This is a genomic window from Paenibacillus sp. JNUCC32 (assembly GCF_014863545.1).
In the GTDB taxonomy this organism is placed as follows: Bacteria; Bacillota; Bacilli; order Paenibacillales; family Paenibacillaceae; genus Paenibacillus_AQ; species Paenibacillus_AQ lautus_A.
In genome coordinates this window covers 3,055,907-3,171,249 of the sequence record NZ_CP062260.1, presented here as the reverse complement: position 1 = coordinate 3,171,249, position 115,343 = coordinate 3,055,907, and the positions used below count along the sequence as shown (strand labels likewise).

At 51.4% G+C, this 115,343-nt stretch carries 107 protein-coding genes (2 of these 107 running past the window's edge); 75 read left to right on the top strand and 32 right to left on the bottom strand.

Features of this window, described 5'->3' with window-relative positions; all coding sequences use genetic code 11:
* The 15 genes from JNUCC32_RS14135 to JNUCC32_RS14065 all read left to right on the top strand — a co-directional run.
* Window positions 1–1,226, top strand: partial view of an AAA family ATPase gene (locus JNUCC32_RS14135; protein ID WP_015734565.1) — the 3' portion only. 277 nt of this gene lie to the left of the window's left edge; the window shows 1,226 of its 1,503 coding nt (coding positions 278–1,503); its start codon lies beyond the left edge, outside the window; it ends in the stop codon at window positions 1,224–1,226.
* A gap of 134 nt (window positions 1,227–1,360) precedes the next feature.
* Window positions 1,361–2,233 (top strand): 3-hydroxyacyl-CoA dehydrogenase family protein, encoded by an 873-nt coding sequence (locus JNUCC32_RS14130; RefSeq protein WP_036665598.1) that lies wholly within the window; start codon window positions 1,361–1,363, stop codon window positions 2,231–2,233.
* A complete protein-coding gene (locus JNUCC32_RS14125) occupies window positions 2,230–3,438 on the top strand; it encodes an acetate/propionate family kinase (protein WP_015734567.1) in 1,209 nt (402 codons plus the stop codon). Before JNUCC32_RS14130 ends, JNUCC32_RS14125 begins: the two co-directional genes overlap by 4 nt.
* Before the next feature lie 30 nt (window positions 3,439–3,468).
* The gene (gene asnS, locus JNUCC32_RS14120) at window positions 3,469–4,764 is read left to right on the top strand and encodes an asparagine--tRNA ligase (RefSeq protein ID WP_009595170.1); all 1,296 of its coding nucleotides are present in this window, start codon (window positions 3,469–3,471) and stop codon (window positions 4,762–4,764) included.
* An 18-nt stretch (window positions 4,765–4,782) separates the two neighbouring features.
* Complete coding sequence (locus tag JNUCC32_RS14115) at window positions 4,783–5,529, top strand: DnaD domain-containing protein (RefSeq protein WP_009595106.1); 747 nt, start codon at window positions 4,783–4,785, stop codon at window positions 5,527–5,529.
* A 214-nt stretch (window positions 5,530–5,743) separates the two neighbouring features.
* A complete protein-coding gene (locus JNUCC32_RS14110; protein ID WP_192572458.1) occupies window positions 5,744–6,358 on the top strand; it encodes an RNA polymerase sigma factor in 615 nt (204 codons plus the stop codon).
* The gene (locus tag JNUCC32_RS14105) at window positions 6,322–7,344 is read left to right on the top strand and encodes a DUF4367 domain-containing protein (RefSeq protein ID WP_192572457.1); all 1,023 of its coding nucleotides are present in this window, start codon (window positions 6,322–6,324) and stop codon (window positions 7,342–7,344) included. The genes JNUCC32_RS14110 and JNUCC32_RS14105 overlap by 37 nt, the downstream gene beginning before the upstream one ends.
* 163 nt (window positions 7,345–7,507) lie before the next feature.
* Window positions 7,508–8,197 carry an HAD family hydrolase gene (locus tag JNUCC32_RS14100; protein WP_228468962.1) on the top strand — a complete coding sequence of 230 codons (690 nt, stop codon included), beginning with the start codon at window positions 7,508–7,510 and terminating at the stop codon, window positions 8,195–8,197.
* 19 nt (window positions 8,198–8,216) lie between these two features.
* On the top strand, window positions 8,217–8,882 hold the full coding sequence (locus JNUCC32_RS14095; protein ID WP_213577804.1) for an HAD family hydrolase: 666 nt from the start codon (window positions 8,217–8,219) through the stop codon (window positions 8,880–8,882).
* 286 nt (window positions 8,883–9,168) lie between these two features.
* The gene (locus JNUCC32_RS14090; RefSeq protein WP_009595112.1) at window positions 9,169–9,438 is read left to right on the top strand and encodes a CD3324 family protein; all 270 of its coding nucleotides are present in this window, start codon (window positions 9,169–9,171) and stop codon (window positions 9,436–9,438) included.
* A 225-nt stretch (window positions 9,439–9,663) separates the two neighbouring features.
* On the top strand, window positions 9,664–10,371 hold the full coding sequence (locus JNUCC32_RS14085) for a CPBP family intramembrane glutamic endopeptidase (protein ID WP_228468961.1): 708 nt from the start codon (window positions 9,664–9,666) through the stop codon (window positions 10,369–10,371).
* A 231-nt stretch (window positions 10,372–10,602) separates the two neighbouring features.
* Window positions 10,603–11,094 (top strand): RNA polymerase sigma factor, encoded by a 492-nt coding sequence (locus JNUCC32_RS14080; protein WP_267132972.1) that lies wholly within the window; start codon window positions 10,603–10,605, stop codon window positions 11,092–11,094.
* Window positions 11,091–11,549, top strand: coding sequence for a hypothetical protein (locus tag JNUCC32_RS14075; RefSeq protein ID WP_192572454.1), 459 nt, complete (start codon window positions 11,091–11,093; stop codon window positions 11,547–11,549). Before JNUCC32_RS14080 ends, JNUCC32_RS14075 begins: the two co-directional genes overlap by 4 nt.
* Before the next feature lie 23 nt (window positions 11,550–11,572).
* Window positions 11,573–12,688: a hypothetical protein gene (locus JNUCC32_RS14070; protein ID WP_192572453.1), complete on the top strand. Its 1,116-nt coding sequence runs from the start codon at window positions 11,573–11,575 to the stop codon at window positions 12,686–12,688.
* A 90-nt stretch (window positions 12,689–12,778) separates the two neighbouring features.
* Complete coding sequence (locus tag JNUCC32_RS14065; RefSeq protein ID WP_009595238.1) at window positions 12,779–12,919, top strand: hypothetical protein; 141 nt, start codon at window positions 12,779–12,781, stop codon at window positions 12,917–12,919.
* Window positions 12,920–12,974: 55 nt separating this feature from the next.
* Here JNUCC32_RS14065 and JNUCC32_RS14060 read toward each other — a convergent pair whose 3' ends face one another.
* The 8 genes from JNUCC32_RS14060 to JNUCC32_RS14025 form a co-directional block, all read right to left on the bottom strand.
* Window positions 12,975–13,268, bottom strand: a complete 294-nt coding sequence (locus JNUCC32_RS14060) for an SdpI family protein (RefSeq protein WP_015734579.1) — start codon at window positions 13,266–13,268, stop codon at window positions 12,975–12,977.
* 124 nt (window positions 13,269–13,392) lie between these two features.
* Entirely contained in the window at window positions 13,393–14,049 is a 657-nt protein-coding gene (locus JNUCC32_RS14055; RefSeq protein ID WP_009595132.1) for a methylthioribulose 1-phosphate dehydratase, read from the bottom strand.
* Window positions 14,050–14,730 carry a 2-hydroxy-3-keto-5-methylthiopentenyl-1-phosphate phosphatase gene (locus tag JNUCC32_RS14050; protein WP_096773310.1) on the bottom strand — a complete coding sequence of 227 codons (681 nt, stop codon included), beginning with the start codon at window positions 14,728–14,730 and terminating at the stop codon, window positions 14,050–14,052. It lies immediately after the preceding gene.
* A complete protein-coding gene (locus JNUCC32_RS14045) occupies window positions 14,727–15,941 on the bottom strand; it encodes a 2,3-diketo-5-methylthiopentyl-1-phosphate enolase (protein ID WP_192572452.1) in 1,215 nt (404 codons plus the stop codon). The genes JNUCC32_RS14050 and JNUCC32_RS14045 overlap by 4 nt, the downstream gene beginning before the upstream one ends.
* Window positions 15,938–16,807 carry a pyrroline-5-carboxylate reductase gene (gene proC / locus JNUCC32_RS14040; protein WP_015734583.1) on the bottom strand — a complete coding sequence of 290 codons (870 nt, stop codon included), beginning with the start codon at window positions 16,805–16,807 and terminating at the stop codon, window positions 15,938–15,940. The genes JNUCC32_RS14045 and proC overlap by 4 nt, the downstream gene beginning before the upstream one ends.
* 36 nt (window positions 16,808–16,843) lie before the next feature.
* Entirely contained in the window at window positions 16,844–18,091 is a 1,248-nt protein-coding gene (locus tag JNUCC32_RS14035; RefSeq protein ID WP_096773311.1) for a glutamate-5-semialdehyde dehydrogenase, read from the bottom strand.
* 57 nt (window positions 18,092–18,148) lie between these two features.
* Window positions 18,149–19,252 carry a glutamate 5-kinase gene (proB, locus tag JNUCC32_RS14030; RefSeq protein ID WP_228468960.1) on the bottom strand — a complete coding sequence of 368 codons (1,104 nt, stop codon included), beginning with the start codon at window positions 19,250–19,252 and terminating at the stop codon, window positions 18,149–18,151.
* Window positions 19,253–19,618: 366 nt separating this feature from the next.
* Window positions 19,619–20,812, bottom strand: coding sequence for a pyridoxal phosphate-dependent aminotransferase (locus JNUCC32_RS14025; RefSeq protein WP_192572450.1), 1,194 nt, complete (start codon window positions 20,810–20,812; stop codon window positions 19,619–19,621).
* 255 nt (window positions 20,813–21,067) lie between these two features.
* Here JNUCC32_RS14025 and JNUCC32_RS14020 point away from each other — a divergent pair, with 255 nt between their 5' ends.
* Window positions 21,068–21,880, top strand: coding sequence for a carbon-nitrogen family hydrolase (locus JNUCC32_RS14020; protein ID WP_192572449.1), 813 nt, complete (start codon window positions 21,068–21,070; stop codon window positions 21,878–21,880).
* A gap of 91 nt (window positions 21,881–21,971) precedes the next feature.
* Complete coding sequence (locus JNUCC32_RS14015; protein WP_009595149.1) at window positions 21,972–22,157, top strand: hypothetical protein; 186 nt, start codon at window positions 21,972–21,974, stop codon at window positions 22,155–22,157.
* Between the two features lie 133 nt (window positions 22,158–22,290).
* On the opposite strand, the gene JNUCC32_RS14010 is transcribed toward JNUCC32_RS14015, so the two are convergent.
* Window positions 22,291–23,223 (bottom strand): LysR family transcriptional regulator, encoded by a 933-nt coding sequence (locus tag JNUCC32_RS14010; RefSeq protein WP_015734588.1) that lies wholly within the window; start codon window positions 23,221–23,223, stop codon window positions 22,291–22,293.
* 184 nt (window positions 23,224–23,407) lie between these two features.
* Here JNUCC32_RS14010 and leuC point away from each other — a divergent pair, with 184 nt between their 5' ends.
* The 20 genes from leuC to JNUCC32_RS13910 all read left to right on the top strand — a co-directional run bounded on the left by leuC (window position 23,408) and on the right by JNUCC32_RS13910 (window position 52,295).
* Window positions 23,408–24,832 (top strand): 3-isopropylmalate dehydratase large subunit, encoded by a 1,425-nt coding sequence (gene leuC, locus JNUCC32_RS14005; protein WP_192572448.1) that lies wholly within the window; start codon window positions 23,408–23,410, stop codon window positions 24,830–24,832.
* A gap of 20 nt (window positions 24,833–24,852) precedes the next feature.
* On the top strand, window positions 24,853–25,455 hold the full coding sequence (gene leuD / locus JNUCC32_RS14000) for a 3-isopropylmalate dehydratase small subunit (RefSeq protein WP_015734590.1): 603 nt from the start codon (window positions 24,853–24,855) through the stop codon (window positions 25,453–25,455).
* 235 nt (window positions 25,456–25,690) lie between these two features.
* Window positions 25,691–27,127, top strand: a complete 1,437-nt coding sequence (locus JNUCC32_RS13995; RefSeq protein ID WP_192572447.1) for an N-acetylmuramoyl-L-alanine amidase family protein — start codon at window positions 25,691–25,693, stop codon at window positions 27,125–27,127.
* Window positions 27,128–27,168: 41 nt separating this feature from the next.
* Window positions 27,169–27,864, top strand: coding sequence for a GerMN domain-containing protein (locus JNUCC32_RS13990; RefSeq protein ID WP_096773316.1), 696 nt, complete (start codon window positions 27,169–27,171; stop codon window positions 27,862–27,864).
* Window positions 27,865–28,065: 201 nt separating this feature from the next.
* Window positions 28,066–29,451, top strand: coding sequence for an N-acetylmuramoyl-L-alanine amidase family protein (locus JNUCC32_RS13985; protein ID WP_096773317.1), 1,386 nt, complete (start codon window positions 28,066–28,068; stop codon window positions 29,449–29,451).
* A gap of 38 nt (window positions 29,452–29,489) precedes the next feature.
* Entirely contained in the window at window positions 29,490–30,092 is a 603-nt protein-coding gene (locus JNUCC32_RS13980; protein ID WP_192572446.1) for a GerMN domain-containing protein, read from the top strand.
* A 78-nt stretch (window positions 30,093–30,170) separates the two neighbouring features.
* Window positions 30,171–32,900: an S-layer homology domain-containing protein gene (locus tag JNUCC32_RS13975; protein WP_192572445.1), complete on the top strand. Its 2,730-nt coding sequence runs from the start codon at window positions 30,171–30,173 to the stop codon at window positions 32,898–32,900.
* Between the two features lie 85 nt (window positions 32,901–32,985).
* The gene (gene nth / locus JNUCC32_RS13970; RefSeq protein ID WP_009595169.1) at window positions 32,986–33,657 is read left to right on the top strand and encodes an endonuclease III; all 672 of its coding nucleotides are present in this window, start codon (window positions 32,986–32,988) and stop codon (window positions 33,655–33,657) included.
* Window positions 33,658–33,915: 258 nt separating this feature from the next.
* A complete protein-coding gene (locus JNUCC32_RS13965) occupies window positions 33,916–34,197 on the top strand; it encodes a hypothetical protein (RefSeq protein WP_015734596.1) in 282 nt (93 codons plus the stop codon).
* A gap of 204 nt (window positions 34,198–34,401) precedes the next feature.
* Window positions 34,402–38,043: a dynamin family protein gene (locus JNUCC32_RS13960; protein WP_192572444.1), complete on the top strand. Its 3,642-nt coding sequence runs from the start codon at window positions 34,402–34,404 to the stop codon at window positions 38,041–38,043.
* Between the two features lie 516 nt (window positions 38,044–38,559).
* Window positions 38,560–40,338 carry an ABC transporter ATP-binding protein gene (locus JNUCC32_RS13955; protein ID WP_015734598.1) on the top strand — a complete coding sequence of 593 codons (1,779 nt, stop codon included), beginning with the start codon at window positions 38,560–38,562 and terminating at the stop codon, window positions 40,336–40,338.
* The gene (locus tag JNUCC32_RS13950) at window positions 40,335–42,200 is read left to right on the top strand and encodes an ABC transporter ATP-binding protein (protein WP_009591381.1); all 1,866 of its coding nucleotides are present in this window, start codon (window positions 40,335–40,337) and stop codon (window positions 42,198–42,200) included. Before JNUCC32_RS13955 ends, JNUCC32_RS13950 begins: the two co-directional genes overlap by 4 nt.
* A gap of 141 nt (window positions 42,201–42,341) precedes the next feature.
* Window positions 42,342–42,803: a GNAT family N-acetyltransferase gene (locus JNUCC32_RS13945; protein WP_009591358.1), complete on the top strand. Its 462-nt coding sequence runs from the start codon at window positions 42,342–42,344 to the stop codon at window positions 42,801–42,803.
* A 343-nt stretch (window positions 42,804–43,146) separates the two neighbouring features.
* Window positions 43,147–43,905, top strand: coding sequence for a CAP domain-containing protein (locus tag JNUCC32_RS13940; RefSeq protein WP_192572443.1), 759 nt, complete (start codon window positions 43,147–43,149; stop codon window positions 43,903–43,905).
* 145 nt (window positions 43,906–44,050) lie between these two features.
* Window positions 44,051–44,902 carry a GDSL-type esterase/lipase family protein gene (locus tag JNUCC32_RS13935; RefSeq protein WP_192572442.1) on the top strand — a complete coding sequence of 284 codons (852 nt, stop codon included), beginning with the start codon at window positions 44,051–44,053 and terminating at the stop codon, window positions 44,900–44,902.
* A 35-nt stretch (window positions 44,903–44,937) separates the two neighbouring features.
* Entirely contained in the window at window positions 44,938–45,906 is a 969-nt protein-coding gene (locus JNUCC32_RS13930; RefSeq protein ID WP_192572441.1) for an ABC transporter ATP-binding protein, read from the top strand.
* Window positions 45,899–46,888 (top strand): ABC transporter permease, encoded by a 990-nt coding sequence (locus JNUCC32_RS13925; protein ID WP_015734603.1) that lies wholly within the window; start codon window positions 45,899–45,901, stop codon window positions 46,886–46,888. Before JNUCC32_RS13930 ends, JNUCC32_RS13925 begins: the two co-directional genes overlap by 8 nt.
* Window positions 46,889–47,002: 114 nt before the next feature.
* The gene (gene parE, locus JNUCC32_RS13920; RefSeq protein ID WP_096773323.1) at window positions 47,003–48,982 is read left to right on the top strand and encodes a DNA topoisomerase IV subunit B; all 1,980 of its coding nucleotides are present in this window, start codon (window positions 47,003–47,005) and stop codon (window positions 48,980–48,982) included.
* 11 nt (window positions 48,983–48,993) lie between these two features.
* On the top strand, window positions 48,994–51,453 hold the full coding sequence (gene gyrA, locus JNUCC32_RS13915; RefSeq protein WP_036665571.1) for a DNA gyrase subunit A: 2,460 nt from the start codon (window positions 48,994–48,996) through the stop codon (window positions 51,451–51,453).
* 410 nt (window positions 51,454–51,863) lie between these two features.
* Window positions 51,864–52,295, top strand: coding sequence for a MarR family transcriptional regulator (locus tag JNUCC32_RS13910; protein ID WP_036671860.1), 432 nt, complete (start codon window positions 51,864–51,866; stop codon window positions 52,293–52,295).
* A gap of 153 nt (window positions 52,296–52,448) precedes the next feature.
* Here JNUCC32_RS13910 and JNUCC32_RS13905 read toward each other — a convergent pair whose 3' ends face one another.
* From JNUCC32_RS13905 to JNUCC32_RS13885, 5 genes are all read right to left on the bottom strand, one after another.
* Window positions 52,449–53,810: a lytic polysaccharide monooxygenase gene (locus tag JNUCC32_RS13905; RefSeq protein ID WP_192572440.1), complete on the bottom strand. Its 1,362-nt coding sequence runs from the start codon at window positions 53,808–53,810 to the stop codon at window positions 52,449–52,451.
* A gap of 415 nt (window positions 53,811–54,225) precedes the next feature.
* Window positions 54,226–54,945, bottom strand: a complete 720-nt coding sequence (locus JNUCC32_RS13900) for an RluA family pseudouridine synthase (RefSeq protein ID WP_096773326.1) — start codon at window positions 54,943–54,945, stop codon at window positions 54,226–54,228.
* Window positions 54,946–54,949: 4 nt separating this feature from the next.
* Window positions 54,950–55,813: a class I SAM-dependent methyltransferase gene (locus JNUCC32_RS13895; protein ID WP_015734608.1), complete on the bottom strand. Its 864-nt coding sequence runs from the start codon at window positions 55,811–55,813 to the stop codon at window positions 54,950–54,952.
* A gap of 123 nt (window positions 55,814–55,936) precedes the next feature.
* Window positions 55,937–56,455, bottom strand: coding sequence for a GNAT family N-acetyltransferase (locus JNUCC32_RS13890; protein WP_192572439.1), 519 nt, complete (start codon window positions 56,453–56,455; stop codon window positions 55,937–55,939).
* An 88-nt stretch (window positions 56,456–56,543) separates the two neighbouring features.
* Window positions 56,544–58,505 carry an endonuclease MutS2 gene (locus JNUCC32_RS13885; RefSeq protein WP_192572438.1) on the bottom strand — a complete coding sequence of 654 codons (1,962 nt, stop codon included), beginning with the start codon at window positions 58,503–58,505 and terminating at the stop codon, window positions 56,544–56,546.
* Window positions 58,506–59,058: 553 nt separating this feature from the next.
* Here JNUCC32_RS13885 and pepF point away from each other — a divergent pair.
* Entirely contained in the window at window positions 59,059–60,858 is a 1,800-nt protein-coding gene (gene pepF, locus JNUCC32_RS13880) for an oligoendopeptidase F (protein ID WP_192572437.1), read from the top strand.
* 113 nt (window positions 60,859–60,971) lie between these two features.
* On the opposite strand, the gene JNUCC32_RS13875 is transcribed toward pepF, so the two are convergent.
* Together JNUCC32_RS13875 and JNUCC32_RS13870 are read right to left on the bottom strand one after the other, a co-directional pair.
* A complete protein-coding gene (locus JNUCC32_RS13875; protein ID WP_192572436.1) occupies window positions 60,972–63,986 on the bottom strand; it encodes a PAS domain S-box protein in 3,015 nt (1,004 codons plus the stop codon).
* 215 nt (window positions 63,987–64,201) lie between these two features.
* A complete protein-coding gene (locus JNUCC32_RS13870) occupies window positions 64,202–64,483 on the bottom strand; it encodes a GNAT family N-acetyltransferase (protein ID WP_192572435.1) in 282 nt (93 codons plus the stop codon).
* A gap of 132 nt (window positions 64,484–64,615) precedes the next feature.
* Between JNUCC32_RS13870 and JNUCC32_RS13865 the strand changes: the two genes are divergently transcribed.
* The 4 genes from JNUCC32_RS13865 to JNUCC32_RS13850 all read left to right on the top strand — a co-directional run bounded on the left by JNUCC32_RS13865 (window position 64,616) and on the right by JNUCC32_RS13850 (window position 67,049).
* The gene (locus JNUCC32_RS13865; protein ID WP_015734614.1) at window positions 64,616–64,936 is read left to right on the top strand and encodes a hypothetical protein; all 321 of its coding nucleotides are present in this window, start codon (window positions 64,616–64,618) and stop codon (window positions 64,934–64,936) included.
* Window positions 64,937–65,059: 123 nt separating this feature from the next.
* The gene (locus tag JNUCC32_RS13860; protein WP_192572434.1) at window positions 65,060–65,515 is read left to right on the top strand and encodes a VOC family protein; all 456 of its coding nucleotides are present in this window, start codon (window positions 65,060–65,062) and stop codon (window positions 65,513–65,515) included.
* A gap of 277 nt (window positions 65,516–65,792) precedes the next feature.
* Window positions 65,793–66,377: a TetR/AcrR family transcriptional regulator gene (locus JNUCC32_RS13855; RefSeq protein WP_192572433.1), complete on the top strand. Its 585-nt coding sequence runs from the start codon at window positions 65,793–65,795 to the stop codon at window positions 66,375–66,377.
* Window positions 66,378–66,506: 129 nt separating this feature from the next.
* Window positions 66,507–67,049 (top strand): DUF6022 family protein, encoded by a 543-nt coding sequence (locus JNUCC32_RS13850; RefSeq protein WP_228468959.1) that lies wholly within the window; start codon window positions 66,507–66,509, stop codon window positions 67,047–67,049.
* A gap of 154 nt (window positions 67,050–67,203) precedes the next feature.
* On the opposite strand, the gene JNUCC32_RS13845 is transcribed toward JNUCC32_RS13850, so the two are convergent.
* Together JNUCC32_RS13845 and JNUCC32_RS13840 are read right to left on the bottom strand one after the other, a co-directional pair.
* Window positions 67,204–68,145 carry an aldo/keto reductase gene (locus JNUCC32_RS13845; RefSeq protein ID WP_015734618.1) on the bottom strand — a complete coding sequence of 314 codons (942 nt, stop codon included), beginning with the start codon at window positions 68,143–68,145 and terminating at the stop codon, window positions 67,204–67,206.
* Between the two features lie 23 nt (window positions 68,146–68,168).
* Window positions 68,169–69,164, bottom strand: coding sequence for a Gfo/Idh/MocA family protein (locus JNUCC32_RS13840; protein WP_192572432.1), 996 nt, complete (start codon window positions 69,162–69,164; stop codon window positions 68,169–68,171).
* Between the two features lie 122 nt (window positions 69,165–69,286).
* On the opposite strand from JNUCC32_RS13840, the gene JNUCC32_RS13835 reads away from it, so the two are divergent.
* Window positions 69,287–70,123, top strand: a complete 837-nt coding sequence (locus JNUCC32_RS13835) for an AraC family transcriptional regulator (protein ID WP_192572431.1) — start codon at window positions 69,287–69,289, stop codon at window positions 70,121–70,123.
* A 172-nt stretch (window positions 70,124–70,295) separates the two neighbouring features.
* On the top strand, window positions 70,296–70,886 hold the full coding sequence (locus JNUCC32_RS13830) for a hypothetical protein (protein WP_192572430.1): 591 nt from the start codon (window positions 70,296–70,298) through the stop codon (window positions 70,884–70,886).
* Between the two features lie 119 nt (window positions 70,887–71,005).
* Here JNUCC32_RS13830 and JNUCC32_RS13825 read toward each other — a convergent pair whose 3' ends face one another.
* Together JNUCC32_RS13825 and JNUCC32_RS13820 are read right to left on the bottom strand one after the other, a co-directional pair.
* Window positions 71,006–71,821 (bottom strand): hypothetical protein, encoded by an 816-nt coding sequence (locus JNUCC32_RS13825; protein WP_192572429.1) that lies wholly within the window; start codon window positions 71,819–71,821, stop codon window positions 71,006–71,008.
* Between the two features lie 183 nt (window positions 71,822–72,004).
* Window positions 72,005–72,625, bottom strand: coding sequence for a DUF1796 family putative cysteine peptidase (locus tag JNUCC32_RS13820; protein WP_192572428.1), 621 nt, complete (start codon window positions 72,623–72,625; stop codon window positions 72,005–72,007).
* A 528-nt stretch (window positions 72,626–73,153) separates the two neighbouring features.
* On the opposite strand from JNUCC32_RS13820, the gene JNUCC32_RS13815 reads away from it, so the two are divergent.
* The gene (locus JNUCC32_RS13815) at window positions 73,154–74,539 is read left to right on the top strand and encodes an MATE family efflux transporter (protein ID WP_096773339.1); all 1,386 of its coding nucleotides are present in this window, start codon (window positions 73,154–73,156) and stop codon (window positions 74,537–74,539) included.
* A 114-nt stretch (window positions 74,540–74,653) separates the two neighbouring features.
* On the opposite strand, the gene JNUCC32_RS13810 is transcribed toward JNUCC32_RS13815, so the two are convergent.
* Window positions 74,654–76,306, bottom strand: coding sequence for a CoA-disulfide reductase (locus JNUCC32_RS13810; protein WP_192572427.1), 1,653 nt, complete (start codon window positions 76,304–76,306; stop codon window positions 74,654–74,656).
* Between the two features lie 250 nt (window positions 76,307–76,556).
* On the opposite strand from JNUCC32_RS13810, the gene JNUCC32_RS13805 reads away from it, so the two are divergent.
* From JNUCC32_RS13805 to JNUCC32_RS13765, 9 genes are all read left to right on the top strand, one after another.
* A complete protein-coding gene (locus JNUCC32_RS13805) occupies window positions 76,557–76,817 on the top strand; it encodes a metal-sensitive transcriptional regulator (protein ID WP_009591350.1) in 261 nt (86 codons plus the stop codon).
* A gap of 127 nt (window positions 76,818–76,944) precedes the next feature.
* Entirely contained in the window at window positions 76,945–77,172 is a 228-nt protein-coding gene (locus tag JNUCC32_RS13800) for a sulfurtransferase TusA family protein (RefSeq protein ID WP_096773341.1), read from the top strand.
* An 89-nt stretch (window positions 77,173–77,261) separates the two neighbouring features.
* On the top strand, window positions 77,262–77,747 hold the full coding sequence (locus tag JNUCC32_RS13795; protein ID WP_015734628.1) for a DsrE/DsrF/DrsH-like family protein: 486 nt from the start codon (window positions 77,262–77,264) through the stop codon (window positions 77,745–77,747).
* A gap of 45 nt (window positions 77,748–77,792) precedes the next feature.
* Window positions 77,793–78,158, top strand: coding sequence for a rhodanese-like domain-containing protein (locus tag JNUCC32_RS13790; protein WP_192572426.1), 366 nt, complete (start codon window positions 77,793–77,795; stop codon window positions 78,156–78,158).
* A 30-nt stretch (window positions 78,159–78,188) separates the two neighbouring features.
* Complete coding sequence (locus tag JNUCC32_RS13785; protein WP_192572425.1) at window positions 78,189–78,485, top strand: rhodanese-like domain-containing protein; 297 nt, start codon at window positions 78,189–78,191, stop codon at window positions 78,483–78,485.
* Between the two features lie 101 nt (window positions 78,486–78,586).
* Entirely contained in the window at window positions 78,587–79,174 is a 588-nt protein-coding gene (locus JNUCC32_RS13780; protein ID WP_096773344.1) for a sulfurtransferase TusA family protein, read from the top strand.
* 109 nt (window positions 79,175–79,283) lie between these two features.
* A complete protein-coding gene (locus JNUCC32_RS13775) occupies window positions 79,284–80,411 on the top strand; it encodes an MBL fold metallo-hydrolase (protein WP_192572424.1) in 1,128 nt (375 codons plus the stop codon).
* A 169-nt stretch (window positions 80,412–80,580) separates the two neighbouring features.
* Entirely contained in the window at window positions 80,581–81,363 is a 783-nt protein-coding gene (locus tag JNUCC32_RS13770; RefSeq protein ID WP_096773346.1) for a sulfite exporter TauE/SafE family protein, read from the top strand.
* A 114-nt stretch (window positions 81,364–81,477) separates the two neighbouring features.
* Entirely contained in the window at window positions 81,478–82,083 is a 606-nt protein-coding gene (locus JNUCC32_RS13765) for a class I SAM-dependent methyltransferase (protein WP_096773516.1), read from the top strand.
* 17 nt (window positions 82,084–82,100) lie between these two features.
* On the opposite strand, the gene JNUCC32_RS13760 is transcribed toward JNUCC32_RS13765, so the two are convergent.
* On the bottom strand, window positions 82,101–82,904 hold the full coding sequence (locus tag JNUCC32_RS13760) for a helix-turn-helix transcriptional regulator (protein ID WP_096773347.1): 804 nt from the start codon (window positions 82,902–82,904) through the stop codon (window positions 82,101–82,103).
* Window positions 82,905–83,149: 245 nt separating this feature from the next.
* Here JNUCC32_RS13760 and JNUCC32_RS13755 point away from each other — a divergent pair, with 245 nt between their 5' ends.
* The 3 genes from JNUCC32_RS13755 to JNUCC32_RS13745 all read left to right on the top strand — a co-directional run bounded on the left by JNUCC32_RS13755 (window position 83,150) and on the right by JNUCC32_RS13745 (window position 86,812).
* Window positions 83,150–84,610: a sulfatase family protein gene (locus JNUCC32_RS13755; RefSeq protein WP_192572423.1), complete on the top strand. Its 1,461-nt coding sequence runs from the start codon at window positions 83,150–83,152 to the stop codon at window positions 84,608–84,610.
* An 83-nt stretch (window positions 84,611–84,693) separates the two neighbouring features.
* Window positions 84,694–85,680: a formylglycine-generating enzyme family protein gene (locus JNUCC32_RS13750; protein WP_096773349.1), complete on the top strand. Its 987-nt coding sequence runs from the start codon at window positions 84,694–84,696 to the stop codon at window positions 85,678–85,680.
* Window positions 85,681–85,810: 130 nt separating this feature from the next.
* Window positions 85,811–86,812: a phosphotransferase enzyme family protein gene (locus JNUCC32_RS13745; protein WP_192572422.1), complete on the top strand. Its 1,002-nt coding sequence runs from the start codon at window positions 85,811–85,813 to the stop codon at window positions 86,810–86,812.
* A 90-nt stretch (window positions 86,813–86,902) separates the two neighbouring features.
* Here JNUCC32_RS13745 and JNUCC32_RS13740 read toward each other — a convergent pair whose 3' ends face one another.
* Window positions 86,903–87,499 carry a YjgB family protein gene (locus JNUCC32_RS13740; protein WP_192572421.1) on the bottom strand — a complete coding sequence of 199 codons (597 nt, stop codon included), beginning with the start codon at window positions 87,497–87,499 and terminating at the stop codon, window positions 86,903–86,905.
* A gap of 328 nt (window positions 87,500–87,827) precedes the next feature.
* Between JNUCC32_RS13740 and JNUCC32_RS13735 the strand changes: the two genes are divergently transcribed.
* Window positions 87,828–88,625 carry a formate/nitrite transporter family protein gene (locus tag JNUCC32_RS13735; protein WP_090911724.1) on the top strand — a complete coding sequence of 266 codons (798 nt, stop codon included), beginning with the start codon at window positions 87,828–87,830 and terminating at the stop codon, window positions 88,623–88,625.
* A 28-nt stretch (window positions 88,626–88,653) separates the two neighbouring features.
* Here the strand turns inward: JNUCC32_RS13735 and JNUCC32_RS13730 are convergent, their stop codons facing one another.
* The 4 genes from JNUCC32_RS13730 to JNUCC32_RS13715 form a co-directional block, all read right to left on the bottom strand.
* The gene (locus JNUCC32_RS13730) at window positions 88,654–89,181 is read right to left on the bottom strand and encodes a GNAT family N-acetyltransferase (protein WP_096773351.1); all 528 of its coding nucleotides are present in this window, start codon (window positions 89,179–89,181) and stop codon (window positions 88,654–88,656) included.
* Window positions 89,182–89,393: 212 nt separating this feature from the next.
* A complete protein-coding gene (locus JNUCC32_RS13725) occupies window positions 89,394–91,232 on the bottom strand; it encodes a UbiD family decarboxylase (RefSeq protein ID WP_192572420.1) in 1,839 nt (612 codons plus the stop codon).
* A gap of 202 nt (window positions 91,233–91,434) precedes the next feature.
* Window positions 91,435–91,980 carry a GNAT family N-acetyltransferase gene (locus tag JNUCC32_RS13720; RefSeq protein WP_228468958.1) on the bottom strand — a complete coding sequence of 182 codons (546 nt, stop codon included), beginning with the start codon at window positions 91,978–91,980 and terminating at the stop codon, window positions 91,435–91,437.
* Window positions 91,977–92,534 (bottom strand): hypothetical protein, encoded by a 558-nt coding sequence (locus tag JNUCC32_RS13715; protein WP_192572674.1) that lies wholly within the window; start codon window positions 92,532–92,534, stop codon window positions 91,977–91,979. Before JNUCC32_RS13715 ends, JNUCC32_RS13720 begins: the two co-directional genes overlap by 4 nt.
* 168 nt (window positions 92,535–92,702) lie before the next feature.
* On the opposite strand from JNUCC32_RS13715, the gene JNUCC32_RS13710 reads away from it, so the two are divergent.
* Both JNUCC32_RS13710 and JNUCC32_RS13705 read left to right on the top strand, forming a co-directional pair.
* Complete coding sequence (locus tag JNUCC32_RS13710) at window positions 92,703–93,302, top strand: TetR/AcrR family transcriptional regulator (protein WP_192572419.1); 600 nt, start codon at window positions 92,703–92,705, stop codon at window positions 93,300–93,302.
* Between the two features lie 140 nt (window positions 93,303–93,442).
* Window positions 93,443–93,904, top strand: a complete 462-nt coding sequence (locus JNUCC32_RS13705) for a hypothetical protein (RefSeq protein ID WP_192572418.1) — start codon at window positions 93,443–93,445, stop codon at window positions 93,902–93,904.
* A gap of 390 nt (window positions 93,905–94,294) precedes the next feature.
* On the opposite strand, the gene JNUCC32_RS13700 is transcribed toward JNUCC32_RS13705, so the two are convergent.
* The 5 genes from JNUCC32_RS13700 to JNUCC32_RS13680 form a co-directional block, all read right to left on the bottom strand.
* Window positions 94,295–94,573 carry a YxcD family protein gene (locus JNUCC32_RS13700; protein WP_009591356.1) on the bottom strand — a complete coding sequence of 93 codons (279 nt, stop codon included), beginning with the start codon at window positions 94,571–94,573 and terminating at the stop codon, window positions 94,295–94,297.
* 3 nt (window positions 94,574–94,576) lie between these two features.
* Window positions 94,577–95,020 carry a membrane protein gene (locus tag JNUCC32_RS13695; protein ID WP_015734645.1) on the bottom strand — a complete coding sequence of 148 codons (444 nt, stop codon included), beginning with the start codon at window positions 95,018–95,020 and terminating at the stop codon, window positions 94,577–94,579.
* A gap of 55 nt (window positions 95,021–95,075) precedes the next feature.
* Window positions 95,076–95,654, bottom strand: a complete 579-nt coding sequence (locus JNUCC32_RS13690) for a PadR family transcriptional regulator (protein WP_015734646.1) — start codon at window positions 95,652–95,654, stop codon at window positions 95,076–95,078.
* Window positions 95,655–95,858: 204 nt separating this feature from the next.
* Window positions 95,859–96,428 (bottom strand): beta-class carbonic anhydrase, encoded by a 570-nt coding sequence (locus JNUCC32_RS13685; RefSeq protein WP_009591389.1) that lies wholly within the window; start codon window positions 96,426–96,428, stop codon window positions 95,859–95,861.
* Between the two features lie 49 nt (window positions 96,429–96,477).
* Window positions 96,478–96,807: an iron-sulfur cluster biosynthesis family protein gene (locus JNUCC32_RS13680; RefSeq protein ID WP_192572417.1), complete on the bottom strand. Its 330-nt coding sequence runs from the start codon at window positions 96,805–96,807 to the stop codon at window positions 96,478–96,480.
* A gap of 132 nt (window positions 96,808–96,939) precedes the next feature.
* Here JNUCC32_RS13680 and JNUCC32_RS13675 point away from each other — a divergent pair, with 132 nt between their 5' ends.
* From JNUCC32_RS13675 to JNUCC32_RS13605, 15 genes are all read left to right on the top strand, one after another.
* Window positions 96,940–98,460: a carboxypeptidase M32 gene (locus tag JNUCC32_RS13675; protein ID WP_192572416.1), complete on the top strand. Its 1,521-nt coding sequence runs from the start codon at window positions 96,940–96,942 to the stop codon at window positions 98,458–98,460.
* Window positions 98,461–98,658: 198 nt separating this feature from the next.
* Complete coding sequence (locus JNUCC32_RS13670; RefSeq protein WP_192572415.1) at window positions 98,659–99,663, top strand: ABC transporter substrate-binding protein; 1,005 nt, start codon at window positions 98,659–98,661, stop codon at window positions 99,661–99,663.
* Window positions 99,664–99,703: 40 nt separating this feature from the next.
* A complete protein-coding gene (locus tag JNUCC32_RS13665; RefSeq protein WP_192572414.1) occupies window positions 99,704–100,477 on the top strand; it encodes an ABC transporter ATP-binding protein in 774 nt (257 codons plus the stop codon).
* Between the two features lie 5 nt (window positions 100,478–100,482).
* On the top strand, window positions 100,483–101,316 hold the full coding sequence (locus JNUCC32_RS13660; RefSeq protein ID WP_015734651.1) for an ABC transporter permease: 834 nt from the start codon (window positions 100,483–100,485) through the stop codon (window positions 101,314–101,316).
* Window positions 101,317–101,462: 146 nt separating this feature from the next.
* The gene (locus tag JNUCC32_RS13655) at window positions 101,463–102,443 is read left to right on the top strand and encodes an aromatic acid exporter family protein (protein ID WP_192572413.1); all 981 of its coding nucleotides are present in this window, start codon (window positions 101,463–101,465) and stop codon (window positions 102,441–102,443) included.
* Between the two features lie 128 nt (window positions 102,444–102,571).
* A complete protein-coding gene (locus tag JNUCC32_RS13650) occupies window positions 102,572–103,132 on the top strand; it encodes an outer spore coat protein CotE (RefSeq protein WP_015734653.1) in 561 nt (186 codons plus the stop codon).
* Window positions 103,133–103,238: 106 nt separating this feature from the next.
* Window positions 103,239–104,504, top strand: a complete 1,266-nt coding sequence (locus JNUCC32_RS13645) for a putative amidoligase domain-containing protein (RefSeq protein ID WP_192572412.1) — start codon at window positions 103,239–103,241, stop codon at window positions 104,502–104,504.
* A 61-nt stretch (window positions 104,505–104,565) separates the two neighbouring features.
* On the top strand, window positions 104,566–107,337 hold the full coding sequence (gene mutS / locus JNUCC32_RS13640) for a DNA mismatch repair protein MutS (RefSeq protein ID WP_192572411.1): 2,772 nt from the start codon (window positions 104,566–104,568) through the stop codon (window positions 107,335–107,337).
* 38 nt (window positions 107,338–107,375) lie between these two features.
* Window positions 107,376–109,358 carry a DNA mismatch repair endonuclease MutL gene (gene mutL, locus JNUCC32_RS13635; protein WP_192572410.1) on the top strand — a complete coding sequence of 661 codons (1,983 nt, stop codon included), beginning with the start codon at window positions 107,376–107,378 and terminating at the stop codon, window positions 109,356–109,358.
* Between the two features lie 17 nt (window positions 109,359–109,375).
* A complete protein-coding gene (locus tag JNUCC32_RS13630; RefSeq protein WP_015734657.1) occupies window positions 109,376–110,155 on the top strand; it encodes a class I SAM-dependent methyltransferase in 780 nt (259 codons plus the stop codon).
* Window positions 110,145–111,092 carry a tRNA (adenosine(37)-N6)-dimethylallyltransferase MiaA gene (gene miaA, locus JNUCC32_RS13625; protein ID WP_096773366.1) on the top strand — a complete coding sequence of 316 codons (948 nt, stop codon included), beginning with the start codon at window positions 110,145–110,147 and terminating at the stop codon, window positions 111,090–111,092. Before JNUCC32_RS13630 ends, miaA begins: the two co-directional genes overlap by 11 nt.
* A 53-nt stretch (window positions 111,093–111,145) precedes the next feature.
* On the top strand, window positions 111,146–111,385 hold the full coding sequence (gene hfq / locus JNUCC32_RS13620; RefSeq protein WP_009590863.1) for an RNA chaperone Hfq: 240 nt from the start codon (window positions 111,146–111,148) through the stop codon (window positions 111,383–111,385).
* 188 nt (window positions 111,386–111,573) lie between these two features.
* On the top strand, window positions 111,574–114,267 hold the full coding sequence (locus JNUCC32_RS13615; RefSeq protein ID WP_192572409.1) for a PBP1A family penicillin-binding protein: 2,694 nt from the start codon (window positions 111,574–111,576) through the stop codon (window positions 114,265–114,267).
* Window positions 114,268–114,366: 99 nt separating this feature from the next.
* Window positions 114,367–114,924, top strand: a complete 558-nt coding sequence (locus JNUCC32_RS13610; protein WP_015734660.1) for a ribonuclease FAU-1 family protein — start codon at window positions 114,367–114,369, stop codon at window positions 114,922–114,924.
* On the top strand, window positions 114,924–115,343 hold the 5' portion of the coding sequence (locus tag JNUCC32_RS13605) for a YdcF family protein (RefSeq protein WP_192572408.1). It continues 234 nt past the right edge of the window; the window shows 420 of its 654 coding nt (coding positions 1–420); the start codon lies at window positions 114,924–114,926; its stop codon lies off the right edge, out of view. The genes JNUCC32_RS13610 and JNUCC32_RS13605 overlap by 1 nt, the downstream gene beginning before the upstream one ends.

The window sequence follows — 115,343 nt, the reverse complement described above, 5'->3', positions numbered from 1 at the left end:
ACGAGGATATCAAGAAATTCGGCATACGTCCATTGAAGGGGATTCTTCTAACAGGGCCTCCGGGAACAGGGAAGACCTTGATGGCCAAGGCCGCTGCCCATTATACCGATTCTATATTTGTCGCTGCTTCCGGCAGTGAATTCGTGGAGATGTATGTCGGCGTCGGTGCAGGGCGTATCCGGGATTTGTTCAAGGATGCCCGCAACCGCGCGGCCAAAGAAAACAAGCAAAATGCCATCATCTTCATCGATGAGATCGACGTCATAGGCGGTAAACGCGAAGGCGGCCAACAGCGAGAGTACGATCAAACGCTGAATCAGCTGCTGACCGAAATGGACGGCATCTATTCGCAGGACACGCCTCGCATTCTGGTGATCGCCGCAACGAACCGTAAAGAAATGCTGGACAGCGCGCTGCTGCGTCCAGGACGATTCGACCGCCATATTCAAGTGGATCTGCCTGATAAGAAGGGCCGGACGCATATCTTAAACCTGCATGCGGGCAATAAGCCGCTGCATCAAGATGTCGACCTGGAAAAAATAGCAGAGGAAGCCTATGGCTTCTCGGGTGCACAGCTGGAGAGCGTCATGAACGAAGCCGCCATCTATACGATGCGCGAGAACGAACAATTTATCCATCAGCGTCATCTGTCCATGGCGATTGACAAGGTCATGATGGGCGAGCGTTCCGACCGTGAATCGAATTTGGAGGAGAAAAAGCGTGTTGCCATCCACGAATTGGGACATGCTATCATGGCAGAGCTGGTGCGCCCAGGCAGCGTGAAGCAAGTCGCACTCAGCCCGCGCGGCAAGGCGCTTGGTTATGTTCGCCATAATCCGCAGCAGGAACAGTATTTGTACACAAAAACCTTCCTGGAAGAGCAGATTATGATCGCTCTTGGCGGCGCGGCCGCCGAAGAGATCTATTACGGGGGCCGAAGCACGGGCTCCAGCAATGACTTCGAGCAGTCGCTGAACATCGTGGAGACGATGATGAAGTCGGGTCTGACGTCGCTGGGTATCGTTAACATGAACATGGTTACTACCGAAGAGCTGATGAAAGAGAACAATGTGATATTGGAAGAGCTGATGAATCGCACCAAAACTCTTTTGGAGCAGAAACGGCCGATATTCGACAATTCTCTTGACATCCTGTTGAAGGAAGAAATTCTCTCGGGAGAACAATTTCGTTGTCAATTTCGTGAAAACGCGCTTTTACCAGCATAAATTGTTATGCTGGTTATTTTTTTTTACTTTTTTGTCGTGCTAAGATATTATTATACTTTGTGCTCTAAAATGTATTTTTCGACAAATGGGGTACAATTAAAGTATAGAGATAAGGAAAGGGTGGAGTAGAAACCATGTACTTCAAAAAAATCGGCGTTGTAGGCGGCGGGACCATGGGGCAGGGCATTGCGGAGATGCTGGCAGCCAAGGGCCTTGACGTACTGCTCGTAGAGAAAACTCCAGAGAAACTGGACTATTCATACCGAATGATCGAGACCAGTCTAGATAAACAACTGGAGAAATGGGGAATTACCCAGGCAGAGAAGAAACTGATCCTGAACCGGATTCAAAAAGTAACTCATTTTGCGGAGCTTAGCACCTGCGATATGGTAATTGAGACGATCATAGAGGACTTGGATGCAAAGAAAGAAGTATTTACACAGCTGGATCAGGTTTGTCCAAGCCACGTAATATTAGCAAGTAATACATCCACGCTTAGTTTGACGGAGCTCGCCAGCTCCACCAAATATCCTGAGCGTGTTATTGGCATGCACTTCATACATCCCGTTTCCAAGGTCGACCTCGTTGAAATCATTCGCGGCTTGAAGACTTCAGATCATACGTTTAACGAAACCAAACGCTTTGTTGAGGAAGTTTCGGATAAAAAGGGCATCATGGTCTATGAATCTCCAGGTTTCGTCACCACCCGCATGATCACGCTCATGATCAACGAAGCGATGCATCTCCTGCAAGAAGGCGTAGCCTCCGCGGAAGATATCGACGACGCCATGAGAATCGGATATAACTTCCAGCACGGACCGCTGGAAATGGCCGACCGTTTCGGCCTGGATTCCATTCTCGCCGCGCTGGAGCGCATGTTCCGCGAGTACGGCGAACTGAAATACCGTCCATCGATTGTCTTGAAGAAATTGGTTCGCGCAGGACAACTGGGCGTCAAAACCGGAGAAGGCTTTTTCAAGTACGACAAGGATGGTGACCGGGTATGAATATTCTCGTAATTAATGCAGGCAGTTCTTCGCTGAAGTATCAACTGTACGATATGACGGATGAATCCGTGCTGGCCAAAGGATTGGTTGAACGGATCGGCATGGATTCCTCGATTCTGACGCATAAGCCGACAGGAAAACAGGACGTAACCGAAGTCAGCGAAATTCTGGAGCATACTACCGCGATCCGCAAAGTGCTTGGCATGCTGACAAACGAGGAGCACGGCGTGATCGATTCCATCGAAAGCATTCAGGCCGTAGGGCATCGCGTGGTGCATGGCGGGGAATCTTTTAAAGAGTCCGCTCTCGTAGACAGTGACGCCAAAGCGGAAATCCGCCGCTTGTTCGATCTGGCTCCGCTTCACAATCCGGCCTCGATGATGGGGATCAAAGCCGCAGAAACCAATATGCCTGGCGTTCCGCAGGTCGTTGTGTTTGATACGGCGTTCCATCAGACGATGCCGGAGAAATCGTACCTGTACGCTATTCCGAGAGTACTTTATAATAAGTATAAAGTACGTCGTTACGGAGCGCACGGTACTTCCCATGCCTATGTCAGCCAGGCAGCGGCAGAATTCCTGAACCGTCCGCTGGAGGATCTGAAGATCATTACCTGCCATATCGGGAACGGGGCTTCCCTCACAGCGGTAAAAGGCGGCAAGTCCATCGATACTTCCATGGGCATGACGCCGCTGGAAGGGCTCATGATGGGTACGCGCAGCGGTGATTTGGATCCTGCGATCGTGCCGTTTGTCATGAATAAGGAAGAGCTGACCGTCAACGAAGTGAACTCCATGCTGAACAAGCACAGCGGCTTGCTGGCGATTTCCGGAATCAGCAGCGATATGCGCGAGATCACGGAAGGCATGGAAAAAGGCGATCCGAACTCCACATTAGCTTTTGAAATGTACGAGTATCGTGTCCGTAAATACATCGGTTCTTATGCTGCCGCCATGAATGGCGTGGATGTCATCGTATTTACGGCGGGCGTCGGCGAGAATTCGATCGTTCTTCGTCAAAGAGTGCTTGAGCAGCTTACCTATCTCGGAGTAGAATTGGATGAGGAGCTGAACAGCATTCGATCCGGCGAGCCGCGCCGTATTTCCGCGGCGAACTCGAAGGTTGAGGTACTCGTGATCCCTACCAATGAAGAATTGGTTATCGCGCGGGATACGCATCGTATCGTTCAAGCTTCCAACCGTTAAATAGTAGTGATATAAGGGAGAGATTTATGCATGGCCACCAAAAGTGTGATTCGTAACGTCAACCAGCATGTCGGCGAGACCGTCACGATCGGCGCCTGGATCAACAACAAGCGTTCCAGCGGGAAGATTCAATTCCTGCAGCTTCGCGACGGCTCCGGCTATATCCAGGGCGTTGTAGTGAAGAGCGAAGTATCCGAACAGGTATGGGAAGACGCGAAAAGCCTGACACAAGAGAGCTCTTTATATGTGACGGGTGTTATACGTGAAGAGCCGCGGAGCCAATCGGGTTATGAGATGACGGTTACCGGCATTGAAATTATACATCTTACGGAAAACTATCCGATTACGCCTAAAGAGCACGGTGTCGATTATTTGATGGACCATCGTCATCTGTGGCTTCGTACGCAGAAACAACGTGCGATTATGGTGATCCGTGCAGAAATTATCCGCGCCGTTCAAGAGTACTTTGATACCAACGGCTTTACGCTTGTGGATCCGCCGATTTTGACTCCGACTTCGGCGGAAGGCACAACCAATCTGTTCCACACGAAATATTTTGATGAGGATGCCTATTTGACCCAGAGCGGACAGCTGTACATGGAAGCTGCTGCCATGGCACTCGGCAAGGTATACTCCTTCGGGCCGACATTCCGCGCCGAGAAGTCCAAAACCCGCCGTCACCTCATCGAGTTCTGGATGATTGAGCCGGAGATGGCCTTCACGGACCATGAGGAGAGCCTTCAGGTGCAGGAGCAGTTCATCAGCCATGTGGTGCAATCCGTCGTTAAAAACTGCCGTCAGGAGCTTGAAACGATCGGTCGCGACATTTCGAAGCTGGAGGCGATCCAGGCGCCGTTCCCGCGGATTACGTACGATGAGGCGATTGAATTCCTGCACACGCAGGATTTTGATATTCCTTGGGGCGAGGATTTCGGCGCGCCGCACGAAACGGCCATTGCCGAGAAGTATGACAAGCCGGTCTTCATTACCCATTATCCGGCGGGCATCAAGGCTTTCTACATGAAGCCGGATCCGAATCGTCCGGAGGTCGTGCTGTGCGCGGATATGATCGCGCCGGAAGGTTACGGCGAGATTATCGGAGGATCGCAGCGGATTGACGATCCACAGCTGCTCGAAGAGCGCTTCAAGGAGCATGACCTATCGATGGAAACTTATCAATGGTATATGGATTTGCGTAAATACGGCACCGTGCCTCATTCCGGATTCGGCTTAGGCCTTGAGCGTACCGTTGCGTGGATTTGCGGCTTGGATCATGTTCGTGAAACGATTCCGTTCCCACGGACCCTGTACCGGATGTACCCGTAAGCCGTGAGAGGTGAGTCCATGGACCACGGCAACGCGGATACCGGCATGAACGGTTGGACGGCCGGCGCCGCTGCCGGCATGAGCCAAGGGATGGCGATCATTCCTTATGCCCTGCTCCGGCATTACCGGTCACTTGGTTTAAGCGATCGCGAAGCGATGCTGGTCATCCATTTGATCGGTTATCAGCAGGTAGAGTTTAAGACGTTTCCTTCGCTGGAGGAGCTTGCGGAGGTAACGGGCTCTCCTGCCGCCTTCATCGCTGCAAGCCTGCAGCGCCTGATGAAGGTAGGACTGATCGGCATTGATGAATATGTCGACGAGGGCCAGGGAATACATTATGAGCGGTACAATCTGAACGGATTGTATGAGAAGCTTGCTGCGTGCCTGGCCCAAGAGGGCAGGGACAAAAGCCCTGAAGCAGCCAAGTTTGCTTCACCTCTGTTGAATGCCCGTCCAGCTTCCGGCAAAACAGCTGCATCGGAGAAACCCGCTCCGGAGAAGGAAGAGCGGAATCTGTTCACCATTTTCGAAAAGGAATTCGGACGTCCGCTATCGCCGATGGAGCTGGAGACAATCTCCGGCTGGGTCGACGCGGACCGCTACCCGGACGAGTTGATCCTGTTAGCGCTAAAAGAGGCGGTATTTGCGGGCAAATTGCATTTCCGCTACATTGACCGGATCCTGCTCGAATGGAGCCGCAACCGGGTGCGTACCGCACAGGATGCCAAAGCCTATACGCAGAAATTCAGAAATATCGGAAGATAGCTCAGAAGCACGTCCATGAAGGACGTGCTTTTTTTGTATGCGATGGAAATATTCCGTTACCAAGCGTTTTGACTCATGATGGAAAATGCGGTCTTATACGAATAAAATTTGCAAAATGCAGAAACTAGCTGTCCCTTTTTTCCCCTGTCATGTGTTATAAATCATGAGGGCACCTTCAGTGATGATTTGCTGATGAGAGGAGGGAGTAACGAAAGTGAGCATTCAACCGACGAAGCCAGAGATGAAGGAATTGGACATCGAGGTAATCATAGAACGGGTGTTAAACGGGGATCGGCAAGCTTTTGTACATATCGTTGAAGCGTTTCAACAGCAGATTTTCATGTATTGCTGGAGACTGCTGAACCAGCGGCAGGATGCGGAGGATGCCGTACAGGAAATCATGGTGAAGGCTTATCAGAAACTCGAGACGTATAAGCCAGAGACCTCATTTTCTGCTTGGCTGTATAAGATGGCTTATCACCATTGTCTGAATATGCTGCGAAGGAAACGGTATTTTCAGAATATCGTTCCTAAACTGAGAGCGGATAAGGAGCATGTCGCAAGCGCGGAGCAGGAAGCTCAGAAATATATCATCAGCGAGCCGATGGAACGCGCTCTTCGCAGACTGTCCCCCGATGAGAGGAACTTGCTTATTCTCCGGATATTTGAAGAAAAGAGCTTTGCGGAAATCGGACTAATTCTAGATAAAACCAAGGATACGGTCAAAAAACGCTACAGTCGACTGATCCAAAAGTTAAAAAAGTGGATGCATGATCGAGAGGGGGAACCGCGATGGAATTTCAACGAGATGACGTGGAGGAAAAGCTGAGGGAGCAACGTACGAAGAGCCGTTATGTCATTGATGTCAGGGATGCGGTAATGGAACGGATTGCTTCACTTCCGGCCAAAAAACGCAAGCCGAGTTTGTATAGAAGACCGCTCGTGATGGCCGCCTCGCTGCTGCTGGTGACTTCGCTGTCCGTCACGGTGTATGCCGCAGCCGAACTGGTACAGATCCGCAGCAAAGAGGGAAAAGTGGTGCTGGAGACCAAAGCGGAACCCGAGGACTCTAAGGAATTACAAGCAAAGCAGGACCGATTGTATTCGCTCGATACGCCTTCCCGAAGTTTAGCCTTTCGCTCGGCCCTTCCCGGTCAAGCCATCGCTTACTATATCCATAACCAAGAGATCAATGATTTGAAGAGAGAGATTCATGGAAAGGAAACCTTACTCGAATTTCACGCAGGTTCGTTACATTTGGGGGATCTGGGTGTATTTCGAGAGGAAGCCGGCAAGCGCGGAATGCCTGATATCCATATTCCCACCCGGATATTAAATGAATATTCGTTTCATGAAGGAACCCTTTCCTTTATCCCCGACCTTTCTGATTTGTTTCAGGAGGGAGAACCGACAAAAGCTTATTACGATATTCAAAATGAGTTGATTCGGAAGGCGGAAGCATCGACGGGAAGTAAAAGTGTTTTCGTTAAGGAGATAAAACCGCCCAGCGCGGGCTCGATTTCGCTATCCTACGTAAAAGGCAGCGACATGGAAACCTCGATCAGTGTAATAGCAACCAAGCGAAGCGCCATGAACTCCAAGCAGGAGATTCATTATACCGATAAAGACCATGTCGAAAAGGTTCTGGCAGGTGGCCATGAGATGATATACGTTCAATACGCGGACGCCTATTTTAATCAGGGCCTGGCTTGGGTGGATGAGGCCCAAGATCTTTATTACCATATCGCATTGAACAGCAAAGCGAAGCTAACAAAAGAGAACATGATAGAAATCGCAGAGCGCTTTATTAACTAACGACATGTACATGTCCCAAAGGTTTTGTGAAACCTAAGCCCTTGGGACTTTCTTTATGCAGCCGGCCGGGTCCAGCGGCCGTTTCAGGTCCTGATTAGCAGGAGAACCCCTCCGAATTAGCGAATGCATATAGTTGCAGCATCGGCCGGAGGGGGAGATGGAGATGAGATACAAGGCCATTTTTTTTGATCTGGACAACACGTTGCTAGACTACAGCCAGAGCGAAAAGAAATGCATGCAGCAGGCGCTGGAGTTATACCGTCTGCATGAGGATTTGACGTGGGATGAGTTCTGGGGGACATTCGGACCGATCAATTTTAATTACTGGATGAACCGAGTTCAGCATAATCACGACATTAGGCAGGTGTTGGAGCATTCCTTCACGGACACGTTCCTTGGATTGAAGCGGGAATTTAACCAGTGCCGGGAGATCTCGGAAACATACTGGGGGTTATTTTGCAGTTCCCCCCATTTGGAGCCGCATGCCGATCTTATACTGGAACACCTGCACGGCAATTTTGCGCTCGGCGTGATCTCCAACGGCATTGGTGAAGCACAGCGCAAACGTCTTGCGGCAGGAGGCTTGTTTCATTATTTTGATTCCTTCATCATTTCGGATGAAGTAAAGTACTGGAAGCCGGATCCGCATATCTTTGAGCTTGCTTTGCAGGAATTAGCGGTTGACTCAAGCGAGGTGCTGTACATAGGGGATTCGCTTACGGATGATTATGAAGGAGCAGCGAATGCAGGAATTGACTTTTGTTATTATAATCGCCGGGGCGCCCCTTTAAGCGACCGTCATCGGCCTGCTTATACAATCAAGGATCTTATGGAGCTTAAGGATCTGACTTAGGAATCATGAAAGAAGGAGAATGATCGAATTGAAATACAAACATATTCTATTTGATTTGGACGGAACCCTGACCGATCCGCGCGAAGGCATCACGAAAGCTGTGAGGCACGCACTCGGTCAGCAAGGGATTATCGTCAACGATCTTTCCGAGCTGGAATGTTTTATCGGTCCCCCGCTCCAGGAGACCTTCACCGAAAAGTACCATTTCAGCGAGGCCGAGGCTTGGGAAGCAATTCTCAGCTATCGCGAATATTTCAAGGACACCGGCCTGTATGAAAATGAAGTATATGTCGGCATTCGCGATGTATTGGATTTACTGTTATCGCAAGGGCGACAGTTGTATGTCGCTACCTCCAAGCCTGCGGTTTTTGCGGAAACGATACTTGAGCATTTCCAGCTGTCCGCTTATTTTACCATGGTGTGCGGAAGCGAACTGGACGGCACCCGGTCCGCCAAAACCGAAATCATTCAGCATGTTCTGGATACCTGCCGCATTGATGCTTCGGAAGCCGTCATGATCGGAGATCGGATGCATGATTTAATAGGAGCACGGAATTGCGGGATACACAGCATGGCTGCAGGTTACGGCTATGGTTCGGAGGAAGAGCTGACGGCATGCCAGCCGACCTATTTCTTCAAAACGGTGGAGGAGATGCTCCGGTCGTTTGCAAGCTTAGCGGTTTAGGATCTCCTGCCGATGAGACGGAGGCTTCGATTTTTCGCCTAACATCGGTTATAATGGTCATAACCAGTCGGAATGTCATAATTTGTGAAGGGAGGGGTATGATCATGATCATGATGGGAAGATTGACGATGAGCTCTATGCAAAGTCTATATGATGAACAACGGCGGTTGTTTGCATGGAGCGATGAGAAAGTTACCGCCTGATTACCTCGCGTAGAGAGGGCCGTTTATCTATTGGACTTTGCATCCTTAAAACCTTTATTTTAATTTTAAGGAGCAGAGCTACCATGAAATATATAAACGCGGATATTATACTTCCCGAGGAATTGCTGAAGGAAGTGCAAAAATATGTACAGGGCGGGATGGTATACATCCCGAAACCCGAAGGATTGCGCAAGAAATGGGGAGAAAACTCGGGCAGCCGGGTGTATTTGAAAAAAAGAAACCTGGAAATCCGGCAGCTGTTTGCTTCAGGCGCCACGATTGACCAGCTTTCTTCTCAGTATTGTTTATCCTGCGATTCCATCAAAAAAATCGTGTATACCAAAAACAAGTAAAAGCAAGTCACATTGGAACTGATTCTGATGTGGCTTTTTTCTTGTGTAAAAAGCGGGTCGAATCAGGTATCATGAAATGAAAAGACGATGTGTGGGATGGGAGAGAAAAGTTTGTCCGTAAGGAAACGCTCAAGTGACTTTACAGTTTGCTTCATGCTTCTGGCTGTGGCTATTATTGGGGTTCAGCTAATTTCATTTCCGATGGTTTTTATATGGGGGGCCGTTTTGACTCTGGCTTATATCGCGTGCAGGAGGGTCAGTCTGTTCAACCCTTCGAAACGGATAAGCGATACAGCCATGCTGGCGCTGAACATGATCATGGGGTACATCCTTTATCGTACCTTTGGTGAAATCATACAGAATGGGTTGGCCGATCACGAAACCTGGGGAATTATTCTATCGAGGCTGGGCCTGATTCTGTTCGTGATGCCCTTTGCCCTCGCGGCAATGCGGACGAGAGAAAAACCGCTTTATCTTGCCATAGGCAACTGGAGGTCAACGATTTATTTTCCATGGATATTCAAGGGCCCGCTCAAGGACCCGATCTGGCGGTTTATGCTGATATTCCTGGTTATGGTTTGTGCCGTATTTTCATTTTTTATGGACTGGGGACAGCCTGAACTCCTGGCTCTTGCCGGTTATGCCCTTTCTTTTGCGCTGATCAATGCAGTGCTGGAGGAGCTGTTATGGCGGGGTTACATACTTAGTCATTTTGCAAGTCGGTTTGGGGAGCTGAAAGGGCTTGTCATCGCCGGAGTTACCTTTGGTTTATACCATTACCACCTCGGTTTTTCATGGCCCGTTTGCCTGTTGTTTTCCATCTTTGGTATCATGATGGGGGGCGTAGCTATTCGTTCGAAAGGATTGGCTCCCGTCATGGTCATGCATTTTGCGATGAACGTTCTATTCGTCCTTAGCGGTATGATTCTGTAACCTTCCTAAGGGCGTCGATAGACGTTCTTTTTTGTTTTGGCCGGTACGGGCAAACTATGGGACAAGCTGTGTTGGTCTTTTTTTTAGATTCATCCATATTTTTTTTGAAAAAGTGCAGGGGCAGCTCATAAAGCTGACGTCTATGTATTTGGGAAGGAGGGGAGAGTTATTGATGCAGAAACGTTAATCGCGCGCATCCTGCAAGGTGAGCAAGAAGCCTTTCGGGAACTGGTGAACCAATACAGCCAGCACGTGTTCCATACGGCATATTCGGTCCTGCGGGATGCCAAGGAAGCGGAGGATGCGTCGCAGGAAGTGTTCATACAAGTATACAAAGCTCTCCCCCAGTACAGATCTGAAGGTTTTAAGACCTGGATTACCCGCATCGCCTTGAACAAAGCGATTGACATGAAGAGGAAGCTTTCCCGTAAACCGCCGGAGCAGCTGCCCGGCGAACATGAAGAAGTGCTGGATAAACTCCCTTCCCGGGACGAGGATGTGGCTTCTCTGCTCATACATAAGGAGAGAAGAGAGGAACTTCGAGAGAAAATTGAAGCATTGCCGGACAATCACCGCGCCATTATTAAGGCTTTTTATTTGGAAGAGAAAAACTACGAACAAATCGCAGCCGAGCTGAATATCACGGTCAAGACGGTTGAATCGAAATTATACCGGGCCAGACAATGGATTCGGAAATCGTGGAAGGAGGAGGAGTGGAAATGAACGCCAAGGATCACGAACTCAAGCTGCTGACCGAACGTTATGTTAGAGGGGAAGGCTCGCCCGAAGAACGAACTTCTTATGAAGAGCTCATGCTAACGGATGACGGCGTGCTGGAGATCTATATGCAGGTTCTGTCGGAGCTTGATGCCGAACTTCCCGGTATGGCAGATCCGAAAGCATTTGCCGAACAGGTGGTGGAACATGAACAGATTAAGCCTTACACCCCGAAAGCACCGCTGCGGATTCAGGAACGGCCCAAGCGCTGGTACGAACGCGCCATCGTCCATTATGCCATAGCGGCGTCCATTACGATGCTGTTCCTCTTCACCGGGGCATTCGACCGGCTGCTTCCCAGTGAGATTAGCGGTCAGGTCCCTTTATCCGATACGCCTTCCTATAGTGAGCAATGGGTGGAAAAAACAACGGGCTGGCTGGACCGGCTATTATCCAGATAAGAAAAATGAAAGGAAGATGCTTAGTGCAACCGCAACGAAGTAAAGGTTTTGCCTTTATACTCAATATCCTTCCGGGTCTCGGCCATTATTATTGGGGGAGGAAGGGACGGGCGCTGTTATATCCGCTGCTGTTCTTCGGAAGCCTGTTCGGCGGGATTTTGCTTGGAATCATGTCGGCTTCCGACGCAGTATTTGCGCTGGGACTTCTCGGTGCTTTAATGATCTGGGGGATCAGCATGCTCGATCTGCTCATTGCGTTGATCCGTTATACCCCCGTCACGATTATTCATGATGAATTCGGGCGGCCGATGGAGATTCGCCAGGACAAGAGCGATGAATCCGAGCGCTTTTATACCATCCTGCTGTCCTTCATTCCCGGCCTTGGCCATTTTCAACTGGGCTTGATGCAGCGCGGGCTGTCATTCCTGATCGCCTTTTTCGGACTTGGAACGATTCTGGTGTTCCTGACGGGGTTGACTCATGAATCGGTGTTCCTGCTGTTTTTGGGCATGCTGCCGATCATATGGCTTTATTGCATGTTTGACGTGGTACAGCTGGTTCACCGAAAGCAAGCCGGGGACCTGCTCATAGACCGCACGCTGTTTGATGAGCTGGAGAGCGGCCGGGAGAGCGGGCGCCGCAGCAAAGTGTTTGCCACCTTGCTATCGGCGTTTCCCGGAGCGGGTCAAATGTATTTGGGTTTGCAAAAACGCGGACTGCAACTCATGGTTCTATTTCTTGGCAGCATCTATGTACTGGATGTGCTTAAGCTCTCGGTATTCCTGTTTTTGATCCCGTTGATCTGGTTTTATGCCTTTTTCGATGGTTTGCAGCAAGTCAGCCGCTATGGCCGGGAGCCGCTCCGGGATCGGCCGATCATCTCGGGCCTTGGAAATCAGCAGCGCTGGCTCGGGCTTGGCCTGCTCATCCTTGGCATCTATTTCGTATTTACGAGCATAGTGATGCCTTATGTTGAAACGCTGTTTCCGGATTTGCACCTGGATTACCGGATCCGAACCTACATGAAAACCGTGATCGTAGCGGTGCTTCTCATCGGAGGAGGAATCAAGCTGATGACAGGCTCGAAGAAGGATTCACGGAGTGGAAATCGTCCATTTTATGATTCCGACAACGATTGAAATGTCTGATCATCACCTGAATGATTCCAACCGATGATCTAGCGTGCTCAAATCAACCAGTAATGATGAACGAGACATGGGGGAGATATTGTGGCCAAGAATCTGTATTATTTGTTGTATATTGCTCTGTTTGTTGGGACCTGTTTGTTTGTCGTCAATGCCTACTCCTCGCCGGATCCGGTACCGTCGCCTTCGATCTCTTTATCGGAGCAGGATCAGAATCGGCTATGATTCACCTAGCGTTTAGCGTTCCAAAGAAAAAACCTGTAAAACGATTGTGATCGTTTTACAGGTTTTTTAGCTTTCGTTCAACGAGAATATAAATCAGGATAAAAACGATGACGGTCGAAATCACGGTCGTCATGAAATGGCCGGTAAGCCTGGCGATCAACAGCAGGATGACTCCGAAAATCATCAGCAGCAAGCTGACGTAGGCGTTGGCAACTTTAAAATTCCGTTCATTTTTGAGTGAAGACGTCGTTTTGTAAGCATAAAAACTTGTGGAGCTTTTAGGCGGAATCAAAAAGAGGACCAACCCGTACAAAATAAACACGACGCCGATGGCTAAGCTTTCAAGCACCCTACACACTCCTCTGGAAGGATAAGCCGGATGCACCCCGAACCGAAGCGTTCGGATTTCAGGGTGCCAGGACCTGTCGCGCGGGATATCCGGCTGATTAAGCTCAATCCCCGCAAGGCTAAAATCACTTGGAACCGGCTGCATTCAGAAGCAAACGGCGGTAGGAATATTCGAATATAAACTCAAAGGCCTCCAGATGTTTTTTGGCTTCGAACGCATTTTTGCCCCAGGCATAGATGCCGTGGTTACGCAGCAAAATGCCGGGTACCGCCGGATCGAGCGCGCCGGGAACGAGCTCTGCAATCCGCGGAATGTCCGCATAGTTCGGCAGGATCGGAATGCGGATCGCCGCGTCCTCTTCCCAAATGTTAAAGGCTTTGATCAGCTCGATTCCTTGGGCAGGCACGTAACCTTGTTCACCATACCAATCGCTGATCAGGTTGTTGTCGATGGTGTGCACATGGAAAATGGCGCCGCAGCCGGTTTTCCGGTAGATTTCACAGTGGATTAAAGTTTCCGCGCTGGGCTTTAAGCCGGTTGCTTCGCAAGGGACACCGTTCTGGTCCACAAAGAGATAATCCTCCGGCGTATGTACGGATTTGTCTTTTCCGCTGGCCGTGACGGCAAAATAAAACTGCTCCGGATGGAATTCGCCAACACGGACGGAAAGATTGCCGCTGGTACCCGGGAACCAGTTTCTGGATGCAAACAGTTCCTTGATTCCTCTAAGTTCCTGCAGCGCAGCCTGCTTCTGTTCGAGCTGGATATCTGAAAATGCCACTTACAGCACCTCCTGCGTAAACTTGTCTTTCATGTCGTTCTGAATATCGGTAAATGTCTCGAATGGTACATGAAACACGCCAAGCTTCTTGCACTGCTCGGTGAGCGTGGAGCGGGAATAGACCAGGTCGGCCTGCTTGGCGCCTTCAAAATCGGTAAGGCTATCACCGATGAGAATCCGGTAATATCGGTCGGCTGGAAAACGGTCCATCACCGTAACCTTGCACATGCCGCAGTCGTTATGGCAGGATTCCTTGCAAGGATGCGGCCAGGTAATCTCAATGCGATCCCCTTCGAAATCGGCTCCGTTGCAGAAGATATGGTCCGCCGGAATGCCAAAGGGCTTCAGCAGAGGATCGACAAAGAAATCGATGCCGCCGCTTGTGACATAGAACTCGATCTGCTCGGATTTCAAATAGTCAAGGAACGCTGCGAAGCCTTCCCGTATCCCGGCATGGCTCAGCACATACTCGGTAATTTCTTCTCTCATGGAGGAAGGGAAGAGCGCGAACATGCGGCCAACGCCTTCCCGAATTGAAATGGTGCGGTCAACCGTATCCTGCATGATCGGCTCGAAGCCTTCCGGTTTGAAGTGTTTCATGATGGCAACGATGTTATCGTTGTTCGTGATCGTTCCGTCGAAATCGCAAAAAATAATCGGCTGTTTTGCTCCTGATGTCATGCTTCTCCTCCCCAGATGTCCAGTGCGGCTTTCAGTTCTTCGTGCTCTTCGGCATAGTGGGCAAGCGGCACGGATTTCATCGTTGCCTCAATCGCCTGTACAAAGGCTTTGCCGCCCGCTTCGGTTCCCATCGGATGACCGTGGATTCCGCCGCCTGCGTTAACGACCACATCGGTGCCGAAATCCCGGATGATGCGCGGAACGAGTCCCGGATGAATTCCCGCGGACGGTACCGGCATGCTTCGCTTCACGCCAAGCTTAGCGCTATGCAGCTCGTCGCGAATGGCGAGATTCTCTTCCCTCGGCATCGTGACGGAGCCGTAAGGAGAAGGGAAGAGCACCAGATCGGCTCCGGCGATCCGCATCAGCTGGCCGAGCAGCACAGGTGCCGCAATCCCATAGTGCGGAGAAGGATAGATGGCGCCGGCAAGCGCTGGGTGAGCCGCGATGGGTACCGTAATCTCCGGATCGCTGCTCAGCTCTTGCAGGACGTCATACCCGTAGGACAGCACATTGAAGAGCAGGGCATTGGCGCCTGCATCGATCGCGCGCAATGCTTGCTCGCGCAGCTGCGATGTACGGCCGGTCAAATTGGCCGCGTACAGCAGTTTTTTGCCCGTCTGCTGTTCGACGTCCGCAGCGGCCTGAATGCACATGCTGACCCGTTTTTCAATCGGGGTGAGGTCGTTCTCGAACAGGATTTCGTCATCCTTGATCAGATCCACGCCGCCGAGCGCCTGGCGGATAAATTGGGCTCTGAGCTCGTCCGCATTCAGTCCGATCACCGATTTGAAGATGCTCATGAGCAGCGGACGGTCATGGACGCCGAGAAGGCTTCGGATGCCGTCGATGCCATGCTTCGGTCCGGGAAATGCACTCAGGAAGTCGGGAGACAGATCCAGGGACGTCAGCTTGATGCGCCCGTCCATGGAGATTTTGCCGAACACGGTCACCAGCAGGGCAGGAATATCCCGGCTAAAATTGATGTCCGGGTAAGCGATGCTGACATCCGCATAACGGCTGCCCGGCTCCCAGCCCTCGTGAACCTGAATGTCAACGACCTCGCCAAGATGTTTCTGCATGGCTTCGCGTTTGGCCTGCGGCAGCTCGGTCCAGCTGCCAACCGTCATGCCAACGGCGATGGAGGTCGCTTTCTTACGGAAATCCGCCTGGTCGTCATAAATTCGGTACGTTGCAATACAGCGGCTCATGAGATCTGCTCCTTCAGCATGGCGCCCATTTCTTTGGAGCGCTCAGCGCAGCGGTTTACGGCGGCAATGACCGTTTCGAAGAAATCGCCTTTGTCGAGCGTTTCCAGGGCAGCTTGCGTCGATCCGTTCGGCGATGTAATCTTCGCGCGCAGCGACGACGGCTGTTCCCCGGTCTGCTGGACCATGCGGGCGGCACCCAAAATGGTTTGAAGCGTCAGCTCGCGGCTTTGCTCCGGCGTCAGGCCGCCGCGGATTCCCGCTGCGGTCATGGCTTCCATCATGTAATAGAAGTAAGCCGGGCCGCTGCCGGATATCCCGGTCAGGATGTCCATCTTCTCTTCTTCGATGACCGTCACGTGGCCAACTGCCTCGAACAAAGTCAGCACGAGCTGACGCTGTTCTTCGCTGATTTCCTTCGAGAACGCAATGCCCGTGGAACCAAGCCCGATCGAAGCGGATGTATTCGGCATCGTTCTAGCGATGGGCTGCTGGTTTCCCAGCAGCGTCTGCGTCGTATAAATCGAAAGTCCAGCGATCACGGAGATGATCAATTGGTCGCTGGAGAGCTTGGGTCCCAGTTCTTTCAGCGCTTTGGCGGCATCCTTCGGTTTCATGGCCAGCACGATCACCGGCGAGGTTTTCAAAATTTCGATTTTGGCGGCCTCGTCGTTGTTGATCTGGACGCCGTACCGTTCGCTCAGTTCCAGAAGGCGCTGGGCGTTGCTACGGTTCAGCATCGTAATATTCTCGGGAAGCACGACAGAACGGCTCACTAATCCTCGTACGATCGCTTCGGCCATCGAGCCTGCGCCGTAGAAGGTGATTGCTTTATCTATTAAAGGTCGGTTCTGCGGGGATTGGCACATCGTTTTGTTCCTCCTTCAAGGCTTGGGATGAATGATTTATTCGCGTATTTGACCACTACCGATAATAACATATTTGGAGGAAGTAAGCGCGGGTAACCCCATAGGTCCCCGGGCATGCAGCTTCTGGGTGCTGATCCCGATTTCGGCGCCGAAGCCGAATTCAAAGCCGTCGGTGAAGCGGGTCGAAGCGTTATGATAGACAGCCGCTGCGTCTACTTCCTGCAGGAAACGCTCCGCATGATCCTCGTTCTCCGTTACGATGCATTCGGAATGCTTCGTGCCATATACCGAAATGTGCTCGATGGCTTCATCCAAGCGGTCCACGATTTTAATGTTCAAAATATAGTCGTTATACTCTGTCGCGTAATCCTCGGACGTTGCGACGGCAGCCCAAGGAATATATTCCAGGGTTCGCTCGCATCCGCGCAGCTCGACGTTACGCTCACGGAAAACTTCGGCCAGCGAAGTCAGGTGCGATTTGGCATACTCCGCATGGACGAGCAGGGTTTCCATGGAATTGCAGACCGAAGGACGCTGCACCTTGGCATTGATGCTGATGGCGGCGGCCATGTCCGGCCGTGCCGATGCGTCCAGGTACGTATGGCATATGCCCGCCCCGGTTTCGATGACCGGCACGGTGGCGTTCATCACGACGTTCTGGATCAGGGAGCTGCCGCCGCGCGGGATGATGACATCCAGCAGTCCGTTCAGTTTCAGCATTTCATCCACGGAGGAGCGGTTCGGGTCCTCGATAAGCTGAAGCGCTTCTTTAGGCAGCGCAGTGCGTTCCATAGCTTCGTGAAGCACTTCGATGATTTTGCGGTTGGAGGAGAGGGCGGATGATCCGCCCCGCAGGACGACCGCATTGCCCGTCTTCAAGCACAGCCCGGCGGCATCGACCGTCACATTGGGACGTGCTTCATATATGATGCCGATCACGCCAAGGGGAACACGTTTCTTCACGATGTTCAGTCCGTTCGGACGATCGATCGTTTCCAAGGTGTCGCCGATCGGGTCCGGCAGCTCCACGATTTGGCGCAACCCTTCGGCAATGCCCTCGATTCTGGCTTCGTTCAGTGCCAGCCGATCCAGCAGGGAAGCAGAGGTGCCAAGCTCCTTCCCGCGCCGAAGATCCTCTGCGTTGGCTTCCATGATATCTGCCGTCCGCTGGATCAGGGCGTCGGCCATGATCAGCAGCGCCTGGTTTTTCTCCTCCGTGCTCAGTCTGCCAAGACGAAATGCAGCCTGCTTGGCGAGCTGAGCTTTATTGCGTACCTCACTCATAATGATTCCTCCTTCGTATAGGTGATTAAAAGAAATAACTTCGGAATGCGATACGGACTATTTTAACGTAATCCATTCATCGCGGTGAATAACCTCGAGCCGATGGATTTCGCCGATAATACCGATGACTTGGCTGCTCGGCAATCCGAGCACGGCCTGCAGCTGGTCCTCGTCGTAATTGACGATGCCTCTGCCGAGCCTTACGTTGTCCATATTGACGACTTCCACCACATCGCCTGCATGGAAACTGCCTTCGATCCGTTTAACGCCAACGGGAAGGAGGCTGTGCCCCCCGTGGATCAGCGCCTTCTCGGCACCGGGATCGACTACGATCCGACCCAGCGGCGAGGACATAAAGCCGAGCCATTGCTTTTTCACAGGCAGGGCCGACAGGTGAGTGGCAAAATACGTACCTTTGCCGCTGTGCCCCAATGCTTTCACCAGATCGCCGGGCTCGTTGGCTTTGCCGATGAATACGGGAACGCCGCCGCGGGTGGCGATTTTGGCGGCATCGATTTTCGAGCGCATGCCGCCGGTTCCGACGCTGGAGCCGGCCCCTCCCGCCATGCTGTAAATTTCATCGGTAATGTCATGAATTTCCTCGTATTTCTTGGCATCCGGCGACTTGCGCGGATCGGCCGTGTATAAGCCGTCCGTATCGGTCAGGATGATTAATTGCTGAGCACGGACCAGGTTGGCGACTAGTGCGGATAACGTATCGTTATCGCCGAATTTCAGCTCGTCAATCGAAACCGTGTCGTTCTCGTTAATGATGGGGATGACGCCTTGCTTCAAAAGCTCCGTAATCGTCATGCTGGCGTTGTTCATGCGTTTGCGGTTCGCAAAGTCCATTCTCGTCAACAGAATCTGGGCCGCTTTCAGTTGATGGGAGGCCAGCGCATTCTGGTAAGCCCGCATGAGCAGCGCTTGGCCCAATGCAGCGGATGCTTGCTTCTCATGGAGCAGCTTGGGCCTCGTCTCGTACCCGATCTCCCTAAACCCTGCTGCGACGGCTCCGGAGGTCACGAGGAGAACTTCATGGCCGGCCTCGCGGAGCCCGGCAAGTTCCCCGGCAAAAAACGCGACCGAATCCAGATTAAGTCCGCCTTCGTCTGTCGTTAGGGAGCTGCTTCCAATCTTTACGACGATGCGCGAGAGCATCGTGATCACTTCCTTGTATTTATGATGGTAGGAACGGCTGTTACGAATCCATTTCCCTGAAAATAAAAAAACTTTCGTCCTGTATGAGAAAGGACGAAAGTTGGACTTCCGCGGTACCACCTTTATTGATGAGCGCAGCTCATCCGGCTTTGGCCCTGTAACAGAAGGCGCTGTCCTGGCAAGCCAGGCCGCTCGGGGGTAGGATTCGGAAAGGGGTCACGGCAAATTCTTTCAGCCCATGGAATTTGCTCTCTGATCATCGTGCCGCATGCTTTCGTACTGGTCCCGTCTTTGCGTTTGGGAAACTGCATTCGATTGTTATTGCAAGAATAGCACATCGTTTTTGATTTTTCAAAAGGAATTAGGTTAGACGAACAGGTTCAGCTTGCCGATCCGGTAGGCGGCTTCCCGCATTCGTTCCTCGCTGCTTAACAGGCCGACGCGGACATACCCCTCGCCGTGATCCCCAAAGCCTACACCAGGCGCGACGGCCACCTTGGCCTCCTCCAGCAGCAAGTCGGCAAAGGATACCGAGGTGTATCCCTTCGGCACGGGCAGCCAGCTAAAGAAGGACCCGGCCGGTTTCGGGGCCTGCCACCCGATTTCGGACAGGGCGCCGAAGAAGGCATCCCTTCTCGACTGGTAGCGCGACACCAGTTGGTCGACGCAGTCCTGCGACGAGGTGAGAGCCGCAGCAGCAGCCGCTTGGATGCCGCCGAACAGGCTGACATAGATATGGTCCTGCAGCATATTGATCAGCGAGATGATGTTTCGGTTCCCCAGGGCGAAGCCGACGCGCCATCCTGCCATATTGTAAGTTTTGGAGAGGGTGTAGAATTCCACGCCCACCTCCTTGGCGCCTTCCGCTTGCAGGAAGCTGACCGGACGGTCTCCGTCAAAACCGATCGCCCCATATGCAAAGTCACTGGCTACCACGATCCCGTGTTCGGCGGCGAATGCCACCGTATCCTCGTAGAAGGATAAAGGAGCGACGGCGGATGTCGGGTTGTTCGGGTAATTCAGGAACATCAGCTTCGCTTTTTCCCGGTCTGCAGGCGATATAGCGCCATAGTCGGGAAGGAAGCGGTTATCTGCGGTTAACGGCATGAACTTCATTTGCGCGCGGGCGAGAGCAACGCCTGACCAGTAATCCGGGTAACCCGGGTCCGGGACAAGACAGACATCCCCTGGATTCAGGAGGATTTGCGGCAGCTGCACCAGCCCGGTTTTTCCCCCGAACAGAATGGCGACTTCCGTTTCCGGATCCAGATCGACGTTATAGTCCTCCTTGTATCGATGCGCGATGGCTTCCTTCAGAAAGGAAAAGCCGGTAAAAGGCGAATATTTGTGAAACTGCGGATTGTCGGCCGCATCCTTTAGGCTCGATACGATATGAGGCGGCGTGGGCTGATCGGGATTTCCCTGCCCGAGATTGATTACATCATGCCCTTGAGACACTTGGCGGTTTACCTTGGAGACCAGGGTCGCGAAAAATTGCGTAGGCAGCTGGGCCATGATCTCGGCCGGCTCTATGTGGAAAACGTCTGGCTTTTTGTTCATTGCAGGTTCATCACTCCGTTATCTGATTACACTCTAAATACGTCTATAATGGAAAACAATTAGGATTAATTTAACACGATTTATCAGGGGTGTATAGAGGGAAATGGGGCTAGGGTGTTGCAGCAGCGGCGCTGGAGAGGCTATGATGATGACATATAAGAGAAGGTTGAATCCTGGAAGAAGAGCCGGCCCATGCGTTTCATGATCGCATGGAGGCCGCCCTTGGATTCAACTCAAACAACGGGAGGCTGCAAGATGACTGGAGAAACAAAGGCTCAGCTTCATATCGCACTTATTCAAGCTGACATTGAAATAGGCAACGTCCAGGCCAACATGGATAACATGCTCGCCATGATGGAGAAGGCGGCAGCGGCGAACCATAAGCCGGACGTGATCGTGCTGCCGGAGATGTGGAACACCGGATATGCGCTGGACCGGATCCAAGAGCTCGCCGACCCTATGGGGCAAGAAACCTCTTCGATGCTGAGCGAGTTTGCTCGAAAGCACCGCATCCAAGTCGTCGGCGGTTCCGTAGCCGAACGGATCGAAGACCGGATTTATAACAGCATGTACGTATTTAACCGGAACGGGGAGCAGATCGCCAAATATTCCAAAATCCATTTGTTCCGCCTGATGGACGAAGAGAAGTTCCTGCAAGCCGGACAGCATACCGTAACCTTTGATCTGGAAGAAATGAAGGCGGGCGCGTCGATCTGTTACGATATCCGGTTCCCGGAATTGTCCCGCACCCTCGCGCTCAGCGGCGCTCAAGTGCTGTTCGTGCCTGCGGAATGGCCCCATCCGAGGCTGCATCATTGGAGAACGCTGCTCATCGCCAGGGCGATCGAGAACCAAATGTATGTCGTTGCCTGCAATCGCGTAGGAACCAGCGGCGAAACGGACTTTTTCGGTCATTCCTTGATCATTGACCCATGGGGCGAGATCATCGCCGAAGGGGATGAGCGGGAAACGATCGTGACAGGCATGCTGGATTGCAAGCTCACGGATGAAGTGAGAGGACGCATACCGGTTTTTGAGGACCGTCGGCCTCATTTGTATGTCCAATAGAACATGTAAGATCCAAACCTCCAATATGAAGTTTCATCTGGGCAGCGGCGGGTATACTATGGGTAATCCGTCTGAGAGGAGGCTTTGAATCATGGCAGAGAACAACCAATTCGACAGCCGAAACAATGAACAGGAACAAGAACAGAAAGAGCAGTTCCGCAATTTTGTTGAGAGCGTAGCCGGAGGCGGGAACGGGAAAAACGAATCGATTCAGGATCAGTCCCGTACCGCGGACGAACAGAACCGAATGATCGACCAGCATAATTTGCGCAAATAGGGTTCGGTTTATGATGATCATGGGTAATCTTTTGGCTTTCAGGTAAAAAAGAAAAAGAGGCACAGCCGTTTGTCGTTCGACGATGGCTGTGCCTCTTTGCTTATTATTCGTTTTAAACTGCATCCATTTGCGATTATTTATCTTGAACGCCTTCTACCACAAGCTTGTCCATGACCTGCTTGAACGTGTCGATGAACGCATCCGCCGCTTTGGACAAATACCGGCCGTTTCGGTAAGCGACGACCAGCGTGCGGCTCGGCACCGGATCCGCGAGCGGCAGATATACCGGAATAAACTCGCTGCGTTTCGCACGGGCAATGAACCGGGGAACCAGCGTGATCCCCATCCCGGTAGCGACCAGAGACTGGAGGGTCTCGATGTTGCTGCTCTCGAATACAACGTTCGGCTCGAAGCCGGCCTCCCGGCATATATCGAAGGTTAGCTTCCGGAAGCCCTGACCCTTCTTGAGCACGACAAACGCTTCGTTCCGGATTTCGTCGATCGTAATGGGGCGTACGGGATCGGAGGCCGCCCGCAGCGCAAGCGGGTGCTGGGGAGGAACCGCCAAATCGATCATTTCCTCGCCGATCGGAATCCAGGACAGGGACGGCTCCGCCAGGGGCAGCGCAAGCAGGCTGAGATCCGCCTTGCCGCTGGCCGTCAGCTTCTCCAGATTCATGGAGGAGTCCTCCAAAAGGGTGATTTCGATATCCGGATATCCTTTTTTGAAAGCAGGCAAAACTCGGGGCAGCAGATGAGAGCCGGTTATCGGCATGCTGCCGACGACGACTTTCCCCTTGCGTAGTTGAGAGATGTCCGACATCTCCTGTTTCAGCTGCTCGACGGCGTCCATGATCTTCTGCGCATGCTCGACAAAGCTGGCACCGGCATGGGTAAGCTCGACGTTGCTCGTATTGCGCTGGAACAGCAGCACCCCGAGCTCTTTCTCCAGCTTGGAGAGCTGCTGGCTCAGGGAAGGCTGGGCGATATGAAGCTTCTCCGCGGCGCGCGAAAAGTTTTTGTCCGCCGCGATTTGCAGCGTATATTGCAGTTGTCTCAATTCCATGTAAGCATCACTCCGTTATAGCTGAATCCTATTACATCTATAGATATTATATCTTGGAACAATGAAGAAGGAAATGATATATTACTATCAACGTAAAGGTGATGCGTTGCAGGCCTTCCCAATAGGGATAAGGGACTCAAGCAATTATCTTCTCATGGACGTAAAGAACAATGGGGTGATTATGATGAGTAAGAAGACAATGTTCGAAAAAATTTGGGATAACCACGTGATTCATCAGGAAGAAGGCAAGCCGAGTATTTTGTATATCGACCTGCATTTGGTCCACGAGGTGACTTCCCCTCAGGCATTCGAAGGTCTGCGTCTCAGCGGCCGCAAAGTTCGCCGCCCGGAACTTACCTTCGCCACGATGGATCACAACGTACCAACGAAAGACCGTTTTAACATCACGGATCCGATTTCGAAGCAGCAAATCGACACCCTGACCAAGAACTGTCAGGATTTTGGCGTTACCCTGTATGATCTGGACACGATTGACCAAGGCGTAGTGCACGTTATGGGCCCTGAACTTGGCTTGACGCATCCCGGCAAAACGATTGTGTGCGGCGACAGCCACACATCCACTCACGGCGCATTCGGTGCGCTGGCGTTCGGTATCGGTACGAGCGAGGTTGAGCACGTCCTGGCAACCCAATGTTTGCAGCAGGCTAAAGCGAAAACCATGGAAGTTCGTTTTGTTGGCCGCCGCAATCCGGGCGTAACGGCGAAGGACATGATCCTTGGCGTCATTGCGAAGTACGGAACCGATTTTGCAACAGGCTATGTCATCGAATATACGGGCGAAGCCATCCGCGAGTTGTCGATGGAAGAGCGTATGACGGTGTGCAACATGTCCATTGAAGGCGGAGCCAGAGCGGGCATGATCGCTCCGGATGAAACGACGTTTGAATATTTGCGCGGACGTCAATATGTTCCGCAGGGCGAAGCTTTTGATGCCGCTGTAGCAGCTTGGAAAGAGCTTGTGACAGACGAAGGCGCCGAGTTCGACGTGGTGGTTGAATTCGACGTGGAAACGCTGATCCCTCAAGTAACCTGGGGAACGAGCCCGGGAATGGGTACCGACATTTCCTCGACGGTTCCTAACCCTGCAGACTTCAAGACCGAGAACGAGCGCAAGGCAGCGGAGAAGGCGCTGGAATACATGGCGCTTGTGCCAGGGACTCCGATGTCCGAGATTCCGATCGACTATGTCTTCATCGGTTCTTGCACGAATGGACGCATCGAGGATTTGCGGGCAGCAGCAGCTGTAGCGAAGGGACATAAAGTGTCCAGCAATGTGACCGCCATCGTCGTTCCGGGATCGGGCCGAGTGAAGATTCAGGCCGAAAAAGAAGGGCTCGACAAAATTTTCGTCGAGGCAGGTTTCGAATGGCGCGAAGCAGGCTGCAGTATGTGCCTTGCGATGAATCCGGATGTACTGAAGCCTGGACAGCGCTGCGCTTCCACATCCAACCGGAACTTCGAAGGTCGCCAGGGCCGCGGGGGCAGAACGCATCTCGTATCGCCGGCAATGGCAGCGGCAGCTGCGGTTAAAGGACGCTTCGTGGATGTACGTGATTGGAACTTTGCAGCCGAAGAAGTTGTGAGCTAAGAAGGACGGAGGAGAAGTTTATGCAAGCATTTACGAAATTAAACGGTATTGTCGCACCTGTCGACCGGGTGAATGTAGATACGGACGCAATTATTCCTAAACAGTTTTTGAAACGGATTGAACGCACGGGATTTGGACAGTTTCTGTTTTACGAGTGGCGGTTTGATGAAGAGGGAGGCAACATCGACAGCTTCTCGCTGAACCAGCCTCGCTACCAGGGTTCGACCATCCTGATCTCGCGTGCCAACTTTGGCTGCGGATCTTCCCGCGAGCATGCGCCTTGGGCGATTCTCGACTACGGGTTCCGCGTGGTCATCGCTCCATCGTTTGCTGATATTTTCTACAACAACTGCTTCAAGAACGGAATTCTGCCGATCAAATTGTCGGAGGAGCAGGTCGAAGAGCTGTTCCAGCGGACGGAATCGAACGAAGGCTATAAACTGAACGTGGATCTGGAGAACAAAACGATTACCGATGATCAGGGATTGCACATCGACTTTGACCTCGACGAGCACCGCCGTCAATTCCTGCTTCAAGGATTGGACGATATCGGTTTGACGCTGCAGCATGAAAGTGCAATCGATGCTTACGAGAAAAAACATGGGGAGCGCTTGTTCGCCTAATTTCGCAATCAGGCTTCAAAAGTTTACAAGATTATTAAACTTCCATTTCCTGTGTAGGAAATGGAAGTTTTTTTTGGTATTATGGAATTAATATGCAGAAGCAGCCAAGATAGATCTACGTTTGATGTCAGTATTTGTCCGGAAGCATGCATACGGGAATACTGATTTACATAGTTTAAGTTTTTTTGCTAGATTTGCTTTTCAAATTCAATCATGGGATGATCGAGGTGGATTCATGAAGAAGTTAGGGTTTGTAATGGTGTTGATAGTCTTCTTGCTGGCGTTTCCGAAGAGCGGCGAGGCCAGTTCTTCAAGTGCGACCATATTTCTTGACGGGGAACCATTGAATTTGTCTTCGGGCGTCCAGGTCGCCAACATGAAGGGCAATGTGATGATTCCGATACGCGTGGTATCCGAGAATCTCGGTTTCAAGGTGGGCTGGGAGAAGGCCAGCCAAACCGTAACCGTTGAAAACAGCGAGAAGACGGTCCGCATGGTGGTCGGCAGCCAGCAGGCCGAGCTGAACGGGGCCCAGGTCGATCTGAATTTGGCGCCTGTCTTGAATGGACCGACCACGCTTGTGCCCCTCCGTTTTGTAAGCGAGCAGATGGGGCTTGACGTGAAATGGGACAACCAATCGAAGGCGGTGTACCTTTCAAGCGCCGCGCTGCCTACAACCGGAGCCGAGATTGATCCAGGTGAAGGAACCAATCCGGGCAGTCAGACGCCTCCGCCTGCGGAATCTGGAAATAAGGGTTCATTGACGGGGCTCAGCTTTAGCGATAACCGTCTCATGATTGCAACGGAAGGCGCTGTGACGCCGAAAGTGTTCAGCATGACGGGGCCTGACCGGATTGTTATCGATCTTCCGGACACCGTCTACTCTGCTTCATTCCTAAGCGGACATGCCGTGAACGCGCAGAACGGCGGCAGTATGGAAGCTGCGGATTATTCCGACGTTACGAATATTCGATATGCCGTGTTCAGCGACAACCCGCCAACCGTGCGTATCGTATTGGATTTGACTGGACCTAAGGATTTTGCGGTGACCCAGGAATCGGGCATCATCATCGTTGATCTGAACGCAGAGGGCGAAATTCTCGTACCGCCGGTGCCGCCGGTTACCGGGAATGGCAAGAAAACGGTTGTCATTGATCCCGGTCACGGTGGTATCAAGCCGGGGTCGATCAGCCTTACGGGAAAAACGGAGAAATCATTTAATTTGGATATTTCCCTTAAGGTTGAAGCACTGCTCAAAAAAGAAAAGAATATCAATGTAGTGATGACTCGCAGCGACGATTCACATCTTGAGCTCAGCGATCGCGTGAAAATCGCAAATAATTTAAAAGCAGATATTTTCGTGTCTATTCATGGAAACAGCAACGCGTCCAGCAGTCCCAGCGGTACGGAAACGTATTATACGAGAGATTCCAGCAAGTCATTGGCGGATGTGATCCATAAACATCTTGCAAAAGCGACAGGTCTCAAAGATCGTGGAGTTAAATACGGTAGCCTTCATGTTACGAGGGAAACGACGATGCCGGCTGTCCTGCTCGAGATTGGCTTTTTGAGCAACAAGGGTGACGAAGCCCAGTTGTTTAAAGACGATTTCCAAAATCGTGTTGCACAAGGTATTGTAGAGGGTATTAAAGAATATCTTAAAGTACAATAATGTGTACAAGATTTGATGTAACTTAGAGGGGGACACAAGCCATGAACAAAAAATATTGGATGACCGGATTGCTGGCGCTTCTGCTTGCATTTAGTGCCGGCTGCGGACAGAAGCCGACTGCGGCCCCCGCCGAGACGGGCCCGGATACTGAAGCTGGACAAGTACAGACGCCGCAGGACGAACCGGGCGATGACAAGGCGGCGGATGATCAGAAGCAGGGCGAAGCCGAAGCAACTACCGTGAACGCGAGCGAAGGAACAAGCACGCCGCCGGAGAAAACATCCGCTGGAAGTACGGGTACGCCAGTCGATACGAAGGACGTGAACGCTGCGGAGGATCAAGCGAAGAAAGCGAATATTAAACTCTATTATACGGACCCGGAGATCATGGATTTGAAAGAAGCCAGCAAAGAGATCACGTACTCGGGCGAAGAGGATAAATATAAGAAAGCTTTTGAAGGTCTTCAAAAGAGCGGAGATGCAGAATTGAATCCATTATGGTCGGATAAAATCACGCTGAAATCACTTAAGTTCGACAACGGAGCATTGACGCTGGATATCACCAAGCCGGCAGAGGCGAATCTTGGAGCTGGAGGGGAAATGTTTGCGATTGATGCCTTGCAAAAAACGTTCTTCCAGTTCGATGAAGTGAAGTCCTTGGAATTGCTTGTAGACGGTAATCAGATTGAGAGTTTAATGGGGCATGTTGAGCTGGAGCATCCTATGACTCGAAAATAGAACAAAGGAACTAATTCTGAATTTCATATGAAGGACTAAACACCTATTTCGCTTGTCGAAATAGGTGTTTTTTTGGTAAATAGGGAACAATTTCGCAACTTTCAGTGAGTCTAAGCGTCTATAGGTTGTCAGGTAATGTCGGACAGGCCGAGTGCAGAAACGCCAATCTATGGCAAAATAATAGGATGGTAGGGGTGAAGGATGAAGAAGTTCGGTTTTTTAATGTTTCTCGTTGTCATCATGATTGCGTTTCCTAAAATGGCGGATGCGAGTTCGTACAGCGCAAGGATTTACCTGGATGGTCAACAAATCAATCTGTCATCTGGCGTGAAGGTGGAGAACAACAACGGTACCGTCATGGTCCCGATCCGCGTCATTTCCGAAAATCTCGGTTTTAACGTGAATTGGAACAAGGCAGCGAAGACGGTAACGGTTGAAGACGCCTGGCAAAAAGTGACGATGGTGATTGGAAGTCAGTATGCCGACATAAACGGTCAGCGTGTTCTAATGACGAAGGCGCCTGTTCTTCGAGGCGGAACGACCCTCGTTCCGATTCGCTTTGTAAGTGAGCAAATGGGCCTTCAAGTAAGATGGGATAACACGCAGAAGGCAGTCTATCTTACCTCGTCTTACGATGGCAGTAACCCTGGCGAAGAACCCGGCGTCGCTACGTCGACCGTGGACGGCCTCAGCTTCAGCGAAAACAGGCTGATGGTCGCCGTTACGGGCAATGCGAAGCCAAAGGTATCGAAGCTCAGCAGTCCGGACCGTATCGTCATTGATATGGCGAACACGAATTTCTCCGAGACGTTCAGCAGCAACGCCGATTTCGATGACGTGACGAAGAGCGGCCAGATGACGGTGTCGGGTTACCCGGACGTCAAAGCCGTCCGTTACTCCCTGTATAACAGCAACCCGATGACCGTGCGGATCGTCATTGATCTGAACTATGCCAAGAACTACACCGTATCAGGCCTTGAGAACGGATCGGGCCTGTTCATTGTGGATCTCAACACGACCTCTAACCCTGCGCCGGAACCCGGTACGGGCGGAAAGAAACTCGTGGTCATTGATGCGGGTCATGGAGATCATGATCCGGGAGCGATCGGGGTAACGAAGAAGAGGGAGAAGGATTTCAACCTCGCGATGGCGCTGAAAGTTGAGAAGTTGTTGGCCAAAGAAAAAAATATCGAAGTCGTTTTGACTCGCAGTAACGATACTTTCCTCGAGCTGAAGGATCGCGCGAAGATTGCGAATGATCTGAAGGCTGATGTTTTCATATCGATACATGCTAATAGCGGCCCATCCACTGCAAGCGGAACCGAAACGTATTATTACAATGAATCTGACAAAGCGCTGGCGAATGCCCTTCATAAAGAAATCGTGAAGGCCATGGGTTTAAAAGACCGCGGAGTGAGATACGGCAACTTCCATGTTATTCGCGAGACCAAGATGCCTGGCGCCCTGCTGGAAGTCGGGTTCCTGAGCAACAAGACCGATGAGAGCAAGCTGTTTGATCCGGCAACGCAGGATCGGGTAGCCGAGGCAATTGTCAGAGGCATCAAAAATTATTTGAAGGTTGATTAACGATACGACAGTGATCGTGATTGCAGGAGGTGGCTATTTTGAATAAAAAAATTTGGGCAGTCGGACTTTTGGCAGCCGTTATGCTGATTGGTGCCGGTTGCGGACAGAAACCCGGAGCAGCACCGGACGATACGCCGGAGCAAGTGACACCTGCACCTGATGATCAGACAGGACAGAGCAATGGGGGAACATCGAACGGTTCGGGGGGCACGTCAACAGGGAACGGCGGCAATGAAGCGACAGCGCCGGAATCCAAAACGGAGAGCATTAAAGCTTACTATACGGACCCGGATTTGATGGAGCTGGTTGAAGGCTCGGCAGAGATCTCGTATAAGGAAGATCAGGAAAAATACGAAGCCGCATATCAAGCATTGCGAAAGAGCGATAAGGCCGACATGGTTCCCCTATGGGAGAAAATCGAGCTGAATTCGTTGAAATTCGAGAACGGCGCTCTGACGCTCGACGTGACGGTCCCTGACGAAGCCAACTTGGGTGCAGGCGGCGAGTCGTTTGCCGTCGATGCCATCAAGAAAACGTTCTTCCAGTTTGACGAAGTAAAATCACTTCAAATTCTGGTCGATGGTCAGCAGACCGAATCGTTGATGGGGCATGTCGATTTAGAAAATCCAATGACTCGGTAATGATGGTTGAAGGAGATCACGATCTGCTGTCGAATATTAGTATATGATGAAGCAGTAGTAATTGAGAGGGGAAAGAAAATGGTACTTAGACACAGCAAACATGTTCATTCCAAAAAAGTGGTCTCCGCCGTCATGGCCGGACTTATAGCATTCGGAGGCGGAGCTTCGATCGTCTCGGCAGATGAAGAAGCAGCAAATGCGACAACGGCAAATGCACCCCAAACGGCCATTAACGTATTCAGCGACGTGAATGCCGGTTATTGGGGAGAAAAGTACATTTATCAATTAGCAGCACAGGGGATCGTGACCGGGAATAACGGAAAGTTTCGTCCGAACGATCCTGTAACGCAGCAGGAAGCTGTGACGATGGCGATCCGGTTCTTAAGCATGCAGGATCAATTAAGCAGAGGCGCTGCGACATTACCGACAAATGTTAAAGTGAACGATTATTTTACGAAGTATGTTGAACTGGCTTTTCAGCAAAACCTGCTCGACAAGCAAAAAGAATCCGGATACACGGACGAGAAAGTCATCTGGGGCGCGCAGAAAGCATCCCGGGAATGGATAACCGAAGTGCTTGTCCGTTCCATTGGACGTACCGCGGAGGCCAATGCCGCCAAAAATAAAGCGACAGGCTTTGCGGACAACGCCAAGATATCCCCGGATCGTTTGGGATACGTTAATGTGGCGGTTGAGCTGGGCCTTGCCAAAGGTGTGAACGGAAACAAATTCGATCCGCAAGGGGCGGTTACCCGTGCCCAGCTTGCAACGTTCTTCAGCCGGGCTCAAGCGTACATTACCACGAATTACGAGAATCAGTACAAAGGCTCCATCGCTTCGATTGAGAACGGCAAGCTGGAGCTGTATGCCGACGGCAAGCTGAACTCATTCAAGCTGGATTCTTCCACGGCTTATTTTGCGTCCGATTCGGAGAAAAGATTGCAGTTTTCAGACATCAATCCTTACACGCAAGCGGTGGTCGTCGCGAATAACGGAACCGCTGCTTACGTGGAAATTACGGATCCAACCCAGCAGGTGGAGCGGTTTGACCGCACCTATGCCCGTTTGTCTCCGAACAACGTGATTTGGCTTGATACAGGCAGTACATTTGAAGAGCTGAGTTACGAGCCAAGCACGGTTTTCCTGGACCAGAACGGTATCCAAATCGATCCGAAGACGCTTGCTGCAGGCAGCTTGCTTACCATTGAGCGCGAAACCTACAGCCCGCAGAAAAAAATCGTGTCGATCCGCGTGAAGAGCGGCTTGGTGAACAAGACGGGAGCGGGCGTCGTCCAAAACGTGGACACGGCGAACAAAAGAGTAACCCTTAAGGACAGCACCGGTTATGAGGACACGTACACGTGGGACGATGCTACCGTCATTCGCTATCAGAATCAAATTCTGTCACCGGCGGAGCTGAAGAATGGTTATGCCGTGAATTTCACGGTAAAAAACAGCATTCTTCAATCGGTGGAGGTCACGCAAAGCGTCGACCGCACGATACAGGCGATGCTGTATTCTGTTGAAGAGAACGGAAAAACCATCACGTATAAGCGCAGCGGAAGCACGCAGCTCGAAACGAAGTTTCTGGCAGAGAAGCCGGAAATTATTATGAGTGGCGTGGCGAAGCCCGTTTTGTCCGATTTGCTCGCTGACGCCGTGTCCGGCGATCAAGTGACGCTGACCATCAATGGCGAGGAAAAAATCACGAAGATCGAAGTAACGGGCCGTCAAATGGAACAGCTGGATGCCGTCACCATCGTCAATTACGATGCGAAGACGCACTGGCTGACCGTCAAGGATGCTAACAATCAGCCTCGCGTCGTCATCCTGGACGATAAGACGAAGCTGGAATCGAGCAACGGAACAACGCTGGATAAAGTGGAGCCGCTGCTCGGAGCAGGACGCAAGGTCAGCGTATCGCTCATTGGCACCCGTGCGCTTTCACTGGAAGTGGTTTATAAAGTTGAAGGTAAAATCAGCAGTATTAACACAGCCAAGAAAGTGATATCGATTGTGGCCGCCAACGGAAAAGTGGAGGAAATTCCATACAACAGCACGCTGCTTGTAGAAATCTTCGGCAAATCGAACGCTTCCCTGGCGGATGTGCGTGTCGGCGACGAGGTTACGGCGCAGCTGTCGACCAACCAGGATTACTTGCAGAGCCTGAAACTCAAGACATCCGCGCAGTTCGAGGTCGTATTCACCGAACCAGCTAAAAACCGCATTCGAGTGAAAGCGAATGGCGCTACAAGCGACATTTACACGGACAAAGCAACATTGACCGGCGATAGCGGACAAGCAATCCTGCTTGCAGACCTGCGTCCCGGAACTCTCGTTAATATTACACTTCAAGGCTTAACGGCTGTTTCGGTTGCGGAAGTCAAATTGACGCTTGGCGAAGTCACCAGCTTGGATGCTTCGGGCAATGTATTGACCGTGAAGGATCATTCGGGCAACAGCCAGACCCTAGGCGTAAGCGGCGGCGTCAAGGTCGTCAAGAATGGTTCGACGGCTTCGAACTTAAGCACGTTGACGCAGGGAGATCGCGTAGAGATTCGAAAAGACATTCAAGGCGTAACGATCATCCAAGTCCTGGAGAAGATCGAGCGTGCGTTCTGGCAGGCGAACAACACCGAAATTCAAGTGAAACGCAAATCGATTAACGATAATTACCGATTTACGTTATCCGATAAAGTATTTGTTCATCAAGGTGACACGACTTTGTCCGTGCAATCCCTTAAGGAAAATGATAATATTGTACTGTACTTAAACAACGGTGTCGTTGTTGAGATCGTAAAACAGTAAATTATCGACCTGGGATTGCTCGAGAAACACCGTCTTGATGCGGGGATTTCCGCATCAAGATTTTTTTTTGCGGGAGGGAAATCATATGAATGCGGCAACGGTGCGGCATATTTTGGACACGATGGAGAGCATGTTTCCGGATGCACATTGCGAACTGAATCACAGCAATGCGTTTGAGCTGACCATCGCCGTGCTGCTGTCCGCCCAGTGCACGGATGAAACGGTAAATAAAGTAACAAAGGATCTGTTTCAGAAATACAAAACGCCTTTGGATTACGTATCGGTACCGATCGAGGAGCTTGAGCAGGATATCAGACGGATCGGGTTATACCGGAACAAGGCCAAACATATTCAGAACTTGTGCAGGATTCTGATCGAACAGTATGGCGGGGAAGTACCGGAGGCTCATGACGAGCTGGTCAAATTGCCCGGGGTTGGACGCAAGACGGCCAATGTCGTCGTATCCAACGCCTTTGGCGTGCCTGCCATTGCGGTGGATACGCATGTGGAGCGGGTATCCAAACGGCTTGGACTGGCTGCTTGGAAAGATTCCGTGCTGGAAGTGGAGAAAAAGCTGATGAAGCGGGTGCCGCGTGAAGAATGGACGATGACGCATCATCGGATCATTTTTTTCGGAAGGTACCACTGTAAAGCTCAAAATCCGCAATGCCCGGTATGCCCGCTGCTGGATGTTTGCCGCGAAGGAAAGAAACGTATGAAAACCTTAGCAGTCAGGAAGAATAAGGAACAACCGTAACACCAGCTAGAAACAGACAAAAAAAGAAACAGTTCATCTGATTCGGGAGAACACCGAACTTTGACAGCCGGCGAATGGGCATCATTGCAAGCAAGCCAGCGCGCTTGCCTTTGTCTCCGGATTTCTATTTCGGCCGCATGGGCGAATGGAAATCTGGAAACAACTGTGACCGAATAGAAATGCCGGATATTCGCAAGGTGAAAAAGGAATGCACCCCGGATCAGCAGGAGCTAAATTTAAAAGAGGATGGGATTACACATGAAATGCATCTCTGTTTACACCGACAATTTTGAATTGTTCTCGGATATTTTTGAACATGTGGTGGAGAGCCAGAACCAACTGAGCGAGAATGAAGAGCAGGAAGTGGAAGGCGTGACGTTCAGCCACTCCGGGGATGCTCCCGAGCATTATTTGGAGCGTATGTCTCAGAAGCCGGAAGTGGTCGTGATGCGCGATAAGTCTCGCGGTTTAACCATTTTGCAGCACGGAAACGTGTTCGAAATTTTGATTCCGGCAGAAGAGAACACCGTCGTATCTTAAGTTCTTCAAATTTGATGTTTTAAAAAATGAGATGTTGAACCCATGGCAGGCAAGGAAGCGATTCTTCCTTGGCCTGCCATTTTGCATAGAGCGGGACAAACGGCGGATCATGAAATGATTCCTTTACGGCGCAAGCGGTGATAAAATAAAATGATGTGAACAGATGGTGTCAGAGATGGAGAGATCAATGGACAGGAGCGAGAAATGACATTGAAGTTGATGACTGATGAAATCGGATACAGCATGACGGAACTAAATAGAGTCCGGGACCGTTTTTTGGACTGGAATGACGAGTCTTCCTCCGCATTGACCGAGGATTTGATACGCAAGGGTACTGGCGGCGAGCTCACGCTTGCCTTCTGCGGTCATTTTTCAGCTGGGAAGTCAAGCATGATCAATGCGCTTTGCGGCAAAAAGGTGCTGCCCTCGGGTCCGGTGCCGACGAGTGCCAATGTGGTCACGATTCGAAGCGGCGAGCCCCAGGCATTGATTCACCGGACTGTCGCGGACCATGGGGAGCCTATCAAGGTAACGATCGACGAACTTGCGGAATACTGCAAGGAGGGCCGGGAGTATTCCGCGATTGAAGTGTGGGATGACGTGCCGCTGCTTGGCGCGGACGGAGTATTGATGGATACCCCCGGCGTCGACTCAACCGACGACGGGCATCGGCTAGCGACCCATTCCGCTCTGCATATGGCGGATATCGTGTTTTACGTCATGGATTACAATCATGTGCAGTCGGAGAGTAATCTGATGTTTGCCAAGAGCCTGTCGGATTGGGGGAAGCCGCTATATTTGATCGTGAATCAGATCGACAAGCATCGTGATGACGAGTTGACGCTGTCCTCTTACCTGAACGACGTCAAGAAGGCGTTCGCCCAGTGGAAGATCACGTACAAAGGGTTGTTATGCACCTCGCTTAAAGTGCAGGACCATCCCTATAACCAATGGGAGACGCTGAAGTCTTTGATCGGCGAACTGATATCCCGGAAGGAGCCGCTGCTGCGCCATAGCGTTTCCTGCTCCATTCGTCATGCTGCGGATCAGCATGTGGAAGCCTATACCCGCAGTCATCAGGAGGAGAAGGAACGGCTGCTGGAGGAAATGGGCGGCGAGGAGGCCGCAGCGGCGCTGCAAGCGCGCTTGCAGGATCTGGAAGAACAAAAGAGAACCGTAGCGGGGCTGCCGGAATCGGTTCGCGCAGAACTCCGCAAGGAAGCCGATAAGCTGCTGGCCAATGCCAATCTAACGCCGGCGGATGTTCGGGATTTAAGCCTGTCTTTCCTGGAGAGCCGGAAATCCGGCTTTAAGGTCGGGTTCCTCTTCTCGGGCGGCAAGACGGAGGAAGAGCGCCGTCGCCGTCTGGAGGCCTTCCATCATCGTTTGGAGGAACAGACCTCTTCGCAGGTCGACTGGCATATGCGTTCGCTGTTCCGCAATAGCGTCGAGCAGCATGCGGAATGGAATGCCGAATGGGAACGTTTGATGGACGCCGAACTTCCGGGCGTGCGGGAGGAAATGATTACGCGAACCGTGAATCCGGAAGCCACGGTGTCGGGCGAATATGTATTGAACTATAACCGGGAGCTGGCCGAGGAAATCAAGGGCAGCTACCGCATGGCCGTGTTGGTGCTTGCCGACCGGCTGAAGGCGGCATTGACGGACGCTGCGGCCGTCCGTCTGCAGGAGCTGGAGCGCCAGGGCGCCGAGCTCCTGGCGCAATCCGCGGCTTCCGCCAGCTACGCAGCCCTGCAGCAGGCGGAAGCCGCCCGCGCGGCCGAGCTGGCCGAGCTGCTCCCGCCGCGCACCTCCCTCACCCCCGGCCTCCTGCCGGAGGTGAGGGAGCCGGAGGGGCAGCCCGCGCATGCGGCTGCCCAGGGCGGCGCCCCGGCGGCGCAGCCGGGGCAAGGGCGCACGGCGCCCCGGGCCGCCGCTGCGCAGGCGGCACCGCAGCGGCGCCAGCGGCTTGAGGCCGCGGCAGCCGAGCTGCGCGCAGCGGCGGCGCTGCTGGCGCCGCACCCCGCGCTGGCGTCGGCCGCGCGGGATCTGACCGCCCGCGCGGATGCGCTTGCGGGCGGCTCGTTCACCCTGGCGCTGTTCGGAGCGTTCAGCGCCGGAAAGTCCTCCTTCGCCAATGCACTGCTTGGCGAGTCGGTCCTGCCGGTATCGCCGCATCCGACAACGGCGGCGGTGAACCGCATATTGGCACCGGCTGAAGGAAGATCACATGGTACCGCAGACGTGCGTATGAAGAGCCGCGAGATGTGGTGGGACGATTTGAAGTATTCCTTCGGCGTGCTGGGTCTCCAAGAACCGAATCCGGCCAATTGGCGGAGCGTGGCCGAAGGTTTGAATCCGGCCGGAATTCACCCGGCAGGCCTGCCGCATTACGGGTTCCTAAAGGCCGCCGCCTCCGGCTGGGATGAGATGGAGTCCAGGCTCGGCACCACGGAAACGGTAGAATTGGCCGAATATCGGGGATACGTGGCGGACGAAACCAAATCCTGCTTTGTCGACGGGATCGATCTGTATTACAGCTGTCCGATGACGGAGCAAGGGATCGTGCTGGTGGATACGCCGGGAGCGGATTCCCTGCATGCCCGGCACACCGGCGTCACCTTCAACTATATTAAGAATGCGGATGCGATTGTTTACGTAACGTATTACAACCATGCGTTCTCCAAAGCGGACCGGCAATTCCTGTCCCAGCTGGGCCGGGTCAAAGACAGCTTTGCCTTGGATAAAATGTTCTTTATCGTCAATGCGGCTGATCTAGCTCAGTCCGAAGACGAGCTGAATGAGGTGGTGAAGCATGTGCGCACCAATCTTACAGCCAGCGGCGTAGGCAGCCCGCATATCTTCCCCGTCTCCAGTCTGGCTGCGCTGGACAATAAGCGGCAAGGGGACGAGGAGAAATTGCAGGCATCGGGATTCCCTGTTTTCGAAGAAGCGCTGGGCCGATTTGCGGTGGAAGAGCTGCCAAGGCTGTCCCAGCGTGCCGGTTATGATGAGATCGCTTCTGTGAGGGACCGTATCCGGGGGTGGGCAGAAATGGCCGCTCAGGATGAGACCACGCGCAAGCGGAAAATCGGGGAGCTGGAAGAGGTGCAAAACCAAGCCATGGCCCGCCTTAACGCTTTGGCGGAGCAGGAAATGGCACGCGACATCGGTCAAGAAAGCAGCGAGCTGCTGTTTCACGTGCGGCAGCGGCTGGATTATGCCATGAACCGTTTCTTCCAGGAGTCGTTTAATCCTTCCGTGCTTCGGGAGGATGCAGGGCATTTGAAATCGGCATTTGCGGCTTGCGGACGTGATTTGATGCGAACGATGTCCGTAGAGCTGGATCAGGAACTATGGGCCACCACGCTTCGTTTGGAGACGGCCGGCCGCAAATTAACCGAAGCCGCGGCATTTAAGGCCGCAGCCGATATCAACGGCATGGCCGAGGGCCTGTCACTGGCCATACGCCGGGATCCGGACTGGGCACCGCCGGAGCTGGACGAAACGGAGCTGCAAATCCAAGGCGATTGGTTAACCTTCTGGTCGACCTTTAAGAATCCCAAGCATTTCTTTGAGGGCGGCGGAAGTTCCAAGCTGCGCGAAGCGGCTGAGCCGAAAGTGAAGGAAGCCGTTGCGGGTGTGGTCGGCCTGCGGGAAGAGCAGCTGACGGACCACTATGTTCGAATGAGCGAACGTTCACTGCAGCATCATGTATCCGCATTGGAGGAACAGCTGAAGGAATCCATGGCTGCCATACTGGGTTCGCTGCAGGACGGCCAGTCTCCGTTGATGTGGCGTCAGCTGGCGGATGATTTGGAAGCCATGATAAAGTCAGCGCAGTAAAGACGGAACATTCCCGTCTAGCATGAAGCAAGAGTTGCAATAGAATAGCAGCCTGGTGCGAACTTCATGAATGAACGCCAATCACATGTTGAACCCTTGAAAGACGTCCCATATGCCATCCGTGGCGGGGCGTCTTTCGTCCTATTATTATCGATGGACCGCTCTCCTGATGAAAGCGGCATAGGACGATATGGCATATTTTTATCCGCTGCAGCGAACGTGAATAGGATGAAACCAGCTTAGGATATTACCCTTTTTCAAGCATGTTCAAAAAAGTCGAAAATAGCGGATAAAGCCTAACGGTTGAAGGGACTGACAATGTGATTATATCCCCTAGTAATGATGAGAATTCCCGATGATTTCATCATGAAACAATGATAAGTTATACTATTTGCCCCCTTTAGGTCCTTTTGGCTCATTTATGACGTTTTTCTCTCTTTGCCGCGGGTTCGGGTCGATGATAAACTTCATAAATGCTACATAACCTGAACGTAAAAAATCCAAAGGAGGATAAACATGAATGTTCTCAGGCAACTGCAGGGCTTCTTTTGGGAGAAACGAAGTTATCTTTTTCTTTCCATTCTGTGTCTGGCGATTGCAACCGCTTTAGGTCTTGTCTATCCGCAGCTGTTAAAAGTGCTGATTGACGATGCAATCAAGCTGGAGAATTACGGCATCGTACCGCAGCTGGCACTCACCGTGCTGGGCGTGGTCATCCTTAAAGCTTTCATGCAGTTTTTGCATGGATTCTTTGGAGGGAGGCTGGGGAATTACCTGGCTTACTCGTTGCGAAACGCCTGCTATGAAAAGTTGCAATTTCTATCGTTCCGCTATTACGACACGGCTCGGACAGGGGATTTGATGTCGCGGCTGACGGGGGATTTGGAAGCAATCCGGATGTTTATCGGCTTCGGTTTTGCCCAACTCCTCAACCTCGTACTGATGGTGACTTTCGGTTCCATCATGATGTTCACCATCAGCTGGAAATTGACGCTGGTTACTTTGGTAGCGATGCCATTTCTGGTGTTCGCAGCTCTGAAATTCGAGTCCAAGATCCATCCGGCGTTCCAGGAGATGCGCCTGGCGCTCAGCTCGCTGACTACCGCGGTGCAGGAGAATATTACGGGTGTTCGTACCGTTAAATCCTTTGCTCGCGAGCCTCACGAAGTGGAGAAATTCTCCGAACGGAATGAGCGTTACAAAACCAATCAGATATTCGCCTCTTCCCTGTGGGCCCGTTATTTCCCGATGATGGAGCTCTTTGCGAATGTCAGCGTCGTCATTTTGCTTGCCGTCGGGGGCGCCATGGTTATCCAAGGTTCCATGACGGTAGGGGAGCTGGCAGCATTCTTCACCTTAATTTGGTACATAATCGGACCTCTTTGGGGGATCGGGTTCCACATTAACAACTATACGCAGTCGAAGGCTTCGGGTGAACGGGTGCTGGAGCTGTTGAATCAGCCCATTGATGTCGAAGACCGTGAGCGTGCGGTAGATTTGGTGCCAAGCCAGGTGAAGGGTCATGTCGTGTTCGACAATGTCACCTTTGCTTACGGCAACAAGATGGCTGCTGTCAAAGATATCAATCTGGATGCTCGTCCCGGCTCCGTGATCGGTTTGCTGGGGGGAACAGGTTCAGGGAAGTCAACCATTATCCAGCTCTTGATGCATGCCTATAACGTGAATCAGGGCAGCATCAAATTAGACGGCGTGAACATCAACGATATTAAGGTCCGGAGTCTGCGCAGCCAGATTGCAACGGTCTTCCAAGAGACTTTCCTGTTCTCGTCCAGCATCCGCAACAATATTTCTTACGGGATGAAGGACGTCAGCATGGATGAAATCATTCGGGTAGCCAAGCTGGCCAAGGCACATGACTTCATTATGGAAATGAAGGATGGCTACGATACCATTGTCGGTGAACGGGGGATGGGTCTTTCCGGCGGACAGAAGCAGCGGATCGCGATTGCCCGTGCCCTTCTGAAGGACCCGAAAATCCTGATCCTGGATGATGCCACCAGCGCAGTGGACATGGAAACAGAGCATGAAATCCAATCCGGTTTCCAGGAAGTCATGAACGGCAGAACGACCTTTATTATCGCTCACCGTATTTCTTCCTTGCGTCATGCGGATGAAATTCTCGTTCTGGATGAAGGTAGAGTCGTGCAGCGCGGCAAGCATAACGATTTGATTGCGGTGCCGGGACCTTACCAGGATGTGTACAAAATACAATATGCGGACCTGATTGCAAAGCAAGCTCAAGCAGGAGGTACGCCAGGGCAGGTGCAAGCATGAACGCCAACGTAAATACTGAACCGCATCAGAAACAAAAGATTCCGAGGCCGCGGAAGCCTTCGGAAGAAACCAATGAACGTTTTGTATACAAGGACGACGATGCGATCGAGAAGCCGTTTAACTGGACGCAGCTGACGCGTCTGATCTCGTATATGAAACCATATGCCAAACAGATTCTCCCGTTGATCGGCCTCATGATGATTATCGGCACGATTACGAAGCTTGCCATTCCATTCCTGACGAGTTTGGCTATCGACCAGGCCATTGACCCGAAGGAAGGAAATCCGAGCCTGACCCTGCTGTATCAGATTACGATCGCCGTTCTGGCGATGTATATCATTCAATGGGTTGCCGGGATATTCCGGATCAAGTTTACGAATATCATTGGTCAGCGGGTTATCTATGACCTTCGAGCAGATTTGTTCCAGCATATACAGCGCCTATCCTTTAATTTCTTTGACAAGCGTCCGGCGGGATCCGTGCTGGTTCGCGTTACGAACGATGTCAACTCCCTGCAGGATTTGTTTACGAACGGGGTTGTCAATCTGATCATCGACTGCGTGCAGCTTGTCGGTATCGTAGTCATCCTGCTATTAATTAACTGGAAGCTTGGTCTAGCTGTTATCGTTACCGTTCCGATCATGTTCTTTATCTCTACGAAACTCCGTGTGCGCATCCGGCGTGCATGGCAGGAAGTACGGATCCGGAACTCGCGGATTAACTCCCACTTGAACGAATCCATTCAGGGAATCCGCGTTACCCAAGCTTATACGCAAGAAGAAGAAAATATGAAATTTTTTGATAACATGAACCTGGACAGCAAAAAGTCCTGGGATAGGGCGTCGGCCATGAACCAAGGGTTTGGGCCTCTTATCGAGATTACCGGGGGGTTCGGTTCCCTGATCTTGTTCTGGCTTGGGGCCGTATTGATTCAGCAAGGCGAGCTCACGATCGGTCTGTTGATTGCCTTTACCCAATATGTCGGGAACTTCTGGGAGCCGATCAATCGGCTCGGCCAAATGTATAACCAGCTGCTTGTCGCGATGGCATCGTCCGAACGTATCTTTGAATTCATAGACGAGAAGCCGAGCATCGATGATCAGCCTGGCGCGAAGAAATTGCCGACCATTAAAGGGGACATCAAGCTGGAGAATGTGGTGTTTGAATACGAAAAAGGACGCCAGGCTCTAAAAGGCATCAATCTGGACGTGAAGGCAGGCCAGTCGATTGCGTTGGTCGGTCATACCGGATCAGGCAAAAGTACCATCATTAATTTGCTCAGCCGCTTTTATGATATTACGGACGGTAAGTTAACCATCGACGGGTACGATATTCAATCGGTGACGGTAGAAAGCCTCAGGAATCAGATCGGCATCGTGCTGCAGGATACCTTTATATTCTCGGGTACGATTCGGGATAATATCCGCTTTGGCCGTCTGGATGCGACCAATGAGGAGATTGAAGACGTGGCCAAGGCTGTGGGCGCCCATGAGTTTATAGTCCAGATGCCGGGCGGCTACGATACCGAGGTCGAGGAACGCGGTAACATGCTGTCCATGGGGCAGCGGCAGCTGCTATCCTTTGCGAGGGCGCTCCTTGCCGACCCGCGGATTTTGATTCTGGATGAAGCAACGGCAAGTATCGATACCGAGACGGAATTAAAAATCCAGAGTGCCCTTAAAGTGCTGCTTCAGGGACGTACCTCCTTCATCGTGGCGCACCGTTTATCAACGATCCGCCATGCCGATCATATCGTCGTGCTGGATCACGGGAAGATCATCGAAGAAGGAAATCACGACCAGCTTATGCAGAAGCAGGGGACATATCATGGGCTGATTGAAGCACAATACCGATTTTTGTAAAAACGGCTTAACAAAGGTTTAACAAAACGGACACAAATGTAAAAAAAATGTCGCTTGATACTTGCAATCTTCTTCATAAACTTACAAAATAGAAGTAGAGTTTACTCAGAATTCATAGAAGAAGGGAAGCATGAGGGTATAATGAGCATCGAAAGCGTAATTTCTGCGCCTGCACTGCTGATTCGAAACTTTGAGAAGAATGATTTGGAAGCTGTCACATCCTTGATGCGAGAACTGAATTATCCGACCACGCTCAACGTCATGCGTGAACGGATGGAGTCCATGAACGACAACCCGTTATACGGCAACCTGGTTGCCGAGGTTGATGGAGACGTCGTCGGCATGATCATGCTTCGTCAAGTCAAATCCTTCACTATGACCGAACCGGTCACTCAAATTACTTCGGTTATTGTAACCTCAAGCTACCGCGGCCAAGGAATTGGCAAACGACTGATTCGCGGTGCAGAGACATGGGGAAGACAGCATGGTAGCCACCTCTTGTTTCTCACAAGCGGCAACCGGGAAGAACTTGCTCCCGCACATGCATTTTATGAACATATTGGATTTGAAAAGGCTGGTTACCAGTTCAGCAAAAAGCTGTAGCCTGGGCCTTTTCATTAACCCACCCCGTTTTCGGGGTGGGTTTTTTCTTGTTATGACCTAGATTCTATGGAAGTTTAGAAGATTTTACTGCTTATCACAGATACAAGGAAGTCATTCGATCAGGACCGGTATTGGTTTCTGGGGCCCTGAGCATAAAGTAGGAATTCAAGGACTCCTTTCCAACAATTGTAGGATTGCCGAAGGTATCAAATGTGTTACAATGTGTTCGTACCTGATTACAAAAATGTAACCAATGCCTGACCGCCCCACACCCAACTAGTTCAACATCTTAGAACGGCGGTCAAGCAAACTCTACAACTATGAGCATAGGAGATGAGTATTCATGAACAACCATTGGATAAAGAAAATCGCAGGCGGCAGTATCGCGGCTGTATTGGCTGTTGGCATCATGCTGCCGACAACGGCTTCGGCTGCACCTGCTGATAGCAATAATTATGTAAACTGGCAACAGAAGATCCAGAAATTCCTGGAGAGCCAAGGCTTGGAGTCGCAGTTTAAATGGGTGGTCGTCCAACAACCGCAAACGGAAAAACCTCAGGCGGACAAGCCTGCAGAGACGCCTCAAACAAGCAAGCCTGAGACCAGCAAACCGGAAGCAAGCAAACCGGAAGCCAGCAAACCAGAAGCAAGCAAACCGGAAGCAAGCAAGCCTGTGAGCAAGCCGTCTACGACTCCGTCCCAGCCTTCCGAATCTGCGGGCACAACGGAGCAATCGAATTTTGCTTCCGAAGTTGTCAACTTGGTGAACCAAGAGCGTTCGAAAGCTGGCCTGAAGCCGCTCACGGTACATGCCAAGCTGACAACGGTAGCACTGGACAAAGCGAAGGACATGAGCAATAACAATTATTTCAGCCACACTTCGCCAACGCACGGCTCTCCATTCGACATGATGAAGGCTTACGGCATTTCTTACGGCTATGCCGGCGAGAATATCGCTAAAGGGCAACGCACGCCGCAGGAAGTCATGAACTCTTGGATGAACAGCCAAGGTCACCGCGAAAATATCCTGTCTCCTAATTTCACCATGATCGGTGTGGGATATTACAACGGATACTGGGTTCAGGAATTCATCAGCCAATAAGCACGGATCTTGTTTTACATGATAGGGCTGCCCCGGGCGCGCAGAAAACTGCGTCCGGGGCAGTCTTCTTTGCGTGTTTTGATTTGCAAATTTTTTATAGAAGTCTTAAGGTAATGTACATGAGGATTTTTGTAGGGGGAATGTCATGAAGTCATCTGCATGGATATGGCGTATCACGGCCTCCGTGTCGATTATCGTAGCGATTGTGCTTATATTCGGTTTCGTGTATGCGTTTAAGGATATTAATGATCCTCAAGGGCAGCCCTTGCTCACCGGCGGCGAATCCGCCGCGCCAGGCCAAGAGACTGCGCCGCCGAAGCCGGAACGGGCTCCGTCGGAAGCGGTGCTGCCAAATGATCTGAAAGTGACGGCGATCGGAGACTCGCTTGCCAAGGGAACGGGGGACAGTACCGGGGGCGGTTTTGTCCGCCGAAGCGTCGAACAATTGAACGGCGATGGACGAACGGCCAGCCTGCTGGCCAATCTGGCAATAAACGGAATGACCACCGAGGGACTTCTCCCTAAGCTGGACGACAAGGGAATACAGTATGCCTTGAAGGAAGCCAACGTCATTATGCTGTCTATCGGGGGCAATGATATCTTTCAAGGAAGCGGGCTGATGGAGGGGGCCGCGGATGCCGGCGAGCTGGAGCTCGATCCAGCCATGCTGATGGGCGCATTGCCGCAGGCCTCCGAACGCTTGCAGACAATTCTTGAGAAGATTCGGGATATTAATCCGAATGCCCGAATTGTTTATATCGGCTTGTATCATCCCTTTTCCGATTTGGAAGAATTGCTGATACCCGGCAATGTCGTGGTCTCAGCATGGAATCATGCGGTCATGGAGCTCGTAAACCGGGATCCCAATATGACGCTTGTCCCTACATTCGATCTGTTTCAGCATAAGCTCGGCGAGTATCTGTCCACGGACCATTTCCATCCGAACGGGGCAGGATATCAGGCCATCGCGGATCGAATAGTAGAAGGTATGCTGTAGCATGAAGAGGATGTCAGGTGGGGAGATGGAATTCGATGAATGAACAAGCGCAGGAAATCGTACTATCCGTCCAGCATGTAAAAAAGAAAATCGGTCGAAAATGGATTATACATGATGTGTCGTTCGATGTGCGCTCGGGCGAAATATTCGGGTTCCTGGGGCCGAACGGGGCAGGAAAAACAACCACGATCCGAATGCTTGTGGATTTGATCAAGCCGTCATCCGGCAGGATCGAGGTCTGCGGTTACGATGTGAACCGCCAGCAGGAGCAGGCGCTGCGCTATATTGGATCCATCGTGGAGAATCCGGAGATGTATTCGTATTTGACCGGCTGGGAAAATCTCGAGCATTTTGCGAGAATGCAGCCCGGCATTGACGATCAGCGGATACAGGAAGTTGTGGATACGGTCAGGCTTGATCGAAGAATCCATGACAAGGTCAGCACTTATTCACTTGGCATGCGGCAGCGTTTGGGGATCGCCCAGGCCTTGCTCGGCAGGCCGAAGCTGCTTATTCTGGACGAGCCGACGAACGGTCTTGACCCGAAGGGAATCAAAGAAATGCGGCAGTTCATCCATCAGTTGGCCGAGGAGGGATTGGCCGTATTTGTTTCCAGCCATCTGCTGAGCGAAATCCAGCTGTTATGCGATCGGGTAGCCATCATCAGCAGCGGAAGGGTGCTTGCGGTAGGCGAGGTCGATGAATTGATTGCCGGCAGCAGCGATCATGTCATCTGGGATCTGAATCCCGCCGTGCAGGGCAAACGAATTCTGCAGAAGCTGGATTATTGCGAGATCGTGGACCGCCCGGAGGATGTGCTTGACGATAATGTACTGGCAGGCATGTCACCGGATGCCGTTGTGACCCGAATGCATGCTGCACATGCATCAAGGGCTGTGGAAAGGCTGGTTGGCGCCGGCGTGCAGGTCCGGGAGGTTCATCGGATCAATCCTACGCTGGAGCAGCTGTTCCTGCAGATGACGGAGGGTGAGAGCATTGAGTAACCTGTTGCCCCTGATCAAGAACGAATGCATCAAAATTATCAAGCGTAAGCGGTTTTATGTGGTTCTTCTGGTTCTCCTCGTCCTAGTGCCTATGTTTACATACGCCCAGATGAAGTCCGCAGAACGGAGCCGGGAGAAGTTTAACAGCGACTGGCGGCTTGAGCTTCAGCAGCGGATCACGGATAATGAAAATTCGCTTAGCAGTGACCGGGTGCCGGATGAATGGAAACGATATCGGCAAATCTTTATTCAGCAGATGCAGTATTATTTGCAGCATGATGTGAATCCTAATCAACCAAACGGGGTAACGTTCACGCGGGAATTTCTGAACAATGCGATATCCTTGTTTATTCCGCTGCTCATCATGGCCATTGCTTCGGATATCGTTTCCGGAGAGCGGACGACCGGCACCATTAAGATGCTCCTGACAAGGCCGGTAAAGCGCTGGAAAGTGCTGCTGAGCAAACTGGTAGCCTTGATTATGTTCACGTCGCTCATTGTCGTTTCCACCTTTGTCATCGCTTACCTGATCTCGGGTCTCGCTTTCGGCTACAAAGGGTTTGACATCCCGGTATTCACGGGTTTCCAAATTGTCGGGTCAGACGTGGATATGTCCGGCGTTCATGCGGTGCCCCAATGGAAGTATTTGCTGATGCAGGGCGGTTTGGTCTGGTTTGTCGGCGTATGCGTCGGCATGCTGGCTTTTATGGTATCCGTCCTGGTTCGAAGCACGGCGGCCAGCATCGTCATTATGATGGCGGCATTGATCGCCGGAAATATTCTGACGAATATGGCGTCGGCATGGAGCAGCGCGAAATATTTGTTCATGGTAAACCTGAATTTGACCAGTTATTTGGCGGGCAATTTGCCGCCGATCGAGGGCATGACCTTGAATTTTTCCCTTGCCGTATTAGCCATTTGGGCGATTTGTGCGGTTATTGTTGCATTCAGTGTCTTTACGAGAAGGGATATCTTGAATTAAAATGGACAAAGCATGAAACATTTGTTTGCATTTTTTAGAGAACCGCGTTCTTCTAAAATATTGGAATGTAGAAATAGAAAACACGAGATACGTGAAATTGAAGGAGGAGCATGAATGGTCGAACAGATCGATATGTTTGCAGAGTCATCAAAGAACGGCGGTACTAACCGTTCAGGATACGATGCTGACGACATTCAAGTGCTCGAAGGCCTTGTTGCGGTACGCAAACGGCCAGGCATGTACATAGGGAGCACAAGCTCGTCGGGTCTGCATCATCTGGTATGGGAAATTGTGGACAACGCCGTAGACGAGCATTTGGCCAAGTACTGCTCGAGAATTGAAATTACTTTGCATAAAGACGGATCCGCGACGGTATACGATAACGGGCGCGGCATTCCGACCGGGATGCACAAGACAGGCATTCCCACGCCGCAGGTGGTCTTCACGATTTTGCATGCCGGCGGCAAATTCGGCGGTTCCGGATACAAGAAGTCCGGCGGCCTTCACGGCGTTGGCGCATCCGTAACCAATGCGCTGTCCGAGTGGCTGGAAGTGGAGATATACCGCGAAGGTAAAATTCACCGCCAACGCTTCGAGTACTGGCAGGACAAAAAAGGAAAAGAGCATGTCGGAGAACCGGTAACCGGTCTTGAGGTGCTGGGCAATACGAACAAAACAGGGACGAAAATCACGTTTAAACCGGACGCGCGCGTGTTTACCGCGGGAACGCATCTGAACTACGACACGCTTGCAGAGCGCTTACAGGAGATCGCCTTCCTGAATTCAGGACTCCGGATCGTCTTGAAAGACGAGCGGAGCGGGAATGGGGAAGAATTTTTTTATGAAGGCGGCGCAAGCCAGTTCGTGCAGTTCTTGAATGAAGGCAAGGACGTGCTGCACGATGTGATCCATTTTTATGCCGAGAAGGATGACATCGAAGTCGAAATCGCCCTTCAATATAATGCAGGATACACCGAAACGCTGGCCTCGTTCGTTAACTCGATCCCGACGCGCGGAGGCGGTACGCATGAGACGGGCTTCAAGACGGCGTATACCCGCGTCATGAACGATTATGCACGAAAGAACAATCTTCTGAAGGAAAAGGACAAGAATCTGGAGGGGAATGACCTCCGGGAAGGCATGATGACCGTAATCAGCGTCAAGATGGCTGAGGTCGAATTCGTGGGTCAGACGAAGGACCAGCTGGGAAGCGCCTCTGCGCGGAGCGCGGTGGACAGCATCGTTACCGAGAAGATGCAAATTTTCCTAGAGGAAAATCCGCAGGTCGCCCAAACGCTGCTGAAGAAGGCCATTCAGGCCTCCAAAGCGCGCGAAGCGGCCCGGAAGGCAAGGGATGAGATGCGCAGCGGCAAGAAGCGCAGCGAGAGTTCCAATCTTGGGGGCAAGCTGACACCGGCCCAGTCCAAGGATTTTTCGCGAACCGAATTGTTCATTGTCGAAGGGGACTCCGCTGGCGGCTCGGCGAAACAGGGGCGGGATTCGAAGATCCAGGCGATCCTGCCGCTTAAAGGGAAGCCGATGAACCCGGAAAAATCCAAGCTGGCCGACATCCTGAAGAATGACGAATACCGTGCGATCGTATCCGCGATCGGCGCGGGGATCGGCACGGAGTTTACCGCCGGGGACAGCAATTATTCGAAAATCATCATCATGACCGATGCGGATACGGATGGAGCCCACATTCAGGTGCTGCTGCTCACGTTCTTCTACAGATACATGAAGCCGTTGATTGATGAAGGCCGCGTCTATCTCGCGCAGCCTCCGCTGTATAAAATCGCCAGCAAATCCGGCAAGCTGGAAACCGTGCGGTATGCCTGGACGGATGAGCAGCTGGCTAATTATTTGAAGGAATTCAAAAATTTTGAACTGCAGCGCTACAAGGGACTGGGCGAGATGAACCCGGAGCAGTTATGGGAAACGACGATGAACCCGGAAACACGCACCTTGCTGCAGGTTCAAATCGAAGATGCCGCCAAAGCGGAGCGGCGCGTGTCTACGCTGATGGGAGATAAGGTAGATCCCCGCAAGCGGTGGATCGTTGAAAATGTCAACTTCGCGGAGTTTGAGGAATAGAAGGTGAATGAATGAGTTTATCGGAGCAATTTTTGCCGGCATTTCTGGAAGAGGTTGTAGGTGACCGATTTGGCCGGTATTCCAAGTATATAATTCAGGACCGGGCGATCCCGGACGTTCGTGACGGCCTGAAGCCCGTTCAGCGTCGGATTCTGTACGCCATGTACGATTCGGGTAACACACCGGATAAACCATACCGCAAATCGGCGAAAACCGTCGGGGATGTCATGGGTAACTACCATCCGCACGGGGACTCATCGATTTATGAAGGCATGGTTCGGATGGCCCAGCCATGGAAAATGGGACATGTGCTTGTGGACGGTCACGGAAACTGGGGTTCCCAGGACGATGATCCGGCAGCAGCAATGCGTTATACCGAGGCCAGGCTGTCGCCGATTGCCATGGAGCTGCTGCGCGATATCGAGAAGCGTACCGTGCTCTTCAAGGACAATTTTGATAACACGGCGAAGGAGCCGGTTGTGCTGCCTTCGCGGTACCCGAATCTGCTTGTGAACGGAGCTAGCGGCATTTCCGCGGGCTTCGCCACTGAAATCCCGCCTCACAATCTGCGTGAAGTGATCGATGCGTGCATCGCCGTCATGCAAAAGCCGGAGATCGAGCTGGACGAGATCATGACGTTCATAAAAGGCCCGGACTTCCCGACCGGCGGTATCATCATGGGCGGCGAAGGCATTTTGGATGCCTATCGGACAGGCAAAGGCCGGGTCTATCTGCGATCCAAGACGGACATCGAATCGCTCCGTGGTGGTAAACAGCAGATCGTCATCACGGAAATTCCTTATCAGGTTGTTAAGTCCAGACTGGTTACGGCGATGGAAAACATTCGTCTCGAGAAAAAAGTCGAAGGCATCGCCGAGGTACGGGACGAGAGCGGACGGGAAGGGCTTCGCATCGTCGTGGAGCTGAAGAAGGATGCCGACGCGAACGGGATTCTGGCTTATTTGTTCAAGAAAACCGACCTGCAGATTACGTACAATTTCAATATGGTTGCCATCGTGAACAAAACCCCTCAGCAGCTGGGGCTTAAAGCGATGCTGTCGGCCTATATCGACCATCAGCGTGAAGTCGTCACCCACCGGACGCAGTTCGAGCTGGAGAAAGCCGAGGATCGGGCACATGTCTTGGAGGGCCTCGTCAAGGCGCTCAACATACTGGACGAAGTGATTGCGGCTATTAAGGCTTCCAAGAATCGCCAGGATGCCCAGAACAATCTGCAATGGATGTTCGGTTTCACGGAGAGACAAGCCGACTCGATTCTGACGCTGCAATTATACCGTCTTACCAACCTTGAAATTCATTCCCTGCAAAAAGAGCTGGACGAGCTGACAAAGAAAATCGAGGGCTTGCGTGCGATTCTCGACAGCGATAAGAAGTTGATTGGCGTCATTCGCAAAGAGCTGATCGAAATTCGGGAGAAGTACGGCATCGACCGGCGTTCGGTTATCCAGGAAGAAGTGGAAGAGATCAAGGTGAATCTTGAAGTGCTTGTCAACGCCGAGGATGTGCTCGTAACCTTGTCGAATGAAGGCTATATCAAGCGTACCAGCATGTTATCCTTCACCCGCAGCGGCGGTGAGCTGGAAAGCTCAGGCGTCAAGGAAGGGGATTACATCACGCGGTTGTTTGAAGTCAATACCCTGGAGAATCTGCTGATCTTCACGAGCCGCGGGCAATATTTCTTATTGCCGGTGCATCAGGTTCCGGAGTACAAGTGGAAAGATGCCGGTACGGCCATCGTTAACGTGATCCAGGTACCGAAAGAGGACCATATCGTATCGGTCATCCCGGTTTCGAACTTTGACGAAGCGGGCAAATCGCTTGTCTTCGTGAGCCGCAAAGGGCAAGTGAAGCGGACAGATCTCAAGGAGTACGTAACCAAACGGTCTGGCGCGGTTGCGGCTGCGAAGGTAGCTGCGGAAGACAGCATCATCCAGGTCGTTATGAGTGACAGCAATAAAGATATCGTGTTGATCTCGAAAGAAGGGATGAGCATCCGCTTCAATGAACAGGAAGTCAATGCCATGGGACGCGTTTCCGGCGGGGTTCGGGGAATCCAGCTTCGAGACGGGGACGAGGTCGTTGCGGCATTATGGGTGGAGAACGATGAAGGCGAGATTTTGACCATCACGGATCTTGGATACGGCAAGCGAAGCTTGCTGTTGGATTATCCGGCCCAAAGCCGCGGCGGAAAAGGCATGGCCACGTTTGAGTTCAAGGAAGGCAAGCGGGTGAAGCCTAACGGCAGCGCCATCGTCGGCGCGTTCTATTGTCGCGAGCCGCTGCAGATTAACGCTTATAGCGAAGACGGGCAAGCTTTCCCGATTCACACGGAGAAGGTTCCGATTATGGAGCGTAAATCGATTGGTAAACTACTGGCCGATGTCGGCAAGAACGGACAGATTGTCGATTTGGTCAGTCTCCCGCATGCAGAGTTAGGCAAAGAAGGTTAGGCAAGAGCGAGCCTTTCCTTTAATTCGGATATGGTTTGAATAGAGATGAATGGACGAAAGCACCTTCGATGAACGGTTGTCGGGGTGCTTTTGTTGTATTTAGCGTTGGATGACGCATATTTAAATTTATACTATTTGACATATGTCTGGCGCTGTCGAAGTAAGCTGAATGTTGAGAAACGCCGTCACACAAGGCATGACGGGTTTTGTCGCTTGATTGGAAATTATATTTTTTAACGAAAAAAGAAGGATATTGGCTGGCGTCCAGCGAAAAGTTAATCCTATAAACTATTATGAAAATCATGACGCTGGCTCAAACGGAAGTTCATTCATCGGAGTACAGTTCCGCAAACTCAGATGGTATTTCGATGTTTGATCATGACAGACATAACGGAAGGGACGGGATAAACATGCATACTGCCGAATTCGCCAAGGTGTGGTCCAAGCTGGCCAAGGATTATAAACTCCATATGGAAGCCGGATTGGCCCCGACATTGACGGAGTCGCAACTCATGGTGCTGGAAGTGCTCGCTGAGCAGAAGCGGATGAAACCTTCCGATTTCATTCCTTACCTGGCTACAAGTCCGGCTGCCGTAACGATGCTATTGGACCGGATGGAGAAGAACGAATTGATCAAACGGGAACGGGACGCAAATGACAGACGGATCGTCTGGGTGACGATATCCTATAAAGGACGCGAGGAATATACGCGCGGATTACAGGTTAGGGAGGAGTACCTTTCCCGGATCTTGAACCGCATATCCTCGCATAATCAACAGCTGCTTGTCTATCTATTGGGAAAGATCAGCACGGCTCCGCAGGAGGTTCTGGTCGAGGCGTAGGCATTTTTGACCCAGCACCCTACATGGAATGCACAGAAGCCCCCATGTCTGGCTGCCTGCGGCAGCTCCGACTTTGGGGGCGGTTTCATTGTTTTGCTAATATTGCTTTCTAGTCACGTGGTCACTAACGAACCTTGGCATAATTTAATGAAGTTAAGACTTAAGCAGCCATAAAGCCGGCACGTTAGCGGGTTCCCATCCAGGCAGGGACGTATGGGCTTGGCGGCACTCATAGGTTTTGCCTCCATACGTGACCAAAGCTCCCTGCTGGTATGAAGTATTCGGAGCCCAGGCCGGAGTTTCCGGTACAGAGCCGTCCGCCGTGGTGACTTGCAGCTCATTGCTGGCTGGGGATACGTTGCCTGCCGCATCGCGTGCTTTTACGGTAAAGCTATAGGTCGTGTTTGGCGATAATCCGCCGACTGTATAGGATAGCGTGCTGCCGGACACCGTCGTAACCAGCGTGGTGCCCCGATATACCTCGTAGCCGCTTACTCCGACGTTATCCGTGGAATCGTTCCAGGCTAATGATACGCTTGTGGACGTCGATCCCGCAGATCGTAAATTGGCAGGAGCCGTCGGAGCTTGGGTGTCCGGAACGGGATTTGATGTGCTGGCGGTTAGCGGGCTGCTCGCCTGTGATACGTTGCCTGCTCCGTCACGGGCTTTTACCTTAAAGGTATAGGAGGTGCCTGATTGCAGGCCGGTAACGGTGTGGCTCAGGGTGGATCCGGATACCGTTGCCACTAGATTGGAGCCTCGATAGAGTTCATAGCCTGTGACTCCTACGTTATCCGTAGAGGCGTTCCAGGCGAGCGAAATGCTGCTGCTTGTAATCCCTGTTGTTCTCAGATTCGCCGGCACGGTCGGTGCCTGCGTGTCCTGATTGCCGCTGCCGTTATTCAGGTTCACGTCGATCACGTTATAGAAGGCATTTCCCGTATCGGCGATTTCCCATACGGCGAGGATGAGATAGTAGCCGGTGCGGTCGGTAGGTACGTTACAAGTATGGGTTACGGTGTTCGGCGGTTGTTTGCCGCCGTCATTGAAGGAGCAGAACAATTCGAGATCTGCGCGTGCGAGGGGTTTGCTGGAATCCCAGCCTTTTTTCGTAATATAATATTTCCAATCGGATGTAGCATGGGCTGCGGTCAGCACCCACTTAAACGTGTTCGGCCCGCCGTTCATGTTAACCTTGCTCCAGCGGGTTGGCGTCTGTTCATACAGTTCGGTAAAGATTCCGGCACCGGTGATTTGGCCGTCCGCCGGTCCGCCGATCGGAAAGTTCCCTTTCCCTTCCAGGGAATGCGGTTCATAGATGATTCTGCCGCAGTTGACGTTCTCGCCGAGCTTGCACTTATAACCACGACTGGCCGGTGATTCGATATAACCATGAGCGGAAACGCTGCTTGCCGTAATGATCATAATGGTGAAAAACAACAGTGTGCTTCCTAAAAAAATCCACAGCGGTTTCAAATGCAAGCGGTGATTTGTTTGACACTGAACCTGATCCATAACAAATACCTCCTTGAATATTGAATTTGAAATTCAGCGGACTCCTGCTGCTGATCAAACCTCCTTATGCTGCAGGTTTACTTGCTCTGCACAAAACATGAAGGACCGAACCGGCTAGCGACTCCATTCATGAATTATCCTTGATCATCCTCCTCCTCGGCAACCGTGATCTATATAAACCCCAAGATGAGGTTCATACCATGATTGTACAAATCAACTAAAAAATGTTAATCTATTCTGGTTACTATTCTTTGCCATTCTTTGTTAAAAGTAAAGGGATAATATATTATGATAGAGGGATAAAATATTACATTACATGTAATTAATTACATATACAAAGCATTAGGCGTAGACATACAAAAAAAACGAAATCCAATGATGGATTTCGTTTTTTTAACATACATTGATAGGTTCGTCATGTCGATCCCAGCTGGTCCATATTGAAGATACTCCAGGGATAAACGGAAGGCGGCAAGGAACGAATGGAGATGTCCTCTTTGGTAACAGGGTGAGGGAACCCGACCAACACGGACCATAAGGCAATCTGTTGGCCGGCCTTGTTCACCTTGCTTCCATACTTCTGATCGCCGAACAGCGGATGACCCGCATGGCTGAGCTGAACACGTATTTGGTGCGGTCTGCCCGTGTGCAGCTCGATCAGGACAAGACTTACTCCTTCCGCTGCTTGTAGCACCGTATAATCCAGAATGGCTTCCTTGGCTCCGTCCGTCCCTTTGGAGGTAACATGGACGGTGTTGGTTTTCGCATCCTTGTACAGCATGTTCACGAGCCGGCCTGAAGTTTTCGCTGGAACACCGTGAACGACCGCTACATACTGCTTACGGAAGCTGCGGCTCCGGACGGCCTCCGATAATCGGGAGGCGGCTTTGGACGTCTTAGCGAATACCATCGCTCCGCCCACGGGACGGTCAAGGCGGTGCACCAATCCCAAAAAAACGTTCCCCGGCTTGTTATAACGCTCCTTGATGTCCTGTTTCAGTATGGTCAGCATGTCGGGATCACCGGTAGCGTCCTCCTGCGAGGGGATGTTGACCGGCTTGGTTACGCCCAACACATGATTATCCTCGAAAAGAATCGGCACGGCCGGATACGTTGCTGGTCCCCGTCTGCTCATCGAATCAGGACTCCCATCTGCCCAGGATGCCGCATGGCAGGTTCATGCCGGAGCGGGTAATCGGCAATCCGATTTCGCCTGCGCTGATCAATCCGCCGTACTTCGGCTTCATGGTCATGGTGAGCATGTTGTTCAGAACGGTCGGGGAGATGCCGGTCGTGTAGGAGTTAATCAGCATGAACAGCGGGTTATCCGATACGATGCTCATGCAGCTTTCGAGGAATGGATACAGGCTCTGTTCCAGCTTCCACGTTTCTCCGCTTGGTCCGCGCCCATAAGAGGGAGGATCCATAATGATCGCATCGTATTTGTTTCCTCGACGCTGTTCCCGCTGCACGAATTTAAACACGTCATCCGTAATATAACGTATAGGGCGGTCAGCCAGGCCGGACAATGCCGCGTTTTCCTTGGCCCATTGAACCATCCCCTTCGCAGCATCCACGTGGACGACCTGAGCACCGGCAGAGGCCGCAGCGACGGTAGCTCCGCCCGTATAGGCGAACAGGTTCAGCACGCTGATCGGACGACCGGCGGAAGCGATTTTGTCCATCATCCAGCGCCAGTTCGCAGCCTGCTCCGGGAACAAGCCGGTATGTTTAAAATTGGTCGGTCGGATATGAAATTTCAATTGGTCGTACGAGATGGTCCATCGATCCGGCAGCTGCTTTTTCATGTCCCATTGCCCGCCGCCGGACGAGCTGCGGTGATAATGTCCGTGTACATTGCGCCATTGTCCGTCTTCACGTTCAATCGGCCAAATGATCTGCGGATCCGGACGCCTTAGAATGACATCGCCCCAGCGCTCCAGCTTCTCACCGCCACCGGTGTCGATGACCTCGTAATCTTGCCAACCTTGAGCTACATACATGTTGAAAACCATCCTTCAAATAGTCATTTAGACTTTATTGTACAACATATTGAAAGCTGAATGCCACCAAGGATTGCTTGCCTCAACCCTACCACTCGGATGACACGGTCTATGAAGTTCGGCTTACCCCAAATTTTCGAATGCGGAATGAAAACGGAATTCGCCATGAAGGTCATGAAGTGCGCCTTGCTGAAGCTCGGCGACCATGAACGCCTCATCGGAAACGGCGAATTGGGATACATCGATTCCATGGTTTCGGGCCTGGACAAAACCGTAACGCGGATAATACGAAGGATGGCCGAACAGAAACACAAGCGGATAGCCATGCGAGAGACACCGCCGTTTCCCCTCTTCAATCAGTTGCCCGCCGATCCCCTGCCGTTGATACTTCGGAAGCACAGCCAGCGGCCCTAGCGCAGCTACCCGATGGGTATGATCGCCGTCAAGAAGGCTCCCCCGGCTAAACATAATATGCCCCTTGATGATCCCGTCCTCTTCGGCAACCATGGACAATTCCCTTTCAAAAGCTCCGTCTTCCCGCAATCGTTGTACCAGGATCGCTTCTTCCTGACCGGAAAAAGCCTGGATGAGCAGCTCGTTGACCTGCTCATAATCATTCTTGGTTTCGGTACGTATGTTCATCGTTATCTCTCCTTCAATATATGGTTCATGTTTCTTTATTTCGTTATTCGTGTTCGTGCATTCGCCCGACTTATCGATCCAGGCATCGTTACTCCGGCTTCGTTTCAATTTGCAATCCTTCAACATGCTTGCGCTTCATCAAATTGCGCTTCTTCCGGTTCTCTTTGCTTTCAAAGACGATATCCAGATCATAATCCTCCGGGTAGAGATCCTTTGCCGCAATATAGGGCTTCAACCGTTTATGGTTGATTTTCAAACGCTCCTGTTGAATCATGACACCGATATGACCTCTAGCGTCCATGGTTTCATAAACGGTGCCGCTTCGTTTCAAATATGGCACATAGACCCGATCTCCTAGCTGATAAAGGGAAGAGGCGGGGGCTTCGTCTTCTTTATTCTTGTCGTCTACGGGTTGATCCGGACCCTCGATAGGGAAGGAATCGTATTCACCCGGGGTTGGTTCTCCGGCCCGTTCTTCGGTGTCCGAGCTATCCTCGTGACTGTAGGCCGCAATACCTCTTGTCGTCCCCGCCTCCGTGATTTCCCGCGATCTGGCTATGATCGCTTCCGGAATCCCCAGCTTAGCAGCGATGACAAAAGCATAACTGTGACCGGCTTCACCAATCCGCAGGCGGTAAAGCGGCTCGAGGGTGTCGGCATCAAATTCCATGCGGGCATTCTCAAAGCCTGCCGTGCGATCGGCAAAATTTTTAATTTCGGTAAAATGGGTAGTGACCACGACCGTTGCTTGACGTTGAAACAGCTCTTCCAGAATGGCGATGGACAACCCGACGCCTTCACCCGGGTCCGTTCCGGAAGCCATTTCATCGAGCAATACCAGCGTGGACCTGCCGGCCGTCTGCAAAATGTCGCGGATGTTGCGGATATGGGCCGAGAATGTGCTCAGGGCATGCTCCAAACTCTGCCCGTCCCCGATGTCGACGGACACCTCGTCAAAGACGGCGCAATGGCTGCCCTCCGCTACGGGAACCAGCAAACCGGACTGAACCATAATGGTGATCAGCCCAACCGTCTTCAGCGCTGAAGTTTTGCCGCCGGTATTTGGACCCGTTATGATTAAGGTTTTATATCGTTTCCCGATGGTGAAGTCCAGCGGTACCATGGAGGAGCCGATTAAAGGGTGAACCGCGGATTTGAGATGGATGAATCCCTCCTGGTTCAGATCCACATTGCGCCCTCCGATGGAAATCGCGTATTTGCCCCTGGCTATGATGTAGTCGTAGATTCCGACGGTATCGGCGTTGGTTCTCAGTTCGTATTGATACTGCTCGACGAGTGCCGTCAAATCGCTCAGCACTTTGGTTTCTTCCCGGACCTCATCGGCTTGCAGGTGGTTCAGTTCCATCTGAAGCCCCTGCATATCGGCTGGTTCGATGAATACCGTCTGCCCGCTGGCCGATTCATCCAGAATCGAGCCACTCACGGCTTTTCGGTGTTCCTTCTTGATGGGCAGCACGTAACGTCCTCCGCGTTTGCTGACGACATGCTCTTGCATGATCCCTTTGTAACGGCTCATCAGGCTGTCGAGCTTACGCTTGATCCGTTCCTCGGTTACGATGATTTTCTTGCGGATTTTCGCCAGGTCTTTGCTGGCGCCATCCACAACGCGGCCGGCATGAATGCTGCGTTCGATTTCGGACAGGAGCGGGCGCAGTTCATGCATGGAAGAGGCGTAGGAACTGATCGTCGGAGCAATGCTGCTCTTGGCGGCCATATATTGAATGAGCTGACGGCAGCTTCTGAGATACTGGACCAAATGGCCGAAATCGCGCTCGGACAGGACATATCCGGTGCCGAGCAAATCCAGGATCAACTCAACGCCCTCCAGTGAGGGAATAGGCACGCTAGCCCCGCTTTGCAGCAGGGTTTTGGCTTCCTCCGTTTCATTGAGCTTATTACGGATGGCCTTCATCTGGGTGAGGGGGGCCATCTTCTGAATGTGCGAAATGCCCAGATAGGATACGGCAAAGCGTTCGAGTTCGGTGCGTATTTTCTCATACTCCAATTTGTTTAATGCCAATGGCTTCATGGGTTACATTCTCCTTTAGACTAAAATGATGGAAGGTAATACAACGCAAAAAAGGCGGAAAGCGAACTACTCAGGTTCGCTTTCCGCCCAAAGACCGTTATTCCGATGGATATGGCGTGGGACATCTCCAAATAACCCCGCTGAGTAAAGAGGGGAGACCCAAAAAATCCGTGCTGAACTCAGCACGGATGACCATATCATATCGAAATAAACCCTAAAGGGGCTTCAATTGATATCCGCAGTTCTTAACTAATTCAACGGACGAAATGAGAATCCATCAAAAAAAAACATATCCCCAAAAAGGAAATGCCCAGAATTTTACATTTCGATCCATATGAAATTGGGTTAGTTAAGAACGACCACCGACATCAAAATCTCTCCTTTAGATAAGAGTATGGATTAACTATATCCATAAACACGGTCGGAAGTCAAGGCTTAAATGAGGAGGCGTTTCCCGTAAAAAACTGTGATAAGATGGAAGGGTGACGCTGCTGCTAATCCTTAAGCCGTGCAGCAGCCAGTGATCGCTTAAGACAGGAGAGGAGCTGTATCCATGGGGAAATTGCTGACACGAAGTGAGGTTCCAATCGAGGCTACCTGGAATCTGGATGATTTGTTTGTCTCGCAAGAAGAATTTGAAGCGGGTCTCAAAGCGCTTGAATCGCAAGCTGCTCAATTGACGCGGTTTAAGGGCAGGCTAGGCGATGGTGCATCTGTACTTCTCGAATGCCTAAATGAACAGGAAGCGTTGATGGAGAGCATCGGCCGAGTCGGGGCATATGCCAGACTGCGTCAGTCGGAAGACGGAACCAACCCGTCCAACCTGGCGAATTCGGCCAAAACGGGCGATGTGTTGTCCCGCATCCAGTCCTCCTTAACTTTTATTGAATCGGAGCTGCTGGACCTCCAGGACGGAACCATCGAGCATTACATAACGAAGGAAGAAGGGCTGGCGCCTTATGCCCGAAGCTTGACGCTGCTGCTGGAGTCCAAGCCTCACCGCTTGAGTCCTGAGACGGAGAGCGTGCTTGCATCGCTGGGCGAGGTGCTCGGTTCTCCTTACCGCATCTATTTGCGCAGCAAGCTGTCGGATATGACCTTTGATGACATTCAAGTGAATGATGAAACCAAGCCGGTCTCGTTCCGTCTGTACGAGAATTCCTACGAAATGTCCGAGGATACGGAGCTTCGGCGCGAAGCCTATGCGTCTTTTACGAAGTCGCTGCAGGGGGCGCGTCACACTTTTGCCGAGGCGTACGCCACGGAAGTGAAGAAGCAGGTGGTGCTGTCCCGGCTTCGCGGGTATGACTCCGTTACGGATATGCTGCTCAAGCCCCAGCAAGTGACAATGGATATGTACACTCATATCCACGATACGATTCTGAAAGAGCTTGCTCCGCATATGCGCAGGCTGATGAAGCTGAAGAAACGCGAGCTTGGTCTGGATCAGATGCTGTTCTGCGATTTGAAAGCGCCGATGGATCCGGATTTCAATCCAAGCGTAACCTATGAAGAAGCTTGTGCCACCATCTCCAGCGCCTTGTCGATTCTTGGTCCCGAATACGGCGAGATCGTTGAATCCGCGTTCTCCAACCGCTGGGTGGACTATGCCGATAATATCGGCAAATCTACAGGAGCGTTCTGTTCATCGGTTTACGGAGTGCATTCCTATATCCTGATGGCATGGGCGGACAATATGCGCAATGCCTTCACGTTAGCACACGAGGTAGGGCATGCGGGCCATTTGATGCTCGCTGCACGCTATCAGCGCATCACCAATGCCCGTCCGTCCATGTATTTTATCGAAGCGCCGTCAACGATGAACGAGCTTCTCTTGGCGGATCACTTGCTGAGTCAATCCGAGGATAAGCGGATGCGGCGCTGGATCATTCTCCAACTGCTGAGCACCTATTACCACAATTACGTGACGCACCTTCTGGAAGCGGAAATGCAGAGAAGGGTATACCGCCATGCGATGGCCGATGAACCGATTACGGCAGACAAGCTGTCCGAGCTTAAGGGCGCAGTGCTTTCCGATTTTTGGGGAGACACCGTGGAACTGGACGAAGGCGCGAAGCTTACCTGGATGCGGCAACCGCATTACTATATGGGACTATACCCTTACACCTATGCGGCAGGCTTGACCGCTTCAACAGCTGCGGCGCAGCTGATCCGCGAGGAGGGCCAACCGGCCGTGGACCGATGGCTTCAAGTGCTCAAGGCCGGCGGCAGCAAGAGCCCGCTGGAATTGATGGCCATGGCGGGCGTCGATATGTCCACGTCGGAGCCAATTTCCAAAGCGGTGGCTTATGTAGGCAAACTGGTAGACGAACTGGAATCCCTCTACCAATAGAACGAAACCGATCACTCGGTGCGAAAACGAGAAAAAAGGTGGTCCACAGCATAAGAAGCCGTGGATCACCTTTTTTTGACGCAGTTAGATTGAGAACGAAAAGTGACCGAATGTTACGGGTTCGTGTGAACATCCTGCAGCGTATGGGTCGGAATCGTAAAATAGAAGGAAGAACCGACATTCTCGCGGCTCTCGACGCCAATGACGCCGCCCATCAGCTCAACCAGCTTTTTACTGATCGCAAGCCCTAATCCGGTACCGCCATATTTACGGTTCAAAGATGGATGCAGCTGCGAGAAGGAAGTGAACAGCTGATGCTGGAGCTCGGGCGCTATGCCGATTCCCGTATCCTTTACTTGAAAAGCAAGCGTGAACTCTTGGGTGCCCGTCCTGCGAAGTCCTTCCACGTTCAACGTTATGCTGCCTTCATGCGTGAACTTGATGGCATTGCTGATGAGATTCACAAGCACCTGCCGCAGCCGCAGGGCATCGCCGATAATCACGTCGGGGACATTGGCGCTGTTGATGTTGAACGATAAGGACAACCCTTTTTCCTTGGCTTTCGCCGAGAATAAATCAACGACGACTTCGAGCAAGGAGCGCAAATCAATCGGTTCATGATTAAGGGTCATATTGCCGGTCTCGATTTTACTGAAATCGAGGATCTCGTTCAGGATGTGCAGCAGCGAGCCGCTGCTCTCCATGAGAATATGGATGTAATTCTGTTGGTCTTCGTCTAGCTCTGTCGTGCTTAACAGCTCGATCATCCCGATAATGCCGTTCATCGGCGTCCGGAGCTCGTGGCTCATCATGGTGAGAAATTCCGTCTTTGCTTGATCCGCCCGTTCGGCGTTCTCCTTGGCGCGGATGATCTCTTTCTCGTCCGTAATATCGCGGAATACCATGACGGCGCCTTTGCGCTCTCCTTGATCCCAAATCGGATTAACCTGATAATCGGCCAAAAAGCTGGTACCGTCTCCTCGCCAGAGTACGATTTCGGCTCTGGACAGCGGTACGCCTTGTTTGACTGCCTGAACGAGAGGAGAATCTTCCCCGCGATAGAAAGTACCGTCATGGCGAATTTCCTTGATGATCTGGTCGCACGGTCTTCCAATGGTCGTTGCAGGCTCGTAATCAAGCATGGCTGCCCCGGCCGGATTGATGAAAGCGACTTGTCCGTGAATGTCCAGACCGATGATGCCCTCCGATACCGTATTCAGCAACAGGGTGAGCTCCCGGCTGAGCTTCTTGATCTCTTCCATCGTCCGAATGCGTTCGGTGATGTCCCGGGTAATGCCATAAACGCCGACGACTTCGTCATCCACGAAAATCGGAATGTTGATGGTATTGATTTCGATGGGACGTCCATCCTTATGAATGATGGTCAGATCATAGCTTTGGGGTATGCCTTCCTTCGCTTGATTAAAATGAAACAGCGTGCGAGCCTTGTCTTTTTCTGCTACAATCGGCCCGAAATACATTCCGATAAGCTCGTCTAGCGTATATCCCGTCAATTCCTGGAGATTCTGGTTGGCCGTTATATAATCACCGTCCAAATTCATGGAGTATACGGCCGATGGATTGTACTCGAACAGGGAACGGTAGCGCTGCTCACTTTCCTTCAGCTTAAATTCCATTAATTTTCGTTCGGAAATGTCGCGGGCAATCGAAATAATTTCATTCTTCTGACCACCCTGCGTGCTGATATATTTGCAATTGACCTCAAACCAGATGTGCCTGCCATCCTTATGTATATAGCGGAAGGTGATCGGTGTGAGCATTTTGCCTTCCAGGCAATTCTCTAAATAGTCCTGTAGCGGCGCAATATCCTCAGCGTATACGTAGTCAAAAGTACTGGTGCCGACCATCTCTTCGGGGCGATACCCGAGCAGGGCGTAGCAGGAAGGGGAGCAGTAAAGAAACGTAAAGCAGTCAATGGTGCTTCGCGATATGAAATCGAGCGAATTTTCGGTGATGAGCTTGTACTTATTCTCATTCTCCAGCGACTGCTGCTCGATCATCACCTGTTCGGTAATATCCTGTGCCATGCCGACCATCTCCATAGGTCTTCCTTCGTTCGTAACGGTGACCTCCCACTGGGCTCTGATGGTTCGTATTTGTCCGTCTTTAAGCCGGATCCGGTATATGATTTCGTCTGCTTTACCCTGTACGGCCGTGCGCACAACCTGTTCCAGCCGTTCGCGATCCTCCGGAATGACCAGGGACATCAGCGTGTCATGATTCGGCTCGATGGCATTGATCTGATACCCGTAAATTCGCCTCATTTCATCGCTGTAGGTAAGCGTATGCGTGATCAAGTCCCAGCGCCAGGAACCGATCTTGGCAATCCGCTGCGCATGGGCCAGCGTATCCTCATCCGTTTTACGTTTGGTTATGTTTCGTCCTATGGCCAGTACCTTGTCAATTTCACCTTGAGCACCCCGAATGAGCTGAAACGACGTTTCAAACCATAAATAATGTCCTTCCTTATGGCGAATGCGTCGAACGAAGCTATCTTTCTCCGAAAATAGTTTGCCTGGTTCCTTCATTTGCTCGGAATCGACTTGATGGTAGTATTTACCGCGGTGTTGGCCCAACATTTCCTCTTGGGTGTATCCCAGTATGTCAGTGGCAGAAGGTGAGATGTATTCGATAATGCCGTCGGCGCTGCTGATGGATATGAGGTCTTGTCCGCTTTTTGAAATCAGTGCCAGCAGCTCGTCATTCTTGATGATCGGCGGCAAAGTCGTCCCCTCCTGCACGGTCCCGGGTTCCAGGCAGCACATGATCCACGGTGTCCTGTCTTGTGAGGGGGGCTCCAGCAGGGAGATACTCACGGCGACATACACTTGGCGCCCGTCCTGGCGAATAAAATAAGATTCTCTTGAGAGAGTGGACGTTGGGCCATATATCAATGATTGCAATATTTGTTGAAAAGATAGGTTGGATAGAACTTGGATTTCGGAAGGTTTGAGCTGAAGCAGGTCAGAACGCTTGGATTCCGTTATTTCGCAGAATCGGTCGTTCACCATCGCAACAGGCTCGTCAACCGCAGAAATCAGGATCGCCCCAAAAGGCAATTTGTCAAACATCTGTTCCCAGACCCAATTCTCCGCTGTTTGCATCATGTTAATAATTGCCTCCCTAAGCTAAGCTATACCATTTGATCATAGAGGATAGGATCGCTCTATCGCAATAGAAAATACCAAAGTTAAATACTGACTGAAAATCCGGGCGCGCGAAAGCCAACCGATAAGGGGAGCATTCTTATGGCTGGCCAAGTTCAAACTAACAGATGCTTCATTTTTGATTACATGTTTGCCAAGGTTGTTTAATAGCATATTTATTTGTGCAGAAGTACGCGATCGTCGAGGTTTTTATCAAAATAATGCCCGGCATAGGAGCAAGCGGGGATGATTTTCAAGTTTTCTTCCCTTGCGTATCCGATCACTTTTCGTACGAGCTCATCGGCAATGCCTTGACCCCGTAGCCCTGGAGAAATATAGGTATGATCGATGCTGATCACTCCGTTTCCTTGTGGGGAGTAGGAAATTTCGGCTACTTTTTTGCCGTTGTCCTCAATGTAAAAGCTGCTTGGCCCCGTTTGTATATTTCGTTTGTCCATGATGTCTAACCTCCTTCATCTGGTTGTACTATACCCGTATCGGCGGTGCATTAAACGGATTGCGGATAGGCGAACACCCTTGAGAGGGCAATTGCATACAATGCGGGTAGAAGAGAATGAAGGAGGAGCAACATGAACCAATATTCAACTCAACCGCAAATGCTGTTTCAATGCGATCACCAGTTGGTACATTCCATGAAGAAACATAGAGAAAGCGCCCATTCGGCCATGAAAAACGTGGTGAATCGCAAGGTAAGGGTGCATACGATGGATGATGAAGCCGTTGAAGGTATCGTCATAAATGTCGATGCAAAGAATGTGTACATTCTTGTAGAACAAGGCAACAGAGGTTTCTACCCGGGATACCCTCCATTTGTGCCGTACGGCCCCAATCCTAATGTCGTATTGCCTTTAGCATTGTTCAATCTATTGGCAGTCAGCTTGTTGTGGTAGCCAACGAAGAACCTGCGGTCCGCAGGTTCTTTTTTTATGAAAAATTTCAAAAAATATTATTTACATACATGCTGTATGTATGTTAAATTGGGATCATTCCATATACAAGGAGATGTTTTCCATATGAAACTTCAAGGATTTTATCCCGTCATCATGACAGAACAGATTGCCGAAAGCGCAGACTTTTACACACGGTTGTTTGGTTTTGAGGTTGTTTTTGAAGCGGATTGGTATGTAAGCTTGAAGAAGGGAATCGAGGGACCCGTCGCTTACGAGCTGGCGATCCTGTCCAAAGATCACCCGACGGTTCCCTCTGCTTATCAGCAGCGTGTACAGGGGCTGATACTCAATTTTGAGGTGGAGGATGTGGATGCCGAGTACGAAAGGCTGGTCATCCATGAAAAGCTGCCGCTTCATCTGGACATTCGTGATGAGGAGTTCGGCCAGCGGCATTTTATTATCAGTGACCCGAATGGGGTGCTGATCGATATGATTAAGATCATTCCACCTTCCCAAGCCTTTATGGAGCAGTATAATGAAGAGGTGTGGTCCACGAAGGATGACGGCACCGGCGAATGAGTACATCCTTTCGCGCAGAAGGATTACTTCGGTAAGAAAGCTTGCGGATTTTCTGTCAGATTGAGGTAAGCCGCATGTACCGGAGCTTCCTCGGGGGCATTTATTAAAAGCCGCAAGCCGCTGACTTTTACATCCGGAATCATCTGATAATACCGTCCATGGATCCGTCAGCATTCGCTAAGCTCCATGGCGAAGGGTGTAAGACCAGTAAATGCTGGGGCTTCCGTCGTCCTTGAGAACAGCATCCGAATGATGCATAGGAGAGAATAACGCAATCATGAGAAGAACCAAAAGCGAAGCGAACGAAACCATACAGCTGCTGCTAAAGGTGGCCAGGGCACATTTTGCGGAAAAAGGCTATGCCCATGCGGCTTTAGAAGAGATTGCCGACGAAGCTCATGTTACCCGCGGCGCGCTGTATCATCATTTTAAGAATAAACAAGGGCTGTTTCTCGCCGTACTCGAATTAGTGCAGACGGAAATTGGGCAGCGCGTGGAGGCGGAAGCCGACCGTTACGTGGATCCTTGGGATCAGCTGCTGTTTGGATGTCGGGCCTTTATTGCGACCGTGGTCGAACCGCAGAATAAGCGCATTATGCTTATTGACGGCCCGAGTGTCGCAGGCTGGGAGTCATGGCGCGAGATGGACGAGCAGAATTCGATGAGCCACCTGAGGGAACAGTTGGCCTTGATGCAGCATCAGGGAATGATGAAGGCCGCTCCGGTTGATGCCTTGACGCATGCCCTGTCCGGAGCCTTAAACGAATGCTCGTTGTTGGTGGCACAAATGCCGGAAACGGATAAGGGCATCGAGGAAACCATGCATGTGATTGCCGGCATGCTGCAGGGATTCAGGCTTTAAAGGTTTAAAGCACATGATAAGGTTCACCCCTAATATGGGCCATATATCCAGCAAATCTTACAATTTGCATGAATGTTGTAAGCTGGAGAGGTACATCCAAAAAAATCCATGAAATGGAAAGGGGTTAATATGAATCCATTGAAACCGCTGCAAGCATTTTTGGAAGCACAGCAGGACAAACCGATCGAAGCCATCGGAAGCTATATTTCCGAACATATTGAACAGAACTGGGAAAAGGTGCTTACCGATAACCGGGAAAAACTGCGAAGGGCATACAACGAGGGTGGGGATATGGCGTACGGGACGTATTTAAACCTGTTATTCTTGCCGGTACACAGGCAGCTCAAGGAAATGGGAATACGTCCCGCACCGAAATTCCCGGGCGACTTCGACATTTCAAGGGAATGGGGAAGCGAGGAAGGAACCGACCAGCAGCGCTGGATGTGGAGCACCGTTTTGTCGCCGGAGGAAGAGCCGCTAGGTACCATCGTCACGATCGTATACCACGACCATACCCAGTTTCGGGTCCCAAGGCAGCCGCGTATTCTAGCCTTGCATGAGACAGGCAAGGAAGACGTCGTTGCGGTCCTTTCACTGAAGTCGGCGGACTTTAGCGAGGCGCTCGAATTTACGGCAGAATATGAACAATATCTGCGGGGTTTGCAGGAGTAGGGGGGCCCGGGAACCACGGGTTCATCTACCTGATTTCAGATTGGGCCTCCATGCCTGAGCTGAGTTACTTGAAGACACACGTCATTTAAAAATAGAAGACGCCTTGAGCCGGATGATGTTATCCTGGTTCAAGGCGTATTTCTCGTAAAAGGAATTAAGATCGTTGATCAATCGTCAGGTCTAACCAGTCTAATTCTTCCTTAGTCAGGCGGATGTTCGAACCCTCGTCGCAGGATTTCAATTCCTCGGCCGATTGTGCGCCGATTAGCGCGCAAGTAGGGAAGGGCTGGTTCAGTACGTAAGCGAGCGCGATCTGTATGGCAGTCACATTCTTCGAAGCAGCAAGCTGTTTGGCGCGCTCTAACCGCTCCCAGTTCGCATCGCTGTAAAATACCCGTACAAGATCCGCGTTGTCCCGAATCTCCGGAGTGAATCGCCCAGTGAAGAATCCTCGCGCTTGGGAAGACCAGGAGAGCAGCGGAAACTGTTCAGCTTCATGCCAGGCCATCGTCTCCGCATCGGCTGAGACGCAGCCTTTCCAGAAGGGTTCGTTCGGCTTGGCCAGGCTGAGGTTCGGGCTGCTGAAGGAAAAGCCGACCAAGCCGTTTGCGTCAGCATAGGCATTGGCATCCCGAATGCGTTCCCAGGTCCAATTGGATACCCCGATGGCGCCTACACTGCCGTCCGCAATATATTCGTTCAGAGCCTCGATGACTTCCCCCGCCGGAACCTCAGGGTCGTCACGGTGCAATGCGTACAGATCGATGAAATCCGTCTGTAGTCTTTCGAAGCTTGTCGTGATGTCGTTTTTGATGTCTTTTTTGCTGACGCGAGGGCCGTTTTGGTCATGGTGGGCACCCTTTGTCAGAATGACGAGCTGATCCCGGTTCCCCCTTTCCTGCATGTATCTGCCGATGACTTCTTCGCTCTGACCGCCGCAGTATATATGTGCGGTATCAACGGAATTGCCGCCGATCGCAAGGTAAGCATCCATATTGGCGGCAGCTTTCTCGTACGAATCATGATAGAAATAGTCCGTTCCTTTCATGAGCGCAGAGACGGGTTTGTTTAATCCCTTGATTGATATATATTTCATGTTCATCTCCTCCTTGAGTGAATTTACAGCACGATTCTCGTACGTTCGTGGGCAGATTGCAGGCAGGCATCGATGACTTTCATGTTGCGAACCGCATCCTCCGTCGTGTAGCGGAGAGGCTTGTCGTACATAATGGCTTCCGCTATCCGGTCACCTTGTTCGCTGTATGCGTTTGCATGAGGAACCTCGATTTCTTTGCGTCCATCGCCGGTCGTTAAGAAGAAGTTTGCTCCGTTCTCAGGCAGGCTGTAGGCGTATGGGACTTCAATCAGGCCATCCGTGCCAACAATTTCAAGGGGATTCCGATAAGCCGCCCACATGCCGCAATCAAAGGTCAGGGCAACGTTGCCTTCAAATTCGATCAAGCCGGAGGCCATCATGTCGACATGATCATGCTCAGGCGAGAAGAAGGCTTGAACGGTAACCGCTTCCGGTTCTTTATCCAGCAGGATGCGCGCGGCATTGATCGGATAACAGCCGACATCATAAATCGAACCGCCGCCCCAATCTTTGCGAAACCGGACATTTCCATGATTGGCCGAGCTGTTAAAAGTAAACGCGCTGCGAATGCCCCGAATTTCCCCAATGGCACCGGAGTCGATCATTTCCTTCAGCACGTCGTATCGCGGATGATAACGGTACATAAAGGCTTCGGCTAGAATCACGCCTGCGGCCGCGGCCGCGTCAGCCATTTCGGCCGCTTCTGCTTCCGTCAGCGCCAGCGGTTTTTCGCACAGGATATGTTTGCCGGCTTCCGCTGCACGGATGCTCCATTCTTTATGTAGATGGTTAGGTAGCGGGATATAGACAGCATCTATGGAAGAATCCTCAAGCAAGGACTCATAACTGCCGTATGCAGTCGGAATCTTCAGTTCCTCGGCGGTTTGCTCTGCTTTTGCCTGGTCGCGGCTGGCGATGGCAACGACTTCATTGAAACGGGATTGCTGCAGACCGGGTATGACCGAACGTTTGGCAATGCTGGCGCATCCAAGTATCCCCCAACGAAGTTTTTGAGTCATGTTCATCAGCTCCTATACAACTTATTAAGATTATATTGCGATTATAAAAGACAAGAAATAAAATTGATATAATATTATTTTGTAGTGTTATACAACAATATTGTCATTATAGGAGGATGGAGATGAAACGACAAAGCCATCTGCTGACCCTTCCGCAAATGCCGTTCTTCTGTCTGCCGGAATCGGTAGGGATCTACCGGGATGAGCCGGATCACACGGTGACGCGGGCAGCCGGTTCTTTAAACAATTTCAATATTCACTATGTTGCTTCCGGAAAAGGGCATGTTGAAATCGACAATGTCGTTCATACGCTCGGCCCAGGGGAAGCCGTGCTGTATTTTCCCATGCAAGCTCAGCATTATTACAGCAGCGAGGACGACCCTTGGGATGTCCGCTGGTTCCATTTTTATGGCAGCGGCCTGCAGAATTATTTCATCGAGCGCGGATTTCATAAAAGCCAGCTTTGGAGCATTCGGCAGCCGGCGGCCTTTGAGGAAGCTCATGAAGCACTCTTGAATGAGGCGGAAACCCATCGCATGCTGAAGCCTGCGCAATTGTCCACCTTGACGTATTCCTTGTTAGCCGTATTCGTCGAACAGGCGTCCTCCTTATCGGATAATAAATCCAACAATTCGGCGAACCGAATTCACGAGCTGCTGCCCATCATGCAGCAGGAAGCTGCACAGCCGTTTATTTTGGAAGAGTGGGCGGCTAGGTTAGGCGTATCCACGTACTATTTTTGTAAATTATTCCGCAACGTCATGGAGATGACGCCGATGGATTTTGTGACGCGCTGCCGTCTTCAGATAGCTAAGCAATGGCTGCTCGATCATAAAGATAAAACGATCGGACAAATTGCAGTGGAAGCGGGTTACCCGAGCGTCAGTTACTTTAACAAGCGATTTATGGAGCACGAAGGCATGACGCCATCTTCCTATCGTCGCTTGTATGGGGTATAGTTATATGGATTACGTCGTCAGGTCAGGTAAGAACTCGACTTAGGTCCAGGTCCTAATCACACCTATAGTCGGTTATGGAAACGGCTTGCCTCAACTACAATGAAATTAACGAAGGATTTGACGAAATCCGGATTCTATGAATAGTTCATCAATGTATGTGGGGGAAAGCCAAATGTCCGATAACAAAAATATATATGTTCTACTGACTGATACGGGAACGATGTTTACGAAATTGATCAAACGAATCACTGCTGCGCCTTATAATCATGCCTCGCTGGCGCTCGACGAGAACTTGAATGAAGTGTTCAGCTTCGGACGAAAGTGCGCCAACAATCCTTGGGTCGGAGGATTCGTGGAGGAGGATGTGTATGAAGGAACTTTTCGCCACTTCCCCGGCACGCGATGCGCTCTGCTTCGTCTCGAAGTCACCCCTCAGCAATATGAGGCGGCAAGACGCGTGATCCGGCATTACCAGGATGAAGAGGAAGCCTATGGCTATAATCTCATCGGCATGTTCGGCGTGCTGATGAGACTCGATATTACGAGGGAACGATCCTATTTCTGTTCGCAATTCGTCGCCGAAGCGATGAAGCAAAGCAAAATCCATTTATGGGATCGGCCTTCCTCGGCAGTAACGCCGAATGATTTCTTTCAGCATCCGGCGTTTGAGGTTATCTATGAAGGGATGTTATATGATTATCCGCTGCTCGATCAATCCAGATTGGCCGGATGCCAATACCCTCTCCAAACGGTTGCTCGATGAATTATAAAATGCGAATCTTTATGTTAAACATCGCCCCCTTCTACCCATGGTGGAAGGGGGTTCTTATATCATCGCATTGCCGAAATGTCTCTATATGCTAGGATGGACTCGGTAAAACGTTACCTTAATTGTGCATTAGCGCGCGCGATGACGGACTCGATTTTTTGTTCGTAAGTATGGATGCTTTTCTTTTTGGCCAGGATCTGCCCTGAGAGCGTCAGCAGCCTGGACAGGGCATCGCTGGTTCTGGCGGATTCATTGGCCTTTACGGCGGCTTTGAAATTTTTCCACTCGGTTGTCATTAGTTTATTTGGCGTAGTAATAGCGCTTTTATCGCCTTTGATCTTGCTTTTGTACGGATCGATTTCGGACAGGATGGAACGGACTTTAGCCGCTTTGGAAGTTCTCTCTTTTTTGGCCGCCGTAAGCGCAGCCTGCTTGTTTCGTATATCCTCACGTCCCAAGGCAACCAGGAGCTTCATGCCGCCGGCCTGCGACTGCAGCATTTTGGATAGCGATTTGTCCTTCAGTTTTTTGGCTGCGGCGATTTGTTTATTGAGCGCGGAATAGGTATCAAACAGCGGCTGGTATTTGGATTTGGCTGTTTGGAGCTGATCCTCCAGCCTGCGGATTTTGTCCTTGTCGATTTCGCTGACTCGTTTGCGAGTTTCCGAAGCTTTGGCTTCATTGGCATAACGAAGGGAAGAAATTCGATCGTCCCAATCCATGACCTGTTTCCGTTCCGATTTAAAATCGTCGTACTGCTTCTTCAGTTTCAAACGAACGGTTCCGCCGGCCCGGTCTGCCGTGGCATTCAATTGAGCTTGAACCGAATCGGTGAACTCAATGGCTGCAGCATTCGCGAAAGAAATGGGGGTAAGGGTGAGCAGCAGTACCATCGCAAGGATAGAAAACCATAATCTTCTAAACATCATAATCGCTCCTTCTCTTATTATCATTCCAGCCCAGAAGATCAAGCTGGGGAACCTCCGCCAACGACAAAAAGCACCCGTTAGAAAGGCGTAATAAACGCCAGACTTACGGGTGCTTCCTTCGTAAGGGTTACTGATATGCTTTTTTTTGTAAATATACGGGAAAAAACTGGTTTTGTCAAACGTTTATTCCCCTTTCGTGAGCGAAAACCCACCAAGAAGGCTCTTCCACGCATCCGAATTCCCTTCCCAGGTCGCCCCCTTCGGGATTTGTATGATAAGCACGCGATCCGAGAACGAGGGAAGATTTACGATTTGTTCACGGTTGCCAAGCAGGACAAATAACAGGGTTACGTTCGGGTTGGCGTATGTTTCGCGAATAACCTGGTCTATCGTTTCGGCATCCTTTATATGCGGGATGATGCGTACGAGAAGCGTCTTCCGATCCGAATTCAAGCAGCGGTTAAAACGCTCGATTCTTCGATCCAGCCGTTCGCGGAAAGCAGGGTAGTCATATAGCGGCTGCTCCTTCGGGTCGTTCCGGAAGTCGTGGAAGGATAAACAAGAGGATCGTTTGTCGCGTACATAATAACAGTTGACGGATTTACCGTAGATATCCAGGTTTTCCCGGAGCATGAATTCGCTGAATCGATGATGGATGACTTTGCAAAATTCTCGGGTTGAAGCGAAGTTAAACCAGTCCCATGGACCTGCCATGCGACGCAGGTTGTTTCTTCTAAGCTGAGCGGCAACCTGACAGTTGTGCCCCAGGCTGAAAACGGCATCGAACTCTATTTGGGTTGTCATGCTACCAGACCTCCTCCAATCTATCATTTGATATCATATGCAGCTTGATAGAGTTGGTATGGAGTAGTGACCAAGGGAAGGCTTGGGGACCGCCAAATCAGCATTGATGTAAGCCGAGGAGCTGAACACCGCACCCAAAAAACGAAGCGAAAGATGGATGCGCCTCGTTTTTTTTCATATATTCATATTTTCCGCGAAAGATGTCAATTGCATCAAAGAGTCCCCGGGTTCAAACCATCATATAAAGGGTTATCACCTGCAAGCTTCCATGAAGCTCCATATATCAGCGGTTTACGGTCATTTTCTGTGCCTTGCATTCGTTGACAGAAACCGGGTCTGGTGATATCCTCCAATCAAAGACGGGGTTTATCCGGGATCAAATGAATTCATCCGTATCGGTCCCCTTGGCGAGGGAGTGAGCTCTCCCAAGCGACGGTTACGGCAGCCATTTTTAAATACCGTAAGCCTGAAGCTCTTCGCATGAAGAGTTTTTTCTTTTATATTACAACGAAAAGAATGTGATGACAGATGTTGGTTCGATTACGAACCCGAATGAACGGTTTGCTCAGCAATCATTTATCCGGAGAGTCGATGGACTACCGGCAGATCTTCGCTTTATTTTTCCCGATTTTGATTGACCAGGCGTTTATTATCGGTTTGAACCTGGTCAACACGGCCATGATCAGCTCGTCCGGCGTATCGGCGGTCAGCGCCGTGAACATGGTGGATTCCTTGAATATCTTCTTGATTAATGTGTTTGTGGCGGTTGCAACCGGGGGCACCGTCGTTGTTGCGCAGTACAAGGGAAGCGGCAACGCGATGATGGTATCCCGGGCATCCGCCGCCACGGTAACTTCGGTGGCGATGATCGCTTTAGCGATCGCGCTGCTGATCATCGGCCTTCACCAGCCGGTGCTGAATCTGCTGTTCGGCTCAGCGTCGCCCGAAGTGCTGGAGAGTGCGCGGATTTATCTGATCGGAAGCAGCACTTCCTTTCTCGGGATTGCGATTGTGCAGGCGGTCTGCGGCGCGCTGAGGGGTATCGGCAAGACCCGCGCATCACTGGCGTTGTCGCTGATCATGAACCTGCTCTACGTTCTGCTGAACATCGTGTTCATCACGCTGCTGAATATGGGCGTTATGGGCATGACTCTGGCCATCAACATCGCCCGTTTTGCCGGGGCCGCCTGCGCGCTTTATTATCTGTTTAAAGTAGACGCAACGCTGCATATCCGCCTAAGGGACCTGTTTCATTTTCCGATATCGATGCTGCGCAAAATTATGTTTATCGGGCTTCCGTTCGCAGCCGAGCAGATGTTCTTTAACGGAGGAAAGCTGTTAACCCAAGTGTTTATCGTCAGCCTGGGAACGTACGCCATAGCAACGAACGCAATCGGATCTTCGCTTGCGGCCGTCTTTCAGATTCCAGCCAGCGCGTTGTCTTTAACGATTGTGACCGTCGTCGGTCAATGCATCGGCCGCGGTAATATAGCGGATGCCCGGAAGTTCATCAAATCTTTTTTGTGGCTTGGCGCTATCTCGCTGGCCTTGATGGGTTTGATTTTGATGCCGCTCTACCGCCCGCTGGTCGGGTTGTTCAACCCGCCTCCGGAAATCGTGAACGATCTGTTCGTGGTGCTGTTGATTAATACGCTTGTACAGGTTCCGCTATGGTCGATAAGCTTTATTCTGCCATCGGCGCTGCGTGCGGCAGGCGACTCGCGTTTTACGTCGATCACTTCGATGCTGACCATGTGGCTGTTCCGGGTGATTCTCGGTTATATTATGGGGATCGTTCTGGGCTGGAGCATTCTTGGCGTATGGCTGGCCATGAACTGCGAATGGGGCGTGCGAGGAGCGATCTTCCTATGGCGCTTCCGCGGCAAGAAATGGTATGCGCATAAACTGATTTAGCCATTATCTATTTCAAATAAAGAAAAAAAGCCCCGCATCGGCGGGGCTTTTTTTGTGTTGTTTTGAATAGCAATCCGGTTGTCCATCGATTCAAGGCAGTTTAAGTTGGATCGATTAGGACGGCTTATACACGGACGAGTATGTTTTCCAGCCGCCGTCGAGATTCTTAACCCGAAAGCCGTGCTCGTTCAAAATACGTGCCGCTAAATATCCGCGCAGCCCAACCTGGCAAGTCACATACAGCGTTTCGCTCTCCGGTAGTTCCTTCAGTCGGCTGCGCAGATCGTTAAGGGGTATGTTAATGGAACCTGCGATATAACCGGCTTCCCTTTCCTTAGGTTCGCGAACGTCGATTAAGGTTGCACCGTTTTCAACCAGTTCGTCGATTTCATGCCATTGGACCGTTTCAACCAAGCCATCCAAGATGTTGGCGGCAACATATCCGGCATAGTTAACCGGGTCTTTGGCGGAGGAATAAGGGGGCGCGTAGGAAAGCTCCAGCTCCGTCAAGTCCCATACATTGAGATTTCCCTTGATTGCTGTAGCAATGACATCGATTCGCTTGTCCACGCCATCTGCTCCAATCGCTTGCGCCCCATAGATTTGACCTGTTTCCGAATGGAATAACAGCTTCAAGGAGATGGGATACGCCCCGGGGTAATACCCGGCATGCGACGAAGGGTGAATATGGATGGCGTGATAAGGTAGGTTCATCTGCTTTAGGCGCTTTTCGTTAACACCTGTCGCAGCAACCGTTAGATCAAATACCTTGGCAATCGACGAACCGAGCGTGCCTTTGTAACGATTGTTTTTACCATAGATATGATCCGCAACCAAGCGTCCCTGCCGATTGGCAGGACCGGCGAGCGGGATAAAGGCCTGGGTCTGAAGGACATAATCCTTTACCTCAATCGCATCGCCGATGGCATAAATGCTCGGGTCGGCGGTCTGCATATATTCGTTAACTTGAATTCCGCCGCGATCATTGACGGGAAGTCCGGCAGCCGACGCCAGCATGCTCTCTGGCCGAACGCCTATCGAAAGCAACGTCATCTCGGTTGATATTCGTTTGCCGCTGGAAAGCTCGATTTGTTGGCCGCCGTCATGAAATGCTTCTACGCCATCCTCAAGAATCAGACGAACTTTTTTTTCTTTAAGGTGCGACTGAACGATCGCCGCCATTTCGTAATCCAGCGGAGCCATCACCTGGTTGGCCATTTCGACGACTGTAACCTGGACGCCGCGATCCGCCAGATTCTCGGCCATTTCCAGCCCGATAAACCCGCCCCCGACAATAACGGCTTCCTTCGGCTGGACTTCATCCACGTACCGCTTGATTCGGTCGGTGTCCGGGATATTCCGTAACGTGAATACGTTACGAGCTTCGGACAAGCCGGGAATATCCGGCACCACGGGCTTCGCGCCGGGCGACAGGATTAGATAATCATAGCTCTCGGTGTAGGTTTCGCCGGTAGCAAGGTTTTTAATCGTAACCATTTTTTTATCACGCAGAATGGACGTAACTTCGCTGAGATTGCGAATATCCAGCTCGTAGCGGCGGCTAAGGCCGGGTACGGTCTGCACCATAAGCTTATTGCGGTCGGTTATAGTTTCTCCTATATAGTAGGGCAGACCGCAGTTGGCAAACGAAATATATTCCCCGCGTTCCACTAAAACAATGGCAGAGCTCTCATCCAATCTCCGCAGCCTGGCAGCTGCCGAGGCACCACCTGCTACGCCGCCGACAATGACGATTTTTTTGCCCATCGAATATTCCTCCCTGAATTGGTGTGAATTATGAATGGTACCCCATGGGGTATCATAGCATAGGGCAGCATAAAAAGGTGTGACAAATATCAGACATGTCTGTTAATCGGCAAGTTAGAACTCATCTCAATGAAGCTGCGGCAGCCGAAACTTGACAACATACCCATGGGGGTATATATTAAGGACATGCAACCTATATGCTTTAAATCATGCATCCTAATAATAGTACACGGACAGGAGGGGGATCCAGATGGATTACAATGATCAGATGAAGAATCGGGTGAAACGCATTGAAGGGCAGCTGCGCGGCATTCTGAAAATGATGGAGGAGAACCAGGATTGCAAGGAAGTGATCACCCAGCTGTCTGCGACGCGGACGGCGATCGATCGGACGATCGGCGTTGTCGTCAGCTCAAATCTTGTGGAATGCGTACAGCAGGCCGCAGAGACCGGGCAGGATACGGAGAAGCTTGTGGTTGAAGCGGTAAATCTGCTAGTTAAGAGCAGATAATGGGGAAGTGTCCCTCATTTTAATATCAGGATCCACGAATAAGATTGACAGGACCTTCGATATCGTTTAATATACCCCCATGGGTATATATAGATCTTATACTCATCCATTTTAAGGAGGAATCATGATGAACGCGGATAAACTATTGGACGTTAAAGGCTTGGCCTGTCCCATGCCGATCGTGAAAACGAAGAAACAGATGAAAGAAATGGAACAAGGTCAAGTGCTTGAGATTCATGCAACGGATCAAGGCGCGAAGAGCGATTTGACGGCTTGGGCCAAATCGACGGGCAACGAGATGCTGGAACATCAAGAGGATGGCGGCGTGCTGAAGTTTTGGATTAAGAAGGGATAATTTTTTATGAGTGTTTTAATACCCGTAGGGGTATAAAAGACTTTGCTATTGGATCTATTAATAAACGCATTACAGGGGGAGATCATGACGTGACAGAAACAAAAAAGACAACGATCGTATTATTCAGCGGCGATTATGACAAAGCAATGGCTGCCTATATTATCGCCAACGGTGCGGCCGCATACGACCATGAGGTGACGATTTTCCACACCTTCTGGGGGCTGAACGCATTGCGGAAGGATGAGGATGTCCTGCTGCCCAAGAAAAAAAGCTTCATAGAGAAGATGTTCGGAAAAATGATGCCGCGCGGATCCAACCACATGGGACTTTCAAAAATGAATTTTGCCGGGATGGGTCCCAAAATGATCAAGGACGTAATCAAGAAACACAATGCCGTTCCGCTTCCGCAATTGATCGAGATGGCGCAGGAGCAGGACGTGAAGCTGGTTGCATGCACGATGACGATGGATCTGCTTGGGCTGCAGCAAGAAGAACTGCTTGACGGTATTGAGTATGCGGGCGTTGCGGCGTATTTGGGCGACGCTCAGGATGGCAACGTTAACTTGTTCATTTAAGGAAAACAGCGGCGAAGGTTGCTGTTATAAAGAGAGGGAATAATAATGGATATTCTCAATGTATTGTTCATAGCACTTATCATTCTGTTTGTCGTTTGGAGAATTCTCCCGGCCAAAGGAGTCAGGCAAATTACCGCGGCTCAGCTAAACCATGAGCTGAAGGATGCCAATGCGAACAAGCAGTTCATCGATGTCCGGACGCCGGGAGAATTCAAGGGAAATCACATTCAGGGTTTCCGCAATATTCCGCTGGATCAGCTCTTGTTGAGCAGCGAGTCGCTCTCCAAAGAAAGGGAAGTGGTATTGATCTGCCAAAGCGGTATGCGAAGCAACAAAGCCAGCAAAACATTAAAGAAATCAGGCTTTGAGAAGGTAACGAATGTGAAAGGCGGCATGAATGCCTGGTCGTAAACTTAAAAGTAAAAGGAGTGCTGATCAATTATGAGAGAAATTTCTCCAAAAGATCTAGAGCGGATGTTGAGTGACGGGACAGCCGTGAATATCATTGATGTGCGAGAAGCGGAAGAAGTCGCGGAAGGGAAAATTCCGGGCGCCGTCAACATTCCCCTCGGTCTGATTGAATTCCGCAAGCAGGATCTTGATCGGTCGAAAGAATATATCATGGTATGCCGTTCCGGCGGCCGCAGCGGCCGTGCAGCTGAATATTTGGAAGGCCAAGGCTATCACGTCGTCAATATGACGGGCGGCATGCTCGCATGGGAGGGCAAAACAGAATAATCGTGTCCGTTTGAAAAGAATGGGTGTGTTAGTCACCCCCTTTTTTTGAAATGAAATATACCCCTACGGGTATAAATTAAACAATGGAGGTTGTATGTGATATGACAGCAATTGAATCGAATATGAAGCTGGACGCTAAGGGGCTGGCATGCCCGATGCCCATCGTCCGCACGAAAAAAGCGATGAAGGATCTTGAAGCCGGTTATGTGCTGGAGGTAGAGGCAACCGACAAAGGTTCCAAGGCCGACATGCAGGCATGGGCGGAAAGCACGGGCCATCAATATCTCGGTACGATTGAAGAGGGGGATGTGCTGAAGCACTATCTTCGCAAATCGTCAGGGGAAGAAACGGCAGAACGAAGCTATCCACATGTAGCGTCTAATGATCAGCTGGAGGAGAAACTTGCGTCCGGAGCGCCAATCATCGTCCTGGATGTGAGGGAAGCGGCGGAGTTTGCTTTCAGGCATATTCGCAATGCCGTATCGATTCCGCTTGGCGAACTGGATGAACGCATGGTCGAGCTGAACAAAGAGGATGAAATCTATGTCATCTGCCGTACCGGGACAAGGAGCGACCTCGCTGCGCAAAAGCTCTCAGCTAAAGGCTATGCAAGCATTATAAACGTGGTGCCGGGCATGAGCGGCTGGAGAGGTGAAACATTGGGCTTGGATGATGGCGCAGATGCTTAAGATGGCTGTCCAATAAGCATGCTTAGCACTTCGTATTTACAATGGGCAGCCGGAAGGAATGTGCAATTTATCAGATCCAATGACTGAATTTAAGAGGAGGAAGAGCACCATGACAATGAGAGAAATGAAAGCGCAAGAAGTGGCCATGAAGGTGATTCGCAAAGAGAGCCTGTTTCTATTGGACGTGCGGAACCCTTCGGATTTTGAAGATTGGAAGATTGAGGGCGAAGGAGTTCGGCATTTGAATATCCCTTATTTTGATTTGATTGACGGCGTGGAAGAAATATTGGATCAAATCCCGATGGATCAAGAAGTGCTGGTTGTATGCGCCAAGGAAGGATCGTCGGTGATGGTGGCCGAGATGCTGGCCGAGCACGGACGGAATGTCGCGTACTTAAAAGGGGGGATGAAAGCCTGGAGCGAACATCTTGTCCCGCTGAAAATCGGCAGCTTGGCGGATGGCGGCACGCTATATCAGTTTGTTCGTATCGGCAAAGGTTGTTTGTCTTATATGGCGGTATCGAACGGCGAAGCGGCTTTGTTTGACGCTACCCGCATGACGGAGGTATATCTTGAATTTGCCGAAAGCGTGGATGCCCAAATCAAGCATGTGTTCGATACCCATCTCCATGCAGACCATATTTCCGGCGGTCGAATGATTGCTGAGCAGACAGGAGCCGTATACTGGCTTCCGCCAGAGGATGCCAGCGAGGTCGTGTTTAAATACGAGCCGTTGAAGAACGGCGATCAAGTGGTGATTGGCGGGAGCACCATCCGCATCGATGCGCTCCATTCTCCAGGCCATACCATCGGATCCACTTCGTTTGTCATAGATGACCGCTACCTGCTGACAGGCGATATTCTGTTTATCGATTCCATCGGCCGTCCGGATCTGGCGGGACTGGCAGACGATTGGGTCGGCGATTTGCGGGAGACGCTCTATGCCCGCTTCCCCCATCTATCGGATGATCTGACCGTGCTGCCGGCGCATTTCATGATCATGGACGAATTGAACGAGGACGGGACGGTCGCGAAGAAATTGGGAGAGCTGTACCGGGAAAACCATGGCCTCAACATCGCCGACGAGACGGAATTCCGAACATTGGTAACGCAGAATCTGCCGCCGCAGCCTAACAGCTATCAGGAAATCCGTCAAACCAACATGGGGAAAATGAACCCTGACACCGAGCGGCAGCGTGAGATGGAGATTGGGCCGAACCGCTGTGCCGTACGTTAATTTTGACAAGGACGTCTGATGTTAAGAGGCAGGATTATTCATAATTAGGAGTCATAGCGAGGGGCGATAACAAGATCGGCCATGGATATAAACGTATGAAACAAGATGTAAAGAGATCCGAGGGAACCAGAAGGTTCCCTTTTCTAAAGAGAAATAAGGGGGCAGCACGATGGAACTAAGTATCTCCTTCATCATAACGATATTTTTAATCGGATTCATTGGCTCTTATATATCAGGGATGGTTGGCATCGGCGGATCGATTATCAAATACCCGATGCTGCTGTATATCCCGCCGTTATTCGGCCTTGCGGCTTTCACCGCGCATGAAGTATCGGGCATCAGCGCCGTACAGGTATTCTTTGCCACGATCGGGGGCGTGTGGGCATACCGCAAAGGCGGATATCTGAACAAAACGCTCATTATCTATATGGGTTCGGCCATATTGCTGGGCAGCTTCATCGGCGGTTTCGGCTCCAAGATGATGAGCGAAGGCGGCATCAATCTCATCTACGGCATATTGGCGCTGGTTGCGGCCGTGATGATGTTCATCCCGAACAAAGGGGTGGACGATATTCCCCTGGATCAGGTCAAGTTCAATAAATGGCTGGCCGCTGTGCTTGCTCTTGTGGTCGGAATCGGAGCCGGTATCGTCGGGGCGGCCGGCGCGTTCCTGCTCGTTCCGATCATGCTGGTTGTATTGAAAATACCGACGCGGATGACCATTGCAACATCGCTTGCGATCACCTTCATCTCATCCATAGGCTCGACGGTTGGCAAACTGACGACGGGGCAAGTGGATTATATCCCCGCCCTTATTATGGTTGTTGCCAGCTTGATCGCTTCTCCACTCGGTGCGGCCGCAGGCAAGAAGATGAACACAAAGATACTGCAGATCATTTTGGCCGTTTTGATCCTGGCAACGGCCATCAAAATTTGGCTGGACATTCTATGATGGTTCTATCGTTTAAGTAAGAGGATATGCTGCAGAGGATGAAACAGGCATGGTAATATGGTGATATGCCCAATGTTATTCAAGTAATTGATGATCAATAGGGGGGATCCAATGATGAATCCATGGAATGAACGGTTTCAGGGCGAAGACTATGTCTTCGGAACCGAGCCCAATGTATTTATAGCCGACATGCATAAGAGGTTGGCATTAACGGGTAATGCGCTTGCGATCGCGGAGGGCGAAGGACGAAATGCGGTGTTTCTGGCACGCGAAGGCATGAACGTTACCGTGTGGGATTATGCGGAGTCCGGCCTGAACAAAGCCAATAAGCTGGCCGAAGCCAGCGGCGTTGAGATTCGCACCGAGCTTGTGGATCTTGGGGAAGCGCAGTGGACGAAGGAGCAATGGGATGAGATCATTTGCGTGTTCGGACATTTTCCCAAAGAATTGAGAACAAGGACGCTGGAAGGCGTGAAAACCGCGGTGAAGCCGGGAGGATATTTTCTCACCGAAGTGTATTCCCCGTACCAGATTCCTTATCGAAGCGGGGGACCGCAAGATCCTCAGTTTTTATACGCGCCAGGGGATTTCCTCGAAGCTTTTGCGGATTGGCGAATTGTCCATTTTTTCATGGGTGAGGTCGTTCGGCAGGAAGGACAGGGGCATCAGGGCTTGTCCCATGTCATTCAGTTTGCGGGGCAAAAGCCGTCCATCAAATGAATATTTGCGAGTAATCATTAGGTGAACAGCTTGGATACGTCGGACCGATCGCCCTGTTGCACATAGTCGGAGGGTGACAGACCGGTGTATTTTTTAAACATGCGATAAAAATAGGACGTATCATAATAACCCAGATAATGGGCGATATGAGCGATTGTCATGTCGGAATGAAGCAGCAGGCCGCACGCTTCCAGCACGCGCAGCTGGTGCATGTACCGAATCGGGGAATGACCGTACACCTCCTTGAAGAGGGCGGTGGCATAATTGGGGGAACGATGGATTAACTTCGCGAGTTTATCGATTTCAATCGGTTCGCGGTAATGGTCCAACAGATACGATTTGATGGTGTCCGCATAATTTCTTTTGCTTGGCGGCAGCTCGGTCTTCTCTAGTTCCCGGGCCAACATGCCGAGCAGCTCCTGCATGATGCCCTGACAGATCATGGAGCGGTAGCTTTTGCCGCCGCGCATTTCCTCGAATAATCGCTCGCAGCGGCGGTAGGCATACTGAATATGCGCAAGGTTGAATTTGAGGAATTGCCCTCCATCCAGAAACGGAATGCCTGTGGTTACCTGAGGATCCATCGTAAAGAGAATGGTGTATTTCCGATGAGGGATGCCATTCCAGTTGCCGCCGCTCCGTTTGGTCGATTGCGGGATGAAGAGCACGTCTTCTTCTTCCGCAATGATCTCCTCCCCGTTGATTTCATACCTCACTTTGCCTTCTCTTACCACAACGAGCACGTTGTAACGGATCGTCTCTAGCTGAGTCCGCCAGTTCGGGATATGATCATCAAAATTCACGCTCATTAACTGGATCACAGACAAGCACCTCGCAGTGATTTTATACCTATAGCCTAGCATATCTATGCTTCCAATGAGTAGGTGTTTGTTGGTATTTACAGGTCAGCTAACCTAAATTGAAGTAGAATCGTACAATAAATTAACGAAATGTACATCGACTCAACAGGAAGCATTGGCCTATAATTTCTGTCAATAGCAGTCATTTTGTAAACGCTGACATGTAAGGATAAGAGAAAAGAGATGAGGAAGGAAGCGATACGTGTATGAGAGTATTATTGTTGGATTTGGACTCGACCAGACCGGATCATTTAGGGTGTTACGGATACCATCGGAATACGTCGCCCAACATTGACCGGATAGCGGCGGAAGGCGTACGCTTCGACAATTACTATACCTCCGACGCTCCATGTTTTCCATCAAGAACCGCGCTGATGACCGGCAAGTTCGGCATTCATAACGGCGTCGTGGGTCATGGAGGCTCGGCAGCGGACGTCCGGCATGAAGGCATTACGCGGGATTTCCGCGATAAGCTGGCTTCGGAGAGTTTTCCCGCCATTTTTCGCCGGGCCGGCATGAAAACAGTGTTGATCAGTCCGTTTGGAGAGCGCCATTCCGCCTGGACCTTCTATGCGGGCTTCAATGAAATGTATAATACAGGCAAAGGCGGCTTGGAGTCGGCTGAGGAAGTGTCTCCGGTCGTGCTGGACTGGCTGGATCGCAACGCCGATGAAGATAACTGGATGCTCTATGTGAACTTCTGGGATCCGCATACGCCGTATCGTGCACCTCAGTCGCTGGGCAATCCGTTCGAGCATGATCCTCTTCCGGAGTGGTTATCCGAAGACGTGCTTCAGGAGCATCAGAAGAAGGTCGGCCCGCATGGTGTAAACGAAATTAACATGTATAATAGTGATGTATCCCCCGATTACCCGCGTCATCCCGGAGAGATTCGGACGATGGAGGATTTGCGGACGATGGTGGACGGCTATGATTGCGGCATTCGGCATATGGACGAGCATATCGGGGCCATCTTCGAGCTGCTGGAATCCAAGGGCGTTATGGATGACTTGATCGTAATCATAACGGCGGATCATGGCGAGAACATGGGGGAGCTTGGGATTTATGGAGAACATGGCACAGCGGATCAGGGAACCTGCCGCATTCCGATGATTATCCGAGGGCCAGGCATCATGCAAGGGATATCGGATCGCAATCTGCACTATCATCTGGATCTACTGCCTACGATGGCGGAATATATGAACGTAGCACCGGCAAGAAGCTGGGATGGAGTCAGTTATGCCGAGACCCTGCGAAGCGGACGCGAGAGCGGCAGGGAGTATCTGGTGGTATCCCAATGTGCACACGTCTGCCAGCGAAGCGTGCGGTTTGGAGATTGGCTGTACATTCGTACCTATCATGACGGCTTTCATCTGTTCGACAAAGAAATGCTGTTCCATATCACCGAGGATGTGTATGAGCAGCACAACCAGGCGTCTCAAAGACCGGATCTTTGCCGGGAGGCCGTCTATCTGCTGAATGAGTGGCATGATCATATGATGTCGACAATGCCGTTTGACGTGGATCCATTGTGGACGGTCATGAAAGAGGGGGGACCTTACCACGCCAAAGGTCATTTGCCCCGGTATATCGAGCGTTTGAAGAACACGGGCCGGGGAGAAGCGGTGCCGGAGCTGATGCGCCGTCATCCTCGGGAGTTCGTGTAATCGCAATAGCAAGGTGAAGCAGGATAACCGCTCTGACAGCGGTTGTCCTGTTCTCCGTATCAAGGATAGGAGGAACAAATAACATGGGAGAACCACATTCCTGCTGCGCAGGATCCAGAGCGCACGTGCAGTCGACGGGATCCGGCCAGAAGGCTCTTATTGGCACTATGAGAGACGAAAAGTATGATGAACAGTCTCATCCTGATTTTCATACCGATATGATCATGCTGCCTGGAGGGACGTTTACGATGGGCACGAATTCGAATGAAGGTTTCCCTCGTGACGGGGAAGGGCCGGCTCGCAGCGTAACCGTCTCCGGATTCGAGATCTCGTCCCATGCCGTAACGAATGGGGAATTTCAACGGTTTGTGGAAGCCACCGGTTATGTGACGGAAGCGGAACGGTTCGGCTGGTCGTTTGTATTTGAACTGCTGGCTTCGGAGGAAACGAAGGCAGCAGTAGCCCAGGTGCCGCAAGAGGTGCCTTGGTGGCTGGTGGTCGAAGGGGCATACTGGGCAGCACCCGAGGGGGCGGATTCCAGCATCGAAGACCGAATGGACCATCCGGTCGTACATATATCCTGGAACGATGCCGCGGCTTACTGTCAGTGGGCAAGCGTGCGGCTTCCGACGGAAGCGGAATGGGAATATGCGGCTCGCGGCGGTTTGGAGGGCAGGACCTATCCGTGGGGAGATCTGCTGAAACAGGACGGAGAGCATCAATGCAACATATGGCAGGGCAAATTTCCGGTCAAAAATAACGCCAGCGACGGGTACATCGGAACCGCGCCGGTGGATGCCTACAAACCGAACGGTTACGGACTGTACAACATGTCCGGCAACGTATGGGAATGGTGCGGCGATTGGTTCAGCCCGTCGTATCATCAACAGACCTCGGCGAACAATCCGTTCTATGGGGAGCCTACCGGCAGAAGGTCGATGCGCGGGGGTTCGTACCTGTGCCACAGATCCTACTGCAACCGTTACCGAGTCGCGGCGCGGAGCGGGAATACACCCGACAGCTCGACGGGCAACTGCGGTTTCCGGGTGGTGAGGGATGCGGTGTTATAGAGCTTATCGTTGTTAATAGACAATGCAGCTTGGCGTAAAGGTTATAATTGCGAAAACCAAAGAAATTTCGCGAAAAATGATGATATTTTCGGATTACGATAGGATTTATAAAAGTAAGAGAGGATGGATCATGATTCAGCAGCTTCTGCAATCGTATTGGCCCGAGTGGTACGGAGATACGGTGAACGGCCCAACGGGCTGGAACAATACGACCCTTTTTATTCATAACCCGCATCGGCGTTCGGTCATGCGCATTTACAATACGCATCGTGACAAGGCAAGGATCGAATTCGAGTTTGCGGTTTTGGACTCGCTCCAGCGGGCACCCCTTAGCTTTAAGGTCCCAACGCCTGTTCCATCAACGTCTGGCGATAAGATGGTTCGGGTTCAGGACGGAAGTGATCGATACGCTTGCCTATTCGAATACATTGAAGGAGCGCGACCGGATGAAGAGAGCATTCAAGCGACTTATTCCTTCGGGGAAAAAACGGGAGAACTGGTAAGTGCACTTGCGGCTTGTTCGATTGGAATGGAGCCGGTGTATCCGCCCTATTACGAGCTGCTTCAATCGTATCCTTCGTGCAGCAGGACATTCATTCAGGATTTCTGCAAGCGACCGCCCGTCGAGTTCCAGGAACAAGGAAACGCGCTGCAAATCCTTCAAGGAGCGTACACCGAGATATCCGGCAGGCTGGAATCCCTGAAAAATCTGCCGCAGCAGCTGGTCCACGGGGACCTGAACTTTTCAAACCTGCTCGTAGATTCGGAACAATCGGGCAAGGTCATCGCGTTGCTCGACTTCGAGTTTTGCACAAAGGATGTCAGGGCGATGGAACCTGCGGTCGTTATTTCGGGATTCTTGGGAATGGCGGAGGAGAAGGTCGCTATCCGGCAGTTCTGCGAAGGCTTTGCCAGCCGCGTACGGCTGACCGAAGAGGAGATTGCTGCCATACCGGTACTGCTGCGCTTGCGTTTGGTTGACGTTTTCTTGCATTTTTTGAGCCGCTATCGTGAAGGGACCGATGATTCCCATGTGCTGCAGGAGCAGATCGGTATGCTGGCAGCCGGATTGAAGCGGCTGGAGCAAAGTCAGGCATGGATGGAAGACGTGTTGACACAGTATTTGATGTAAACCAAAAACCCCGATCTCTTCAAGAGACCGGGGTTTTTCTTAATGTGGCGAACCGTTATTCAAGAAAATTAAAATGAATTGATTCAACCGTTACTTTTTCAGCAGATTAATATGATCCAGTTCCGTGCTGCTGTTGAAGATAAACTCCAGCTTATATTCACCACGATGGTAAGTCAGCTTGGTTTGCTTCGTTTTTCCGTTCTTGAATGTGGTGGTGGCATCCGGAGCAAACCAATTCTTCTTCAGCATTTTCATGGTGATGCCGCCGATGTTCGTCTGTCGTTCCACATTGGTGCCAAAATAACGCATTTCGCGAATCTTATTCAGCTTGTAGGAGAAGGCGTAGCCCGGATTCCCCATGTTGGCCCCGTATACGTCGAAGGCATCGGCATCCTTGCCTGGCACGGGAGGCTCGCCAATGGCCTTGTACACGTCCTGCTTCGTGCTTTTACCGATCGTTAATCCGCTGACCGCACCGGGGAATTGTCCCTTCAATGCAGGTTTATAAAAGCTGTTGAGCGTCTTGAGCGCGTGCTCGGCAGCATAATCCTCGGCGCTTGCCGCCGTGGCGGCTTCAGCCTGCTGCAGTGGCAAAACAGCATGATTTGCTCCGAATGCACTAAGGCCGACGACGCCCGCCATAGTCAAAGTGACGATTGCTTTTTTAGCTGGTTGCTTCAAGTTCATGTTGCATCCTCTCCTTTGTAACAACTACTTACCACATGCGCTGCGTATCAAACAAGTGATCCTGACTTATCTTCCCATGATAGTTGATGCTTAAGGGCAATGGGTTACGATTCTATGAAGATGACATTGCAGATTTGATACCTGGAATAAGAAGCCTTGCTCGATCCTAATGGTTTGAACGATGAATCGGGTACGCCAATCGGCCGAACATTGATGAATCCGTCCATGACCTGAGCGTTATCGGAAAATGGGGTAATAGTACAGAGGTGATATGAATTTTTGGAAAAATCGTGTAATCTATATAGAACCGACTTTTTCAGGAGGAATTATGGAAACCGAATCCTTACTCAAGGTGGAGCAGCTTGCTCTCAAAAAACACAAAATTTTTAAACAAAGCCAGCTGCGCTACATCGCCCGCTCCATGCTCGCCAGCATGTTTATCGGCTTTGGCGTCATCGTCGCTTTTAAGACGGGCAACTTTTTTTATCTGGAGCATTCCCCGCTGACTTATCCGATGGCTGCCCTTACGTTTGGCGCGGCGATTATCCTGATCGCGTACGGGGGAGGGGATTTGTTTACAGGGAACACGTTTTATTACACGTATGCCGCTCTCCGCAAGAAATTAAAGTGGCTGGAAGTAGTCAAGCTGTGGATCTTCAGTTATGCAGGAAACATCCTGGGGGCCTGCACGTTTGCGCTGTTGATTTTCTTAACGGGATTATTCACCGATTCCTCCGTGAACGGATTTCTGCTCAATGTGGTGGAACACAAAATGACCACCCCGACGATGCAGCTGTTTTTTAGAGCGATTCTGTGCAACTGGCTCGTATGCCTTGCCTTTTTCATCCCCATGTCCCTGAAGGGCGACGGAGCCAAAATGTTTGCCATGATGCTGTTTGTTTTCTGCTTTTTCATCTCCGGATACGAGCACAGCGTTGCGAACATGTGCACCTTTGCCATTGCGCTCGTGCTGAATCATCCGGGCACGATTTCGTTTGATGGCGTATTGCATAATCTGATTCCGGTAACGTTCGGCAATTTGATCGGCGGCGTTCTATTAATGGGCTTTATGTATTATTTTGTGAACAAGCCTTTTCTGGATGCGAAGGAATCCTCTGGTGAATAAGGTTTGGAAGCGCGCAAGCTTAGCTCCGCTAGCCTTGTAACAATGAATACACCCGCGTATCGTGTGCCGTGCCGTTCTGATAGATATACTGGCGCAGGGTTCCTTCCGCTTCGAATCCGAGCTTGGCCAGCAGTGCATGGGAAGCCTGGTTCTCCATAAAAACGACGGCACCGATGCGGGTTAGGCCAAGCTCCTGAAATCCATATGCCAGGATGGCGGAGGCCGCTTCGCTGGCATATCCTTGCCTCCAGAAGTCGGGATGGAGCTCATATCCGATTTCTGCTCTTCTATGCCGTGGGGACCATGCGTTATATCCGATCGTCCCGATCAGGCCTTGCCTATCTTTCCTTTCGATGCCCCATCGAATCCCGCGCTGCTCTGCGTAGTTGTTAGCGAACAGCTCAATGAATCGACGAGCTTGCTCGGGGCTGGTCAACGTGTCTTGACCGTAATAGCGGGTCACCTGCTCATGCGAGAAGCAGCTGTAGATCGCCTCGGCATCCTGAAGCCGGATTTCACGCAACCTTAATCGTTGAGTCTCTAGTTCTGGAAACATGATTTCCCTCCTTGGATAAACCGTATTGGCTAATATGGATTAGATTTCATTATATAAGATGTATTGATAAAGAGAAGTGGATTGCACGGAATTCGCGTTGTTTCCATAAAAAAATAAAGGGCTGGTCGCAAAGTCAAATGGACGTTGGACCAGTCCTTTTTACAATTTTATCCCTTCACTTCCTTTTACAGCTAACCCGCGGTTCTGAGCTTTTAACGCAGCGAAATGCGGCTTAAGCTGCCGCCGTTCGCAAACAAACGCTGGATGCTGCGTTCAACCTCTGCGTCCGGTATCAACGGAGGGGCTTGGTGCGGTTTCGTGCGGGCATCGATAATGACCGTGTCGCAGCCCCAATGCTTGTGCTCATAGCGGCTGTTCACGCCGTGAATGTCATGGGAAGGATTGCTGCGCGTAAAGGTTGCCCAAAGAAAATTGTTGAGCGTTGCGCTCATGAATTCACTGTCATCGCACAGAATGATCATCGGGCAGGAAGGAAGCGAACCTCGTTCCCGGATGGCATCGCTAAGGCTCGACATCTCCTGCGCCACTTCGGAATAACTCGTAAAGGGGGCTCCCTGGATGGCGACAATGCCGGGCATGATCCATTTTGCAGGCGCATACCCGGGAAGATCCGTTAACGCCTCAGGCACCGCTTGGCACAAATCCCTTTTTTTATCCCCGACCGCCGCAAATACGACCTTGCTGCCGGTGTTGAGTCCGGTTCCGGAATAATCGAGCGTATCGATCGTGGTATTGGTCTGAAAATGGATGTCCCGTTGCAGATCGATGCGTTCCAATATATAGGTCAAGAAGTCCTCGATATGATGCGTGCTTAAAGGCTGGTTCTCTTCAGCTGCAATGAATAAATACTTGGCCAAGCTTAATTGGCCCGTGCCCAGTATCCGGTTGGAGATGGTGAGAAGCTCAGCCGGCTGCTTTACTTGTTGATATGGGGTATACCGTTCGCTGCCGATGGCAAAGAGCAGGGGGTGTACCCCGGCAGCATCAACCGCATGGACTTCCTTGACCCCCGGAATTTCTTGCCGGATCGCCCCGCCGGTCAGCTCATGAATCAGCTCCCCGAAGGACGTATCTTCCTGCGGCGGTCTCCCGACGACCGTAAACGGATAGATGGCCTGCTGCTTGGCATAGACTTTATGCACTCGCATGACGGGAAACGGATGGACCAGGCTGTAATAACCCAGATGATCGCCAAAAGGTCCCTCGGGCTTGGTTTCGCCGGGATGGATCTCCCCCGTAATAACAAAATCCGCATCGTGGCTGATGCAGTAACCATCCACATAGCTGTACCGGAAATGTCGTCCCGACAGCAGTCCGGCAAAGGTAAGCTCGCTCATGCCTTCCGGCAGGGGCATAACCGCAGAAATCGTATGGGCAGGGGGCCCCCCGATAAAACAGCTCACTTTCAGCGGCTGACCCAGCTTATTCGCCTTCGCTTGATGGATGCCGATGCCCCGGTGGATTTGGTAATGGATGCCGACTTCCTTGTTCATTTTATATTCATTGCCTGTGAGCTGAACCCGGTACATGCCCAGATTGGAATTCATCACGCCCGGCTTCTCCGGGTCTTCGGAATACACTTGGGGCAGCGTGACGAAAGCGCCGCCGTCGTCCTTCCAGTGCTTAATGAGCGGCAGATCGGAAATTTGGATTTCCTGAAATCCGGGTGGCAGGGCACCTGTTTTTTTGATCGGCAGTGCAGATTTAGCTGCCAGTCCCGTTCCGATATATTTAAAAGGATTTTTGAGCGCCTTCATCGGATCGTTGCGCAGCGCGATAACGTCTTGCGTTGATTCGAAGGTTTCCCGAAAAATGAATTTGCTGCGCTCGATCGTGCCGAACAGGTTGGATACCGCACGAAACCTTGAACCTTTTACATTCTCAAACAGGAGTGCCGGGCCGCCTGCCTCATAAACCTTCATATGTATGGCCGCCATTTCCAAATGAGGATCGACCTCTTCATGTATACGAACCAAATGCCCATGTTTCTCCAAATCAATGATGCATTCTTCCAGATTATGATATTTCATTACATAGCTCCAATCCCTTGTAGATAGTGAACTTATTCTACTATTATCGACAATCTCATGGCGAAGGTCAATGACGCCCGATATAGAATGGACAAACGGCTCCGTCATTAAAAATCGTCTTTCTGATAGAACATGCAATACACGGTCAGGGCGTTGATTTTTTCTTCATGCCTCAAAACAAATCCCCATCTTTGATACAAATTTACATCCCTTTATTTTCAGTATCGAGCGCGATTCCATGTGAATTGTGATCCGAATTAACCACTTGAAGCAGGTGCCGCAGCATTGCTGTTCCAATTCCCCTGCCTTGGACCTCCGGATTCACTCCGATCATAATGAGATAATGGTGCGGAGAAGAAGGAGCAGCCGATCTCGTCATGCCCATATAGGCATTCAGGAATCTCAATGTTTTGACTGGGAGTTGGAATAACAACGGCAAGAGTCTTCCAATCAGCAAAAAAGCGCCCTTCAAACGCTTAAGCTTGCTTATGCCGGGTTTCTCTACAATGAAGGTACCGAGCAAGATTTCGTTTTCATAATAGCCCCATATTTCTTCATGCAGCAGAAAGCTTTTATCAAACATGAAGGAGACAAATGCAGCCGCTCTGCTGCTTGATTCACGATCAAGCTCTGGATCGCCAAATGCATGCAGAAACAAAGGATCGCGGGCAAATGCCCGGTTCATAATGGATGAAAATAAGATTTTATCTGCTTGGGTCAGCTTTGATACTCTGCATGGAATGTTCATGATTTCTCTACTGCTTTGCCATAATGATCTACAGCAAAGCTGTACAATACTTTCAGCATAAACAGGGTGCCGGCCAATAACATGTAGGGCTGGATGCTGGACAGCAAGAACGTAACCCCTATGCCGATCGAAAGGAGCAAGCCTCCTATAAATCGCTGCGATGATTTCCCGATCAGCGCATTCACGGTCACAGCTCCAGCGATGGTATATGCCCATATACCGACGGCATACCCGATATCGGTATCCAATAGAAGCGCAATTATGATGATATGCACATGTATCGCAAGGAACACTGTCCGATTCGTTTTTCGGGACGCGTAGAAATTACTGGTTGAGATTGTGAAATTGGCAATGCAGCCGGCGAATATATCGAAGATAAGCAATAAGGCAAGGACACTGCGCCATATAGGCAAAGAGTTTGTGATTTCAGGATAAATGAAGCTCACCGCGATGGTTAGAAGTCCACCGAACAGCAGGATGACCAGAATAGAGCCAACGGACTGCTTTTCACCAAAAACATCATGCAGAATCGAAGGAATCTTTACGATTTTCATCACGTAACACACTCATTTCTTTTGTGATTTAAATTAAATTATGTAGTAATTGAATTGATTTACTATAAAAACAATATAACTACAAATAGGTGATTGTCAATTGTTTTATAGTGAATAAATTGAATTACTCTAAAACTTAATATATACTTCAATTGAGGTGAAGAACATATGAACGGGTATGAACGAAGAAAGCAGCTAAAAATCGAACAGGTCTTCGATGCCGCATTCCAGCTCTTTACAAGGCACGGTTACCAAAAGGTCAGCGTGAACGAAATCGCCCAACAGGCAGGAGTGTCTCCAGCGACGATATACAACTATTTCGGAACCAAAGATCAGCTTTACCATGATATGATCATGAATTGGATGGACAAGCAGTTGGCGGAGTATGACCGTATCCTGGAATCCGACCTGCCATTCCCGGAGAAGACCAAAGCAATCATGCTGCTGGAAGCTAATAATTTGACCTTCTTGTCGGAAGAGTTTCGGCGAATTCAAGCCTTTGAAGATCACAGCATCGATCTGAAGATTCGGCAGGAAAGTGAGCAGAAGATTAAAGGCTTTTTCATGAAGTTTGTTGCACTCGGGAAACAAGAAGGTTATATCGATAAGGAGCAAACCGAAGAGGCGACGATGCTGTTCTTCACGATGTTCATGAATGAGCTCGGCCGGCGCTGGGATTCGGCTAACCGCGAATTCGCCATCAGCTTGGAGAGCTTGATGGAGCTGTTCTTTTACGGGTTGGCGGGACAACATCATGGTGGAGAATAACGATGAAACGGTTTACGATCAATCGGGACCTGTTTAAAAATGCGGTAAGAGACGCCCCGCGAAGTTTCTCATTGAATCGTATAATGGGGAGTAGACGAATAAGCTGAAGTACAGCTTCACTAGAAAAGGAGGGAACGGTTTTGTTTCATCCAACGAGTCTCTTCATGCCTTTTCTGGTTCTGCTTCCTAATTTCTTGTTCTTTAGACGCGCGCCGCATAACATGTCCGGTCGGCCCAATCCCAGCTTGATCTTCTCGGTTGCCGAAGGGATCGGGCGAATCGGGACCATGATCGTCCCTTTATTTTTTGCGGTGCAGCTCCGGCACGGGTACGAAATCATCTCGCTCATCGTAATGATTCTAGCGCTATTGCTATACTATGGAGGATGGTGCCGATACTTTTTGAACGACAGGGATTATGGGCTGTTATTCAAGCCGGTTATGGGGATTCCGGTACCACTAGCGATAACTCCGGTCCTTTATTTTCTGGCTGGTTCGGTGGTTTTGCATTCCATCCTGTTGTTTATGTTCAGTATCGTTTTTGCTGCAGGTCATATCCCAAACAGTTTAAGAGAGCACGAACGAATCTTACATAGGGACTAAACTGCTTCGTTATCTCAAGCTTCTGCAAAAATACAAGGTGGATAATGCAACCACCCTTTTGAAGTATGCCTAGGATGAGAGAAATGAAGGATATGATCAATAAATTCCTTTCTTCAGATCGGTGAACAGTATGAGGAATGGCATAAGGAGGGTAAGCGGAAAGAGCTTGATTCGCCTAATCCGGGCAGAAACGCAGGTAAAGACTAAGCGAAGCTAATCATTATGGCGTTCGTATAACTCGTATAACTAATAGAAGAAGGCGCAGATATGGTTGAAGTGCTTTTCTTGGACGGATACTTCATTCGGTGTACGAATGGATCTACATTTTGGTAATCCAAAAAGCAGCCCCTCGCACAATGGCGAAGGGCTGCTTTTATATAATTCATAGCCTTATTGCTGAACAATGGCAATAATTTCATCTTCCAGCTCAAGTCTTACCTGCTCGCTGTATGCGCGGATATTGTACTCGGAGTGAAGGTAGCGGAGAATGGCCTCGATGAGGTTGGCCTCAATCAAATACTGAGTTCTTCCGTTGACCCATACTTCGGCCGTATATCCCGTATCTTCGTCCCAGCTAAGCTCAAGTGATACGTCCGTTGGTTTGACGCCTCTGCGTTCCGCTTGGTGAAGGCAGACCGCATTGACGATTTCGTCCATGCTTAGAACCATGGATTAGTACCGGTTATTGTGATTGTTGTTGTCGCGAGGCTCGTTTTGTTTACGACGATTCTTCACGGCACGTACAACAGCCATAACGATCATAATCAAAGCCCAGATTGCGATCAGGTTAATGAGCAATCCCATAATTTCGCCCATGAAGCCCATGCCGGCGAACATGCTGCCGAAGAGCAATCCGGCCAGACCACCGATCATAAGTCCTTTCATCAAGCTGCCACCGCTAAAAAATCCTGGTTTTTTCGTGTTAGCGGCTGCCCCTGTATTGGAACGGTTGTTCGTTTGTTGCACATTATTGGTATCATTCTTTTTCGGAGTGCTGTTGTATGACTTGGTTCCGGATTTGAAACCTCCGCCACCTCTTCTGGCATCTGCGGAATCAGGTGTCAGCGCTACAAAGAACAGTGTAATCGCTACTAGAATCGTCAATACTTTTTTCATCGTGTTCTGTCGAACCTCCCAGTTAATTTAGAGTATAAAGAGTAATACGGACGAGTCACGATAAGGTTTCAAAATTTGTGCGGCCATGGTTCGAGGCTGTAGCGCGCTGCTGCTGTCTCAATAATTCCAGTACCCAATCGCACCATTTCAGCTCGGTTTCAGCCATCATCAGTCCTTTGGTAGCGAGCACATAATTGCTGAATGCCTTGCTTCCGATCTCGCGGGTGTCCTCCGGAATCCCCGCTAAAATCTGCTCGTAGTAACGCTTTTTCTCCAGATACCCGATTCTGCGGTCTTCGAAAATATCGACGGCGATGCCGATCTCCGTCAACCACAGGCAAAAGGTTCGAAGAGAAAGCTCATCCTTGGTGACTGCAGGCGCAATCGGTTGGTACATCCATTCACGCAGCTTCTGCATGCCTTTTTCTGTAATCGCATAAATTTTTTTGTCCGGTTTATCGCTTTGCTGAACCCAGTGCGAGGACAACAGCTGTTTCTCCTCCATGCTGGACAGCAGTGGATAGATTTGACTGTGTTTGGCTTGCCAAAAAGGCTGTATGCGAAGCATCAAATCGTATCCTGATGATTCTCTTCTTGCTAGTAATCCTAACAAGCCGTATGACAACGTATTCATGGACATAACTCCCTTTGAAACGCATATCGTGGACGCCAAGGCAGGAATGATAATCCGCCTATCGGTCCGGTTGATAAAAAGTGTACACTGAAACTGTATGGTTTGACAACCGGGGGAGGGGGCTTTCTCTCTGCTTTTGGCAAAATTGTGACTAAAAAAGCACAAACGCGTACGCGTTTGTGCTTCCATTTGACTTTGGTTGCTTTATTCGTTCTCGTATCCTTCCACGACGAGATCAAGCGCACCGGTGTTGGGGTCGATGACCATGCCATGGACGGGCACGTTTGGAGGAAGGAGCGGGTGGTTTTTAATCAGGCTGACCGTATTTTTTACGCCGTCCGTAATGTTATCGAATCCGCGAAGCCATTTGGATAACCGGATGCCGGAGTTTTCCAGCGTGGACAGCACTTCATCGGAAATGCCGCGGTCTCTCATGTGCTGGATCATATCCTCTGCGTTCAGGGATGCCATGCCGCATTCATAGTGGCCCACAACGATGACTTCTTCCGCGTGAAGCTCGTACAGCGCAACCATGACGCTCCGCATCACGCTCCCGAAAGGCTGGGAAATGATTGCGCCGGCGTTTTTGATGATTTTGACATCGCCATTCTTGAAATTCATCGCTTTTGGCAGAAGTTCGACCAAGCGCGTATCCATACAGGTGATAATCACGAGTTTCTTCTCAGGAAAACGCCCTGTCAGATAGGATTCGTATTCTTTATTCTCTACAAAGCTGCGGTTGTGTTCAAGTATGCTGTTAAGGTGTTTTTCCATCGATTTTTTCTCTCCTTTTGTATCTATTATTCATTTAGAATGCTGTTGCTCACGCTCTGGTATCCACTACCTGGATATTGGTGCCATAATGCTGTCCGCTGCTGTCCAGTCGGAAGGCGTAGGCGGCCGGATCGGCATCGAGTTTCATCTTCTCTTCAAAAAAAACAGCCTGCTTGCGGTTCACAATAACAGTTACCGGGCTTTCCGTTTCGACAGCAAGATCATCCGGCGTTGGCTCATCTACAATACGCAGGCCTGGGACGCCGTTAACGGCACATCCGCATCCCTCCGTGTCATAGATCAGCCTGATTGCGCCCGGCTTGCCCCCGAGTTTGTCCTTCAGCTTCAGCTCGGCTTGCGGGGTGAGTTGAATAATCACGGCTTCCTGACACTCCTTTATATGTAGATTGTTATTTATTCTTTCTGGAAGTTGATTATATACCTTGTAAAAAGTATCATCAATAGAGTAAACAAGAATCCTATTATAAAAAAAAAAAGAAGGTGTGCTGGTATGGCAGTACAACATTTACAGCAATGGGAACAATTTGAACGATTGGTTCGCAAAATCATGAGTTACTACGAAGCTATTGGCCTACTTCATTGGGATTTACGGACAGGCGCTCCGCGCAAAGGAACCGAAATCCGCTCGGAAACGATCGGGGTTCTCTCCACAGAGGCATTTAAACTGCAAATATCGGAAGAGATGGGAGAGCTGTTGTCTTTCTTTGCCAAGCCGGAACAGGCTGAGCAGTTGGATGATCGCAAACGCCGCATGATCGAGGAGGTGCGCAAGGTATACGACCAGAGCAAGTCCATCCCGCCTGAGCGCTTCCAGGAATATTCCATTCTCGCCGCCCAATCGGAGACGAAGTGGGAGGAAGCAAAAAAGAACAGCGATTTCGAAGGCTTCGAGCCTTACTTAACGAAGATTGTAGCATTCAAGCAGGAGTTTATCGAGTATTGGGGCGTGAAGGACACCCGATACGACACGCTCCTCGACATGTATGAGCCGGATTTAACGGTGGAAAAGGTGGATGCCATCTTTGACCGCTTGAAAGCGCGTCTGGTGCCGCTGGTCCATGCGATCCAGGAATCGCCCTTCAAGCCGGAAACGGGCTTCCTGAAACAGCTGTTTCCGAAGGAACAGCAGGAGAAATTCAGCTTGTTCCTGCTGGAGCAGATGGGCTACGACTTTGAAGCGGGACGCTTGGACGAGAGCGTGCATCCATTTGCCACGGGCTTGAACCCGGGAGACGTGCGGATTACGACCATGTATCTGCCGGACGATGTGCTGAGCGCGGTATTCAGTTCCCTGCACGAGGGAGGCCATGCCCTTTACGAGCAGAATATCGACAAGGAGCTCGCGGGGACACCGCTCTCCGGCGGTACCTCCATGGGCATCCATGAATCCCAATCCCGTTTGTGGGAAAATATGATCGGCCGCAGCCGTCCGTTCTGGCGCCGCTATTTCGCGGATTTGCAGCAGCACTTCCCGGAACAGTTGAAGGACGTGGACGTAGAGGACTTCTACCTGGCCGCGAACAAGGTGGAGAACTCTCTGATTCGAATTGAGGCAGATGAGCTTACTTATAACCTGCACATCATCATTCGTTATGAGATCGAGAAGAAACTCTTTAACGAAGGTTTGGCGGTGCAGGATCTTCCGGAGACCTGGAACGCGAAGTATAAAGAATACCTCGGCATTATGCCGCCGAACGATGGGATGGGCGTGCTTCAGGACGTTCACTGGTCCGGCGGGGATTTCGGGTATTTCGCCTCGTACTCCCTTGGCAACATGTATGCGGCCCAGATGCTGCACACCATGCGCAAAGAGCTGCCGAATCTGGACCAGCTCATCGAAGCCGGGAACCTGGCTCCGATCAAGGAGTGGCTGACGGACAAGGTATACAAATACGGAAAGAGCGAGAAGCCGTCCGAGATCATCGAACGCGTCACCGGTGAAGAACTGAATCCGGATTATCTGGCCGATTATCTCGAAGAGAAATATAAAGAGATCTACAAACTGTCATAATCACGAGAAGCGCAGCCCGAGGGGCTGCGCTTTTTTTATTCGGAAGAGTTTTGAAACCGGGTCCTTTTTATTCGTTCCCTGCGTAAGTGGAGCCAATCCAAATTTGCCGGCATGCTCTAACCAGGCGTTTAACCTTTGGGCTGACGCTTGCATATGCTGAAAAGAAACATTGGGTCTATGGGAATGGAGGGTTATCGAATGAAGCGTCAAAAATGGTGGGGGCTGGCTTTATGCTTGCTTCTGGTCTGCGGAGTTGCGCTTGCCGGGTGCGGGGGCGGCGGATCGGCCACGAAGGTCAAGATCGGCGAAGTGACGCGTTCGATCTTCTATGCGCCGCAGTATGTCGCATTGGAGAAAGGATTTTTCAAGGAAGAGGGGCTGGATGTCGAGCTGCAGACGACCCCGGGCGGAGACAAAACGATGACGGCTCTGCTGTCCGGAGCCATCGACGTGGCGCTTGTCGGCTCGGAAACTTCGATTTACGTGTACCAACAGGGGTCTGAAGACCCGGTCATTAATTTCGGGCAAGTGACGCAGACGGACGGCACGTTTCTGATGGCCAGGGATGGATCGGGTGATTTTGACTGGAACAACCTGAAGGGCAAAGTATTTCTCGGTCAGCGTAAGGGCGGCATGCCGCAGATGGCAGGCGAGTTTACGCTCCGTAACAAAGGAATCGATCCGCATGCGGACCTGGAGCTGATTCAGAACATCGATTTTGCGAACATCGCTTCGGCGTATGCTTCTGGTACGGGGGAGTTTGTCCAGCTCTTTGAGCCGCAGGCCTCCATATTTGAAAAAGAAGGCCGTGGCAAGGTGGTGGCTTCCTTTGGCGTAGAAAGCGGGCATCTGCCGTACACCGTGTTTATGACAAAGCAAAGCTATATCAACAAAAACGATGCCACGGTGCAGAAGTTTACGAACGCCCTGTATAAGGCACAGCAATGGGTGGATGCGAGCAGCCCCGAAGATATCGCGGATGCGATCCTGCCTTATTTTAAAGACAGCGACCGCGATATCGTGGTGTCCTCGGTCAAGCGCTACAAAGAGCAGGGCAGTTATGCCAGCGATCCGATCGTGGATGAGGCCGAGTGGAACAATCTGCTGGACGTGATGGAGCAAGCCGGGGAATTGAAGGAACGGGTAGCGCCGGATGCCATCGTCAACAACAGCTTTGCCGAAAAAGCCAAGCAAGCTAAATAATCACGTACTCCTGATCCATAGAACGAAAGGAGAGAGCACCATGGTACCGGTAGTTGAATTGAATGATATCGCTCATGTATATGTTACCGATCGGGAAGCCTCTCTGGCTGTGGAAGGAATTCATTTGAAGGTGGAGCCGGGGGAGTTCATCAGTCTGGTAGGGCCTAGCGGCTGCGGGAAAACGACCATCTTGTCCGTCATTGCCGGCCTGCTTGCCCCCTCCAAAGGGGCTGCTTACGTAAACGGCAAACCGGTAAGCGGACCGTCGCCGGAAGTCGGGTACATGCTGCAGCAGGACTATTTATTTCCTTGGCGCACCATCATGGATAATGCCTTGATCGGATTGGAATTGACGGAGAGGCTGAATCCGCAAAGCCGAAGCGTCGTAGGGAATCTGCTCAGGGAGATGGGGCTCGGGGAGAGCGGTAATCTGTATCCGACGCAGCTGTCGGGCGGGATGAGGCAGCGGGTAGCGCTCGTCAGGACCTTAGCTACGGATCCGGGACTGCTGCTGCTGGATGAACCTTTCTCCGCGCTGGACTACCAGACGAAGCTGCAGCTTGAGGATTTGATCGTGGAAACCTTGAAGGAGCGGGGGAAGACGGCCATCCTGGTCACTCATGATTTATCCGAAGCGATTGCGATGAGCGACCGGGTCATTCTCTTGAACCGTAATCCCGGGCGGGTTCATCGTTTGTTTGATATCCCCGACAACATCCGCCGGGCGCAACCTTTTTTTGCTCGCAAGGAGCCGGGGTTCAATGAATTGTTTCATGAAATCTGGGGCGAAATGCAAACGATCGGGAAGGAGTGAAGCCTATGACATCAAGGGATGAGCCGTCAGCTTCTTCTTCGAAGGGCTGGCTCCAGAATATCTATGCAAACCACATGAAGCGAAAGAAAAGCATGCAAAACCGGGTACTGACCGTCCAGCTCAGCCTGCTGCTGCTGTTCTTTATCTGGTGGGAAGCGGCGGGCAGATTCAAATGGATCGACGTGCTGCTGTTCAGCTACCCCACCAAAATCTTCGCGAACATATGGGATAACATGATCAGCGGCGAGTTATGGGGACACCTGGGGGTCACGGTAGGGGAGACGGTTGTTGGATTCCTGCTCGGCACGCTCGTTGGCACGCTGATGGCCGTATTGATCTGGTGGTCCCCGTTTCTCAATAAAGTGCTGGATCCTTATATGGTCGTGTTCAACAGCATGCCGAAAGTGGCGCTGGGTCCCATATTCATCGTGATGTTCGGCGCCGGCTTTACTGCCATAGTTGTCACTACGCTATCCATTACGGTCATTGTGACCACGCTCGTCGTATACAATAGCTTTAACGAGGTGGATTCCAATCTGATCAAGGTCGTCCGCACGTTCGGCGGAACCAAGCGCCAGGTATTTCAACGGGTCATCTTGCCGGCTTCCTATCCCGCGATCGTATCGACCCTCAAGGTTAACGTGGGCATGGCATGGGTCGGCGTCATCGTCGGCGAATTTTTGGTTGCCAAATCGGGTCTCGGTTACTTGATTATGTACGGTTTTCAGGTATTCAACTTCACGCTCGTGTTATCGAGTCTGCTCATTATTGCCGTTGTAGCAACGGCCATGTATCAGATCGTGGTATATATAGAAAGGAAATTGTTGACCCACCGCTAAGCAGGCATCACCTGCGGCGTCAGGCATGGTTGTTAACGGCATAAAAATAAGCTAGGATGAAGATACCTTATATATGCGTATATGCGGCTAACATGATAAAGAAGCAGATATAGCCATCAACAACTCGCCTGGAGGCTCTTCATCACATGGGATTTCGTGTCATCAAAACAGCAGCGGCCAGCCTGCTTGCCATTTTAATTACAGATGCTTTGAACATACCGGGGGCTACGTCCGCCGGTCTTCTTGCTATACTCGGCGTTGACGTTACGCGCAAACGGAGCGTGCGCTCCATATCGTCCCGATTTTTTGCGTCATTGCTGGGACTTGTACTGGCGTGCATTTTATTTTATTTTCTCGGTTTTCATTACTGGGTGCTGGCCTTGTACATATTGCTTGCATTTCCCGCGATATCGAGGGCTAATTTCAAGGAAGGCATCGTGACCAGTTCGGTTGTGGTGTTTCGGGTGTTTCAGGGGGAAGAGATCGGACTCGGCATATTGCTCACGCAAATCGAACTCCTGATTATCGGCCTCGGGTCGGCTATGCTCGTGAATCTGGTTTATATGCCGAACAGCGAGGGGGCGATGATGGAGATCCGCCGCAAGGTGGACGGGCTTTTCTCCGTCATTTTCCATCATTTCTCGCTGACGCTTCGAAACCCCGAACATATATGGGACGGAAAAGAGCTGATCGAGGCCAATCGGCAGATCGAAAAAGGGATAGAGGAAGCAAAGCGGGCTTCGGAGAACCAGATGATTCATCCGGACGGCTCCTGGAACATCTATTTTTATATGCGTAAGGAACAGATGGAGAATATCCAGAGCATGATGCATCAGATCTCCCAGGTGTACGAGCGGCTTCCGCACGGCGTGCTGACGGCTGAAATTTTCGATCAGTTAAGCCAGGATGTCGTTGCCGAAGGCTATACGGGGAAGTCCGAAGGTCTGCTGATTGAGCTGGAGGACAGGTTCAAGGAGATGGAGCTCCCGACGACCCGCGAGGAATTCGAGGTCCGTTCTGCGATATTGCAGCTCTGCCACGAGCTGGAATACTATTTGAATATCTCGAAAAAGTATAAAGCGCCCACGGCGAAAAAACCGCAGAAGCGCGCGGATTCGGCCGTATAGCTTAGCGATTTTCAAAAATAAATCTGATATTTTTAGCATCATATGAATTTATTTGGACCACTTCATTCAACATTCGCCCATGTCTTGCATACACATGTATGGAATGATTGTATGGAGGAGGTTCGAAGATGTCATTGAGTCATAAACACCAATGTAGAGAAATCATCACGAAGGCGATCTGCGGCAAGGGTCGTAAGTTCTCTACCGTAACACATACCGTGACTCCGCCTAATAATCCGACCAGTATTTTGGGGGCTTGGATTATAAACCATCAGTACGAGGCGGTTGCCGCCGGAGACGGAATTGAAGTTATTGGTACTTACGATGTAAACATCTGGTATTCCTATGACAAAAATTCGCAGACCGATGTGGCGAAAGAAACGGTATCGTATGTAGAACGCGTGCCTCTATCCTATCTGGATCCGAAGCATCGTGCATCCACGGTGGAGGTTTCGGCTGAAGCGACGCAGGAGCCGAGCTGCGTCGAGGCCAGCGTATCCTCGAATGGCACGAGCGTCATTCTGCGGGTAGAGAGAGAGTATGCGGTGGAACTGGTAGCCGAAACGAAGGTCGTTGTCAAAGTATGCAGCTACCCTCACGGCGACTACGAAGACAAAGAATTCGACTACGTCCTGGGAGACGACGTCGATGATTACGAAGATTACGAAGGTCTGGAGGATGAACTGTAAGTTAACCCTCCTGTAGGAATGATTATAATCTTAGCATATGCAGCGAGGGCAGCTTTGCGGAGGGCGGATGCCCTCTTTTTTATTTTTATTTGCAGGGGGAATGGGGATGGCTAGAATGATCGTACGACCGGCGGTCGAAAAAAAATATGTGTCGCTTCATGGATCTGCTTTGCTCATGGCGCAAGCACGGTTGATCCGATCCGGGATTCCGTGTGGATTGAATTCGGGTTCAGTCGAGGAGAAACGTTACGCCGCCAGGTACGCGGTGCATGTCGACCGGCTGGCTGCAGCCAAGATCCGCCAACATCAGATGGGCGGCAGCGAAGCGGTGTTCATGCCCGATCCCGAGAGCGGAAGATATGAAGATGGCCTGCATCGAAGATTGGAGAAAGCGGCCCTGCGGTCGCTGTACACGCTGGGCGTCGATGAAGGGGAGGTCATCATTACGGCCCTCCCCGGTCGAAGATACGTAGTGGAGGATGTCCGCATGCCAGCTGACCGCAGCAAAGCCGTAATGAGTGCCAAGGGTCAGCGGTCACGGCGGACGGAAGGGTACCCTGCTAACAACGAAGAAGGCGATTCTTCTCTTGTTTCATCGTTACTCATGGGCATGGATCCGGAGTTTGTCCTGATGAAGGATAACGGAGACATCGTGTTTGCATCCGAATTTATGGAACGCGGCGGGACGGTCGGAAGCGATGCCGTTCGTTTACGGGGCGAGGTGATTTATCCTATTGCCGAGCTCAGGCCGTCGCCTAAGGCGAATCCGAAGGAATTGCTGCTTGAAATGCAAAAAGCTCTGCGCGAAGCTCATCTCCTGATTCAGGATCGTTCACTGGCATGGAAGGCAGGCGCCCTGCCTTATGGCGATTTTCCGCTGGGAGGCCATATTCACTTCAGCGGCGTGCCGCTGTCCCTGTCTCTTCTTCAGACCCTGGATAATTATGTGGCTCTGCCGCTGGCGCTTCTCGAAGACCCCAACGGGCGTCTGCGGAGGCCCCGTTACGGTTTCCTTGGGGATTTCCGCAGGCAGCCTTACGGCGGGTTTGAATACCGTACGCTGCCCAGTTTTCTCGTCTCGCCGCTCGTCGCGAAGGTGTCGCTTGGCGTTGCTTACCTGGCTGCCCGCTACAGCGATCGCCTGCCGGGGAGGCCGTTAAACACCGAACGGTATCACCGTGCCTATTACGAAGGCGATAAATCCGTGCTCAAAGAGTGTATTGCAGGCTGGCACAGGGATCTGTCGGCACTGCCGGAGTACCCGGATTTCGCCCGTGAAATCGAACGGGCTGTAGCGCACATGGAGAGGGGGCGAACCTGGGATGAGAGCAGGGATATCCGGCCGCTGTGGAATATTCCAACCAAGCCGTGATGCCTTGCGGTCAATTTCTGTTATAATGGAGGTCAAGCTAGAAAGGTAATGGAGGTACGTCATGGCTAAATATACGCCGATGATTGAACAATATTTGAAAGTCAAAGAACAAGCGCGCGATGCGTTTCTTTTTTTCCGCTTGGGCGATTTTTACGAAATGTTTTTCGATGACGCGATCCTTGCGTCGAAGGAATTGGAGATTACGCTGACCGGCCGCGAAGGCGGCGGTGCAGAGAAAATACCGATGTGCGGGGTTCCTTATCATTCCGCTGAAGGTTATATCCAACGGTTGATTGAAAAGGGGTACAAAGTCGCCATCTGCGAACAGATGGAGGATGCTTCGGTCACCAAAGGCATGGTGCGGCGGGAAATCGTCAGGGTCGTCACGCCGGGGACCATCATGGACGGCAAGGTCGTTCACGACAAATCGAACAATTACATGGTGTGCGTAACGGAAGCGGGCGGCTTCATGTCCTTATCCGCATGCGATTTGTCCACCGGCGAGCTCTATGTGACGTCGGTGCCTTCATCGGAGGAATGGCTGAGGGACGAGATTGGCATTTATGAGCCTTCCGAAATTATCGGGGATGCATCGCTGCTTGGGATCATCTCATCGCAGGCGCTGCCGGGCAGCCGAAATATCGTATATACGGCCTGGGATCGAAGAGAAGACGCATTGGTTCGGACCCAATTCGGAGAAGCGGCATGGGCCCGCCTCGAAGAGGAGAGAAGAGCCTGCGTATCCCTGCTCATCTCGTATTTAAGCGAGACGCAGAAACGGTCGCTGGGGCAGCTGACTCAAATCGCTTCCTACGAGCCGGGACAATACATGGTTCTGGATCCGTTCACCAGGCGGAATCTGGAGCTGGTCGAGACGGTTCGTGAACGCTCGAAGAAAGGCTCGCTCCTATGGCTTCTGGATCGTACGGAAACCTCCATGGGAGCCAGACTCCTGCGGCGGAGAATCGATAAACCGCTGCTGTCCCGAAGCCGGATCGAGGAGCGGCTGGAGGCCGTCGAGCATTTGTATAACCAGTACATACTGCGCGAAGATTTGCGGATGGCGCTGAAAGAAATTTACGATTTGGAGCGGCTGGTCGGCCGGATCGCGTTCGGCAGCGCGAACGGACGCGATTTGAATGCGCTCAAGCTGTCATTGCGGCAAATTCCTTCCCTGAAGGAGCTGTGTGCCCAGTCGCCTTCCGAGACGCTGCGGCGCGTGGCAGCGGATACCGATGTTTGCGACGATCTGTGCGAACTGATCGAGAATGCGATTGTGGATGAGCCGCCGGTGTCTGTTCGCGACGGAGGAATCATCAAGCCGGGGTACCACGAACGGCTGGATGAGTTTCGGGAAGCGAGCACCAGCGGCAAACGCTGGATCGCCGAGCTGGAGGCCAAGGAACGTGCCGCTACCGGGATCAAGTCTTTGAAGATCGGTTATAACAAGGTGTTCGGTTATTATATCGAGGTCACCAAATCCAATCTGTCATCCCTGCCGGAAGGCCGCTATGAGCGCAAGCAGACGCTGGCCAACGCGGAGCGTTACGTCACGCCCGAACTGAAGGAGAAAGAAGGACTGATCCTGGAAGCCCAGGAGAAAATGGTGGATCTGGAGTATGCGCTCTTTACCGAGCTGAGGGATAAGCTGAATACCCAAGTGAGCCGGCTGCAGAAACTCGCCGAACGCATCGCCGAGATTGACGTCTATCAGTCGCTGGCTGCCGTCAGCGCAGAGTACCGGTTCGTCAAGCCGGAGCTGAGCGAGGGCTATGATTATATCGTTGAAGGCGGCCGTCATCCGGTGGTGGAAGCCGTCATGAAGGATTCGTCGTTTATCGCCAACGGAACGGATTTACGCAAGGACGGATCTTCGATCCTGCTCATAACGGGTCCGAATATGGCCGGCAAAAGCACGTACATGCGCCAGGTGGCTCTATTATCCATTTTGGCGCAGATGGGCTGCTTTGTCCCGGCGGAGCGGGCGGTTATCCCGCTGGTCGACCGGATCTTTACTCGCATCGGCGCCGCCGACGACCTGATCGGCGGTCAGAGCACCTTCATGGTGGAAATGGCGGATATCCAGGTGATGACGGAAAAAGCGACGCCACGCAGCCTGATCATCATTGATGAGCTTGGGCGCGGTACGTCCACGAGTGAAGGCATGGCCATTGCGCAAGCCGTGATTGAATACGTGCATGATCATATCGGCTGCAAGGCATTGGTATCGACCCATTTCCATGAGCTGGCTCACCTTCAGGAGAGCCTTGGCGGGCTTAAGAATTATTCCATGGCGGTTCAGGAAAGCGGCGACAAGGTGCATTTTCTCCGCAAGCTGATCCCTGGCGCGGCGGACAGCAGCTATGGCATTTATTGTGCCAGACTGGCAGGTTTGCCCGGCAGTATCATTGATCGCGCTTATGGGCTGCTGCAGGGCCTGGAGATGGCTTCCCTGGCCGCAGTGGCATCGGAGCAAGGGATCGCGGTCCATCGGAAGGAGCCAGCGTCCGATGCCTCTTCGGATGTGAGACGCAGCGGTCCGGAAGCTTTGCACGAATTCCGTGAAGAGACGATGCCGTATGCCGGCAGCCTGAACGGAGCAGACCCGAAAGGCGGCGTGGTGCAGCTCTCCATTTTCGGCGAGGAGGAAGTGCCTGAATCCCGGAACGCCAAGATGGGCAAGGATCAGCACTCTTCTCCGCAAGAAGCTGTTCACGATCCTGCTGTTAAGAGCATCATAGATGCCGTCAAAGGTGCCGACGTCATGAACATGACGCCGCTTCAGGCGATGCAGTTCCTGAATGACCTGAAGCTTCAAGCGAAGGATATATGATGTCTGCATGGGAATGAAAAGGAACGGAGGTAGGAACAATGGGGATTATTCGGATTTTGGACGAGCATATTGCAAACCAGATTGCTGCCGGCGAGGTGGTGGAGCGGCCTGCCTCCGTTGTCAAGGAGCTGGTCGAGAACGCCATTGATGCCGGGAGCACCAAGATCGACGTTTCGGTCGAAGAGGGCGGACTGGACAGCATTCGCGTAACGGATAACGGCGCGGGCATTGATCCGGAGGATTGCGAGACGGCTTTTTATCGCCATGCGACTAGCAAAATTGCCGAGGGCCGCGATCTGTTTCAGATCACCAGCCTTGGTTTCCGGGGGGAAGCCCTGCCGTCCATAGCAGCCGTATCGAAGGTGCGCCTGGTTACGTCCAATGCCCAGGATGGCCGCGGACGGAAGATCGAAATCGAAGGCGGCCATCTGCGCGTGAACGAAGAGACGGCCGCACCCAGAGGAACGGATTTCCTCGTGAAGGAATTGTTTTACAATACGCCGGCAAGGCTGAAATATATGAAAACGATCCAGACCGAATTAGGGCATATATCCGATTATATGTACCGTTTGGCGCTTTCCCGGCCGGATATCGCTTTTACGCTCCGGCATAACGGGAACTCGCTGCTGCAGACGCTGGGCAACGGCGATGCCCTTCAGGTCATAGCGGCCGTATACGGCACCCAATCGGCCAAAGCCATGCTGCCGTTCGCAGCCGAGAATATGGACTATACGTTAAGCGGGTATATCAGCCGTCCGGACTATACCCGGGCCAACCGGAACGGCATGTCGCTCATCATAAACGGGCGGTATATCCGGAACTACGGCTTAATGCAGGCGATATTGAGAGGTTATCATACGCTGCTGCCGATCAACCGGTTTCCGCTCGTCGTCATTCAGCTGTCCATGCATCCTTCGTTGATCGATGTGAATGTGCATCCTTCCAAGCTGGAGGTGCGGTTCAGCAAAGAGCAGGAGCTGTTCGCTTTCGTGGAGGAAGAGGTCCGCAAGGTGCTGCAGCAGGAAATCCTCATTCCGCGTCCGGCCAAACAGAATATCGGCAAAAGCGACAATGCTTATATCCAGGAACAGCTGTCATTTCCACAGGCGCAGGGCCATGTCGGAGCGGCCCGCGGCGGGCAGGATCGGGATCTTGAGATCCCAGGCAGCGACGAGCGATCCGCGGGAGGAAACACGCCGCTTCCAACGCCGCCTGCAGCGTGGCCTGATAAGCAGACCCTTGCACCGTCTCCAACCGGTATCAAGCGTTCTTACGGGGACGGAACAGCAGAAACAGCCGCAGCTTCGCAGATGCGTGAGACGGCCGCTTCGTCTTCGTATCGGAGCGATTACCGCAATGAGGCCAGGGGAGGTGCGGGAATCCCTGCCGTGACGAAGGAGTGGCTGCAGGCCGTTTCAGGGCCGGCTCCCGAAATTCCGCCTTTTCCGGAGCTAACGCTTATCGGCCAGCATCACGGCACCTATCTCATTGCGCAGAATGATACCGGTCTGTATCTGATCGATCAGCATGCCGCGCATGAGCGGATTAACTACGAGTATTACTACGAGCAGTTCGGCAACCCGGCGGACGCATCGCAGGAGCTGCTCCTGCCGATCACGCTGGAATTCACGCCCTCGGAATCGGAGAAGGTAAAGGAACGGCTGCATTGGTTCGAGAAGGTCGGCGTTTATATGGAGTTTTTTGGCGGCCATACCTTCCTGGTCCGTTCGCACCCCTTCTGGTTCCCTAAAGGCGAAGAGAAGGCCATCATCGAAGAGATGGCCGAATGGGTGCTGAATGAGCGTAATATCGATATAGCCAAGCTGAGAGAAACCTCATCGATCATGTGTTCGTGCAAGGCTTCCATCAAAGCCAATCAGAAGCTGACGGAGCAGGAGGCGATGACGTTGATCCAGCGTTTGGGCGCCTGCCGGCAGCCTTACACCTGTCCGCACGGACGACCGATCGTGGTTTCGTTCTCGGCATACGATTTGGAGAAAATGTTTAAGCGCGTCATGTAACAGCAAGGAGGACCTTCATGATCATTACAACTGGAGAAGCGGAAGCGCCGGACATCGTCGAGCGCGCCAAACGTTTAGCCCAGGAAACCGGCTGCCGTTACGTCCAGCGCGGCGGCCATTCATTGCGAAAATTAGCCCGCAGGTTCGGGGACGACGACGTACTGGTGGTACTGAACGGACATGTGCGTTTGAGCGGACCTGGCGGCTCTGTCATGGAATTTCACCCGAGCATGGGCTTTGTCCGATTGAAGCGGGTGCTGAACGGAAAACCCGATCCCATGCTGGAGGCATCGGGGATGGAGGAAGGGGACTCCGTGCTGGATTGCACGGCGGGCCTTGGAGCCGACTCCCTGGTATTCTCGGGCAAGGGAGGGGCGAACAGCCGGATCACCGCCCTGGAAAGCTCGCTGCCTTTGTTTGCGCTGCTGAAAGAGGGGCTACGGACCTATGAAAGCCATCTGGAAGCCAGCGATCAGGCGATGCGGCGAATCGAGGTCAGGCACAGCCATCACCTGGATTATTTGAAATCGCTGCCGGACCAAAGCGTCGACATTGTCTATTTTGACCCGATGTTCCGCGAACCGATCACCGACTCGGCTTCCATCAACCCGTTAAGGCATTATGCTAACGGCGAGCCTTTGGATGCGGAAAGCGTGAGGGAAGCGATCAGGGTCGCGCGCAAAACCGTCGTCATGAAGGAAGCGCGGTCCAGCGGAGAATTCGAACGGCTCGGCTTTGCACTGCCTGAACGGGGAAAATCCAAAATAACGTACGGAGTGATTTCCATTGACAGATGAAACCAAACCGAAGCTGCTGGTTCTCATCGGACCGACAGCGGTAGGCAAAACCAAAATGAGCATTGAAATTGCGAAGGAATTCGGATGTGAGATTATATCCGGCGATTCGATGCAGGTATACCGGGGCATGGATATTGGCACGGCCAAAATTTCCGAGGAGGAAATGGAAGGCGTCCCCCACCATCTCATTGACATTCACGAACCTGATCACCCGTACTCGGTAGCCGAATTTCAAGAGCAATGCCAGCGGTTGATCGCCGAGATCACGGAACGGGGGAAGCTTCCGTTCATCGTTGGCGGAACCGGGCTTTACGTAGAGTCGGTATGCTACGGTTATCAGTTCAGCGAGACCGGAGCGGATGAAGTTTTTCGGGAGGAGCAGTTCCGCTTCGCCAATGAACATGGAGCAGAGGCTCTCCATCAGAAATTGGCAGAAGCCGATCCTGAAACTGCCGAGCGGCTTCACCCTAACGACCTACGCCGGGTCGTTCGTGCTTTGGAAGTATTTCATGTGACCGGCATCCCACTTTCGGCCCAGCTGGCGCCTCAAACCAAGCAGTCTCCCTATGACTTATGCTTGGTCGGTTTGACAATGGACAGGCAAATGCTATATAACCGTATTGAAGAGCGAATTGACCTTATGCTGAGCCAAGGACTTGTTGATGAGGTGGCGGCGCTCATGGACAAAGGGTTCGCTCCGGGGCTTGTATCCATGCAAGGGCTGGGTTACAAGGAAATCGTGTCGTACCTTAAAGGGGAGTTCAGCTACGAGGAGGCCGTCGTGCTGCTTAAGCGCGATACGCGCCGTTTCGCTAAGCGGCAGCTATCTTGGTTTCGCCACATGAAGGACATCGAGTGGGTAGACGTCACCGACTCGGGAAATTTTTCTGCTAACTATCAAAAAATCCGTGCTATAATAGCAGGAAAGTTTCACTGAAATCTTGAATATATTTTCAAAACAATCTAATTGAACCATTGGGGGTACGGCTAATGAACAAGTCCATTAACATCCAAGACACGTTCTTGAACCAACTGCGCAAAGAGAACATTCCGGCCACGGTATACCTTACAAACGGCTTTCAGATCCGTGGAACGATCAAAGCTTTTGACAATTTTACCATCGTGATTGACAGCGACGGCCGTCAGCAAATGGTGTACAAGCATGCTATCTCCACGTTCATGCCGCAGCGTAATGTGTCCCTGATGCAGGATAACAACAGCGAACAATAGATTTTAGAATGGATTCATAGAGAGCAAAAAATCATACCGCCTTTGATTAATTTGAAACTTTTTGGTTTATAATTCGTTTAGCTTATAAGGAGTGCAGAGAGCAACCTGAGAAGGTTGTTCTTTTCTTTCCGAGGCACCACTCGAGAGTCAGAAGGTTTGATCCCGCAAGGGAGTAAGGAGGGGGACAAATGGCTGGAAAAGATAATCAGATGTCTCGGTTGAATAAAAACAAAGACAACTCGAAGACATCCAAAACCACGAAACCGAATGCGAAGAAGAAAAAGGGCAAGGGAAAGCGAATTGCATGGGCGCTGTTTTTCACGGCCGTCATTGCGATCTTCTGCGCGCTTGCAGGTTATTTGTTCATCCTGATCAGCGGAGAAAAGCTGCTGGAACAGAATCAGGATAAATTGACCGCTTACGGTACTTCCAAAGTTTATGACCGCAACGGAACGCTGATGGGCGAGTTGTCCCTGCAGAAGAGCGATCCCGTGAAGTACGAGGATATTCCGGAGAAATTGATACAAGCATTCATTGCAACTGAAGATAAACGGTTCATGGAGCATAACGGCGTGGACATGTGGTCGATCGGCCGTGCAGCCGTCAAGGATATCATGGCCCGGTCCATGGTGGAAGGCGGAAGCACGATCACGCAGCAGCTGGCGAAGAATATATTCCTGACCCGGGACAAAACATTCTTCCGTAAGGCGACTGAAATGTCGATCGCGCTGGCGCTTGAGCGTCAGCACAGCAAACAAGAAATTATCGAGATGTACTTGAACCGGATTAACTTCGGTGGACCTTATTACGGCATCAAAGCTGCATCCGAGCGTTATTTCGGCAAGTCGGATCTGAACAAGCTGGATTTATGGGAAATGGCGACGCTTGCGGCAATGCCGAAAGGGCCGTCCCGCTATAATCCGCTCAAGAATCCCGACCTTTCCAAAGAGCGGCGCGCGGTCGTCCTTACCCTGATGGAACAACAGGGATATATCACGGCCGAAGAGGCAGCGGAAGCCAAGAAGGTGGACTATGCCTATACGCCGCCTGAAAGACAACAGAAGTATACGGCGTTTATCGATTATGTCATGGAAGAGGCCGAAGAGAAGTGGGGCCTTACCGAGGATGACGTTAACATAGGCGGTTATCAGATTTATACCACGATGGACGTGAATGCCCAGACGGCCATGGAAGAGGAATTCAATAATCCGGCCAACTTCGAAGAAAGTCCGGATGACGTGCAGGTCGAAGGCTCCATGGTCATCATTAACCAAGAGACCGGCGGGATCGTCGCCATGGTCGGCGGTCGGGAGTATACGCGCGGCGGGTTCAGCCGGGCTACCGACAGCCGTCGTCAGCCGGGCTCCGCTTTGAAGCCGATTGTATCCTACGCACCGGCGCTCGAATCCGGCAAATTTACGAAGGATTCGAGACTCAGCAACAAGAAGCAGTGTTTCGGCAGCAATTACTGTCCGAATAACCTGCACGGTTACTCGGAGACGATCGGCATGCCGGAAGCGATTCAGCGTTCCGAGAACATCCCGGCCGTATGGCTATTGAACCAAATCGGCGTGAAAACCGGATTTGATTTCGCGCAAAGTCTCGGCATCAAGATGTCCGAAGGGGATGCGAACCTATCCTTGGCCCTCGGCGGCATGGATACCGGTACGAACACCTTTGAGATGGCTCAAGCTTTCAGCGCTTTTGCCAATGGCGGAGAATTCAAAGAGGCTTTTGCGATCAAACAAATTAAAGACAACAAAGGCAAGGTTGTGCATGAGAACAAAGGCAGCAAAGGGAAGCGCGTGATGAGCGAGACGACGGCTTCGCAAATGACGGACATGATGCGCCGCGTCGTAGAGGACGGAACGGGTAAGAATGCCCGGATCAGCCGTCCGGTAGCCGGTAAGACGGGAACCACGCAGAGCGGCTACAAGGGCGTCAGCTCGAACCGCGACGTATGGTTTGTCGGCTATACGCCGGAATTAACGGCAGCTGTATGGATGGGTTACGATAATCCTGACCGCCAGCATCTGCTGAAGCGAAGCAGCTCGATCTCTGCTTCCTTATGGGGCAAAGTGATGGAGAAGGCGGTTCAAGGCTATGAAGCCAAGAATTTCCCGAATGTCGAGCCGGTACAGCCGCCTGTAGAAGAACCGTCATTAAGCGCAGTCAGCGGTTTGACGGGCTCTTATAACGGGGAGACCCAGACCGTATCACTGAGCTGGAATCCGGTTCAAGGCAATGTTCAGTACCGCATATACCGTAAGGAAACGTCCGAGTCCGAGTACACGCGTATCCTCGATTCTTTGGGTGGAACCTCCATTGAGGATATGAGTGCGATGGAAGGATTGACATACGATTATTACGTAACGGCCTTCGATCCATCAACCGGCGATGAATCGGAACCTTCGAACATTTTGCAGATCGTGGCTGTTTCCGAGGAATTGCCGCCTGAGGATCTGGAACCCGATCCGGGAGACACTCAAGAACCGCCACCGGTGGATAATGGTGAGAACGGGGAAGGAAACGAGATGCCGGGTAATGAGAATGGTAACGGCAATGGGAATGGTAACGGCAACGGCAACGGTTCGGGCGAACCGGGCAATGGCAATGGCGAAGGCCATGGGAATGGAAACGGAAACGGCAACGGAAACGGAAACGGAACGACTCCGCCTGACAATGGAAACGGAGCTGGGAATGGTCAGGATGGCCAAAATCCCGGCGACGGAACGGACGGCTCTGGAGATGGAACGAGCTCCGGTGACGGTGGCACGGGAGGAACCGACACGGATAGCGGCAATATCCCTACGGTTCCGGGAACGATCGTGGATCCGTCGGATCCGGCGAACGCGCCTGACCAGTCCCAAGACAGCCCATAATAAATTCGGAAGCCTCCGCATGTTTGCGGAGGCTTCTTTGTTTTGAGTGTGTTACCCAAATGTGGTAAGCTGGGAATACGAATGGGGAGGAAAAGTTCCATGAAACGTAAATTCGGAGATCGGGCGAATTGGCGCCGTATCACGCGCCGGCACTTCACTTCCCGGTATGTGGAATGTGAGCAATTTACAGGGTATCTCACGTTATATACCATCTATGGCCTGAAAGAACCGTTGTGGAAGACGTATGGCCGTCATACTTACCGAATCGCGGACAAAGGCTATTCATGGCTGCAGTATTATCCCAAGGACAGCCATTACATCGTTACGGCCATGTTTGACGACAAGCGAAATATTGTTCAATGGTATATCGATATTTGCAAGAAACAGGGTGTAACCGATCAGGGCGTTCCATGGTTTGACGATCTATACCTGGACGTTGTGGTCGTCAAGAATGGCGAAGTGTTCTTGCTGGATGAAGATGAGCTTGAGGATGCCCTGCGCCGGAATGATATTACCCGGGATGATTACAGGCTTGCCAAGGTGACTGCTCGGAACCTGCTTCGGGCCATCGACGCACATGAATTTCCTTACTTTATGATGTCACTGAAGCATCGCGACCAGTTATTTCATAACGGAGAGTTCAGGAGGAAGAAATAATGCGTCAGGAAATACATAAAGGCCTGCCGACCGCAGGCACAAGAAAGAGAGCGTGGTATCGGCGAGGGATCTATACCCTGCTCTCGCTCGTCGTTCTCGGAGTTTTATGGTCAGGTTATGCGTATTGGAAAATCGAAAGCGCCGTCAGCAGACCGGCGGAGAAAGCGGACGTCGGCATCATTTTGGGCGCCTCCATGTGGGGGGATCAACCAAGTCCCGGCCTTCGCGAACGCCTTGAGCATGCGCTGGTTGAGTATAATGCCGGTCGATTTGATACCTTCATTGTTACAGGCGGTCTGGATAAACCCGACTACAATTATACCGAAGCCGAGGGGATGAGAAACTTCCTGGTCGAGGCAGGGGTGCCCGAAGAACGAATATTCCTTGAGAACGAAGCTACGAGCACTTACGAGAATTTG

What these genes read in the sequence shown, in the direction of transcription:
- JNUCC32_RS14130 (WP_036665598.1), top strand. Translation starts at nt 1,361, where the DNA reads ATGTACTTCAAAAAAATCGGCGTTGTAGGCGGCGGGACCATGGGGCAG.
- JNUCC32_RS14125 (WP_015734567.1), top strand. Translation starts at nt 2,230, where the DNA reads ATGAATATTCTCGTAATTAATGCAGGCAGTTCTTCGCTGAAGTATCAA.
- asnS (WP_009595170.1), top strand. Translation starts at nt 3,469, where the DNA reads ATGGCCACCAAAAGTGTGATTCGTAACGTCAACCAGCATGTCGGCGAG.
- JNUCC32_RS14115 (WP_009595106.1), top strand. Translation starts at nt 4,783, where the DNA reads ATGGACCACGGCAACGCGGATACCGGCATGAACGGTTGGACGGCCGGC.
- JNUCC32_RS14105 (WP_192572457.1), top strand. Translation starts at nt 6,322, where the DNA reads ATGGAATTTCAACGAGATGACGTGGAGGAAAAGCTGAGGGAGCAACGT.
- JNUCC32_RS14100 (WP_228468962.1), top strand. Translation starts at nt 7,508, where the DNA reads ATGAGATACAAGGCCATTTTTTTTGATCTGGACAACACGTTGCTAGAC.
- JNUCC32_RS14095 (WP_213577804.1), top strand. Translation starts at nt 8,217, where the DNA reads ATGATCGAATTGAAATACAAACATATTCTATTTGATTTGGACGGAACC.
- JNUCC32_RS14090 (WP_009595112.1), top strand. Translation starts at nt 9,169, where the DNA reads ATGAAATATATAAACGCGGATATTATACTTCCCGAGGAATTGCTGAAG.
- JNUCC32_RS14075 (WP_192572454.1), top strand. Translation starts at nt 11,091, where the DNA reads ATGAACGCCAAGGATCACGAACTCAAGCTGCTGACCGAACGTTATGTT.
- JNUCC32_RS14050 (WP_096773310.1), bottom strand. Translation starts at nt 14,730, where the DNA reads ATGACATCAGGAGCAAAACAGCCGATTATTTTTTGCGATTTCGACGGA.
- JNUCC32_RS14045 (WP_192572452.1), bottom strand. Translation starts at nt 15,941, where the DNA reads ATGAGCCGCTGTATTGCAACGTACCGAATTTATGACGACCAGGCGGAT.
- proC (WP_015734583.1), bottom strand. Translation starts at nt 16,807, where the DNA reads ATGTGCCAATCCCCGCAGAACCGACCTTTAATAGATAAAGCAATCACC.
- JNUCC32_RS14035 (WP_096773311.1), bottom strand. Translation starts at nt 18,091, where the DNA reads ATGAGTGAGGTACGCAATAAAGCTCAGCTCGCCAAGCAGGCTGCATTT.
- proB (WP_228468960.1), bottom strand. Translation starts at nt 19,252, where the DNA reads ATGCTCTCGCGCATCGTCGTAAAGATTGGAAGCAGCTCCCTAACGACA.
- JNUCC32_RS14025 (WP_192572450.1), bottom strand. Translation starts at nt 20,812, where the DNA reads ATGAACAAAAAGCCAGACGTTTTCCACATAGAGCCGGCCGAGATCATG.
- JNUCC32_RS14020 (WP_192572449.1), top strand. Translation starts at nt 21,068, where the DNA reads ATGACTGGAGAAACAAAGGCTCAGCTTCATATCGCACTTATTCAAGCT.
- JNUCC32_RS14015 (WP_009595149.1), top strand. Translation starts at nt 21,972, where the DNA reads ATGGCAGAGAACAACCAATTCGACAGCCGAAACAATGAACAGGAACAA.
- JNUCC32_RS14010 (WP_015734588.1), bottom strand. Translation starts at nt 23,223, where the DNA reads ATGGAATTGAGACAACTGCAATATACGCTGCAAATCGCGGCGGACAAA.
- leuC (WP_192572448.1), top strand. Translation starts at nt 23,408, where the DNA reads ATGAGTAAGAAGACAATGTTCGAAAAAATTTGGGATAACCACGTGATT.
- leuD (WP_015734590.1), top strand. Translation starts at nt 24,853, where the DNA reads ATGCAAGCATTTACGAAATTAAACGGTATTGTCGCACCTGTCGACCGG.
- JNUCC32_RS13995 (WP_192572447.1), top strand. Translation starts at nt 25,691, where the DNA reads ATGAAGAAGTTAGGGTTTGTAATGGTGTTGATAGTCTTCTTGCTGGCG.
- JNUCC32_RS13990 (WP_096773316.1), top strand. Translation starts at nt 27,169, where the DNA reads ATGAACAAAAAATATTGGATGACCGGATTGCTGGCGCTTCTGCTTGCA.
- JNUCC32_RS13985 (WP_096773317.1), top strand. Translation starts at nt 28,066, where the DNA reads ATGAAGAAGTTCGGTTTTTTAATGTTTCTCGTTGTCATCATGATTGCG.
- JNUCC32_RS13975 (WP_192572445.1), top strand. Translation starts at nt 30,171, where the DNA reads ATGGTACTTAGACACAGCAAACATGTTCATTCCAAAAAAGTGGTCTCC.
- nth (WP_009595169.1), top strand. Translation starts at nt 32,986, where the DNA reads ATGAATGCGGCAACGGTGCGGCATATTTTGGACACGATGGAGAGCATG.
- JNUCC32_RS13965 (WP_015734596.1), top strand. Translation starts at nt 33,916, where the DNA reads ATGAAATGCATCTCTGTTTACACCGACAATTTTGAATTGTTCTCGGAT.
- JNUCC32_RS13960 (WP_192572444.1), top strand. Translation starts at nt 34,402, where the DNA reads ATGACATTGAAGTTGATGACTGATGAAATCGGATACAGCATGACGGAA.
- JNUCC32_RS13955 (WP_015734598.1), top strand. Translation starts at nt 38,560, where the DNA reads ATGAATGTTCTCAGGCAACTGCAGGGCTTCTTTTGGGAGAAACGAAGT.
- JNUCC32_RS13950 (WP_009591381.1), top strand. Translation starts at nt 40,335, where the DNA reads ATGAACGCCAACGTAAATACTGAACCGCATCAGAAACAAAAGATTCCG.
- JNUCC32_RS13945 (WP_009591358.1), top strand. Translation starts at nt 42,342, where the DNA reads ATGAGCATCGAAAGCGTAATTTCTGCGCCTGCACTGCTGATTCGAAAC.
- JNUCC32_RS13940 (WP_192572443.1), top strand. Translation starts at nt 43,147, where the DNA reads ATGAACAACCATTGGATAAAGAAAATCGCAGGCGGCAGTATCGCGGCT.
- JNUCC32_RS13935 (WP_192572442.1), top strand. Translation starts at nt 44,051, where the DNA reads ATGAAGTCATCTGCATGGATATGGCGTATCACGGCCTCCGTGTCGATT.
- JNUCC32_RS13930 (WP_192572441.1), top strand. Translation starts at nt 44,938, where the DNA reads ATGAATGAACAAGCGCAGGAAATCGTACTATCCGTCCAGCATGTAAAA.
- parE (WP_096773323.1), top strand. Translation starts at nt 47,003, where the DNA reads ATGGTCGAACAGATCGATATGTTTGCAGAGTCATCAAAGAACGGCGGT.
- gyrA (WP_036665571.1), top strand. Translation starts at nt 48,994, where the DNA reads ATGAGTTTATCGGAGCAATTTTTGCCGGCATTTCTGGAAGAGGTTGTA.
- JNUCC32_RS13910 (WP_036671860.1), top strand. Translation starts at nt 51,864, where the DNA reads ATGCATACTGCCGAATTCGCCAAGGTGTGGTCCAAGCTGGCCAAGGAT.
- JNUCC32_RS13905 (WP_192572440.1), bottom strand. Translation starts at nt 53,810, where the DNA reads ATGGATCAGGTTCAGTGTCAAACAAATCACCGCTTGCATTTGAAACCG.
- JNUCC32_RS13900 (WP_096773326.1), bottom strand. Translation starts at nt 54,945, where the DNA reads ATGAGCAGACGGGGACCAGCAACGTATCCGGCCGTGCCGATTCTTTTC.
- JNUCC32_RS13895 (WP_015734608.1), bottom strand. Translation starts at nt 55,813, where the DNA reads ATGTATGTAGCTCAAGGTTGGCAAGATTACGAGGTCATCGACACCGGT.
- JNUCC32_RS13890 (WP_192572439.1), bottom strand. Translation starts at nt 56,455, where the DNA reads ATGAACATACGTACCGAAACCAAGAATGATTATGAGCAGGTCAACGAG.
- JNUCC32_RS13885 (WP_192572438.1), bottom strand. Translation starts at nt 58,505, where the DNA reads ATGAAGCCATTGGCATTAAACAAATTGGAGTATGAGAAAATACGCACC.
- pepF (WP_192572437.1), top strand. Translation starts at nt 59,059, where the DNA reads ATGGGGAAATTGCTGACACGAAGTGAGGTTCCAATCGAGGCTACCTGG.
- JNUCC32_RS13875 (WP_192572436.1), bottom strand. Translation starts at nt 63,986, where the DNA reads ATGATGCAAACAGCGGAGAATTGGGTCTGGGAACAGATGTTTGACAAA.
- JNUCC32_RS13870 (WP_192572435.1), bottom strand. Translation starts at nt 64,483, where the DNA reads ATGGACAAACGAAATATACAAACGGGGCCAAGCAGCTTTTACATTGAG.
- JNUCC32_RS13865 (WP_015734614.1), top strand. Translation starts at nt 64,616, where the DNA reads ATGAACCAATATTCAACTCAACCGCAAATGCTGTTTCAATGCGATCAC.
- JNUCC32_RS13860 (WP_192572434.1), top strand. Translation starts at nt 65,060, where the DNA reads ATGAAACTTCAAGGATTTTATCCCGTCATCATGACAGAACAGATTGCC.
- JNUCC32_RS13855 (WP_192572433.1), top strand. Translation starts at nt 65,793, where the DNA reads ATGAGAAGAACCAAAAGCGAAGCGAACGAAACCATACAGCTGCTGCTA.
- JNUCC32_RS13850 (WP_228468959.1), top strand. Translation starts at nt 66,507, where the DNA reads ATGAATCCATTGAAACCGCTGCAAGCATTTTTGGAAGCACAGCAGGAC.
- JNUCC32_RS13845 (WP_015734618.1), bottom strand. Translation starts at nt 68,145, where the DNA reads ATGAAATATATATCAATCAAGGGATTAAACAAACCCGTCTCTGCGCTC.
- JNUCC32_RS13840 (WP_192572432.1), bottom strand. Translation starts at nt 69,164, where the DNA reads ATGACTCAAAAACTTCGTTGGGGGATACTTGGATGCGCCAGCATTGCC.
- JNUCC32_RS13835 (WP_192572431.1), top strand. Translation starts at nt 69,287, where the DNA reads ATGAAACGACAAAGCCATCTGCTGACCCTTCCGCAAATGCCGTTCTTC.
- JNUCC32_RS13830 (WP_192572430.1), top strand. Translation starts at nt 70,296, where the DNA reads ATGTCCGATAACAAAAATATATATGTTCTACTGACTGATACGGGAACG.
- JNUCC32_RS13825 (WP_192572429.1), bottom strand. Translation starts at nt 71,821, where the DNA reads ATGATGTTTAGAAGATTATGGTTTTCTATCCTTGCGATGGTACTGCTG.
- JNUCC32_RS13820 (WP_192572428.1), bottom strand. Translation starts at nt 72,625, where the DNA reads ATGACAACCCAAATAGAGTTCGATGCCGTTTTCAGCCTGGGGCACAAC.
- JNUCC32_RS13815 (WP_096773339.1), top strand. Translation starts at nt 73,154, where the DNA reads ATGTTGGTTCGATTACGAACCCGAATGAACGGTTTGCTCAGCAATCAT.
- JNUCC32_RS13810 (WP_192572427.1), bottom strand. Translation starts at nt 76,306, where the DNA reads ATGGGCAAAAAAATCGTCATTGTCGGCGGCGTAGCAGGTGGTGCCTCG.
- JNUCC32_RS13805 (WP_009591350.1), top strand. Translation starts at nt 76,557, where the DNA reads ATGGATTACAATGATCAGATGAAGAATCGGGTGAAACGCATTGAAGGG.
- JNUCC32_RS13800 (WP_096773341.1), top strand. Translation starts at nt 76,945, where the DNA reads ATGAACGCGGATAAACTATTGGACGTTAAAGGCTTGGCCTGTCCCATG.
- JNUCC32_RS13790 (WP_192572426.1), top strand. Translation starts at nt 77,793, where the DNA reads ATGGATATTCTCAATGTATTGTTCATAGCACTTATCATTCTGTTTGTC.
- JNUCC32_RS13785 (WP_192572425.1), top strand. Translation starts at nt 78,189, where the DNA reads ATGAGAGAAATTTCTCCAAAAGATCTAGAGCGGATGTTGAGTGACGGG.
- JNUCC32_RS13780 (WP_096773344.1), top strand. Translation starts at nt 78,587, where the DNA reads ATGACAGCAATTGAATCGAATATGAAGCTGGACGCTAAGGGGCTGGCA.
- JNUCC32_RS13775 (WP_192572424.1), top strand. Translation starts at nt 79,284, where the DNA reads ATGACAATGAGAGAAATGAAAGCGCAAGAAGTGGCCATGAAGGTGATT.
- JNUCC32_RS13770 (WP_096773346.1), top strand. Translation starts at nt 80,581, where the DNA reads ATGGAACTAAGTATCTCCTTCATCATAACGATATTTTTAATCGGATTC.
- JNUCC32_RS13765 (WP_096773516.1), top strand. Translation starts at nt 81,478, where the DNA reads ATGAATCCATGGAATGAACGGTTTCAGGGCGAAGACTATGTCTTCGGA.
- JNUCC32_RS13755 (WP_192572423.1), top strand. Translation starts at nt 83,150, where the DNA reads ATGAGAGTATTATTGTTGGATTTGGACTCGACCAGACCGGATCATTTA.
- JNUCC32_RS13750 (WP_096773349.1), top strand. Translation starts at nt 84,694, where the DNA reads ATGGGAGAACCACATTCCTGCTGCGCAGGATCCAGAGCGCACGTGCAG.
- JNUCC32_RS13745 (WP_192572422.1), top strand. Translation starts at nt 85,811, where the DNA reads ATGATTCAGCAGCTTCTGCAATCGTATTGGCCCGAGTGGTACGGAGAT.
- JNUCC32_RS13740 (WP_192572421.1), bottom strand. Translation starts at nt 87,499, where the DNA reads ATGAACTTGAAGCAACCAGCTAAAAAAGCAATCGTCACTTTGACTATG.
- JNUCC32_RS13735 (WP_090911724.1), top strand. Translation starts at nt 87,828, where the DNA reads ATGGAAACCGAATCCTTACTCAAGGTGGAGCAGCTTGCTCTCAAAAAA.
- JNUCC32_RS13730 (WP_096773351.1), bottom strand. Translation starts at nt 89,181, where the DNA reads ATGTTTCCAGAACTAGAGACTCAACGATTAAGGTTGCGTGAAATCCGG.
- JNUCC32_RS13725 (WP_192572420.1), bottom strand. Translation starts at nt 91,232, where the DNA reads ATGAAATATCATAATCTGGAAGAATGCATCATTGATTTGGAGAAACAT.
- JNUCC32_RS13720 (WP_228468958.1), bottom strand. Translation starts at nt 91,980, where the DNA reads ATGAACATTCCATGCAGAGTATCAAAGCTGACCCAAGCAGATAAAATC.
- JNUCC32_RS13715 (WP_192572674.1), bottom strand. Translation starts at nt 92,534, where the DNA reads ATGAAAATCGTAAAGATTCCTTCGATTCTGCATGATGTTTTTGGTGAA.
- JNUCC32_RS13710 (WP_192572419.1), top strand. Translation starts at nt 92,703, where the DNA reads ATGAACGGGTATGAACGAAGAAAGCAGCTAAAAATCGAACAGGTCTTC.
- JNUCC32_RS13700 (WP_009591356.1), bottom strand. Translation starts at nt 94,573, where the DNA reads ATGGTTCTAAGCATGGACGAAATCGTCAATGCGGTCTGCCTTCACCAA.
- JNUCC32_RS13695 (WP_015734645.1), bottom strand. Translation starts at nt 95,020, where the DNA reads ATGAAAAAAGTATTGACGATTCTAGTAGCGATTACACTGTTCTTTGTA.
- JNUCC32_RS13690 (WP_015734646.1), bottom strand. Translation starts at nt 95,654, where the DNA reads ATGAATACGTTGTCATACGGCTTGTTAGGATTACTAGCAAGAAGAGAA.
- JNUCC32_RS13685 (WP_009591389.1), bottom strand. Translation starts at nt 96,428, where the DNA reads ATGGAAAAACACCTTAACAGCATACTTGAACACAACCGCAGCTTTGTA.
- JNUCC32_RS13675 (WP_192572416.1), top strand. Translation starts at nt 96,940, where the DNA reads ATGGCAGTACAACATTTACAGCAATGGGAACAATTTGAACGATTGGTT.
- JNUCC32_RS13670 (WP_192572415.1), top strand. Translation starts at nt 98,659, where the DNA reads ATGAAGCGTCAAAAATGGTGGGGGCTGGCTTTATGCTTGCTTCTGGTC.
- JNUCC32_RS13665 (WP_192572414.1), top strand. Translation starts at nt 99,704, where the DNA reads ATGGTACCGGTAGTTGAATTGAATGATATCGCTCATGTATATGTTACC.
- JNUCC32_RS13660 (WP_015734651.1), top strand. Translation starts at nt 100,483, where the DNA reads ATGACATCAAGGGATGAGCCGTCAGCTTCTTCTTCGAAGGGCTGGCTC.
- JNUCC32_RS13655 (WP_192572413.1), top strand. Translation starts at nt 101,463, where the DNA reads ATGGGATTTCGTGTCATCAAAACAGCAGCGGCCAGCCTGCTTGCCATT.
- JNUCC32_RS13650 (WP_015734653.1), top strand. Translation starts at nt 102,572, where the DNA reads ATGTCATTGAGTCATAAACACCAATGTAGAGAAATCATCACGAAGGCG.
- JNUCC32_RS13645 (WP_192572412.1), top strand. Translation starts at nt 103,239, where the DNA reads ATGGCTAGAATGATCGTACGACCGGCGGTCGAAAAAAAATATGTGTCG.
- mutS (WP_192572411.1), top strand. Translation starts at nt 104,566, where the DNA reads ATGGCTAAATATACGCCGATGATTGAACAATATTTGAAAGTCAAAGAA.
- mutL (WP_192572410.1), top strand. Translation starts at nt 107,376, where the DNA reads ATGGGGATTATTCGGATTTTGGACGAGCATATTGCAAACCAGATTGCT.
- JNUCC32_RS13630 (WP_015734657.1), top strand. Translation starts at nt 109,376, where the DNA reads ATGATCATTACAACTGGAGAAGCGGAAGCGCCGGACATCGTCGAGCGC.
- hfq (WP_009590863.1), top strand. Translation starts at nt 111,146, where the DNA reads ATGAACAAGTCCATTAACATCCAAGACACGTTCTTGAACCAACTGCGC.
- JNUCC32_RS13615 (WP_192572409.1), top strand. Translation starts at nt 111,574, where the DNA reads ATGGCTGGAAAAGATAATCAGATGTCTCGGTTGAATAAAAACAAAGAC.
- JNUCC32_RS13610 (WP_015734660.1), top strand. Translation starts at nt 114,367, where the DNA reads ATGAAACGTAAATTCGGAGATCGGGCGAATTGGCGCCGTATCACGCGC.